The sequence below is a fragment of the Klebsiella sp. P1954 genome (assembly GCF_018199955.1).
GTDB classification, from domain to species: Bacteria; Pseudomonadota; Gammaproteobacteria; order Enterobacterales; family Enterobacteriaceae; genus Klebsiella; species Klebsiella pneumoniae.
On the sequence record NZ_CP073373.1, the window covers coordinates 2,283,749 to 2,399,091 of the forward strand.

The 115,343-nt window shown below is 55.8% G+C and carries 81 protein-coding genes, 2 tRNA genes, 3 rRNA genes and 6 pseudogenes (1 of these 92 cut by a window edge); 54 read left to right on the forward strand and 38 right to left on the reverse strand.

All coding sequences use genetic code 11. The features are described from left to right. Positions 1–4,912, reverse strand: partial view of a two-partner secretion domain-containing protein gene (locus KB890_RS11060; RefSeq protein WP_038434411.1) — the 5' portion only. Its footprint begins 2,951 nt before the window's first position; the window shows 4,912 of its 7,863 coding nt (coding positions 1–4,912); the start codon lies at positions 4,910–4,912; its stop codon lies off the left edge, out of view. 133 nt (positions 4,913–5,045) lie between these two features. Beyond that, on the reverse strand, positions 5,046–6,728 hold the full coding sequence (locus tag KB890_RS11065; RefSeq protein ID WP_020806109.1) for a ShlB/FhaC/HecB family hemolysin secretion/activation protein: 1,683 nt from the start codon (positions 6,726–6,728) through the stop codon (positions 5,046–5,048). 539 nt (positions 6,729–7,267) lie between these two features. Here KB890_RS11065 and KB890_RS11070 point away from each other — a divergent pair. The 4 genes from KB890_RS11070 (at position 7,268) to KB890_RS11085 (ending at position 11,636) form a co-directional block, all read left to right on the forward strand. Then, positions 7,268–9,418, forward strand: coding sequence for a carbon starvation protein (locus tag KB890_RS11070; RefSeq protein WP_002887454.1), 2,151 nt, complete (start codon positions 7,268–7,270; stop codon positions 9,416–9,418). A 109-nt stretch (positions 9,419–9,527) separates the two neighbouring features. Continuing rightward, positions 9,528–9,731 carry a YbdD/YjiX family protein gene (locus tag KB890_RS11075; protein WP_002887451.1) on the forward strand — a complete coding sequence of 68 codons (204 nt, stop codon included), beginning with the start codon at positions 9,528–9,530 and terminating at the stop codon, positions 9,729–9,731. Between the two features lie 11 nt (positions 9,732–9,742). Then, the gene (gene yjiA / locus KB890_RS11080) at positions 9,743–10,699 is read left to right on the forward strand and encodes a GTPase (RefSeq protein WP_002887442.1); all 957 of its coding nucleotides are present in this window, start codon (positions 9,743–9,745) and stop codon (positions 10,697–10,699) included. Between the two features lie 391 nt (positions 10,700–11,090). Further along, a complete protein-coding gene (locus KB890_RS11085) occupies positions 11,091–11,636 on the forward strand; it encodes a YfaZ family outer membrane protein (RefSeq protein ID WP_004177540.1) in 546 nt (181 codons plus the stop codon). 97 nt (positions 11,637–11,733) lie between these two features. On the opposite strand, the gene KB890_RS11090 is transcribed toward KB890_RS11085, so the two are convergent. Continuing rightward, positions 11,734–13,104, reverse strand: a complete 1,371-nt coding sequence (locus KB890_RS11090) for an NAD-dependent succinate-semialdehyde dehydrogenase (protein WP_004146105.1) — start codon at positions 13,102–13,104, stop codon at positions 11,734–11,736. Between the two features lie 158 nt (positions 13,105–13,262). Beyond that, positions 13,263–14,189, reverse strand: a complete 927-nt coding sequence (locus KB890_RS11095) for an Rpn family recombination-promoting nuclease/putative transposase (RefSeq protein WP_002887421.1) — start codon at positions 14,187–14,189, stop codon at positions 13,263–13,265. A gap of 215 nt (positions 14,190–14,404) precedes the next feature. Between KB890_RS11095 and KB890_RS11100 the strand changes: the two genes are divergently transcribed. The 8 genes from KB890_RS11100 (at position 14,405) to KB890_RS11135 (ending at position 21,052) form a co-directional block, all read left to right on the forward strand. Then, a complete protein-coding gene (locus KB890_RS11100) occupies positions 14,405–15,220 on the forward strand; it encodes a helix-turn-helix domain-containing protein (RefSeq protein WP_020325222.1) in 816 nt (271 codons plus the stop codon). Positions 15,221–15,267: 47 nt separating this feature from the next. Further along, complete coding sequence (locus KB890_RS11105; protein ID WP_020325212.1) at positions 15,268–15,930, forward strand: LysE family translocator; 663 nt, start codon at positions 15,268–15,270, stop codon at positions 15,928–15,930. Further along, entirely contained in the window at positions 15,923–17,215 is a 1,293-nt protein-coding gene (locus KB890_RS11110; RefSeq protein WP_020325223.1) for a DUF445 domain-containing protein, read from the forward strand. The genes KB890_RS11105 and KB890_RS11110 overlap by 8 nt, the downstream gene beginning before the upstream one ends. Positions 17,216–17,268: 53 nt before the next feature. Beyond that, a complete protein-coding gene (mdtM, locus tag KB890_RS11115; protein ID WP_020325219.1) occupies positions 17,269–18,510 on the forward strand; it encodes a multidrug efflux MFS transporter MdtM in 1,242 nt (413 codons plus the stop codon). A gap of 25 nt (positions 18,511–18,535) precedes the next feature. Continuing rightward, positions 18,536–18,775, forward strand: coding sequence for a DUF2164 domain-containing protein (locus tag KB890_RS11120; protein ID WP_002887416.1), 240 nt, complete (start codon positions 18,536–18,538; stop codon positions 18,773–18,775). A 97-nt stretch (positions 18,776–18,872) separates the two neighbouring features. Beyond that, positions 18,873–20,024, forward strand: coding sequence for a double-cubane-cluster-containing anaerobic reductase (locus KB890_RS11125; protein WP_002887414.1), 1,152 nt, complete (start codon positions 18,873–18,875; stop codon positions 20,022–20,024). A 9-nt stretch (positions 20,025–20,033) separates the two neighbouring features. Beyond that, positions 20,034–20,801: a putative 2-hydroxyacyl-CoA dehydratase activator YjiL gene (gene yjiL / locus KB890_RS11130; RefSeq protein WP_020325218.1), complete on the forward strand. Its 768-nt coding sequence runs from the start codon at positions 20,034–20,036 to the stop codon at positions 20,799–20,801. After that, complete coding sequence (locus KB890_RS11135; protein ID WP_004214168.1) at positions 20,798–21,052, forward strand: putative Se/S carrier protein; 255 nt, start codon at positions 20,798–20,800, stop codon at positions 21,050–21,052. The genes yjiL and KB890_RS11135 overlap by 4 nt, the downstream gene beginning before the upstream one ends. Here the strand turns inward: KB890_RS11135 and KB890_RS11140 are convergent. The 4 genes from KB890_RS11140 to KB890_RS11155 all read right to left on the reverse strand — a co-directional run bounded on the left by KB890_RS11140 (position 21,049) and on the right by KB890_RS11155 (position 23,970). After that, positions 21,049–22,113, reverse strand: coding sequence for a DUF2955 domain-containing protein (locus KB890_RS11140; protein ID WP_002887411.1), 1,065 nt, complete (start codon positions 22,111–22,113; stop codon positions 21,049–21,051). The two genes, KB890_RS11135 and KB890_RS11140, sit on opposite strands and share 4 nt — an antisense overlap. After that, positions 22,103–23,170 carry an HlyD family secretion protein gene (locus KB890_RS11145; RefSeq protein ID WP_020325213.1) on the reverse strand — a complete coding sequence of 356 codons (1,068 nt, stop codon included), beginning with the start codon at positions 23,168–23,170 and terminating at the stop codon, positions 22,103–22,105. The genes KB890_RS11140 and KB890_RS11145 overlap by 11 nt, the downstream gene beginning before the upstream one ends. A 6-nt stretch (positions 23,171–23,176) precedes the next feature. Continuing rightward, positions 23,177–23,641 (reverse strand): MarR family winged helix-turn-helix transcriptional regulator, encoded by a 465-nt coding sequence (locus KB890_RS11150; protein ID WP_004177547.1) that lies wholly within the window; start codon positions 23,639–23,641, stop codon positions 23,177–23,179. Between the two features lie 164 nt (positions 23,642–23,805). Next, entirely contained in the window at positions 23,806–23,970 is a 165-nt protein-coding gene (locus tag KB890_RS11155; protein ID WP_020325220.1) for a DUF1127 domain-containing protein, read from the reverse strand. Between the two features lie 177 nt (positions 23,971–24,147). On the opposite strand from KB890_RS11155, the gene KB890_RS11160 reads away from it, so the two are divergent. Further along, entirely contained in the window at positions 24,148–25,560 is a 1,413-nt protein-coding gene (locus KB890_RS11160) for an aminotransferase-like domain-containing protein (RefSeq protein ID WP_002887384.1), read from the forward strand. 71 nt (positions 25,561–25,631) lie between these two features. Here KB890_RS11160 and fosA read toward each other — a convergent pair whose 3' ends face one another. Both fosA and KB890_RS11170 read right to left on the reverse strand, forming a co-directional pair. After that, positions 25,632–26,051, reverse strand: coding sequence for a FosA5 family fosfomycin resistance glutathione transferase (gene fosA, locus KB890_RS11165; RefSeq protein ID WP_004146118.1), 420 nt, complete (start codon positions 26,049–26,051; stop codon positions 25,632–25,634). Further along, positions 26,045–26,953, reverse strand: coding sequence for a LysR family transcriptional regulator (locus tag KB890_RS11170; protein ID WP_020325211.1), 909 nt, complete (start codon positions 26,951–26,953; stop codon positions 26,045–26,047). The genes fosA and KB890_RS11170 overlap by 7 nt, the downstream gene beginning before the upstream one ends. A gap of 86 nt (positions 26,954–27,039) precedes the next feature. Here KB890_RS11170 and KB890_RS11175 point away from each other — a divergent pair, with 86 nt between their 5' ends. Continuing rightward, positions 27,040–27,822, forward strand: coding sequence for an NAD(P)H-dependent oxidoreductase (locus KB890_RS11175; RefSeq protein WP_020325221.1), 783 nt, complete (start codon positions 27,040–27,042; stop codon positions 27,820–27,822). 36 nt (positions 27,823–27,858) lie between these two features. On the opposite strand, the gene KB890_RS11180 is transcribed toward KB890_RS11175, so the two are convergent. The 4 genes from KB890_RS11180 to KB890_RS11195 are packed head-to-tail and all read right to left on the reverse strand — an operon-like array spanning position 27,859 to position 32,294. Beyond that, positions 27,859–28,815, reverse strand: coding sequence for an ABC transporter permease (locus KB890_RS11180; RefSeq protein WP_004178479.1), 957 nt, complete (start codon positions 28,813–28,815; stop codon positions 27,859–27,861). Beyond that, positions 28,812–29,783: an ABC transporter permease gene (locus KB890_RS11185; RefSeq protein WP_004178477.1), complete on the reverse strand. Its 972-nt coding sequence runs from the start codon at positions 29,781–29,783 to the stop codon at positions 28,812–28,814. Before KB890_RS11185 ends, KB890_RS11180 begins: the two co-directional genes overlap by 4 nt. Further along, entirely contained in the window at positions 29,776–31,260 is a 1,485-nt protein-coding gene (locus KB890_RS11190; RefSeq protein ID WP_004178475.1) for a sugar ABC transporter ATP-binding protein, read from the reverse strand. Before KB890_RS11190 ends, KB890_RS11185 begins: the two co-directional genes overlap by 8 nt. A 50-nt stretch (positions 31,261–31,310) precedes the next feature. Next, on the reverse strand, positions 31,311–32,294 hold the full coding sequence (locus KB890_RS11195) for an autoinducer 2 ABC transporter substrate-binding protein (protein ID WP_002887349.1): 984 nt from the start codon (positions 32,292–32,294) through the stop codon (positions 31,311–31,313). Positions 32,295–32,798: 504 nt separating this feature from the next. Between KB890_RS11195 and trpS the strand changes: the two genes are divergently transcribed. Continuing rightward, positions 32,799–33,806 carry a tryptophan--tRNA ligase gene (gene trpS / locus KB890_RS11200; RefSeq protein ID WP_004178473.1) on the forward strand — a complete coding sequence of 336 codons (1,008 nt, stop codon included), beginning with the start codon at positions 32,799–32,801 and terminating at the stop codon, positions 33,804–33,806. 48 nt (positions 33,807–33,854) lie between these two features. On the opposite strand, the gene KB890_RS11205 is transcribed toward trpS, so the two are convergent. Next, positions 33,855–35,249 carry a diguanylate cyclase gene (locus tag KB890_RS11205; protein ID WP_004178471.1) on the reverse strand — a complete coding sequence of 465 codons (1,395 nt, stop codon included), beginning with the start codon at positions 35,247–35,249 and terminating at the stop codon, positions 33,855–33,857. A 402-nt stretch (positions 35,250–35,651) separates the two neighbouring features. Between KB890_RS11205 and KB890_RS11210 the strand changes: the two genes are divergently transcribed. Genes KB890_RS11210 through KB890_RS11220 form a run of 3 tightly spaced genes read left to right on the forward strand, consistent with a single transcriptional unit; the run spans position 35,652 to position 40,584 of the window. After that, a complete protein-coding gene (locus KB890_RS11210; RefSeq protein WP_004178470.1) occupies positions 35,652–36,719 on the forward strand; it encodes an HlyD family secretion protein in 1,068 nt (355 codons plus the stop codon). Further along, positions 36,716–39,460 (forward strand): ribosome-associated ATPase/putative transporter RbbA, encoded by a 2,745-nt coding sequence (rbbA, locus tag KB890_RS11215; protein ID WP_004178468.1) that lies wholly within the window; start codon positions 36,716–36,718, stop codon positions 39,458–39,460. Before KB890_RS11210 ends, rbbA begins: the two co-directional genes overlap by 4 nt. Continuing rightward, positions 39,460–40,584: an ABC transporter permease gene (locus KB890_RS11220; RefSeq protein ID WP_022631192.1), complete on the forward strand. Its 1,125-nt coding sequence runs from the start codon at positions 39,460–39,462 to the stop codon at positions 40,582–40,584. The genes rbbA and KB890_RS11220 overlap by 1 nt, the downstream gene beginning before the upstream one ends. Before the next feature lie 40 nt (positions 40,585–40,624). Here the strand turns inward: KB890_RS11220 and KB890_RS11225 are convergent, their stop codons facing one another. From KB890_RS11225 to KB890_RS11245, 5 genes are all read right to left on the reverse strand, one after another. Beyond that, positions 40,625–40,942, reverse strand: coding sequence for a hypothetical protein (locus KB890_RS11225; RefSeq protein WP_004178464.1), 318 nt, complete (start codon positions 40,940–40,942; stop codon positions 40,625–40,627). A gap of 572 nt (positions 40,943–41,514) precedes the next feature. Beyond that, positions 41,515–41,630: ribosomal RNA gene (rrf, locus tag KB890_RS11230) — 5S ribosomal RNA — on the reverse strand. 97 nt (positions 41,631–41,727) lie between these two features. Continuing rightward, positions 41,728–44,629: ribosomal RNA gene (locus tag KB890_RS11235) — 23S ribosomal RNA — on the reverse strand. A 182-nt stretch (positions 44,630–44,811) separates the two neighbouring features. Further along, positions 44,812–44,887, reverse strand: a tRNA-Glu gene (locus KB890_RS11240). Between the two features lie 85 nt (positions 44,888–44,972). Next, a 16S ribosomal RNA gene (locus tag KB890_RS11245) occupies positions 44,973–46,512 on the reverse strand. The 16S, 23S and 5S rRNA genes sit together here with 1 tRNA gene alongside, the layout of an rRNA operon. A 591-nt stretch (positions 46,513–47,103) precedes the next feature. Here KB890_RS11245 and KB890_RS11250 point away from each other — a divergent pair. Further along, the gene (locus KB890_RS11250) at positions 47,104–48,225 is read left to right on the forward strand and encodes a ribosomal protein uL16 3-hydroxylase (protein ID WP_002887282.1); all 1,122 of its coding nucleotides are present in this window, start codon (positions 47,104–47,106) and stop codon (positions 48,223–48,225) included. Positions 48,226–48,272: 47 nt separating this feature from the next. Here KB890_RS11250 and kacT read toward each other — a convergent pair whose 3' ends face one another. The 4 genes from kacT to cusR form a co-directional block, all read right to left on the reverse strand. After that, positions 48,273–48,806, reverse strand: a complete 534-nt coding sequence (gene kacT / locus KB890_RS11255; RefSeq protein WP_004178461.1) for a type II toxin-antitoxin system toxin KacT — start codon at positions 48,804–48,806, stop codon at positions 48,273–48,275. Between the two features lie 10 nt (positions 48,807–48,816). Next, positions 48,817–49,083 (reverse strand): type II toxin-antitoxin system antitoxin KacA, encoded by a 267-nt coding sequence (gene kacA, locus KB890_RS11260; RefSeq protein ID WP_002887278.1) that lies wholly within the window; start codon positions 49,081–49,083, stop codon positions 48,817–48,819. A gap of 102 nt (positions 49,084–49,185) precedes the next feature. Continuing rightward, the gene (locus tag KB890_RS11265; RefSeq protein ID WP_004178459.1) at positions 49,186–50,619 is read right to left on the reverse strand and encodes a Cu(+)/Ag(+) sensor histidine kinase; all 1,434 of its coding nucleotides are present in this window, start codon (positions 50,617–50,619) and stop codon (positions 49,186–49,188) included. Further along, a complete protein-coding gene (cusR, locus tag KB890_RS11270; protein WP_002887273.1) occupies positions 50,609–51,292 on the reverse strand; it encodes a copper response regulator transcription factor CusR in 684 nt (227 codons plus the stop codon). Before cusR ends, KB890_RS11265 begins: the two co-directional genes overlap by 11 nt. A gap of 171 nt (positions 51,293–51,463) precedes the next feature. On the opposite strand from cusR, the gene KB890_RS11275 reads away from it, so the two are divergent. The 5 genes from KB890_RS11275 (at position 51,464) to KB890_RS11295 (ending at position 58,100) form a co-directional block, all read left to right on the forward strand. Then, positions 51,464–52,849 (forward strand): efflux transporter outer membrane subunit, encoded by a 1,386-nt coding sequence (locus KB890_RS11275; RefSeq protein ID WP_004178457.1) that lies wholly within the window; start codon positions 51,464–51,466, stop codon positions 52,847–52,849. Between the two features lie 17 nt (positions 52,850–52,866). Continuing rightward, positions 52,867–53,211 carry a cation efflux system protein CusF gene (gene cusF / locus KB890_RS11280; RefSeq protein WP_004197273.1) on the forward strand — a complete coding sequence of 115 codons (345 nt, stop codon included), beginning with the start codon at positions 52,867–52,869 and terminating at the stop codon, positions 53,209–53,211. A gap of 45 nt (positions 53,212–53,256) precedes the next feature. Beyond that, complete coding sequence (locus tag KB890_RS11285; protein WP_004178453.1) at positions 53,257–54,519, forward strand: efflux RND transporter periplasmic adaptor subunit; 1,263 nt, start codon at positions 53,257–53,259, stop codon at positions 54,517–54,519. 11 nt (positions 54,520–54,530) lie between these two features. Continuing rightward, a complete protein-coding gene (locus tag KB890_RS11290) occupies positions 54,531–57,680 on the forward strand; it encodes a CusA/CzcA family heavy metal efflux RND transporter (RefSeq protein ID WP_004178451.1) in 3,150 nt (1,049 codons plus the stop codon). A gap of 72 nt (positions 57,681–57,752) precedes the next feature. After that, a complete protein-coding gene (locus KB890_RS11295; RefSeq protein ID WP_004177568.1) occupies positions 57,753–58,100 on the forward strand; it encodes a DUF1294 domain-containing protein in 348 nt (115 codons plus the stop codon). A 9-nt stretch (positions 58,101–58,109) separates the two neighbouring features. On the opposite strand, the gene KB890_RS11300 is transcribed toward KB890_RS11295, so the two are convergent. After that, entirely contained in the window at positions 58,110–58,643 is a 534-nt protein-coding gene (locus tag KB890_RS11300; protein ID WP_002887259.1) for a lipocalin family protein, read from the reverse strand. 116 nt (positions 58,644–58,759) lie between these two features. On the opposite strand from KB890_RS11300, the gene KB890_RS11305 reads away from it, so the two are divergent. The 10 genes from KB890_RS11305 to KB890_RS11350 all read left to right on the forward strand — a co-directional run bounded on the left by KB890_RS11305 (position 58,760) and on the right by KB890_RS11350 (position 66,580). Next, positions 58,760–59,488, forward strand: coding sequence for a MerR family transcriptional regulator (locus KB890_RS11305; protein WP_002887258.1), 729 nt, complete (start codon positions 58,760–58,762; stop codon positions 59,486–59,488). Between the two features lie 231 nt (positions 59,489–59,719). Next, the gene (locus KB890_RS11310; protein ID WP_004178448.1) at positions 59,720–60,154 is read left to right on the forward strand and encodes a nuclear transport factor 2 family protein; all 435 of its coding nucleotides are present in this window, start codon (positions 59,720–59,722) and stop codon (positions 60,152–60,154) included. Further along, positions 60,151–60,870: an SDR family NAD(P)-dependent oxidoreductase gene (locus tag KB890_RS11315; protein ID WP_004152218.1), complete on the forward strand. Its 720-nt coding sequence runs from the start codon at positions 60,151–60,153 to the stop codon at positions 60,868–60,870. The genes KB890_RS11310 and KB890_RS11315 overlap by 4 nt, the downstream gene beginning before the upstream one ends. Then, positions 60,867–62,126 carry an NAD(P)/FAD-dependent oxidoreductase gene (locus tag KB890_RS11320; RefSeq protein ID WP_004178446.1) on the forward strand — a complete coding sequence of 420 codons (1,260 nt, stop codon included), beginning with the start codon at positions 60,867–60,869 and terminating at the stop codon, positions 62,124–62,126. The genes KB890_RS11315 and KB890_RS11320 overlap by 4 nt, the downstream gene beginning before the upstream one ends. A 1-nt stretch (position 62,127) precedes the next feature. Further along, the gene (locus tag KB890_RS11325) at positions 62,128–62,850 is read left to right on the forward strand and encodes a DUF1365 domain-containing protein (RefSeq protein WP_004178444.1); all 723 of its coding nucleotides are present in this window, start codon (positions 62,128–62,130) and stop codon (positions 62,848–62,850) included. Then, positions 62,847–64,067, forward strand: coding sequence for an SAM-dependent methyltransferase (locus KB890_RS11330; protein WP_004178443.1), 1,221 nt, complete (start codon positions 62,847–62,849; stop codon positions 64,065–64,067). Before KB890_RS11325 ends, KB890_RS11330 begins: the two co-directional genes overlap by 4 nt. Continuing rightward, positions 64,064–64,549 (forward strand): DUF2878 domain-containing protein, encoded by a 486-nt coding sequence (locus tag KB890_RS11335; protein WP_004178441.1) that lies wholly within the window; start codon positions 64,064–64,066, stop codon positions 64,547–64,549. Before KB890_RS11330 ends, KB890_RS11335 begins: the two co-directional genes overlap by 4 nt. Beyond that, positions 64,546–65,070 (forward strand): hypothetical protein, encoded by a 525-nt coding sequence (locus KB890_RS11340; protein ID WP_004178438.1) that lies wholly within the window; start codon positions 64,546–64,548, stop codon positions 65,068–65,070. Before KB890_RS11335 ends, KB890_RS11340 begins: the two co-directional genes overlap by 4 nt. Next, positions 65,067–65,624, forward strand: a complete 558-nt coding sequence (locus tag KB890_RS11345; protein WP_004178437.1) for a DUF3833 domain-containing protein — start codon at positions 65,067–65,069, stop codon at positions 65,622–65,624. The genes KB890_RS11340 and KB890_RS11345 overlap by 4 nt, the downstream gene beginning before the upstream one ends. Beyond that, positions 65,621–66,580 (forward strand): YbgA family protein, encoded by a 960-nt coding sequence (locus KB890_RS11350; RefSeq protein ID WP_004178436.1) that lies wholly within the window; start codon positions 65,621–65,623, stop codon positions 66,578–66,580. The genes KB890_RS11345 and KB890_RS11350 overlap by 4 nt, the downstream gene beginning before the upstream one ends. Positions 66,581–66,765: 185 nt before the next feature. Here KB890_RS11350 and KB890_RS11355 read toward each other — a convergent pair whose 3' ends face one another. Beyond that, a complete protein-coding gene (locus tag KB890_RS11355; RefSeq protein ID WP_004178435.1) occupies positions 66,766–68,148 on the reverse strand; it encodes a carbohydrate porin in 1,383 nt (460 codons plus the stop codon). A 272-nt stretch (positions 68,149–68,420) separates the two neighbouring features. After that, positions 68,421–69,740 carry a xylose isomerase gene (xylA, locus tag KB890_RS11360; protein ID WP_004178432.1) on the reverse strand — a complete coding sequence of 440 codons (1,320 nt, stop codon included), beginning with the start codon at positions 69,738–69,740 and terminating at the stop codon, positions 68,421–68,423. 426 nt (positions 69,741–70,166) lie between these two features. On the opposite strand from xylA, the gene KB890_RS11365 reads away from it, so the two are divergent. Then, entirely contained in the window at positions 70,167–71,606 is a 1,440-nt protein-coding gene (locus KB890_RS11365) for an MFS transporter (protein ID WP_004153321.1), read from the forward strand. Positions 71,607–71,664: 58 nt separating this feature from the next. Continuing rightward, positions 71,665–73,344 (forward strand): glycoside hydrolase family 43 protein, encoded by a 1,680-nt coding sequence (locus KB890_RS11370; protein ID WP_020324265.1) that lies wholly within the window; start codon positions 71,665–71,667, stop codon positions 73,342–73,344. Between the two features lie 82 nt (positions 73,345–73,426). Here the strand turns inward: KB890_RS11370 and KB890_RS11375 are convergent, their stop codons facing one another. Then, complete coding sequence (locus tag KB890_RS11375) at positions 73,427–74,065, reverse strand: HNH endonuclease (protein ID WP_004178426.1); 639 nt, start codon at positions 74,063–74,065, stop codon at positions 73,427–73,429. Between the two features lie 160 nt (positions 74,066–74,225). Between KB890_RS11375 and KB890_RS11380 the strand changes: the two are divergent. Beyond that, positions 74,226–74,941, forward strand: a pseudogene (locus KB890_RS11380) (IS256 family transposase); the annotation flags it as partial. 175 nt (positions 74,942–75,116) lie between these two features. Here KB890_RS11380 and KB890_RS11385 read toward each other — a convergent pair. Further along, positions 75,117–75,926, reverse strand: a complete 810-nt coding sequence (locus tag KB890_RS11385) for a polysaccharide pyruvyl transferase family protein (protein WP_004178424.1) — start codon at positions 75,924–75,926, stop codon at positions 75,117–75,119. Positions 75,927–76,023: 97 nt separating this feature from the next. On the opposite strand from KB890_RS11385, the gene KB890_RS11390 reads away from it, so the two are divergent. Continuing rightward, entirely contained in the window at positions 76,024–78,246 is a 2,223-nt protein-coding gene (locus KB890_RS11390; protein ID WP_004178423.1) for a glycosyltransferase, read from the forward strand. Positions 78,247–78,397: 151 nt separating this feature from the next. Here KB890_RS11390 and KB890_RS11395 read toward each other — a convergent pair. Continuing rightward, positions 78,398–79,497: pseudogene (locus tag KB890_RS11395) on the reverse strand (IS3 family transposase). 653 nt (positions 79,498–80,150) lie between these two features. Here KB890_RS11395 and KB890_RS11400 point away from each other — a divergent pair. The 6 genes and pseudogenes from KB890_RS11400 (at position 80,151) to KB890_RS11425 (ending at position 84,577) form a co-directional block, all read left to right on the forward strand. Beyond that, a complete protein-coding gene (locus KB890_RS11400) occupies positions 80,151–81,278 on the forward strand; it encodes a PAAR domain-containing protein (RefSeq protein ID WP_004177604.1) in 1,128 nt (375 codons plus the stop codon). Beyond that, a complete protein-coding gene (locus tag KB890_RS11405; protein ID WP_004178418.1) occupies positions 81,268–81,531 on the forward strand; it encodes a hypothetical protein in 264 nt (87 codons plus the stop codon). Before KB890_RS11400 ends, KB890_RS11405 begins: the two co-directional genes overlap by 11 nt. Positions 81,532–81,662: 131 nt before the next feature. Further along, a pseudogene (gene traD / locus KB890_RS11410) lies at positions 81,663–82,949 on the forward strand (conjugative transfer system coupling protein TraD); the annotation flags it as partial. Then, positions 82,912–83,178: a hypothetical protein gene (locus KB890_RS11415; RefSeq protein WP_004178415.1), complete on the forward strand. Its 267-nt coding sequence runs from the start codon at positions 82,912–82,914 to the stop codon at positions 83,176–83,178. The pseudogene traD and the gene KB890_RS11415, both read left to right, overlap by 38 nt. Further along, positions 83,178–83,850 (forward strand): annotated as a pseudogene (locus tag KB890_RS11420) (DUF4400 domain-containing protein). Before KB890_RS11415 ends, KB890_RS11420 begins: the two are co-directional and overlap by 1 nt. 10 nt (positions 83,851–83,860) lie before the next feature. Further along, positions 83,861–84,577, forward strand: a complete 717-nt coding sequence (locus KB890_RS11425) for an RES domain-containing protein (RefSeq protein WP_223203127.1) — start codon at positions 83,861–83,863, stop codon at positions 84,575–84,577. 367 nt (positions 84,578–84,944) lie between these two features. Here KB890_RS11425 and KB890_RS11430 read toward each other — a convergent pair. The 3 genes and pseudogenes from KB890_RS11430 to KB890_RS11440 form a co-directional block, all read right to left on the reverse strand. Further along, positions 84,945–85,133: pseudogene (locus KB890_RS11430) on the reverse strand (integrase core domain-containing protein); the annotation flags it as partial. A gap of 16 nt (positions 85,134–85,149) precedes the next feature. Beyond that, a pseudogene (locus tag KB890_RS11435) lies at positions 85,150–86,261 on the reverse strand (IS3 family transposase). Between the two features lie 365 nt (positions 86,262–86,626). Beyond that, positions 86,627–87,634, reverse strand: coding sequence for a restriction endonuclease (locus tag KB890_RS11440; protein ID WP_019705538.1), 1,008 nt, complete (start codon positions 87,632–87,634; stop codon positions 86,627–86,629). A 655-nt stretch (positions 87,635–88,289) separates the two neighbouring features. On the opposite strand from KB890_RS11440, the gene KB890_RS11445 reads away from it, so the two are divergent. Next, positions 88,290–91,577, forward strand: coding sequence for an STY4851/ECs_5259 family protein (locus tag KB890_RS11445; protein ID WP_004178409.1), 3,288 nt, complete (start codon positions 88,290–88,292; stop codon positions 91,575–91,577). Between the two features lie 12 nt (positions 91,578–91,589). Next, positions 91,590–97,910 carry a DEAD/DEAH box helicase gene (locus KB890_RS11450; RefSeq protein WP_004178408.1) on the forward strand — a complete coding sequence of 2,107 codons (6,321 nt, stop codon included), beginning with the start codon at positions 91,590–91,592 and terminating at the stop codon, positions 97,908–97,910. Between the two features lie 71 nt (positions 97,911–97,981). On the opposite strand, the gene KB890_RS11455 is transcribed toward KB890_RS11450, so the two are convergent. From KB890_RS11455 to KB890_RS11475, 5 genes are all read right to left on the reverse strand, one after another. Then, positions 97,982–99,313: a restriction endonuclease subunit S gene (locus KB890_RS11455; protein WP_004196471.1), complete on the reverse strand. Its 1,332-nt coding sequence runs from the start codon at positions 99,311–99,313 to the stop codon at positions 97,982–97,984. Further along, positions 99,310–100,899, reverse strand: coding sequence for a type I restriction-modification system methyltransferase (hsdM, locus tag KB890_RS11460; protein WP_004178405.1), 1,590 nt, complete (start codon positions 100,897–100,899; stop codon positions 99,310–99,312). Before hsdM ends, KB890_RS11455 begins: the two co-directional genes overlap by 4 nt. 71 nt (positions 100,900–100,970) lie before the next feature. Further along, positions 100,971–104,483 (reverse strand): type I restriction-modification system endonuclease, encoded by a 3,513-nt coding sequence (gene hsdR, locus KB890_RS11465; protein WP_004178404.1) that lies wholly within the window; start codon positions 104,481–104,483, stop codon positions 100,971–100,973. A gap of 234 nt (positions 104,484–104,717) precedes the next feature. Next, complete coding sequence (locus KB890_RS11470; protein WP_004178403.1) at positions 104,718–105,983, reverse strand: tyrosine-type recombinase/integrase; 1,266 nt, start codon at positions 105,981–105,983, stop codon at positions 104,718–104,720. Positions 105,984–106,181: 198 nt separating this feature from the next. Further along, positions 106,182–106,266: transfer RNA gene (locus tag KB890_RS11475), tRNA-Leu, on the reverse strand. A 593-nt stretch (positions 106,267–106,859) separates the two neighbouring features. Here KB890_RS11475 and KB890_RS11480 point away from each other — a divergent pair. The 8 genes from KB890_RS11480 (at position 106,860) to KB890_RS11515 (ending at position 115,234) form a co-directional block, all read left to right on the forward strand. Beyond that, positions 106,860–107,528 (forward strand): carbonic anhydrase, encoded by a 669-nt coding sequence (locus KB890_RS11480; RefSeq protein WP_004178402.1) that lies wholly within the window; start codon positions 106,860–106,862, stop codon positions 107,526–107,528. Beyond that, positions 107,525–108,994, forward strand: coding sequence for a SulP family inorganic anion transporter (locus KB890_RS11485; RefSeq protein WP_004178401.1), 1,470 nt, complete (start codon positions 107,525–107,527; stop codon positions 108,992–108,994). The genes KB890_RS11480 and KB890_RS11485 overlap by 4 nt, the downstream gene beginning before the upstream one ends. Positions 108,995–109,105: 111 nt before the next feature. Beyond that, on the forward strand, positions 109,106–110,125 hold the full coding sequence (ahr, locus tag KB890_RS11490; protein WP_004178400.1) for an NADPH-dependent aldehyde reductase Ahr: 1,020 nt from the start codon (positions 109,106–109,108) through the stop codon (positions 110,123–110,125). 130 nt (positions 110,126–110,255) lie between these two features. After that, complete coding sequence (locus tag KB890_RS11495; RefSeq protein ID WP_020323738.1) at positions 110,256–111,140, forward strand: carbohydrate ABC transporter permease; 885 nt, start codon at positions 110,256–110,258, stop codon at positions 111,138–111,140. Continuing rightward, positions 111,130–112,017: a carbohydrate ABC transporter permease gene (locus KB890_RS11500; RefSeq protein WP_002886980.1), complete on the forward strand. Its 888-nt coding sequence runs from the start codon at positions 111,130–111,132 to the stop codon at positions 112,015–112,017. Before KB890_RS11495 ends, KB890_RS11500 begins: the two co-directional genes overlap by 11 nt. A gap of 10 nt (positions 112,018–112,027) precedes the next feature. Then, positions 112,028–112,852, forward strand: coding sequence for a phosphodiesterase (locus tag KB890_RS11505; protein ID WP_004178398.1), 825 nt, complete (start codon positions 112,028–112,030; stop codon positions 112,850–112,852). A gap of 5 nt (positions 112,853–112,857) precedes the next feature. After that, complete coding sequence (locus KB890_RS11510; RefSeq protein WP_004178396.1) at positions 112,858–113,931, forward strand: ABC transporter ATP-binding protein; 1,074 nt, start codon at positions 112,858–112,860, stop codon at positions 113,929–113,931. Then, on the forward strand, positions 113,924–115,234 hold the full coding sequence (locus KB890_RS11515; RefSeq protein ID WP_004178395.1) for an ABC transporter substrate-binding protein: 1,311 nt from the start codon (positions 113,924–113,926) through the stop codon (positions 115,232–115,234). The genes KB890_RS11510 and KB890_RS11515 overlap by 8 nt, the downstream gene beginning before the upstream one ends. Positions 115,235–115,343: the final 109 nt, after the last annotated feature.

The following is a 115,343-nucleotide window of genomic DNA, read 5'->3' on the forward strand; positions in this document are numbered from 1 at the left end:
CGGCCTGCATCACAATACTGTCACCGCTAAAATTGCTGCCGATGGCGTTCTGCGCCCACACTTCATCGTGAGTGGTGAGCGAGCGGCGAGCCAGCAGGCCGCTGCTGCTTTGATGGCTATTTTCCGTCAGGTGCCATGAGGACTCGCCGCTGCTGAGGTTAATATCATTGCCGGCGGCAACCGTCAGGCTGCTGGTCGCCGTCACGCTGGCGGCGCGGGCAATCATATCGTGGCCGGCGGACAGCGCCACCGCGCCGCCGTTAATTTGCGTGCCGATATCGCTACGCTGGGTCAAGGAACGATCGTTGCCTTTCCCCCAGCTTCCGCTTTCGCTATGGGTGGTGGCGAGCGTCTGCAGGTTGAGATCGTTGCCGGCGATAATCTGCGTCTGGCTGCCCGCCGCGCTGTTACTCACCATGCTTGCCGTCAGATTAATGTTATGTAACGCCTGCAGCCCCAGCTGGCCGTTTTCATTCTGGACATAAATCCCCGCAGGCCGATCGAGGCTGATGTTACCTGGGCCGCCGCCGAGGGTGCTGGCGCTGTTGATATCACGCCCGGCTTGCGCGATCAGGCTATCGCCGCCCTGCAGCGTTCCGCCAATATTGTTGATATCAGTACGCGCGTTTAGCGTAAGCTGGTTGCCGCCGATATAGCCGCTGTTATGAATGTTTTCCGCGGTTAGCTGCGTCACGCCGCGGCTTTGGATGTGCCCGCTGTTGGTCACATCACGGCTCACGCTGAACGCCACGTTTTCACCGCCGAGCAACGCGCCGCTGCCATCGAGATCGCCCGCTTTAACCCGCGCGTAAACCTGCGGCACCAGCACCTGCTGCACGGAGCCATCCGTTAGCGTGACCTCTCTGGCGACCAGCCAGACCATATCGCTGGTCAGCAGCGCCATCTGCGCTGGCGTCAGCGCCACCCCGACCGTCAGGTTGTACTGTTTGGCGAAGGCGACGCCCGCGTCCATCAGCGCCCGATACTGCTCTTCATCGTTACTGTAGCCCTGCAGGTAGCGCCCGCCGCTCAGCTTAACGATCTGCTCACGCACCAGCCGCTGCTCGTAATAGCCGTCGCCAAGCCGCTTCATCGCCTGATCAACGCCCAGCTGATTTTGCATGTAGTCGCTGGCGAGCCACGCTTTACCGTTGGTGAAACGCGGATCGGTTTCCACCAGATAACCTGCTTTAGCCTGCGGATCGATCTGATACAGGCTGCTGACAGGAAGCCGGGTATCCGGCGTGACGACGCGAATAACCGTTCCGTCAGCGTTAACCGGCGTCACTTCCACCAGCCGTCCGGCGGGTAGTTCGCCTGTTTCATCGGCGCGATCGCGCGGATTAATCACGCCGCTATGGCCATCAATTTGGGTATTGCCCTGCCACTTCATGGTTTGCAAATCGATGGTCTGAACCATCGGCGTCGGTTCATATTCGCTGCTTTTTTTCCCCTGGCTGGTTTTGGTGCCGCCAAACGGGCGGCTGGTCTTTTTCTCATACCAACGGGTCTGGGTGCCGACGTCGGTGGTCACCCGTTTGCCGGTCGTGGCGACGTTGTTTAGTTCGCCAATCACGCCACCGAGCGCTCCTCCGGCGATAATCTGGCTATCGTAGTTATTCAGCTTATCGCTGTTGATGATGAGCCGGGCGCCGGAGAGGATTTTGCCAGGATCGCTTTCCACCACCTGCGTTTCCACAACGGTACGCTGGTACTGGTATTCATAGAACTCATCGCCGCGGCTTCCGTCCGGCATGATGGCGTCGTGAACGCCGTATTTGTTTTTATAACTGGTATCGACCAGCGACCAGTCGAAGCGCTGTACCGATCCTTTCAGCGCCGCTTCATGGCGCCATGACTGCTCGACCATCACATCTTTCGTCACCAGATGGTCGTTGTAGTTATTGATTTGTTGGATATCGAGCACCATATCGCCGGCGGACTCAAGCGTTGCGCTGTGGTTATTAAACACTCCCGCCCGGCCGCTGAGCGAACCGTCTTCGGCAAGCTGGCCGCCAATGGCGAGCGTACCGTCGCTGTAGATCAGCGCGTGATCCTGGTTATTGAGCGTGCCGACGCCCATTGCCAGCGATGCCCGTGCGGCAATCGTCGCCGCCACGCCGTTCTCCGCGGCGTTAGTCAGCGTTGCCGCCTGCAGCGCGACGGCGTCGCCGTACAGGCGCCCGCTGCCGATATTGGTTAACGTCGTGGCGACAATATGGGTTAAGCCACCGTCAATCAGCCCCCGATTGACCAACTCGCCGTTGACCGTCAAATGGTTCTCGCCAGCGCTGATTTCACCTTCCTGACGGTTATCCAGCTTTGCCGCATAGAGATTGAGCGCCCGGCCGGCGCTGATAACCCCCTGGTTAATCAGCCCCAGTCCGGAGAGATTCCACTGCAGGTTGCCGTTGGCGATGACCCTCCCGGCGTTATGAAACGCCTGACGCAACGTGAGCGACATATCGCCCTGAGAGAGCACCTCGCCATCGCCGCTGAGGGAATCGGCATCGAGGCTAAGTTTGCTCGCGGCAAGTAACGTTCCGCCCGTATTAGCCAGCGCCAGGTTGACGCCTGCTATTTCCAGAGCGGCGGCGGAGACGATCTGCCCCTGTCGGTTATCCAGCCCCCGGTTGTGGATGGTGATATTGAGATTACCGCCGGACTGCAGTTCTCCCTGCCGGTTATCAACGGTGGCGCTCTGAATACCCAAGGCATCAAAGGCGGTAATTGTGCCCTGCTGATTATCCAGCAAACCGCTCGTCGTCAGGTTGACGCTGCCCCGCTGCGCCGTGCCTATCTGCCCGTGACGATTATTAAGATTTTCAGCCTGTAGCCGGATGTCGCCGCTGGCGATGATATTCCCCTGCGAGTTATTCACCCCATGGCGCGCAGTGAGCTGAACGTCGCCCTGCGCCGCGCTGATTTTTCCGCCATGGTTGGTCAGATTGTCGGCGTCAAGCTTGATATTGCCATTTGCGGTAAGCACGCCTTCGCGGTTATCCAGCCCTTCTTCAGCGCTCATGGCCAGGTCGCCCTGCGCCGCAATCAATTGCCCCTGCTGGTTCCGAAGGCTGGCCACTTGTAGAGAAAGGCTGCCGCCAGCAACGATATTCCCTTGCGAATTTTCCAGCTCGTGACGCGTAGTGAGCTGAGCATTGCCCTGCGTCGTGCTGATTTTACCGCTGCGATTATTAATGTTATCGGAGTGCAAAACGATATTGCCGTTAGCGGCAATAGTGCCTTCGCCGTTGTCCAGCGCGCCTTCGCTGGTAATAGACATGCCGCCGCTGCCGGTATGCAGCAGCGTTCCGTTTTGATTGAGCAACTGGCTGGTGCTGAGCGTCAAAGCATGGCTGTTGCTGGCAATCTCACCGCCGCGGTTATCCAATCCCGCGCGAAAATCAAGGCGTAGATCGTCCTCGCCCGTCTGCTGGATTACGCCCTGTTGGTTATCCAGCGCCACAGCTTTCAGCTCAAGCTTGCTGGCCGTCAACAGGCCACTGTGGTTGTTGAGTTTGCCGCTGGCGGCCAACTGGAGTTTTTCGCTGGCCGCCACCACCGCATCTCGGGTGGTGATATTGCCGGACGCGGCGCTGACCACGATCCGCGCCCCCGAGGTTCGACTGTTATCAAGATCCACCGTCCTGCCCTGCGCCGTCAGCGTCCCTGCCGCCATATTGCGGCCATTCAGCGCCAGCGAGCTCTGGCTATTCAGCGTCAGCGCGCCGCTGCTGGCGGTAGAACCATCGCTATTTAATCCGGCGGCGAGCGTACTGTTTTGCGCGCTACGCAAAGCGTTGGCGGCAATCCGCGTATCGCCTTGCGCGGCAATCATGCCGTCATTGGTTAGCGTCGCGCTGGCCGTCACCACGCTATCTTTTCCGGCGTACAGCTGGCCCTGGTTGTGAAGATCGCCCTTAACGGACAGTTGCAGATTCTGCGCGGACTGAATCACGCCGCGGTTGCTGAGCGCGCCATCAGCGCTGATTGCTACGTCCCCCGCCGCCGCGCCGATATTGCCGGCATTGTGAACGCCTACGCCGCGCTCGGTACCGACAAGACGAATTTTATGGGCGTACATCCCGCCCAGCGCGCTGACGTCGATCGCCACCGCAGGCAGCGCACTGCCGTCGGCTGATTTTGCCGTCGTCCGGCTGTGCGCCGCATCGATCTGATTACGCCCTGCGGTGACCTTTAGCTCCTGCGCCCAAACCCCGGCGTTGATTTTCACCGCGCGGGCGAGCAGGTCGGTACTGTCTACCGAGCTCGCATCAAGGCCGCCGCCCTGTATGATAATTTCGCCGCGATTGACATCATAACCACTAATCTGCCCGTTACCGTACTGCACCTGGCCTGTCGTCAGCGTCGCGCGGTTGGCATTGATGAACCCGCAGCCGTCGCAGCTAATTCCGGCAGGGTTAGCGATAACCACCTGCGCTTTTTGTCCGGCAACCTCGATATAGCCATTCAGCCGGCTCGGATCGCGGGTATTCACCTCGTTGAGGATCACTCTGGCTTCCCCTTTCGCCAGATTCGGGTTCCCGGCGACCATCCCGGCCAGTTGGGTTGAAGTGTTAGCGTGGCTGTTATTCAGCACCACGCCGCGCCCATCGACGTCAAACTGGCTGTAAACGTTGCGTGAAACGCCTGCGCCGCTCGGTGTCTGAATATTGACCTGCGGCGTGCCATTAGCGCTATTGGCGATCTGCGGTTGCTGGCCGCCTGGCGCATGGTTATCGGCGACAATCGCCGCCTGAGCCGGAGTGAGACAGGAAAAAGCGAGCAGAAAGCTAAAGGCCAGCGGCGCCAGGGAGGAGATTAACGTCGACCCGGTTCGCGCGTCGGCGCCGGATTGCGGCGATACGCCAGCCCGATGAGAGCGGGTCGTTTCCGCCACCACCATCAGCATCCCGCGAGCCTTATTAAATACGATTCGATAAAAGCGTTTATTCATTGCCGTTACTCGTCATCCGTTGTCCACCGCGGCGCGGAAGATCGTCCATGTGCGCAGCACGCGCCGCCAAACGGCGCGTGAGTGAAAGTCAGTAGCTCCAGCTGACGCTGAAACCAAAAGTTGCCGGATCGGTTTTAAAGCCATCGGGTTTGGCTAAAGGGATACCGGCGAACAGGTCGTAGCTGGCGCGGTGGTACTGGCCGCGCAGCCCTGCCACGCCCCCGGCGAGGTGTTTGCCCACCAGCGTTTCACTGCCTGCGCCGCCGACTTCGCCGTAATCCGCCCCCAGATAAAACTCCTGCCCCGGCAACGGAGTCGACCAGGCGATATCGTTACGTACGTACCAGCCGTGACTGGCGGTCAGGGTGCGCTCGCCGTCGAAGCCGCGTACCGTCCAGCGGTTGCCGATGGAAAACATATCCGGCGAAGTCAGCGGCGTGCTGCTCATCTGCCGCTGATAGCGGCTGGTAAAGCGAAAATTTTGCCCGCCCAGGGCAAAAGGCAAATTGAGCTGAGCATTGAATTGCAGGATTTTGCTGAGGGCGGTTGCTTCCCCCCATTGCTCTTCCGGCGCGGGCTGAGCGCCAAACCAGCGGGTACCGCGCTGATAGCTCACTCCGGCATCGAGAGTGGCGTTGCCCAGGTAATGGCGATGCTGCAGACCAAGCTTCCAGGCCGCCGTTTGCCGCCGCTGAACGGCAATCTCGGTGTCGTTAATGAAGTTGCGCTGCTCGCGGGCTAACACATCGGCGCTAAGCGTGGTCTTCTGACTACCGCTACGGTGCAGTACGCGGCTCATCTGGAAATCAACGTTCTTGCTTTTACCGCTGTACTGGTAATCGCCGTTGGCCCCCGCCACGGTTTGCACGTAATCGTACTGGCTGGCGGTTAATCCGAACTGCCAGTAACCCAGCGGGACCGAATAGTGACCGGTCAGGTTCTTTGAGGATTTACCGCCGTTGCCATCGAGGTTATGTGAGCCGGAAAGGTAAAAAAGATCGCTTAAGGCTAACGGGTTATCCAGGGACAACGTCAGGTTACCCTGATAGCGGCCGGTGGCATTAGAGCCGGAATCATCGAGCGAGGCGTCAACGCGCCAGAAGCGTTCCTGTTGGCGGTTAATGACAATATCGCTTTGCCCAGGCGTTTCGCCAGGAACAATTTCCATGCTGGCCTGTACCGTCGGCAGACTCTGCAAGTTTTCCAGCCCCTGCTCAATATCGCGCAGGTCCAGTAGTTTCCCGTCGGTCGCCGGAAACGCGCTCGCCAGCCACAGATAATCATCGCTGTCCTGCGTAAGCCTGGCTTCACGGATATAACCCGGCATCACCACCAGGCGCAAAACACCGCTTTTTAAATCCTGCTGCGGGGCAAGGATCCGGCTGGTGATATAACCACGATCGATTAATATATTCTGCAACTGGGCCATCAGTAGATTAATGCCCTTCCCTCCCAGACAACGCCCAATCGCTTTATTTTCCTGACGCTGGAGCGGAAGCCAATGCGGTAAGGCATCGGCGCCCTGTAAAATAATCTGTGAAATAGCAAAGCAAGGTTGTTCCACGGGAAATAAACCATCATCGGTATTTATTTCTTCCGCTGATAAATGAATATCCGGTGACGGCGGCGCGAGCTGGTTTTCCAGCGCCTGCTGGCGCTGCTGCTGGTTGATGAACTGCTGCTCACGTACGGTATCCACAGGCGCAGCCCATGCCCAGGCAGGCAATATACAGATAATTAAAACTTTATGAATGAAATTCCATTTATTCATTATAGTTAAGTCACAACGTTCCATGTCGAGTAATAAAAAGCAAAGCGTGGCATTTAATACAACCAAACCCATGTTAATATCAACATATATTATTCAAGCCGCTTCAAAAACATTACTTAAAATTATAAACGCGTTCATTACCCCAGTTTCATGATATGGATGAATCACCGTTAAGTTCTGCCGAAGACAATATGAAATCATCATGAAATAAGAATATGAGATTATGAATTAATCTCGATTCACACTGAGAGCATTAGCGCGACCTCTTTTTACGTTCTGCCGCTCCCCCATCGCACTGGGCTGAAATATGCCGTGATCTCAATCACATAATTATCTCTTGTTCACTTGATGGCCAACCGCTTATTTCAGCTAGCGACCGCTTAACCTTCCATACAACCACTCACCGATTTACCCAACTTTACGCGCGCGCTGTTCTGGCAAGATCGGAGGCAGCCTAGCTAATCAATACCTCCATCAACCCTTACTTAAAACCAGACGGCTTCGGCCAATTATTCATCTAATTAACGCCAGGTTTTACTATGGATACCAAAAAACTATTCAAGCACATACCCTGGGTGATTCTCGGAATCATCGGGGCATTTTGCCTCTCAGTCGTCGCCCTGCGCCGCGGTGAGCACGTCAGTGCCCTGTGGATCGTCGTCGCATCGGTTTCTGTGTACCTCGTCGCCTACCGTTATTACAGCCTGTACATCGCGCAGAAGGTGATGAAGCTTGACCCGACGCGCTCCACGCCGGCGGTCATTAATAACGATGGCCTGAACTATGTGCCAACCAACCGCTACGTGCTGTTTGGCCACCACTTTGCCGCGATCGCCGGCGCCGGCCCGCTGGTCGGCCCGGTACTGGCCGCGCAAATGGGTTATCTGCCGGGTACCCTGTGGCTGCTGGCCGGCGTGGTGCTGGCGGGCGCGGTACAGGACTTCATGGTGCTGTTTATCTCCTCGCGGCGTAACGGCGCCTCGCTGGGTGAGATGATTAAACAGGAGATGGGGCCGGTTCCGGGCTCTATCGCCCTGTTCGGCTGCTTCCTGATTATGATCATCATCCTCGCGGTTCTGGCGCTCATCGTGGTGAAAGCGCTGGCGGAAAGCCCGTGGGGCGTGTTTACCGTCTGCTCGACGGTGCCTATCGCCCTGTTTATGGGGATCTACATGCGCTTCCTGCGCCCAGGCCGCGTCGGTGAAGTGTCGGTTATCGGTATCGTGCTGCTGGTGGCCTCTATCTGGTTCGGCGGCGTGATTGCCCACGACCCGTACTGGGGCCCGGCGCTGACCTTTAAAGACACCACCATCACCTTTACCCTGATTGGCTACGCGTTTATTTCCGCCCTGCTGCCGGTATGGCTGATTCTGGCGCCGCGCGATTATCTGGCCACCTTCCTGAAAATCGGCGTGATCGTCGGCCTGGCGCTGGGGATCGTTATCCTTAACCCGGACCTGAAAATGCCGGCAGTAACCCAGTACATTGATGGTACCGGCCCGCTGTGGAAAGGCGCGCTGTTCCCGTTCCTGTTTATCACCATCGCCTGCGGCGCGGTCTCCGGCTTCCACGCGCTGATCGCCTCCGGCACCACGCCGAAGCTGCTGGCCAACGAAACCGATGCCCGCTTTATTGGCTACGGCGCGATGCTGATGGAATCCTTTGTTGCAGTCATGGCGCTGGTTGCGGCCTCGATTATCGAACCGGGTCTCTACTTCGCGATGAACACCCCGCCGGCGGGCCTTGGCATCGTCATGCCGAACCTGCATGAAATGGGCGGTGAAAACGCGGCGATGATCGCAGCGCAGTTGAAAGAAGTCACCGTCCACGCGGCGGCGACCGTCAGCTCCTGGGGCTTTGTGATTTCACCTGAGCAGATCCTGCAGACGGCGAAAGATATCGGCGAACCTTCGGTACTGAACCGCGCTGGCGGCGCGCCGACGCTGGCCGTCGGTATCGCCCACGTATTCCATAAAATCATCCCGATGGCGGATATGGGCTTCTGGTACCACTTCGGTATCCTGTTTGAAGCGCTGTTTATCCTCACCGCGCTGGATGCGGGTACCCGCGCAGGCCGCTTTATGCTGCAGGATCTGTTGGGTAACTTCGTGCCGTTCCTGAAAAAAACCGACTCGCTGGTCGCCGGGATTATCGGTACCGCCGGCTGCGTCGGGCTGTGGGGCTACCTGCTGTATCAGGGCGTGGTCGACCCGCTGGGCGGCGTGAAGAGCCTGTGGCCGCTGTTCGGGATCTCTAACCAGATGCTGGCCGCCGTGGCGCTGGTGCTTGGCACCGTGGTGCTGGTCAAGATGCAGCGCACCAAATATATCTGGGTCACCGTTATCCCGGCGGCATGGCTGCTGCTGTGCACCACCTGGGCGCTGGGCCTGAAGCTGTTCAGCAGCAACCCGCAGATGGAAGGCTTCTTCTTTATGGCTCAGCAGTATAAAGAGAAGATTGCCGCCGGCGGCGAGCTGACCGCGCAGCAGATCGCCAACATGAACCATATCGTGGTCAACAACTACACCAACGCCGGCCTGAGTATTCTGTTCCTGGTGGTGGTGTACAGCATCATCTTCTACGGCATCAAAACCTGGCTCAACGTGCGCAACAATAAGGTGCGTACCGACAAAGAGACCCCGTACGTGCCGGTACCGGAAGGCGGCGTGAAGACCTCGTCACATCATTAACCCTGATGCCGGATAGCGCTACGCGTATCCGGCCTACCAAAAGCGCATTAACGTAGGCCGGATATGGCGCTAGCCGCCATCCGGCTTTATTCGTTATCTGGAACTTATAATGTTTGGTAACTTAGGTCAGGCAAAAAAATATCTCGGTCAGGCGGCAAAAATGCTGATTGGCATTCCGGATTACGACAACTACGTCACGCATATGCAAACCAACCATCCGGATCAGCCGTACATGACTTATGAAGAATTCTTCCGCGAACGCCAGCAGGCCCGCTACGGCGGCGACGGCAAAGGCGGCGTACGCTGCTGTTAATGGAGGCAATAATGGCACCGATTGCAGTCACCCTACTCACCGGTTTTCTCGGCGCAGGAAAAACCACCCTCCTGCGCCATATCCTCAATGAGCAGCACGGTTTCAAAATCGCCGTGATTGAAAACGAATTCGGCGAAGTCTCCGTCGACGATCAGCTCATCGGCGACCGCGCCACGCAGATTAAAACCCTGACCAACGGCTGTATCTGCTGTACACGCTCCAACGAACTGGAAGACGCCCTGCTCGATCTCCTCGACAGTCGCGATCGCGGCGAAATCGAGTTTGACCGGCTGGTGATTGAATGCACCGGCATGGCCGACCCGGGGCCGATTATCCAGACCTTTTTCTCCCATCAGGTGCTCTGCGAGCGCTATCTGCTGGACGGCGTGATCGCCCTGGTGGACGCCGTCCATGCCGACCAGCAGATGGATCAGTTCACCATCGCCCAGTCGCAGGTCGGCTACGCGGACCGGATCCTGTTAACCAAAACCGACGTCGCCGGCGACACCGAAAAGCTGCGTGAACGGCTGGCGCGCATTAACGCGCGGGCGCCGATTTATACCGTCATTCACGGCGATATCGATTTAAGCCAGCTGTTTAACACCAGCGGTTTTATGCTGGAAGAGAAGGTTGTCAGCGCCACACCGCGCTTTCATTTTGTGGCAGAAAAACAGAATGACGTCTCGTCGATTGTGGTCGAGCTCGACTATCCGGTGGATATCAGTGAAGTTTCACGGGTAATGGAAAATCTGCTGCTCTCCTTCGCCGAGCAATTGATGCGTTATAAAGGCATGCTGTGGATCGACGGCGAGCCAAATCGCCTGCTGTTCCAGGGCGTGCAGCGCCTCTACAGCGCCGACTGGGATCGCCCGTGGGGCGATGAAACGCCGCACAGCACGCTGGTGTTTATCGGCATTCAGTTGCCGGAAGAGGAAATTCGCGCGGCGTTTGCCGGGTTACGACGCTAACCTGCCCGCCTGCGCCCTAAGGCGCAGGCCCCCTTCTCTCTGAGACCTCGTCAAAAACAGGGACCAAACGTCGGCAGCGCGTCGAAAAATGTAAAGCAACGTTTTAATAAGTAACAGTAGAAACATTTTTGGAAATTATAAGAAACTGAATGAATAGGCCCCTTAATAATTAATGACTGCTCTGTTCAGTTTCTGTTTAGCCCACCAATTAAACCACGGCTAAACAGGCTAAATTTGATGATTGACCTCGCCGTAACCCAACGTCATTACAACATTTTCAAAACACCTTCCTGACAAAACCAGCATAAAAAATCGACGCAAGTCACATTTGCAGAGGTAAACATCGCTTGTTAAGGTGCCCTCAGACAACTTTATTGACGAGGAGTAAACCATGAGAAAGCTTAACATCCTTATTCTTGCAGCCCTGACCGCGGTCTCTGGTTCCGCCATGGCGGTGGGGTTTACCGTTGAACAGGGTAAAAACTTCACTAATCTGAATATGGAAATGGGTAAATCCTCTTCTGGCCTGTACGCCGAAAGCCACTGGCTGAAGAATACCGATGATGGTAGCCAGACCGGCGGCGTGGGCGCGGGTTACAACCTGGAAGTGGGCCCGGTGATGCTCAACGCCGGCGCGAAAGCCATCTACCTCGGGCCGAAAAAAGGCGATAACGGCGTCGCGTTTCCGGTCGGCGGCGGAGTGAACGTGGCCCTGACCGACAGCATCCACGTGTTTGGCGAAGGGTATGTCGCGCCGGATGGTCTGAACAACAGCGTGAAAAACTATGTTGAAGCGAACGGCGGCGTGAGCTGGTCTCCGATTGGTCCAGTGACGTTGAAAGTGGGTTACCGCCATGTGAGCGTTGACGGTAAAGAGGGTCGCCCGAACCACACCCTGATTGATGGCGCCTATGTGGGCGGCGGGGTCACCTTCTGATTATGGTCAACGCCCCGCGATAAAGTTAAGGTGCGCTGAGCATTAGCCATAAAAAAACCTGCCGAATGGCAGGTTTTTTTATGGCCGGGTCATAGGCTTAGCGGCGCACCACCACCAGCTTCTGGTTCACAAACTCTTTGATGCCGAGATCGGAGAGCTCCCGTCCGTAACCGGAACGCTTCACGCCGCCAAACGGCAGCTCCGGCGCGGTATCGGTGAGCCAGTTGATATAAACCATTCCGGTTTCAATGGCGGAGGCCATCCGTTTGGCGCGTTCGATATCCTGACTGAACACCGCGCCGCCCAGACCATAGTGGGAATCATTGGCCAGCTGGATTGCCTCCTCATCGTTTTTCACCACGTAGATCTGCGCCACCGGGCCAAAGAACTCTTCGAAGTACGCCGGATTATCACGGGTGATACCGGTCAAAATGGTGGGTTCAAAGAAATTGCCTTCTCGAGCCACCGCTTTGCCGCCCAGATGCAGCTTAGCGCCATTTTTCACCGCCTCGTCCACCTGTTTGCTTAGGGTATCCAGCGCATCTTTGGAAGAGAGCGGCCCCAGCGTGGTGCTTTCATCCAGCGGATCGCCGATTTTCACCTGGCGAAACGCCTCGCTAAATTTTGTCAGGAACGCATCCGCGATATTTTCGTGCAGGATAAAGCGCTTGGCAGCGGTACACACCTGGCCGGCGTTGTTCAGCCGCGCCTGGACGCCGATTTTCACCGCGCGCTCCAGGTCGGCATCGTCCAGCACGACAAACACATCATTGCCGCCCAGTTCCAGCGTTGATTTCTTAATATGCTTCGCCGCCTGCGCCGCCACCACGCTGCCGGCTTTCTCCGACCCCGTTAGCGCCGCGCCCTGCACGCGATCGTCGGCGATAATCTTCGCCACCTGATCCTGGGAGATAAACAGGTTGGTCCACGCCCCCTCCGGAGCGCCGGCCTCACGCACCAGATGGGCAAAGGTCTCCGCGCAGTGCGGCACAATGCTGGCGTGTTTGGCGATAACCGGGTTACCGGCTGCCAGGTTTGGCGCCAGGACGCGCATCAGCTGGTAATAGGGAAAGTTCCACGGCTCCACCGCCAGTAAGACGCCAATGGGATGGTGCTCAACCCAGGCTTCACCCAGTTCGGAGGGATACTTCACCGGCGCCAGGAACGATTTGGCGTTATCGGCGTAATAGCGGGCGATCTGCGCGCAAAGTTTCACTTCGCCGCGGCTCTGCTTAATGAGTTTCCCCATCTCCTGGCTAGCGATTTTTGCCAGCTCCTCCGCCCGGCTATCAATCAGATCAGCCAGCTTATGCAGTACCGCCAGGCGCGGTTCAATATCGCCTTTTGCCCAGGCAGAATGGTAGAGCGCATCCGCCTGCTGCAGCGCCGCCTCCACGTCCGCATCGCTGTGCGCCGGGTACGTTTTAATAAGCTGATTGTTCGCAGGATTCACCGTCTGATAGGCCATATCGCATGTCTCCTTGTTATCGCTACTAAGGCAGTCAAAAATGCCGTTAAGGATATTAAGGGTAGTCGAGATGGCTGGCGATGCGGGTAAAGTTAGGTATATCCGGAATATTCCATAACGAGGCTAACCGGGGCGACCGTCAGGCCGCCCCGGCGTTATCAATGCGCCAGCGCGGCGATCTCGTCGGCGGTCAGGCCGGTGATTTTCACCACCGTCTCGCGGGCAATGCCGTCGGCCAGCATCCTCTGGGCAATGCGCAGCGCCTCGGCATGCTGTCCTTCTTGTCTGCCTTCAAGCCGGCCTTCCCGTTTGCCTTTTCTGCGGCCCACTTCCTGTAATCTTTCAGCAATAGTCATCAATCTCTCCCTGTGCTGAGGAACCCGTTGCGCCACTTCGTGGATAAACCGGCCAAAGCGGCGCGCGTTGCCAGTCTGCAGCAGATAATTAAACAGCGTTTTTAGCTGTCTGTCATTAGCGTCCCCGCTAAGTAAAATCGTCGTCAGTTGCTCAACAATGCCCATTAAATCGCGCTGGCGAATATGCTTCTGTATCAGCTCGAGTAATGCCACGCGCCGGTGGCGAACGATCTCATCGTCGGGGATCACCGTGACATCCACCAGCGGAAAGGGCGAGATATAAAGCTCACTCGCCAGCTGTGGATCGGCAAAACAGTCCAGCCAGTTGAGTGACCACGGGTATGGCGTGGTCGCTCCGTGATAGAAGAGCATCGGCACCACCAGCGGCAGTTTTGTATGACCGCCATCAAGATGGCGCTGCATCGCGGCGATGGCGTAGCGCATCAGGCGGAAGGCCATCTGCGCATCCGGCGAGCTCTGATGTTCGATAACCACATAAATGTAGCCCTCGCCAGACGCGGTTTTGAGTGACCACAGCACATCGGAGTACCAGGCCCGCAGGCTCTCCTCGATAAAGCTTGCCGATTCCAGCTGTAAGGTATCGAGGTCGCAGCGCTGACGCAGCGCAGGCGGTAGATGGATCGCCAGAAAATCGCGCGCGGTGTCGGCCTGAGTGAGGAACTGTTTAAACACCGCATCATGCGGCGTCGAGGTGGTGCCCTTTGCCATCGGCTCATCCCTGCCTGCTTATCCTGCAGGGACTCTACATCCCATGAATGTCTCTGGCACCCCGGAAACCGGGATTTTACATTCCGCTACGAAAACATATTTCCCCGGACTGCAAGCGTGACATCCTTTTTCGACGCGGTACGCAAATCCAGGCGGGCGACAGCCTCGGCGCAGCATGCTATAAACGGCTTATCCCCGCAGCAAAGGCCAAAGCAGTGAACCATACCCGAGATATCCCCCAAACCTTCTGGCGAGACGATCGTCTGCCGTGGCTGGAGCTGCGCAGCACCCGGCGCAGCCGCCGGGCCTATAAGCGCCACAGCCACCCCCAGCTCTCGGTGGGGGCGATTATCGAGGGGGAAACGCGCTGCCTGTGCGCTGGCCAGGAGTACCTGCTACAGCCCGGGGATCTGATCGTGATCCCGCCGCACGCGCCGCATAGCTGTAATCCGCTGCATGGCAGGCCGCGCAGCTATCACATGCTTTACCTGGACGTGACATGGTGCCGCGCGCAGCGCCCGGATATTCCCCCTGGCGCCAGTATCGCCTCGCCGCAGCCGCTGCTGCGCGACAGCCCTCTCTTTGCCAGTTTCCAGCAGGTTGTCGCCCTGATGAGCCGCGGGAGCCTTGAACAACTGCCCGCCCGGCTTGCGCAACTCCTGCACGCGCTGCCGCTGTGCGCCGCCGCGCCGCAGGCGCCACATCACGCCAGCGCCCTGCTGTTTCAGCGCCTGGCGATGGATCTGCCGGCGTCGCCGTCGCTGGATAAGCTGGCCCACGAGAGCGCGCTTCGTAAAGAGACCGTTATCCGCGCCGTGAAACAAGATACCGGCCTGACGCCTGCCAGTTTGATCAACATGGCGCGCATCGAATATGCGAAAACGCGCTTACGCGCCGGGGATCCTATCGCCGACGTCGGCTATCAGGCTGGCTTTGCCGATCAGAGCCATTTCCATAAAACCTTTGTCAGCTATACCGCCGCCACGCCGCGGCAGTATGCGCAAAGCAGATCAATATCTGACAATAAGTAATACGCCACCTGGCGTAGGGTGGCCTCTGCACCATTATCGAGGCCACTATGCATACCTTATCGACGCTCTTTCCCGCCGCCTTCCCGGCGTTAGCCCTGTCCCACTTTGTCGCTCTGCTCAGTCCGGGCCCTGATTTTTTTCTGCTGGTCGGCTACGCCGTGCGCTACCGGATCCGCGTCAGCATCGGATTGTGTCTCGGCATCGCCGCAGGCAATGCGCTGTATATTGTGCTCGCCATCGTCGGCTGGGGGCTTCTGCGCCAGGCGCCGCTGCTTTTTTTGCTCATCGAGCTGCTGGGGGCGGGCTATTTATTGTGGATTGGCAGCCTGCTGATACGCAGCCGTCCCGCGACGCTGGCGATGGAGAGCGTTCGCGCAGCGCGTCCGGGGTTCGGCAGGCAGCTGCTGCTGGGGCTGGGGTCATCGCTGCTCAACCCCAAAAACGCCCTGTTTTATCTGGCGCTGATGACTTCCCTGCTCGGGCCGGCTGTGACCCTGCTTCAGCAAACGGTGAGCGGGCTGTGGATGGTCAGCGTGGTGTTCTTCTGGGATTTACTGCTGGTGAGCGCGATTGCGCTGCCGCAGATACAGCGCCGCCTGGGCGCCATCGTCTGGCGAGTCGAGCGGGCGGCGGGGGCGATCCTGATGCTCTTCGGCCTGGGGATTATCTGGCGATTTTTGCACGACCTCGCCGTCAGGCTATATGCTTAAGCATATGGAAAAACTCGCTGAACTGAAACGCGCCAAACTGCTGGCGCTGTCGCTGCTGCTGATTGCAGCCGCCATTTTTATCACTACCCTCGCGCTACCACCATCGCCCTGGGTCGGTGCGCTAAAAGCTATTTCCGAAGCGGCGATGGTCGGGGCGCTGGCCGACTGGTTTGCGGTCGTGGCTCTGTTTCGCCGTATTCCGCTGCCCTTTGTCGCCCGCCATACGGCGATTATTCCGCGCAATAAAGACCGCATCGCCGACAACCTCGGCCGCTTTGTCGAGGAAAAGTTCCTTGATACCCCGTCGCTGGTCGCGCTGATCCGCCGCTATCAGCCAGCCCTGATGCTCGGCAACTGGTTCAGCCAGCCGGAGAACGCCCGACGGGTCGGCCAGCACCTGCTGCAGGTGATGAGCGGTTTTCTCGAACTGACCGATGACGCGCGCATTCAACGTCTGCTGCGACGCGCGGTGCATAAGGCTATCGATAAGGTCGACCTGACGCAGACCAGCGCCATGATGCTGGAGGGACTGACCCGCGACAATCGCCATCAAAAGCTGCTCGATTCGCTGATAAACCAACTGATCGCCCTGCTGCAGCGCGACAGCTCCCGCGCCTTTATCGCCCGCGGCATCGTACACTGGCTGGAGACCGAACACCCGCTGAAGGCCAAACTCCTACCCACCGAGTGGCTCGGCGAGCACAGCGCTGAGATGGTCACCGACGCGGTGAATACCCTGCTGGACGAGGTGACTCACGACCGTACGCATCAGATCCGTCAGACTTTTGACCGCGCCGTGCAAAAGCTTATCGATAACCTGAAATCCGACCCGGATATGGCGCAGAAGGCCGATAACATCAAAGCCTGGCTAAAAAATAATGAGACCTTTAACCACTATCTTGGCGAAGTATGGGGCGACCTGCGCGGCTGGGTAAAAAACGATATCAGCAGCGACGACTCACGTATTAAGCAGCGCATCGCCGAGGCGGGGCAGTGGTTCGGTGAAACCTTACTCCGCGACGACGCGCTGCGCGAATCGCTTAACGAACACCTGGAGCAGGCGGCGCACCGGGTGGCGCCGGAGTTCGCCGCCTTCCTCACCCGCCATATCAGCGACACAGTGAAGAGCTGGGACGCCCGCGATATGTCGCGGCAGATCGAGCTCAATATCGGTAAAGATCTGCAGTTCATCCGCATCAACGGTACCCTGGTGGGGGGAACCATCGGCCTGTTGTTGTGGCTGCTCTCGCAGATCCCCTCGCTGCTGCATCTGCATATTGGTTAGCAATGATACTATCCGAACAATAGCGCTGATAAATATTCCACAGGGAGGGCGAGATGATGCACAGGATTTCCCACTGGCTGAGCCGACACGCCGCCGCGCTGTTCTTCCCCGCGGCGTTAATTCTGTATGATTTTTCCGCTTATCTCACTACCGATCTGATCCAGCCGGGGATCCTGCACGTGGTGCGGGATTTCAATGCTGATGTGGCGCTGGCTCCGGCCTCGGTGAGCCTGTATATGGCCGGCGGCATGGCGCTACAGTGGCTGCTGGGGCCGCTCTCTGACCGGATAGGACGGCGTCCGGTGCTGCTCACCGGCGCGCTGATTTTCACCCTCGCATGCCTGGCGACCCTGTTCACCACCTCCATGACGCAGTTCCTGATTGCTCGCTTCGTGCAGGGCACCAGCATCTGCTTTATCGCCACCGTCGGCTACGTCACCGTACAGGAGGCCTTTGAGGAAAAAAGGTCGATCAGGCTGATGGCAGTGATCACCTCCGTCGTGCTGGTGGCGCCGATCGTCGGCCCGCTCTCCGGCGCGGCGCTGATGCATTTCATCCACTGGAAAGCCCTGTTCGGCATTATCGCCGCCATGGGGCTGGTAGCCTGGCTCGGCCTACTGTTGACCATGCCGGAGACGGTGCGCCGCGGCGATGTGCCGTTCAGCCCCCTGGGCGTGCTGCGCGATTTTCGCAACGTCTTTCGCAACCGCATCTTTTTACTCGGCGCCGCCACGCTGTCGCTGAGCTATATTCCGCTGATGAGCTGGGTGGCGGTATCGCCGGTAATTTTAATGGACGCCGGCGGACTGACCACCAGCGAGTTCGCCTGGAGCCAGGTGCCGGTCTTCAGCGCCGTTATCATCGCCAACCTGTCGGTGGCGCGCTGGGTAAAAGACCCTACCCGCCCGCGCTTTGTCCTCAGCGCGGTGCCGGTACAGATGCTCGGCCTGGCCATCCTGATCGTTGGCAATCTGGTATGGCACCACGTTTGGCTGTGGTCGGTGCTCGGCACCTGCTTCTACGCCTTCAGCATCGGGCTGATTTTCCCGACGCTGTTTCGCTTTACCCTCTTTTCCAACGACCTGCCGAAAGGCACGGTCTCCGCCTCGCTGAATATCGTGATCCTCAGCGTCAGCGCGTTATCAATTGAAGGCGCGCGCTGGCTGTGGTTCCATGGCGGCAGACTCCCCTTCCACCTGTTGGCGGTGGCCGCCGGGATTGTCGCCGCCTGCTGCCTGGCCGGACTGTTACGCCACCAGCGCGGACAAGCGGTGATCGAAGCCCGGCAGTCGTGAGCCCTTTTACGGAGAAAGCCCCATCATGAATGACATTGAACTCAGCCAGGCGCAGCGCGACCTGCTGCGCGACAGGCTCAGCAAGTACTGCGCAGAGACCTTCGACCTCGAACTGGAGCAGTTTGACGCCGAATTTTTCGTCGACTTTATCGCCAAAGAGCTGGGGCCGCTGTTTTACAACGCCGGTATCGAAGAGGCCATCCGCACCCATCAGGCATGGAGCGAGCGTATCCAGGAAGAGATGGATTTGAAAAAGGTCTATTAACACCGCGTACAGACGCAGGAGATCAATAAAACCCTGCATACACCATGGCTATAATGGCGACTCTTTCAGCATCTCCCGTGTACGGGGAAGGAAAACCATGTCGCTTATCACCGATCTACCCGCCATTTTTGACCAGTTCTCAGAAGCTCGCCAGAAGGGCTTTCTCACCGTCATGGATCTTAAAGAGCAGAACGTACCGCTGGTGGGCACTTACTGCACCTTTATGCCCCAGGAGATCGCCATGGCGGCGGGCGCCGTTGTCGTCTCGCTGTGCTCAACCTCCGATGAAACCATCGAGGAAGCGGAAAAAGATCTCCCGCGCAACCTCTGCCCGCTTATCAAAAGCAGCTACGGCTTCGGCAAAACCGATAAATGTCCCTACTTCTATTTCTCTGACCTGGTGGTTGGGGAAACCACCTGCGACGGCAAAAAGAAAATGTATGAGTACATGGCCGAGTTCAAGGCGGTCCACGTCATGCAGTTGCCGAACAGCGCCAGCGATGCCGCCTCGCGCGCACTGTGGAAAACGGAGATCCTGCGCCTGCAGCAGGTGATTGAGGCCCGGTTTGGCACGCCGATTAGCGAGGCGGCGCTGCGCGAAGCCATCGTGTTGAAAAATCGCGAGCGCCGGGCGCTGGCCCACTTTTATCGTCTCGGGCAGCTCAATCCGCCGGCGCTCAGCGGCGGCGACATCCTGAAAGTGGTGTACGGCGCCACTTTTCGTTTCGACAAAACCGCCCTGATTGATGAACTGCATGCCATGGCGGAGCGCATCCATCAGGAGTGGCAGCAGGGTAAACGGCTGGAACCTCGTCCGCGGATCCTGATCACCGGCTGCCCGATCGGCGGCGCGGCGGAAAAAGTGGTCCGCGCCATCGAGGAAAACGGCGGCTGGGTGGTCGGCTATGAGAACTGCACCGGCGCGAAAGCGACCGAGCGCTGCGTGGCGGAAGAGGGTGACGTCTACGACGCCTTAACCGATAAATATCTCGCCATCGGCTGCTCCTGTATCTCCCCCAACGACCAGCGTCTGCAGCTGCTGAGCCAGATGGTGGAGGAGTATCAGGCCGACGGGGTGATCGACGTCATTTTGCAGGCCTGCCATACCTATGCCGTGGAATCGCTGGCGATTAAACGCCATCTGCGCCAACAGCACGATCTTCCTTACATGGCGATTGAAACCGACTATTCGACAGCGGACCTCGGCCAGCTCAGCACCCGCGTCGCCGCCTTTATCGAAATGCTTTAAGGAGCTGGCGTGAACTATACGGTTGGCATTGATTCCGGCTCCACCGCCACAAAAGGCATCCTGCTGGCGGACGGCGTCATCGTGCGCCGCTTCCTCTGCCCCACCCCCTTTCGCCCCGCCGACGCCATCCACGAGGCCTGGGAGACACTGCGCGCTGGCCTCACGGAGACGCCTTTTTTAACCCTCACCGGCTATGGCCGCCAGCTGGTGGATTTTGCCGATAAGCAGGTGACGGAGATCTCTTGTCACGGCCTCGGCGCCCGCCTGCTGGCGCCGGACACCCGCACGGTGATTGATATCGGCGGCCAGGACAGCAAAGTTATCCAGCTGGACGCCGGGGGCAACCTCAGCGACTTCCTGATGAATGACAAATGCGCCGCCGGCACCGGCCGTTTTCTGGAAGTCATTTCACGCACCCTCGGCGCCAGCGTCGAACAACTGGACGCCATTACCGACGGCGTGGAACCGCACGCCATTACCAGTATGTGCACGGTGTTTGCCGAATCGGAGGTCATCAGCCTGCGGTCGGCCGGCGTCGCGCCGGAGGCGATTCTGGCGGGGGTGATTAACGCCATGGCCCGGCGCAGCGCGAACTTTATCGGCCGCTTATCGGCGCAGGGGCCGCTGCTGTTTACCGGCGGCGTCAGCCACTGCGCCGCCTTTGCCCGGATGCTGGAAAGCCATGTCGGCATGGCGGTGACAACCCATTCCGACGCCCAGTTTGCCGGGGCGATCGGCGCGGCGCTGATCGGCCAGCGCCAGCGGAGGCGCGGATGACAACGTTTCTGTTTTTATTTCACTCCACGGTGGGGGTGGTGCGGATGCGCAAAGCCCTGCAGGCGGCGGGAGTGGCCTTCGAGGTCAAAGATATACCCCGCCAGCTGCGCAGCGGCTGCGGGCTGTGCATCCTGCTGGAGGGGACGGAAGCCGATGCGCGAGGCTGGATCGTCCCGGAACAGACGGCGGCGCTGTATCAGCAGAACGGGGAAGCATGGCGCTGTCTCGCCACCTTCCCACCTGCAGATTAATCGCTCACCACAAAGCGCGTCGCCGCGAAGCAGTTCAGCAGGCGGTGCATGAGAAAAACCAGGGTCAGCGTCACCACCAGCGAGACCGTCACCGAGGTGATGCGGTACAGATCGCTGAACACCAGATCCTGATACGGATGCAAATTCTGGCCGAACATAATGCCGATGGTAGTGATGCTGGCGAAGCCCACCCCGGCGCCCACTTTCTCCATCACGTGTAGGCGGGCGCTGAAGGCCAGCCCGAGACCAATCAGCGGCATCATCAGGATCATGTGGTTGCTGAAATCATAGATAATCAGCTGCACCACCAGTATATAGAGACAGGCCAGCACCACCCCGACGACGCGCCAGATCGAGCTGATCACCGCCCCGCGATAGTGCATCGGGAACAGGATCAGGATCCCGGCCATCAGCGCCGACAGCGAGTCGCTGAGATCGCAGATCTGAAACACCACAAAGATGATCGTCGCTACCGTACCGGAGAGCAGCGACTCATGACGGATGCGGGCGGCGTCTTTCTCAATCCGCGGCGGCGGCTTGCGCGGTTCGACGTCCGGGATCAGGTAATGCAGCAGCGCGCTCAGCGCCACGGCCATCACGCAGGCTTCCATATTGGAGAACATCAGGGTGTGCCAGTTGCTGGTGGGATAGCTCATAAAGTTGAGCATCGTGCTCTGGCACACCACCCCCATTGATCCCAACAGGAACAGCGGTCCCTGGCTCATAAAGCGGAAACGCATCACGTACAGGGCAAACACCACCAGGGTCATGATCACCGGCCACTGCGACAAATAGCCGACAATTAGCACCATTTCGACACAGTTTACCGCCGCGCTAAATATAAACTGGCGGGCGACGTGCAGGTTGAACATCGGTACCAGCGACATCAGCATCAGCGGATAAACGACGAAAAATACGCCGTACTGTACGTCGTAGAAGGTGGAGATGCTGAGCGCAATGGTCCCGGCCACGGCGATACGCACCGTCTGGCGAAAATCATTCGCCGTGTAGACGATATTGCCGTGCGGGGTAAAGACATGCGCCAGGGTATTAATAGACATAGTGCAACCAGCTCACCAGGTGGATCTGCAGGCCGGCGAAGGTGCGGGCGAAAGGTCCCTCGCTATTGTACAGCTGCACCGTAGCGCGGGCGCCGGTCGGCAGCGGTTTGTCCAGCGGCTGATCCAGCGCGACGTGAATGCGCATCCGCTGGGCGTCGCGCACCCAGCGGGTGGACTGCTCGGGCTGCGACAGCTGGCCGTTCACCGCCTCCTGTCCCGCCAGAATCCCGGCGTCGCTGCTGGTCACGTGCGCCGGGAAGACTTGACCCGGCAGGGCGTCAAAGACCACCGCCGCATCGGTATTCACCGCGGTGTGGCGCAGGCTTTTTTCGCGGAAGTCGGCGACGATGTCAGTGTTGTTGTTAACCAATGCCAGCACAGCCGTCGCCGCGGTGGCGTAGATCCCCGGGTTCAGCTGCAGGTTGCTGACCATGCCGTCAGTTTCCGCACGCACTTTGGTCCAGGCCAGGTTCAGCTGCGCCTCCTCCAGCGCATTACGGTATTTCTGCAGGGTGACGTTGCGCTTATCGTCGCGCTCGCCGCGCTGGATCAGCAGGTTCTGGATCTGCGCGTTCAGCGCCGAGACCGACTGCTCGCTGATCTGCCAGGTGGTTCGCACCTTATCGAGGTCGGACTGCGAGACGTTCTGCATCGTACTCAAGCGCTGGTAGCGATCGAGCGTGACCTTATCGTTACGCGCGGTGTACTGCGCAGTGCGCAGGTTGGCGCGGGCGGCGGCGATTTGCGCGTCCAGCTGCTGGTTGCTCAGTTTCGCCTGCTCGAGGGCGATCTGCGCCGCTTCAACTTTATTAATGAATGGCGTTGGGTCGAGCTCATACAGCAGGTCGCCCTTTTTCACCTGGCTGTTGTTGTGCACGTAGACGTGCGAGACATAGCCGGAGACCCGCGACGAAACCGGGGTCACCACGCGCATGACGGTGGAGTCCGGCGTCAGCGGGATCCAGATATCGGCAACGATAAACCAGGCGAATATTCCCAGAAAAGCGGCAATACTCACCCGTACCCAGCGGGCAAATTTTTGTTCAGGCGTCATCATAGTGTGTTAGATCTTGTTATCTTCTTCGCGGATATTCCGCAAACGGCAGGCGATTTGATTTAACGTGGCGCTGAAGGTGGCGAGATCGGCCTCCGGGATGGTCTGGGTTACGCGCTCCTGATAGGTCTCGATCACGCAGCTCAGTTTTTCCAGAATAGCCCGCCCCTCAGCGGTCAGCGTCAGCAGGCGAATGCGTTTGTCATATGGCGATGTGGAACGCACCAGATAGCCCTGCTTTTCCAGTAATGAGAGGGTGCGCATTAGCGGCGGCAGTTCAATGCCCTGCACCTCCGCCAGTTCGCTGACCGAGACGTTGTCTCCCAGCTGATGCAGTTGCATCAGCACCGTCCAGCTGGACTGGGTGAGTCCGGTATCGGTGATAGCGGAGTCAATAATGGCGCGCCACTGGCGCACCACCATAGCCATCCGCATCCCCAGCGGGCGGCGGGCAAACAGTTCGTCTTCAGTCACGGGTCTTCCTCTCATTATTGAGAAGAAAATAATACTTATCAGGGTAAGCATCAAGAAACGGAAGCTCGTGCCGCATCAATTGATAAATTTCGTGAATGTATCCCGGCGGCACTTTGCGCTCACCGGGATAATGAAGAAGGTTTGCCTGTAAAAAACCGCACGTTTTAATTGATCTGGTCCCGACGCAGGCCGATATCTTTCAGCTGTTCGTCGCTCATTTGCTGCAAAACTCTGCGCGTTTGCCCCTGAAGCCACCATTTTTTGATAAACCGCACCAGCAGTACGAAACCGATAAATGGCTGTCTTGCCCTGTTCTCGTGAAATTCCATCCTCTACCTCCTCACCTTGCCAGAGGCTTTATCTTCACGGATTTGGGGGTAAGGAATACAGATTCACAAAACGCTTTTCTTTAACATACAGATTAGCTAAAACGTACACCAGAGCCCAATTTTTACGCCAATCTGTACTGGTTATTCCATCTGTATGGCGGCAATTAAGGATACAGTATGACCCGCTACCAACATCTCGCTACGCTGCTGGCCGAACGCATCGAACAGGGCCTGTATCGCCATGGCGAAAAGCTGCCGTCGGTGCGCAGCCTGAGCCAGGAGCACGGCGTCAGCATCAGCACCGTCCAGCAGGCCTATCAGCTGCTTGAGCAGCAGCAGATGATTGTGCCGCAGCCGCGATCGGGCTATTTCGTCGCCCCGCGCAAAGCCCAGCCGCCGGTGCCGCCGATGTCGCGTCCGGTCCAGCGCCCGGTGGAGATAACCCAGTGGGATCAGGTGCTGACCATGCTTGACGCCCGCTACGATAAATCGATCATCCCCTTCGGCGGCGGCTCGCCGGACGTGACGCAGCCAAGCCTGAAGCCCATCTGGCGTGAACTGAGCCGGGCTATCCAGCACAACCTCACTGAGGTGTTGAACTATGACGAACTGGCCGGGCGTCGCGAGCTACGGGAGCAGATCGCCCGCCTGATGCTCGACGGCGGATCGGTGGTAACTGCCGACGATCTGGTGCTCACCAGCGGCTGCCACAGCGCGCTGTCGCTGGCCCTGCTGTCGGTGTGCCAGCCAGGGGACATCATCGCCGTGGAATCCCCCTGCTACTACGGCACCATGCAGATGCTGCGCGGGCTGGGATTAAAGACCATTGAGATCCCCACCGATCCGGAAACCGGGATCAGCATCGAGGCCCTGGAGCTGGCGCTGGATCAGTGGCCGATCAAAGGGGTGATCCTCGTGCCAAACTGCAATAACCCTCTGGGCTTTATCATGCCGGACGCCCGCAAGCGCGCGGTGCTGAACCTTGCCCAACGCTACGATATCGTTATTTTCGAAGATGATATTTACGGCGAGCTGGCCACCGAATACCCGCGCCCGCGCACGATCCACTCCTGGGATATCGACGGCCGGGTGATGCTCTGCAGCTCCTTTACCAAAACCATCGCCCCCGGGCTGCGTATCGGCTGGATCGCCCCCGGGCGCTACTACGACAAGCTGCTACAGATGAAGTACGCCGCCAGCGGGACCAACGTCCCCTCCACTCAGCTGGCGGCCTGCAATTTTATTCGCGAAGGCCACTACCACCGCCACGTGCGGCGGATGCGGCAGATCTATCAGCGCAATATCGAGATCTACACCTGCTGGCTGCGGGAATTTTTCCCCTGCGGGATCTGCGTCACCCGGCCGAAGGGCGGTTTTATGCTGTGGGTTGAGCTCCCGGAGCAGGTAGATATGGTCTGCGTCGCCAAGCAGCTGTGCCGGCTGAAGATCCAGGTAGCGCCGGGCTCGCTGTTTTCGGCAGCGGGCAAGTATCGCAACTGCGTCAGGATCAACTGCGCCCTGCCGCCGACCGAGAAACATAAAGCGGTGATGGTGAAGCTGGGAGAAGCGGTGAAGGTGGCGATGGAGTGAATTTAACCTGTTCTCCCCGGTGGCGCTGCGCTTACCGGGGCTACGGGTGATCTAGCGTCTGCGAAGCAGCTTCACTGATCAAAAAACACCATCCCCTTATACGGCTGTTCGCGGCAGGCGGCCAGACGCTGGGCGAGACTGCCGACGTGCAGCTCCAGCTTATGGCCATCGGGATCGAGGAAATAGTGCGAGGCACCTTCGCTACGGTTCAGCTTCCAGATCGCCACGCCGGCAGCCTCAAGGCGGGCGGCGAAGCTAGCAAAATCGGCTTCGCTAATACTAAACGCATAATGGGTGTAGTCGCTCTCTTCCGGCGGAGTAACGCGCCGCTGCGGATCCAGCGACAGGCACAGCCACAAATCGCCGCAGGAGAGATAAGCCCCGCTGTCCCAGCGGGCATGCAGCGTCATGCCCAGCAGCTGCTGATAAAACGCCACGCTCGGCGCCAGCTGGCTGACTGCCAGGGTCAGGTGATTCAGTCCACTCAGCATGTCTGTTCCTCCAGTGAATTCACAATGAACTGACGCAGCCATTGATGCGCCGGGTCGCGGTGCCAGCGCTCGTGCCACAGCATCAGCATCTCAAAGCCGGCGACCGCCAGCGGCGGCTCGACGACCACCAGCCCGCTCTGCCCGCGCACCAGCCGCTCCGGCAGGACCGCCACCAGATCGCTATTGCGCAGGGTCTCCAGCATAAACAGGAAATGTGGCACGGAAAGGACAACCCGCCGCGTCAGTCCGAGGTTCGCCAGCGCGATATCGGTCGCCGCGCTGAAGCCGCCCCCGTCCGGGGAGACGATCACGTGCTCCAGCTGACAGAACGTTTCCAGGCTAAGCCCAGGCCGCAGCGCCGAATGTTCCGCCCGGCCAGCCAGCACGTAGCGTTCGCGAAACAGCAGGCGCTGATGCAGCCCCGGCGGCGCGCCCTCGCGGGTATGAAAGAAAAGATCTACTGTATCGTTGGCCGCCTGCTGCTCCAGCCGCGCAGGCTGCAGCTCGAATACCGCCAGCCGACTGCCGGGAGAGGCCTGGCGTAACCCAGCCAGCATCGGCAGGAGGATCGCCGAGGCCATATAGTCCGTCGCCGCCACCCGCCAGGTCTCCGCCGCCGTGGCCGGATCAAAAGGGCTGACCGGCGCCACCGCCTGCTCCAGCGCGGCTAACGCAGCGCGCAGCGGCTGGCGAAGCTCATCGGCGCGGGCGGTGGGCTGCATGCCGCGCGGGCCCGGCATCAGCAGCGGATCGGCGAAAATCTCCCGCAGCCTGGCGAGCTGAATACTTACCGAGGGCTGCGACAGATTCAGCCGCTGCGCCGCCCGGGTAACGTTGTTTTCGTTAAGCAGCACATCCAGGGTGCGCAACAGATTGAGATCCAGACGCTGTAAATTAATCACGACTATACCGGGAATTTAAGTAATTAATTTCTACTATAGCGTCAGCTTTCCTACTCTGCAGCTCTCCATACGCCAGAGGTGATATTATGAAAGTACTGCTGATTTACGCCCATCCGGAACCGCGCTCGCTCAATGGCGCGCTGAAAAATTTCGCCATCCGCCATCTGCAGCAGGCCGGGCATGAAGTGCAGGTTTCCGATCTCTACGCTATGCGCTGGAAGGCCGGGTATGACGCCGACGATAGCGGCGCCCCGCCGGTCGGCGAGTTCTGGCGGCCGACCCTCGATTCCAAACAGACCTTTGCCCAGGGCACCCAAAGTGCGGATATCGCAGCCGAGCAGGAAAAGCTGCTGTGGGCCGATACGGTGATTTTCCAGTTCCCGCTATGGTGGTTCTCGATGCCCGCCATCATGAAGGGCTGGATCGACAGGGTGTACGCCTGGGGCTTTGCCTATGGCGTCGGCGAGCACAGCGACCGCCACTGGGGGGATCGCTACGGGGAAGGCACTTTCGTCGGCAAGCGGGCGATGCTGATCGTCACCGCCGGCGGCTGGGCGGAACACTATTCACCGCGCGGGATCAATGGCCCCATCGACGACATCCTGTTCCCCATTCAGCACGGTATGCTGTTCTACCCCGGCTTTGAGGTGCTTCCGCCGCTGGTGTTCTACCGCACGGATAAAACCGATGCCGGGCAGTTCGCCGATCAGTGCGCCGCCCTGGCCGAGCGGCTGGACACGCTGTGGCAAACCGAGCCCATTCCATTCCGCCGCCAGAATCATGGCGATTATCTGATCCCGTCGCTGACGCTGCGCCCGGAGCTGGCGCCAGGGCAAAGCGGCCTGGCGGTGCATTTGCGTAGCGAATAACTGGCTATCCCGTCTTCGCCCCCGAGGACGGGTCATTTACCCGACTCTCTCCAGTCCCAGCATGCCTCGCGCCTGGATAAAGCACAGCAGCAATACGCCCCACAGCGCCATCGTCAGATAGGGGCTGATACCGAGGATATTGAACCCACTCTCAATAATCTGCAGCAGGAACAGCGCGAGCACCATCCCAACGATGCGCCCGCTACCGCCATCCGGATTCACGCCGCCAAGCACCGCCGCGAGGATCGACACCAGCAAATACGATTCCCCATAAGATGCTTTGGCTGAGTTCAGCTTCGACATCATCAGAAACGCAGCCACCGCGCAGAGCAGGGCCGAGATGACATATACCCACATCAACACCCGCCGGGTATTGATCCCGGAATAATGGGTCGCCCGTTCGTTGGATCCGATCAACATGATCGCCCGACCCAGCGGGCTTTTCTCCAGCAGCACCCACAGCCCGGCCGCCACCACCGCAAAAAGCCACATTGGCAGCGGAATACCGAACCACTGGGCGTGATTCAGCCACAGCACCCACTGCGGATAGTTAGCGATGGCGCTGCCGCCGGTGATCAGAATATTTATCCCTTTGAGCAGGGTCATCATGCCAAGGGTAGCCAGGATCGGCGAAACGCGGATCCCGGCGATCAATATCCCGTTGCACAGGCCAATGATCATCGCCGCCCCTCCGCCGGCCAGCAGCGTCGCCAGCGCGGTAGCGCCCCCAGGCGGATAGCTCGTCGCCACCCAGGCCATCACCAGCGAGCAGGCGTTAGCCGTCGCGATAATTGACAAATTAATGCCGCCGCAAAGCATAGTCATGGCCATCGCCAGCGCCAGGATCCCCAGCACCGGCATTTGCGAGGCAATCGACTGGAAATTGCTTACAGACCAGAAGATGTTTGGCATGGCGATGCTAAAGGCGATAACCATCAGCAGCAGCAGGCCGATCAGGTAAAACTCAACGTTGTTGCGCCACGATTTTTTCATAACAAGCTCCGGTTCTGATGCTGGCTCCATGCCGTTACGCTGATGCTGACGACGATGATCGCCCCAGTGATCAGGGTCTGCCAGTAGGAGGAGACCCCTAGCAGGTTCAGGCCGTTCTGCATCACCGCCAGTAAAATCACCCCCAGCAGCGTACCGGTGAGAGTTCCGCGCCCGCCAATCAGGCTGGTGCCGCCCAGCACCACCGCCGCCAGCACCGTCAGCTCATAGCCCAGCAGTGAATCCGGCGCAACGGTCATCACTGTCCACGCCTGCACGACACCTGCGGCCCCCGACATTAGTCCCATATAGCCATAAACGAACAGCTGCAGGCGGAGCACGCTGAAGCCGACGCGGCTGGCGGATTCCCGGTTGCCCCCCATGGCATAGATCTTGCGGCCAACGGTGGTGAAATTCATGATAAACGCGGTCAACAGCACCACGACGATCATCGTCAGCAGCGGCAGCCCCAGGCCATAATCGTAACCTTCGGCATCGGTATATTTGAACAGCATAACCCCCTTTTCAAACCATGGAGGGAAGTCGTAGAGCCAGACACCTTTGCTTAACCACAGCAGCAAACCGTAGAAAATGTTGAGCGTAGAAATGGTGATAATGATCGAGGGCACCCGCAGACGATTAACCAACAGCGCGTTCACCAGCCCCAGCAGCACGCCGATGCCGCCGGCAAGCACAAAAGCCACCGCGAAGTTGCCGCCTACTTTTTGCAGCATCACCACCATGCCGTACTGGGCGATAATGGTCATAGCCGGGAAGGAGATATCAATCCCGCCGGCGATCAGCACCACGAACAGACCACAGGCGAGAATGGTCAGCATCGCATAGTTATTAGCGAGGTCGTAAAGATTGCCGAAAGTGAAAAATTCCTCACTGCGCCAGCCCAGCAGCAGGCACAGCGCAATAATGAACATGCCTAACCAGAATTCATGTCGTTTCAACAGATTAGCCATTGACCACCTCCGCTATCTGCTGCTGGGTACTGCTGTCCGGCAGGAAGCTATGGGTCAACTCGCCCTGCTTCATCACCAGGATGCGATGACTCTGGTACCACGCCTCTTCAATCTCGTCGCAAATCATCAGCACGGCGATACCATGGGCAGCCAAATCGCTGATGATATGATAGATCCCGGCTTTGTTTGCGATATCCACCCCCACGGTTGGGCTATCGAGGATCAGCAGCTTAGGAGAGATCGCCAGCCATTTGGCGATAGAAACGCGCTGGGCATTACCACCGGAGAGGGTATTCACCGGCAGATGCGTATCCGGCGCCTTAATGGTCAACGCGTTGACCATTCTTGCGACCAGCTGCTGAGCTTTACTATCACTCAATAGTCCGCAAGCGCCTTTCACTTTATGAAACACGGTGCTGATAATGTTGTTTTCAATCGACTGACTCATCACCAGGCCGCGCGACATACGGTCCTCGGAGACATAGCCGATACCGTGGCGGATAGCGTCCTGATTGCTACGCAACCGCACCGGCTGGCCATTTATCAGGATCTCGCCGCTGTCAGGGCGGGTCATGCCGAAAAGGCTCAGGCACAGCTCTGTTCGCCCGGCGCCCAACAGGCCGACTATCGACACCACTTCTCCGGCTTCGACCTTCAGGGAGACGTTATGATATTCCCCCTTGCGGCTGAGATTGCGCACCTCCAGCACCGGCGTACTGCCCTGCCCCTGCCACAGATCGCGCACCTGAAAGTCAAACTCCTGGCCCGTCATCAGAAAACCGAGCCGGCGGGTGGTTACCTCTGCCGCCGGCAAGGTGCCGACCAGATTGCCATCCTTCAGCACGCTGATGCGGTCCGATACGGCCATGACCTCTTCCAGACGGTGGCTTACGAAGACGATGCAGATCCCCCTCTCACGCAGCTGGCGCACCACATGCAATAGTCCCTCCACTTCCTGATGGGTCAATGAGGCCGTGGGTTCATCCATAATGATAAGCCGGGCATCCTGCGCCAGCGCGCGGCAGATAGCCACCAGCTGACAGCGAGCGATGGAGAGCGATTCCACGGCGGCATCCAGCGGCAGCGAGACGTTAATACTGCGCATCGCCTGCTCCGCACTGCGTCGCAGTTCGCTGCGCCTCACCAGCACGCCGCGATGATAGTGGTTTATAGCAATGTTCTCCCACACGCTGAGATTGGGAAACAGCGACAGATCCTGATAAATCACCTGGATCCCATGGGCGACAGAGGCCGCTGGCGTCAGTTTGGGCCACGTCTTGCCGCCCAGCATCATCGCTGCGCCTTCATCCGGGCGATAGACGCCAGAGATAATTTTGATCAACGTCGACTTCCCGCAACCGTTCTGCCCGGCCAGGCAGTGCACTTCTCCGGGCATAAAGTCGATGCTGATATCATTGAGCGCGCGGTTGGCGTGGAAGGTTTTGCTGACGTGTCGAAGGGAAAGGAAAGGTTCCATAGCATCCCCTGGCTGGTTAAGCCGGGGCGGCTGGCGCCCCGGAAGGTGGATTAGTAGAGCGAATCAATATTGTCTTTATTTACCAGCAGCACTTTATGGAAGCGGATAATATGCTTGTCGCTATCGACCTCCGCTTTACCGAGCTCTTTCAGTTCAAATCCCGGCTCAATGGTTTTGCCGTTCAGCAGGGTGCTGGCGACGGCCGCGAGGGCATAGCCGGCTGTCGCCGGATCGTAGGTGATCCCTTCGGTAATATCGCCGCTCTTAATAAGAGAGGCCGCCTGCGAGGGGATCATCATCCCGTAGACCGCGACTTTATTTTTCGCACGCTTCTCTTTCACCGCGCGCCCCGCGCCAATCGGGCCATTCGAACCAAAAGAGACCACCGCTTTCAGATCCGGGTAAGTTTTCATCAGATCGAGCGTGGTACGGCGGGAATCATCAACACTTTCCGCCACCGGCATTCGGCGGGTGACTTCATGCATGTCCGGGTAATGTTCTTTTTGGTATTTCACCAGCAGATCGGCCCACAGGTTGTGCTGCGGTACCGTAAGGCTACCGACATAGATAACGTAGCCGCCTTTGCCACCCATCCGCTTGGCCATATGCTCCACGTATTCAGCAGCGAACTTCTCGTTATCGATTATCTCCACATCCCAGTTGGCGCTCGGCTGCCCGGGCGATTCGTTGGTCAGTACCACGATGCCGGCGTCACGGGCTTTTTTGAATACCGGCTCCAGCACGTTGGCATCGTTAGGCACGATAGTGATGGCATCCACTTTACGTGCAATCAGGTCCTCAATAATTTTCACCTGCTGCGGCGCATCGGTGCTGGACGGCCCTACCTGGGAGGCGTTGAGGTTAAACTCTTTCCCGGCCTGGACTACCCCTTCACCCATCCGGTTAAACCATGGCATGCCGTCCACTTTTGAAATATTGACTACGGTTTTTTCCGCCGCATATACCGGCGCGGAAATAAGCGCAGCCCCCAACAGCAAGGATGAAAAAATATTAACGACCAGACGTTTATGCATAATAATTAGCCTCAATACGTTGTAGTCAGACAGGGGTATGACGCAAAGCGGAAAAATAGATAGAAATTGTAATAATGTTAATAATTTAGAAGAGAATAAACACAAGCTGTAACAGCAGACAGGTAATATTCAGCTATAAATATGGATAATAATACTATAATCCTGTGGCGTGAGCTTTTTCACAAAAAAAATGCAACATAGTTTGTTGTTCCAGAATAATGATCGGGTCGCAGAGAAAATATATTTTTCCCGCTTCGTTATTTACCGAAAAACAATCACATAAATAACATCAGGAAAAGTATGCGATTTTTGATTGCGCCTCCAGCCCCTTCCGTGGCAGGATACTCCCTATGAACAGAAACGTTATCGTTACCTATCCCCGCCGTTGGTGGCTGCCTGCATAACAGGCGGCACGATACACGTTTCCATTTTCAAAGCCGCCGGAAGGCGGCTTTGGTGTTTTCAGGACGTCTTTCGGCTGAACAGTCTGATAAGGAGTCCCTGATGAACCATCCACAAACCATCCTCACCGGCGACCGCCCGACCGGCCAACTTCATCTTGGCCACTACGTCGGGTCGCTGCGCCAGCGCGTCGCGCTGCAGCATAACCACCAGCAATTTATCCTGATCGCCGACCTGCAAGGGCTCACGGACAACGGCAGCAATCCGCAAAAAATCAGCCACCATATCCTCGAAGTCATGGCCGATTATCTGGCCGTCGGCATCGACCCCAGGCTCACCACTATTTGCCTGCAGTCCGCCCTGCCGGCGCTGGCGGAGCTCAGCGCGCTGTATATGAATATCGTCACCGTCGCCCGCGTAGAACGTAATCCGACGGTCAAAAATGAGATTGCCCAGAAGGGATTCGCCCGCTCTCTGCCGGTGGGTTTTCTCGCCTATCCGATTAGCCAGGCGGCCGATATCACCGCGTTCAAGGCCGAACTGGTGCCGGTGGGCGACGATCAGCTACCGATGATTGAGCAGACCAACGAGATCGTCCACAAGATGAATAGCCTCACCGGCGAGCCGGTGCTGCGCCACTGCAAGGCGCTACTCAGCGAAGTGAGTCGCCTGCCGGGCGTCGATGGCAACGCCAAAATGTCGAAATCGCTGGGCAATACGCTGACGTTATCGGCCACAGAGGAGGAGATCCACCACGCGGTCAGCGCGATGTATACCGACCCGACGCACCTGAGAGTCAGCGATCCGGGGCATGTCGAGGGCAACGTGGTGTTTACCTATCTCGATGCATTCCACAGCGATAAGGCGCGGGTGGCAGAGATGAAAGCCCACTATCAGCGCGGCGGGCTGGGCGATCGCCAGTGTAAGAATGAGCTGGAGACCTGCTTGCAGACGCTACTGGCGCCGATCCGCGAACGCAGGGCCACTTTTATTCAGGATAAAGGGATGCTGCTGGAGCTGCTGCGCCAGGGCAGCGAACGCGCCCACCACCTCACACAGCAGACGCTGCATGAGGTGAAGCGCGGGCTGGGGCTGCCGGTGCTGTTCTGAGTTTCAGAGCCCTTCCCCGGTCGCGCTACGCTTACCGGGGCTACGGTTTTATCCCCCGCCTTTGTGCATCTTCACGCAGTTGCGCCCCTCGCGCTTAGCGGCATACAGCGCGTTATCGGCGTCGCGCAGCAGCAGGTTGTAATCGGGGTGACCGGTGTGGGCGGCAAAGCCAATGCTGGCGGTGATCGGGATCTGCGTGTCGCCGCCAACGTTAAACGCCAGCTGGCCAATCTTTTTGCGCAGACGTTCAAGGAGAGGGAAAGCCTCTGCCGCGCGGGTCTCCACCAGCACCAGCAGAAACTCCTCGCCGCCGTAGCGGAAGAGATAGTCGCTGGAGCGAATATTATCGCTGAGCAGATCGGCTACGTGCTTAATGGCGCGGTCGCCGACCATATGGCCCCATTTGTCATTGATCTCTTTAAAGAAATCAATATCGATAATCGCTACCGTCAGCGGCAGGTCATACTCAATCGCCAGGGTGACTTCATGCTTGAGCACCACAGGCAGATAGCGACGGTTAAGCAGGCTGGTCAGTGCGTCTTTGCCGTTTTGCATCTGCGACAGACTACTGAATAACACTCCCAGCTGGCTGCTGATGTGCTGGCAATGGATATGGATCTTTTGCAGCAGGCTCTGAGTATTTTTATAACCAGCATCCTGTTCCGCGGTACGCCATTCGGTAATCAGCGCATCCACCTGACCGATCAACTCAGTAATCTCCGCCATCTGCGGATTGTGGTTAAAATAGCGAACGCATTTATGGCGAAACCACAAACCAAATTCGGATTCAGATAATAACGTTGCGTTAAGGTCCGTCCTGTTCTCGCTGACGATATTAAAAATCGCACTATTTTCCCAACCCGAAAGCGATGCCTGCTGCTTGCCATACTCCATCGGGACGTTATCCATCAGGCTGTACAGACGAAAAGCTTCTTCATTTTTGGTAGCCCGATAATGCGACAGCGTATAGGCGTGACACATCATCTCCACCGCCATATTCATCGCCATCATCGCGTAATGGATAGCCGCTATCCCGGTGTCCCGCGCGACCTGGCTGTCACGAATCGCCTCCACCAGCCCGGATTTTATCTGCCGCGCGCCGCGCAGCACCGCCTCTGCCGGGATGCCAATCCGCGAATGAATGCTGCCGATCTGATACTGGCGCTCCGCAAGAGCCTGAAGATCCTCTTTTTCACAGGTCAGGATCTGCTGTACCCATCCCGCCAGAGAGCGGCTCAGACGTTCCTCAACCAGCTCATAAGAGAGGTGTCTGGCGATATCCGGATCCTGAAAAATAAAATCGTAAAAGCGGGTCGCTAACATCGACGATCGCTCATCGGCCATTTTTTTAAGTAATGCACGGACGTCCGGCGTCAGGCTGTCATACAGCGGTAACCATTCCTTAAAAATCACGGCGATATATTTTTGGCTTTCTTCATTCATGAAATTAAAGCACTCGTCGGATGTTTCTCAATGCCAGGAGCGGAATCATATCGTAGTTACCGGGGGGCAACCAGATAACAAAACAGGCGCCCTGTTTTCGCGGTTTTATCCTGACGGTGGGTATTTCTGTTAACGCACCGACAAGACCATGCACTTCGTATGGACAATATCGCCCCGGCTGTTACTATCGCGTTAACGGTAGCTCTCACTATGCGTGTTTCATTAAGGCCAGGATCGCTGATGATGACCACATAAGTAGCCCAGCGAGCGGCTGCGCATCGGCGCGGCAGAGCGCGGCGTCAGCGGCCCTCCCTCCACTTTTTCGTCCTTCGCAAGAAGGACGCTCCGCCCGCCGGAGGAAACACGCGCACCACTCAGCACAGGGAATCAAGCGAGTCGCGTATGGACAAAATAAAGAAACGTTGGGCAGGGTATTTTGTCGGCTTACTGGTGGTGCTCGCCGCCGCCGCATGGTGGCTGCTGCGCCCGCCGGGACTCCCGGCGGGGTTTGCCAGCAGCAACGGCCGAATCGAAGCCACCGAAGTCGATATTGCCAGTAAAATCGCCGGGCGTATCGACACCATTCTGGTCAAAGAGGGTCAGTTCGTGCACCAGGGAGAGGTGCTGGCGAGAATGGATACCCGGGTACTGAACGAGCAGCGTCTTGAAGCCGCCGCGCAAATCAAGGAAGCGGAAAGCGCGGTCCTGGCCGCCAGAGCCTTGCTCGATCAGCGACAAAGTGAAATGCGCGCCAGCGAAGCGGTAGTGAAGCAGCGCCAGGCGGAGCTGGATTCCACGGCGAAACGCCATGTTCGCTCCAACACCCTCTCCCAGCGTGGCGCCGTCTCTGCCCAGCAGCTGGATGACGATCGCGCGGCCGCAGAGAGCGCCCGCGCGGCGCTGGAATCGGCGAAAGCCCAGGTCTCCGCCGCCCGCGCCGCCATCGAAGCTGCCCGCACAAGCATTATTCAGGCGCAAACCCGCGTCGAAGCCTCCCAGGCGACCGAGCGGCGGATCCTCGCCGATATTGACGATAGCGAGCTGAAAGCCCCCCGCGATGGCCGCATTCAGTATCGCGTCGCTGAGCCAGGAGAAGTCCTGGCCGCCGGTGGCCGGGTACTGAACATGGTCGATCTCGCCGATGTCTATATGACCTTTTTTCTGCCCACCGAACAGGCAGGTCTGCTGGCGCTCGGCAGCGAAGCGCGCTTGGTCCTTGATGCCGCGCCGGATCTGGTGATCCCGGCCAATATCAGCTTTGTCGCCAGCGTCGCCCAGTTCACGCCGAAAACGGTCGAGACCAGCGACGAGCGCCTGAAGCTAATGTTCCGCGTCAAAGCGCGTATCCCGCCGGAGCTGCTGGCGCAGCACCTGGAGTATGTCAAAACCGGCCTGCCCGGTATGGCTTACGTACGGCTGGATAAACAACAACCCTGGCCTGAAGCCCTGGCGGTGAGGTTACCGCAATGAAACTAACGCCGCAGGATACCTCGCCCCCCGTCGCCCTGCTGGAACACGTTGGTCAGCAGTTTGGCGCCACCATCGCGCTGCGCGATATCAGTCTGGCGATCCCGGCACGGCGTATGGTTGGCCTGATTGGCCCGGACGGCGTCGGCAAATCGAGCCTGCTTTCGCTGATCGCCGGGGCGCGGACCATCGAGCAGGGGAACGTGATGGTGCTTGGCGGCGATATGCGCGATGTGCATCACCGCCGCGAGGTGTGCCCGAAAATCGCGTGGATGCCGCAGGGGCTGGGGAAAAACCTCTATCACACTCTCTCGGTGTATGAAAACGTCGACTTCTTCGCCCGCCTGTTCGGCCACGATAAAGCCGAGCGCGAACTGCGCATCAACGAGCTGCTGCAGAGTACCGGGCTGGCGCCGTTTCGCGATCGCCCCGCCGGAAAACTCTCCGGTGGGATGAAGCAAAAGCTCGGCCTGTGCTGCGCGCTGATCCACGATCCGCAGCTGCTGATCCTTGATGAACCGACCACCGGCGTCGATCCCCTCTCCCGGGCGCAGTTCTGGGAGCTTATCGACAGTATTCGCCAGCGCCAGCCGGAGATGAGCGTGCTGGTGGCCACCGCCTACATGGAAGAGGCCGAGCGCTTTGACTGGCTGGTGGCGATGAACGCCGGCGAGGTGCTGGCGACCGGCTGCGCCGCAGAGCTCAAAGCCCAGACCGGCAGCCAGACCCTGGAGCAGGCGTTTATCGCCCTGCTGCCAGAAGCACAGCGTCGGGCGCATAGGGCGGTAGTTATCCCACCGCGCGACAGCCGTGAGGAAGAGATCGCCATCGAAGCGCGCGGCCTGACCATGCGCTTTGGCAACTTTGTTGCCGTCGACCACGTTAATTTCCGCATCGCCCGCGGTGAAATCTTCGGCTTCCTCGGCTCCAACGGCTGCGGCAAATCCACCACCATGAAGATGCTCACCGGCCTGCTGCCCGCCAGCGAAGGTGAAGCCTGGCTGTTCGGCCAGCCGGTCGACCCGAAGGATATCGCCACCCGCCAGCGGGTGGGCTATATGTCGCAGGCCTTCTCGCTCTATAGCGAGCTGACCGTCCGGCAAAACCTCGAGCTGCACGCCCGCCTGTTCCATATTCCGGACGGCGAAATCCCCGGCCGGGTGGCGGAAATGTGCGAGCGCTTTATGCTGACCGAGGTTGAAGACGCGCTTCCCGTCGATCTGCCGCTGGGGATCCGTCAGCGCCTGTCGTTAGCGGTGGCGGTCATCCATCGCCCGGAGATGCTGATCCTCGACGAGCCGACCTCCGGCGTCGACCCGGTAGCGCGGGATATGTTCTGGCAGCTGATGGTAGACCTCGCGCGGCAGGATCAGGTGACCATTTTTATCTCCACCCACTTTATGAATGAGGCGGAACGCTGCGATCGTATCTCCCTGATGCACGCCGGCAAAGTGCTGGCCAGCGATACGCCGCAGGCGCTGGTCGAGCAGCGCGGTTCAAACAGCCTGGAAGAGGCGTTTATCGCCTGGCTTAAAGAGGCCCAGCCGTCCTCTCCAGTACCAGAAGAATCCACGTCTGCTGTGGCATCGCATTCCGGACATACGGCTCCACGGCAGGCCTTCAGTCTTCGCCGGCTGTTTAGCTATAGCCGCCGCGAGGCGCTGGAGCTGCGCCGCGATCCGGTACGATCGACGCTGGCGCTGCTGGGGACGGTGATCCTGATGTTTATCATGGGGTATGGGATCAGCATGGACGTTGAGGATCTGCGCTTTGCCGTCCTCGACCGCGATCAAACCCTCAGCAGCCAGGGCTGGTCGCAGAATCTCGCTGGCTCACGCTACTTTATCGAACAGGCGCCGCTGCGCAGCTATGACGAACTGGACCGCCGGATGCGCGACGGCGAGCTGGCGGTGGCAATAGAGATCCCGCCGAACTTTGGCCGCGATATCGCCCGCGGCACGCCGGTGCAAATCGGCGTGTGGGTGGACGGCGCGATGCCCAACCGCGCGGAAACCGTGCGCGGCTACGTACAGGCGATGCATCTGGCCTGGCTGCAGGAGATGGCCGGCCGGCAGAGCAGCCCGCAGCGCGATACCTCGCTCATCTCCATCGAGACCCGCTATCGCTACAATCCAGACGTGAAGAGCCTGCCGGCCATCGTCCCAGCGGTGATCCCGCTGCTGCTGATGATGATCCCGGCGATGCTCAGCGCCCTGAGCGTAGTCCGTGAGAAAGAGCTCGGGTCGATTATCAACTTGTACGTGACGCCAACCACCCGCAGCGAATTCCTGCTCGGCAAGCAGCTGCCTTACATCGTACTGGGGATGTTTAACTTCTTCCTGCTGTGCGCGCTGTCGGTCTTTGTCTTTGGCGTCGCGCATAAGGGGAGTTTCCTGACGCTGACCCTGGCGGCGCTGCTGTATGTCACCATCGCCACTGGTCTGGGGCTGCTGATCTCAACCTTTATGAAGAGCCAAATCGCCGCTATTTTCGGTACCGCGATTATTACGCTGATCCCGGCAACCCAGTTTTCCGGAATGATCGATCCGGTGGCCTCGCTGGAAGGTCCCGGGCGCTGGATTGGGCAAATCTACCCGACCAGCCACTTCCTGACTATCGCCCGCGGGACCTTTTCCAAAGCGCTGAATATTAGCGATTTGTGGGGCTCATTCATTCCGCTACTGATTGCGGTGCCGCTGGTGCTCGGGTTGAGCGTGCTGCTGCTGAAGAAACAGGAGGGATGATGCGCGGATTACGCAATATTTATAATCTTGGCGTCAAAGAACTGCGCAGCCTGCTCGGTGATAAAGCGATGCTGGCGCTGATCGTGTTTGCGTTTACCGTGTCGGTGTACTCCTCGGCCACGGTGATGCCCGGTTCGCTGCACCTGGCGCCGATCGCGGTTGCTGATATGGATAAATCACAGCTCTCCTCACGCATTATTAACGCTTTTTACCGTCCCTGGTTTCTTGAGCCGGAGCTGATCACCGCTGATGAGATGGACGCCGGGCTGGATGCCGGGCGCTACACGTTCGCCATCAACATCCCGCCTAACTTCCAGCGCGATGTACTGGCCGGTCGGCAGCCGGAAATCCAGGTCAACGTCGACGCCACGCGCATGAGTCAGGCCTTTACCGGCAACGGTTACATCCAGAATATTATCACCGGCGAAGTAAACAGTTTTATCGCCCGCTATCGGGATAACAGCGTGCTGCCGGTAGAGCTGGCGGTCAGGATGCGTTTTAATCCTAACCTTGAGCAGGAGCGCTTTGGCGCGGTGATGGCGATCATCAACAATATCACCATGCTGGCCATTGTCCTCACCGGTTCGGCGCTGATCCGCGAGCGGGAACATGGCACCATTGAGCATCTGCTGGTGATGCCGGTCACGCCGTTTGAAATTATGCTGGCCAAGATCTGGTCGATGGGTCTGGTGGTGCTGGTGGTGTCCGGGCTGTCGCTGGTGCTGATGGTGCAGGGGATTTTGCAGGTACCCATTGAGGGATCGGTTCCACTGTTTATGCTGGGGGTGGCGCTCAGCCTGTTCGCCACTACCTCGATCGGCATTTTTATGGGCACCCTCGCCCGCTCGATGCCGCAGCTGGGGCTGCTGATGATCCTGGTCTTACTGCCGCTGCAGATGCTCTCCGGCGGATCCACGCCGCGAGAAAGTATGCCGCAGCTGGTACAGGATATTATGTTGACCATGCCGACCACCCACTTCGTCAGCCTGGCGCAGGCGATATTGTATCGAGGCGCCAGCTTCGCCATCGTCTGGCCGCAGTTCTTAACCTTGCTGGCTATCGGCGGAGTGTTCTTTACTATCGCGTTGCTGCGTTTTCGTAAGACTATTGGTGAGATGGTATAAAGGCTTAAGAAGGGCCGTCGACTTACGGCGGCCGAATGGTTTATTTATGGCGATTCATAAAGCGACGTAAACCCCAGGTGAAGGCCATCGCCATACTGAAGAGAATGAACAGCAACACCACCCAGCTGATGGAGATGCGCAGCAGCGTGCCGGGGGTCATAAACGGCTGCAGATACACGGTGAAGGACTGGGCGGGTGATTTTCCCAGCAGTTCATAAACGTTATCGGTGAGCCACACGCCGACCCGACAGAACAACCAGATAATCGCTGGCCAGCAGAGCAGCACCAGAAAGGTAAAGCGCTCCTGAATGTAAGTGAAGAGCTGGCGCAATGGCAACCAGTTAAGCAGGATTTTCATTTCTATTCTCATTTGCCAGCCGAGAACCTGCATATGTCTCGCAAGGTATTTCGGGCAGCATCCATACAGGCAATCATCCCCCTTTGTATATCAAATTTGCTGCCATATAAACCAGATCAAGTTAACAAAGTGTTAATGATAAAGCTCATTTAGACAAAAGCAGGGAGGAAGCATACCGTTCGCTACAATACATCCAGAAGCGAAGTATCCAGTCACGGAAATATTTTTTCTGAAGCGTAAACGCGTTATTTTGTGGGAGGAAGAGGCCGTATCATTATTTTACCGGGACACAATATAATGGCGCTGAAATAAAGAGATAATATTAATCGTAGCTGCTGATAATTATTTTCCGACTTGTATCATCCGGTAAATTCACTATCCGGTTGACCCTGCCACAAGCATTCGTCACGCTATTTTGCGAAGCAATAAAGGCGGTGCTGCGCACTTTGTCCGGGGTACGGTTTTGTAGCCCCGATTAGCGCAGCGCCACCGGGGAGACATACCAGCACGCTGGCCGGACGACAGAAACGCAAAAAGCCCATCCGGCAGGATGGGCTCTTCACTTGTTTGATGCCTGGCAGTTCCCTACTCTCACATGGGGAGACCCCACACTACCATCGGCGCTACGGCGTTTCACTTCTGAGTTCGGCATGGGGTCAGGTGGGACCACCGCGCTAGTGCCGCCAGGCAAATTCTGTTTTATCAACACGTCTCACCAACGTATCGATTAATCTGTATCAGAGCTGAAAATTCTCTCAAACCCGCCAAAACATCTTCGGCGTTGTAAGGTTAAGCCTCACGGTTCATTAGTACCGGTTAGCTCAACGCATCGCTGCGCTTACACACCCGGCCTATCAACGTCGTCGTCTTCAACGTTCCTTCAGGAGACTTAAAGTCTCAGGGAGAACTCATCTCGGGGCAAGTTTCGTGCTTAGATGCTTTCAGCACTTATCTCTTCCGCATTTAGCTACCGGGCAGTGCCATTGGCATGACAACCCGAACACCAGTGATGCGTCCACTCCGGTCCTCTCGTACTAGGAGCAGCCCCCCTCAATTCTCCAGCGCCCACGGCAGATAGGGACCGAACTGTCTCACGACGTTCTAAACCCAGCTCGCGTACCACTTTAAATGGCGAACAGCCATACCCTTGGGACCTACTTCAGCCCCAGGATGTGATGAGCCGACATCGAGGTGCCAAACACCGCCGTCGATATGAACTCTTGGGCGGTATCAGCCTGTTATCCCCGGAGTACCTTTTATCCGTTGAGCGATGGCCCTTCCATTCAGAACCACCGGATCACTATGACCTGCTTTCGCACCTGCTCGCGCCGTCACGCTCGCAGTCAAGCTAGCTTATGCCATTGCACTAACCTCCTGATGTCCGACCAGGATTAGCTAACCTTCGTGCTCCTCCGTTACGCTTTGGGAGGAGACCGCCCCAGTCAAACTACCCACCAGACACTGTCCGCAACCCCGGTCAGGGGCCAACGTTAGAACATCAAACATTAAAGGGTGGTATTTCAAGGTTGGCTCCACGCAGACTGGCGTCCACGCTTCAAAGCCTCCCACCTATCCTACACATCAAGGCTCAATGTTCAGTGTCAAGCTATAGTAAAGGTTCACGGGGTCTTTCCGTCTTGCCGCGGGTACACTGCATCTTCACAGCGAGTTCAATTTCACTGAGTCTCGGGTGGAGACAGCCTGGCCATCATTACGCCATTCGTGCAGGTCGGAACTTACCCGACAAGGAATTTCGCTACCTTAGGACCGTTATAGTTACGGCCGCCGTTTACCGGGGCTTCGATCAAGAGCTTCTCCTTACGGATAACCCCATCAATTAACCTTCCGGCACCGGGCAGGCGTCACACCGTATACGTCCACTTTCGTGTTTGCACAGTGCTGTGTTTTTAATAAACAGTTGCAGCCAGCTGGTATCTTCGACTGGTCTCAGCTCCATCCGCAGGGACTTCACCTACACACCAGCGTGCCTTCTCCCGAAGTTACGGCACCATTTTGCCTAGTTCCTTCACCCGAGTTCTCTCAAGCGCCTTGGTATTCTCTACCTGACCACCTGTGTCGGTTTGGGGTACGATTTGATGTTACCTGATGCTTAGAGGCTTTTCCTGGAAGCAGGGCATTTGTTACTTCAGCACCGTAGTGCCTCGTCATCACACCTCAGCCTTGATTATCCGGATTTGCCTGGATAACCAGCCTACATGCTTAAACCGGGACAACCGTCGCCCGGCTAACATAGCCTTCTCCGTCCCCCCTTCGCAGTAACACCAAGTACAGGAATATTAACCTGTTTCCCATCGACTACGCCTTTCGGCCTCGCCTTAGGGGTCGACTCACCCTGCCCCGATTAACGTTGGACAGGAACCCTTGGTCTTCCGGCGAGCGGGCTTTTCACCCGCTTTATCGTTACTTATGTCAGCATTCGCACTTCTGATACCTCCAGCAACCCTCACAGGTCACCTTCGCAGGCTTACAGAACGCTCCCCTACCCAACAACACATAGTGTCGCTGCCGCAGCTTCGGTGCATGGTTTAGCCCCGTTACATCTTCCGCGCAGGCCGACTCGACCAGTGAGCTATTACGCTTTCTTTAAATGATGGCTGCTTCTAAGCCAACATCCTGGCTGTCTGTGCCTTCCCACATCGTTTCCCACTTAACCATGACTTTGGGACCTTAGCTGGCGGTCTGGGTTGTTTCCCTCTTCACGACGGACGTTAGCACCCGCCGTGTGTCTCCCGTGATAACATTCTTCGGTATTCGTAGTTTGCATCGGGTTGGTAAGTCGGGATGACCCCCTAGCCGAAACAGTGCTCTACCCCCGAAGATGAATTCACGAGGCGCTACCTAAATAGCTTTCGGGGAGAACCAGCTATCTCCCGGTTTGATTGGCCTTTCACCCCCAGCCACAAGTCATCCGCTAATTTTTCAACATTAGTCGGTTCGGTCCTCCAGTTAGTGTTACCCAACCTTCAACCTGCCCATGGCTAGATCACCGGGTTTCGGGTCTATACCCTGCAACTTAACGCCCAGTTAAGACTCGGTTTCCCTGCGGCTCCCCTATACGGTTAACCTTGCTACAGAATATAAGTCGCTGACCCATTATACAAAAGGTACGCAGTCACACCCGAAGGTGCTCCCACTGCTTGTACGTACACGGTTTCAGGTTCTTTTTCACTCCCCTCGCCGGGGTTCTTTTCGCCTTTCCCTCACGGTACTGGTTCACTATCGGTCAGTCAGGAGTATTTAGCCTTGGAGGATGGTCCCCCCATATTCAGACAGGATACCACGTGTCCCGCCCTACTCTTCGAGTTCACAACCTGTGCATTTTGGTGTACGGGACTATCACCCTGTACCGTCGGACTTTCCAGACCGTTCCACTAACACACAAGCTGATTCAGACTCTGGGCTGCTCCCCGTTCGCTCGCCGCTACTGGGGGAATCTCGGTTGATTTCTTTTCCTCGGGGTACTTAGATGTTTCAGTTCCCCCGGTTCGCCTCGTTAACCTATGTATTCAGTTAACGATAGTGTGACGAATCACACTGGGTTTCCCCATTCGGACATCGCCGGTTATAACGGTTCATATCACCTTACCGACGCTTTTCGCAGATTAGCACGTCCTTCATCGCCTCTGACTGCCAGGGCATCCACCGTGTACGCTTAGTCGCTTAACCTCACAACCCGAAGATGTTTCACTTCTGATTGCGAAAATTTGAGAGACTCGAACACACATTGACTGTGTGTCGTTTCAATTTTCAGCTTGATCCAGATTTTTAAAGAGCAAATATCTCAAACGTCACCCGAAGATGAGTTTTGAGATACATCGGCACGCGTCTTTCACTCACGAACCAGCAAGTGGCGTCCCCTAGGGGATTCGAACCCCTGTTACCGCCGTGAAAGGGCGGTGTCCTGGGCCTCTAGACGAAGGGGACACTGAAGTCTCAATCGCAAGACGCCTTGCTTCTTTACGTTCATCAGACAATCTGTGTGAGCACTACAAAGGCAGGTTCTTTAAGGTAAGGAGGTGATCCAACCGCAGGTTCCCCTACGGTTACCTTGTTACGACTTCACCCCAGTCATGAATCACAAAGTGGTAAGCGCCCTCCCGAAGGTTAAGCTACCTACTTCTTTTGCAACCCACTCCCATGGTGTGACGGGCGGTGTGTACAAGGCCCGGGAACGTATTCACCGTAGCATTCTGATCTACGATTACTAGCGATTCCGACTTCATGGAGTCGAGTTGCAGACTCCAATCCGGACTACGACATACTTTATGAGGTCCGCTTGCTCTCGCGAGGTCGCTTCTCTTTGTATATGCCATTGTAGCACGTGTGTAGCCCTGGTCGTAAGGGCCATGATGACTTGACGTCATCCCCACCTTCCTCCAGTTTATCACTGGCAGTCTCCTTTGAGTTCCCGGCCTAACCGCTGGCAACAAAGGATAAGGGTTGCGCTCGTTGCGGGACTTAACCCAACATTTCACAACACGAGCTGACGACAGCCATGCAGCACCTGTCTCACAGTTCCCGAAGGCACCAATCCATCTCTGGAAAGTTCTGTGGATGTCAAGACCAGGTAAGGTTCTTCGCGTTGCATCGAATTAAACCACATGCTCCACCGCTTGTGCGGGCCCCCGTCAATTCATTTGAGTTTTAACCTTGCGGCCGTACTCCCCAGGCGGTCGATTTAACGCGTTAGCTCCGGAAGCCACGCCTCAAGGGCACAACCTCCAAATCGACATCGTTTACGGCGTGGACTACCAGGGTATCTAATCCTGTTTGCTCCCCACGCTTTCGCACCTGAGCGTCAGTCTTTGTCCAGGGGGCCGCCTTCGCCACCGGTATTCCTCCAGATCTCTACGCATTTCACCGCTACACCTGGAATTCTACCCCCCTCTACAAGACTCTAGCCTGCCAGTTTCGAATGCAGTTCCCAGGTTGAGCCCGGGGATTTCACATCCGACTTGACAGACCGCCTGCGTGCGCTTTACGCCCAGTAATTCCGATTAACGCTTGCACCCTCCGTATTACCGCGGCTGCTGGCACGGAGTTAGCCGGTGCTTCTTCTGCGGGTAACGTCAATCGCCAAGGTTATTAACCTTAACGCCTTCCTCCCCGCTGAAAGTGCTTTACAACCCGAAGGCCTTCTTCACACACGCGGCATGGCTGCATCAGGCTTGCGCCCATTGTGCAATATTCCCCACTGCTGCCTCCCGTAGGAGTCTGGACCGTGTCTCAGTTCCAGTGTGGCTGGTCATCCTCTCAGACCAGCTAGGGATCGTCGCCTAGGTGAGCCGTTACCCCACCTACTAGCTAATCCCATCTGGGCACATCTGATGGCATGAGGCCCGAAGGTCCCCCACTTTGGTCTTGCGACGTTATGCGGTATTAGCTACCGTTTCCAGTAGTTATCCCCCTCCATCAGGCAGTTTCCCAGACATTACTCACCCGTCCGCCGCTCGTCACCCGAGAGCAAGCTCTCTGTGCTACCGCTCGACTTGCATGTGTTAGGCCTGCCGCCAGCGTTCAATCTGAGCCATGATCAAACTCTTCAATTTAAGTTTGATGCTCAAAGAATTAAACTTCGTAATGAATTACGTGTTCACTCTTGAGACTTGGTATTCATTTTTCGTCCGAGGACGTTAAGAATCCATGTCACTTTGAGTGCCCACACAGATTGTCTGATAAATTGTTAAAGAGCAGTTGCGACGCGCTTTAGCGCTCTGTCGCGAGGTGGCGTATATTACGCTTTCCTCTTTCAGAGTCAACCCGTTTTTCAGGATTTTTCTCTGCAACCGAACCGGCTGTTTGTGTGAAGTGATTCACATCTGCCGTGTCAGTGGGAGCGCATTATAGGGAGTTCGCCGGAAGTAGCAAGCGTTAAAATAGAAAAATCTTATCGACCGCTCATTATTTGAACTTTTCGCTAATTCATCTTCTTACCATTAAAGGCGCAATCCCAGTGTTCATGCGGCCTGCAGCGCAATTTACGCTAAGATCGGTTTTTGGCAAAAATGTGATTTTTCTCTCTTACCCAACGCCATTATCGCGCCGATGGTGAATTAAGCACCACTCTTGACCCACGACAATGCGCCCGCCCGGCCCTCATTTCTATAATCAGGCCCGTTTCTTCTTACTGGTAATAATCGATGGCTTATCAACTCAACATTAACTGGCCCGAGTTTTTAGAAAAATACTGGCAGAAACAGCCGGTGGTATTAAAAAACGCGTTTCCGGACTTCGTCGACCCGATTACTCCGGACGAGCTGGCCGGATTAGCCATGGAGCCGGAAGTCGACAGCCGGCTGGTCAGCCTGAAAAACGGCAAATGGCAGGCCAGCAATGGTCCTTTTGAACATTTCGACGGGCTGGGCGAAACCGGTTGGTCCCTGCTGGCCCAGGCGGTAAACCACTGGCATATGCCGGCCGCCGAGCTGGTGCGCCCGTTCCGCGTACTGCCGGACTGGCGCCTGGACGACCTGATGATCTCCTTCTCCGTCCCCGGCGGCGGTGTCGGCCCGCATATCGATCAGTATGACGTCTTTATTATTCAGGGCATGGGCAGCCGCCGGTGGCGCGTGGGTGACAAGCTGCCGATGCGTCAGTTCTGTCCGCATCCGGCACTGCTGCACGTCGATCCGTTCCCACCGATCATTGATGAAGATCTGCAGCCGGGCGACATCCTCTATATTCCACCGGGATTCCCGCACGACGGCATAACCCACGAAACCGCCCTGAACTACTCCGTCGGCTTCCGCGGGCCAAACGGCCGCGACCTGATCAGCAGCTTCGCCGACTATGTGCTGGAGAACGATCTCGGCGGCGAGCACTACAGCGATCCGGACCTCACCTGCCGCGAGCATCCGGGCCGGGTTGAAGAGTATGAACTCGAACGTCTGCGCACCATGATGATCGATATGATTCGCCAGCCGGAAGACTTCAAGCAGTGGTTCGGCAGTTTCGTCACCACCCCGCGTCACGAGCTGGATATTGCGCCGGCGGAACCACCGTATGAAGAAGAGGAAGTGGTCGATGCGCTGCTGGGTGGTGAAAAGCTTTCCCGCCTGAGCGGCCTGCGCGTTCTGCATATCGGCGACAGCTTCTTCGTGCATAGCGAACAACTCGACACCACCGATGCCGAAGCGCTGGATGCGCTGTGTCGCTATACCTCATTAGGCCAGGAAGAGCTCGGCAGCGGCCTGCAGAATCCGGCGTTCGTGAGCGAACTGACGCGGCTGATTAATCAGGGCTACTGGTACTTCGAAGAGTAAGAGAGTCGCGATACTGCGGGCAGCCGCCTGGCGCTGCCCGGTTTCTTTTATGACTCATCGTCAGTAAAGAGCTGTTCAATCGATTTGGTCGGATAAAACAGTAAGTTACTATTTTCATCCACGAGCTGTATAAACCCCAGACGAAGATAGAATGCTTTAGCCTTCTCATTAAGGGCTTCAACAAACAATCCGTAGATGCCAACGGCTTTAGACGCTCCCCACACCACTCGCATCGCATGGGCAACCAACATCTCTCCCCAGCCCTGCCCCTGAACAGATTTATCAATGGCCAGCCGCCCGAGGGTTACGCTTGGCGCATTTTGATACGGGATTTTCTTTTGCTGAGTTTTAGACGGCAACATGCCTCGCTCGAAACAACTCCCCGATAAGGTGTAATAACCCAGCAACCTGGGAACGGTATCCCCGGAGACCAGCGCATAACCCCTTAAGATTTGTCCATCGTGCTGCCGCTTGAGGTGCTCTTTTAAAAACGTATTCAGCGCTTCCTCGCCGCAATCAAATCCAGTGATATCGTAGCTGAACGCATCGGCAATCATCTCAATCGTCAGTTGCTGCTCCATTAGCTCTACCTTACCTGGTTTGTAGACGCTTCGCTGCACGTTTCAGTCGATCATTCGGGGCTGGCGGTTGGGTAATCGCCTCCATCACCAGGCTCCATGATTGCTCATTGAGGACCATTCTGCGGTGCTGCTCAATCACTTCCGCAGCACGTTCTGAGGCACTGGCAACCACAAACTGGGTAATCGTCTGATTCGAAATTGCCGCAGCTTCCTCGATGATGCTCTTATCATCATCGGTTAATCTCAAATCTATACGCTGCTTTTTAAGTGCGGGCATACGTTATCTCCGGCCTGTTGCAAACTTCATGTACGGTTATTTTCCGTACATTTAATATAGCGACAGAAAGCCACATACTCAACTATCACTCGCGGATTGCGCCTATTTCGGCAACACTACAATAAACCGCGTCGAGCGCAGATCGGACTGCGCCGCCACGCTGCCGTGGTGGGCTCCGACAATCGATTTCACAATCGCCAGGCCGATGCCGCTGCCCTCCCCTTTGCGCTGGCGCGAGGGGTCGACGCGATAGAAACGGTCAAACAGGCGCGGCAGATGTTCAGCGGCAATCGGCGTACCGGGGTTCTCCACCACCAGGCGTACCGTCTCCGCGCTTTCGCTCAACTGGATGGTCACCGCCTGCCCGGCCGGCGTATAGCGGATCGCGTTCGACAGCAGGTTGCTGATTGCCCGCCGCAGCATCAGCGGATCGCCCGTCACCCGGCAGGGGCTACCGACAAAGCGCAGCGCCACCGCTTTCTCTTCCGCCCACGCCTCGAAAAACTCAAACACCTTATGCACTTCCTCGGCCAGATCCAGCGCCTGTTGCTCAGGGATCAGCTGGTTATTATCCGCCTGAGCGAGGAACAGCATATCACTGACCATCCGCGACATCCGCGAGAACTCTTCGAGATTGGAATACAACACCTCTTCCAGCTCCTGCTGGCTGCGGCTCTGGCTTAAGGCGATTTCAGTTTGCGTCACCAGGTTAGTGATCGGCGTGCGGATTTCATGGGCGATATCGGCGGAGAAGTTGGACTGGCGGGTAAAGACATCCTCTATGCGCTCCAGCATATGGTTAAACGACAGCGCCAGCCGCTCCAGCTCGACAGGCACCGCCTGCGGGTCAAGGCGCACATCGAGATCCCGCGAGGTAATATTCTGGATCTGGCGACTGATCTGGCGGATCGGCTTATGCCCCTGGTAGACCACAAACAGCACGATGGCGATGATCAGCAAACTGATTATCGACGCCGCGGAGATCAGCTTCGCTTTCAGCTCATTAATATAGTGCAGGTGAAAATCGATGGATAAGGCCATCAGCAGGTGGTACGCCGGTTTGCCGTCCGCCTGCTTGCCCAGCGGCAGCATGATCAACCGCCAGGCGCGGGTCTCCAGTGGATGATTATCGTGCGCCATTGCCCGCGGCTGCGGGTCGGTCCATGAAATCACATTCCCGTCGCGGAGCTGCATCGCCAGCCCCGGCGTACTCAGTATATGGCTGAGATCCGGCCCGTTGGGCGACTGGAAGAGAATATTGCCCTGGTCATCGTCCAGGCAGATGAAGACGTTGGCGTAGCCCGCAATGATATTCCTCACGATCTCCAGCCGTCGCGCCGGCGGGTAGTCAGCGTGGTCGAGGACCGTCTCCAGGGTGGTGCTGAGCTGCCTGAGATCGTGAACGTCGCGCTCTTCAAAGTGGGCCTTCACCGAATGGATCATGATCCAGGTGAAGGCGAAGAAGGCAATGACGGTGGCGAGGCTAATAAAGAAGGTCAGCCGGGTGGCCAGGGAAAAGGGGCGCTTAGCGGCCATCCGGCACCTCAAGCATATAGCCGACGCCGCGCACGGTCTGGATCAGCTTCGGCTCGAAGTCGTTATCAATTTTGGCGCGCAGCCGCTTCACCGCCACGTCAATGGCGTTAGTGTCGCTGTCGAAGTTCATATCCCACACCTGCGAGGCAATTAACGACCGCGGCAGCACCTCGCCCTGATGACGCAGGAAGAACTCCAGCAGCGTGAATTCCTTACTGGTCAGGGTGATGCGGGTGGCGCCGCGCGTCACCTTGCGGCTGACCAAATCGACGCTGAGATCGGCCGCCTGAAACTGGCTTTCGACGATGACCGCCGCCCCGCGGCGCAGCAGAGTACGCACCCGCGCCAGCAGCTCCGCAAAGGCGAACGGTTTTACCAGATAGTCGTCAGCGCCCAGCTCCAGCCCCTTCACCCGATGCTCAATGGTGCCCAACGCGGTAAGCAGCAGGATCGGCATGCCTTTCCCGGCGGCGCGCAGCATGCGCACGATATCCCAACCGTTCACATCCGGCAGCATGATGTCGAGGATCAGCAGATCGTAATCGCTGGTCATCGCCAGGTGATAGCCGTTGAGGCCGTTATCGGCCAGGTCGACGACGAAGCCGGCCTCGGTGAGCCCTTTGGTCAGGTACTCTCCGGTTTTCTTCTCATCTTCGACAATCAAAATCTTCACGGCAGGCTCCTTCACGCGCGCTTTGTGCGGGTATCCAATTTTAGAGGAGCGCCTCCGGATAGCAATGAAATATCAGGAAAATGACAGCTTTGTCATTTTCCCGTCACGCCCTGAACAGAGCCCGCTACGTAAAGTAGCCGCCATGGATAAATCGTCGAAACTTATGCCGCCATGCGCTCAATACAGCTACTTACCCTCAGCGTGATATTTGCCTTAACCGGCTGTCTCTCGCTCGCTCCGGACTACCAGCGCCCTGTCGCGCCGGTGCCGCAGCAGTTCTCACTCAGCCAGAACAGACTGGTTGCCGCAACGGCGGGTTACCAGGAGACCGGCTGGCGCACCTTTTTCGTCGACCCGCAGGTGAAAAGCCTGATTAGCACCGCGCTGACCAACAACCGCGATCTACGGATGGCGACGCTGAAAGTGCAGGAAGCCCGCGCCCAGTACCGGGTGACCGACGCCGACCGCTACCCACAGCTTAACGGTGACGGCAGCACCACCTATGGCGGCAAGCTCAAAGGCGACACCACCACCAGCAGCGATTATGCCGCCGGCTTAAACCTCAGCTACGACCTCGATTTCTTTGGCCGGCTGAAAAACCTTAGCGAGGCCGACCGACAGAACTTCTTCGCCAGCGAAGAGGCACGGCGCGCAGTGCATATCCTGTTGATTGCTAACGTTTCACAAAGCTACTTCAACCAGCGGCTGGCGGCAGCGCAGCTGCAGGTGGCCAACGATACCTTACAGAACTATCAGCAGTCTTACGCCTTCGTTGAAAAACAGCTGCTGACCGGGAGCACCACCGTGCTGGCGCTGGAGCAGGCGCGCGGCATGATCGAAAGCACCCGCGCCGATATCGCCAAACGTCAGGGCCAGCTGGCGCAGGCCAATAACGCCCTGCAACTGCTGCTCGGCAGCTATCAACATCTGCCGGACGATAGCGCCAGCAGCGCCGTGGACCTGCAAGGCGTAACCCTGCCGCCATCGCTCTCCTCAACGATCCTGCTGCAGCGGCCAGATATTCTGGAAGCCGAACACAGCCTGCAAGCGGCCAACGCCAACATCGGCGCCGCGCGGGCGGCCTTCTTCCCGTCGATCACCCTGACCAGCTCGCTCTCCGGCAGCAGCAGCGAACTCTCCAGCCTGTTTAACGCCGGCGGCGCGATGTGGAACTTCATCCCCAAAATCGAACTGCCGATTTTCAACGCCGGGCGTAATCAGGCCAGCCTCGATCTGGCGGAGATCCGCCAGCAGCAGCAGGTGGTCAACTATGAACAAAAAATCCAGTCCGCCTTTAAAGAGGTGGCCGACGCGCTGGCCCTGCGCCAGAGCCTGGCCGATCAAATTGCCGCGCAGGAGCGCTATCTCGCCTCGCTGAATATCACCCTGCAGCGCGCCACTGCGCTCTATCGCCACGGCGCGGTCAGCTATATCGAAGTCCTGAGCGCCCAGCGCGATATTTTCACCACCCGACAAACCCTGCTGGAACTCAACTATTCCCGTCAGGCTAATGAAATCACCCTGTTCACCGCCCTCGGCGGCGGCTGGATGGAATAACCCAAGGAGTCTTGATGATGAATTCACTATCTAAAATAACCCTGTTCACCCTGCTCTCTGGCGCGGTGTTCGCCACCCAGGCCGCCGACCCGCACGCCGGCATGGCGATGCACGAGGAGCCCGCCGCCGCGCAGGCGCAAAGCATCCGCGGTAAAGGCGTCATTAAAGCTATTGATATGGATAGCAAAAAAATCACCATCGCCCACGAGGCCATCCCGGCGGTGAACTGGCCGCCGATGACCATGCGCTTCACCATCACCCCGCAGACGCAGCTCAACAATGTGAAGGATGGCGACAGCGTGGACTTCACCTTCGTTCAGCAGGGCAATCTGTCGCTGTTACAGGATATCCGCGCCCAATAACAGCCCGGCGACGGTAGGCCCCCTCAACAACTGAATGGACGACACATGGCATCCCTGACACTGAAAAATACGGCGCTGATCCTCGGCAGCATGCTGATTGGCGGCGCGCTTACCGCGGCGCTGTACGCCCGATGGGCACCGACCCACTCTGCCGCTCCGGCGGCCGAGCAGCAGCGTAAAGTGCTGTTCTGGTACGACCCGATGTACCCGAACACCCGCTTCGATAAACCGGGTAAATCGCCGTTTATGGATATGGATCTGGTGCCGAAATACGCCGATGAGGAGCATGCCGCCGCCGGTGCGCCGGGGGTGCGTATCGACCCGACGCAGACCCAGAATCTTGGGGTGAAAACCGTCGCCGTCACCCGCGGGCCGCTGCGCTACGCTCAGACCTTCCCGGCCAATATCAGCTATAACGAGTACCAGTATGTGATTATGCAGGCGCGGGCGGCGGGCTTTATCAATAAAGTCTATCCGCTGACCGTCGGCGACAAAGTGAAACAAGGCACGCCGCTGCTCGAGCTGACCATCCCCGACTGGGTGGAAGCGCAGAGCGAATATCTGCTATTGCAGGAGACCGGGGGCACCGCTACGCAGGTCGAGGGGATCCTCGAGCGTCTACGTCTCGCCGGAATGCCGGACGACGATATCCGCCGCCTGAAAGCCATGCGCAAGATCCAGACCCGCTTTACCCTCACAGCCCCCATCGACGGGGTGATCACCGCCTTCGATCTGCGCGCCGGAATGAACATCGCCAAAGATAACGTGGTGGCGAAAATTCAGGGCATGGACCCGGTGTGGGTCAGCGTGGCGGTCCCGGAATCCATCGCCTGGCTGATTAAAGACGCCTCGCAGTTCAGCATTCAGGTTCCCGCCTGGCCGGGCAAAACCTTCCGCATCAGCAAATGGACCCTTCTCCCCAGCGTCGATAGCGCCACCCGCACCCTGCAGCTGCGCCTGCAGGTCAACAACCCGGATGAAGCGCTGAAGCCGGGGATGAACGCCTATCTGCAGCTGACCAGCGAAAGCGCCCCGATGCTGCTGATCCCCTCCAAAGCGCTGATCGACAGCGGCAGCGAGCAGCGAGTGATCACCGTCGATAACGAGGGCCGCTTCGTGCCGAAAATCGTGCAGGTATTCCATGAATCCGCCGGCGTCACGGCCATTCGCAGCGGGCTGCAGGAGGGTGAGAAAGTCGTCGCCAGCGGCCTGTTCCTGATCGACTCGGAGGCCAATATCGCCGGCGCGCTGGAGCGCATGCGCGCGCAGGCCCCTGATGCCGCGGCCTCTGCCGCCCACGCGCACTAAGGAACGGAACCATGATTGAATGGATTATCCGCCGCTCGGTGGCCAACCGCTTCCTGGTGATGATGGCGGCGCTGTTTCTCAGCATCTGCGGAACCTGGACTATCGTCCACACCCCGGTGGATGCCCTGCCGGATCTCTCTGATGTACAGGTGATCGTCAAAACCCGCTATCCGGGACAGGCGCCGCAGATCGTCGAAAACCAGGTCACCTGGCCGCTGACCACCACCATGCTGTCAGTCCCCGGCGCCAAAACGGTTCGCGGCTTCTCGCAATTCGGCGACTCCTACGTATACGTGATTTTTGAAGACGGCACCGATCCTTACTGGGCGCGCTCGCGGGTGCTGGAGTATCTCAACCAGGTGCAGGGCAAACTTCCCGCCGGGGTCAGCGCCGAAATGGGCCCGGACGCCACCGGCGTCGGCTGGGTCTTCGAATACGCGCTGGTCGACCGCAGCGGCAAACACGACCTTGCCGAACTGCGCTCGTTGCAGGACTGGTTCTTAAAATATGAGCTGAAAACCATTCCTAACGTCTCGGAAGTGGCGTCGGTGGGCGGTGTGGTCAAGGAGTACCAGATTGTCGTCGACCCGATGAAGCTGACCCAGTACGGCATCAGCCTCGGCGAGGTGAAATCGGCGCTGGACGCCTCTAACCAGGAGGCGGGCGGCTCTTCCGTCGAACTGGCGGAAGCCGAATATATGGTGCGCGCCAGCGGCTACCTGCAGACGCTCGACGACTTCAAAAATATCGTGCTGAAAACCGGGGATAACGGCGTGCCGGTCTATCTTGGCGACGTCGCGCGGGTGCAGATCGGCCCGGAGATGCGCCGCGGAATCGCCGAGCTTAACGGCGAAGGCGAAGTGGCCGGCGGCGTGGTGATCCTGCGCTCCGGCAAGAACGCCCGCGAAGTGATCTCCGCGGTCAAAGCGAAGCTGGCGTCGCTGCAAAGCAGCCTGCCGGAAGGGGTTGAAGTGGTCACCACCTACGACCGCAGCCAGCTTATCGACCGCGCCATCGACAACCTCAGCTACAAGCTGCTGGAAGAGTTTATCGTCGTCGCCCTGGTCTGCGCCCTGTTCCTGTGGCACGTGCGCTCGGCGCTGGTGGCAATTATCTCGCTGCCGCTCGGCCTGTGCTTCGCCTTTATCATGATGCATTTCCAGGGGCTCAACGCCAACATCATGTCGCTGGGCGGGATCGCCATTGCGGTGGGAGCGATGGTCGATGCCGCCATCGTGATGATTGAGAACGCCCATAAGCGGCTGGAGGAGTGGGAACATCAGCACCCGGGAGAGAAGCTCAGCAACGACACACGCTGGAAAATAATTACCGAGGCCTCGGTGGAGGTCGGCCCGGCGCTGTTTATCAGCCTGCTGATCATTACCCTGTCGTTTATCCCGATTTTCACCCTCGAAGGCCAGGAGGGCAAACTGTTCGGCCCGCTGGCCTTCACCAAAACCTGGTCGATGGCCGGGGCGGCGCTGCTGGCGATCGTGGCGATCCCGATCCTGATGGGCTTCTGGATCCGCGGCAGGATCCCGGCGGAGAGCAGCAATCCGCTGAATCGCTTTTTGATCCGCATTTATCACCCGCTGCTGCTGAAGGTCCTGCACTGGCCGAAGACTACCCTGCTGATTGCGCTCCTGTCGATCCTGACGGTTGTCTGGCCGCTTAACCGGGTCGGCGGCGAGTTTCTGCCGCAGATCAACGAGGGCGATCTGCTGTATATGCCGTCCACGCTGCCGGGGATCTCCGCTGCGCAGGCGGCGGATATGCTGCAGAAAACCGATAAGCTGATCATGGCGGTGCCGGAGGTGGCCCGGGTGTTCGGCAAAACCGGCAAGGCCGAGACCGCCACCGACTCGGCGCCGCTGGAGATGGTGGAGACCACCATTCAGCTTAAGCCGCAGGATCAATGGCGGCCGGGGATGACCATGGAGAAGATCGTCGACGAGCTGGATAAAACCGTGCGTCTGCCAGGGCTGGCGAACCTGTGGGTGCCGCCGATCCGCAACCGCATCGACATGCTCTCCACCGGCATCAAGAGCCCGATCGGCATTAAGGTTTCCGGCACTAACCTGGCCGATATCGACGCCATCGCCGGGCAAATTGAAGGGGTGGCGCGCAGCGTGCCGGGAGTCACTTCGGCATTAGCCGAGCGGCTGGTCGGCGGGCGCTACCTCGACATTGATATTAAGCGCGAGAAGGCGGCCCGCTACGGGATGACCGTCGGCGATGTGCAGCTGTTTGTATCGTCCGCCATCGGCGGGGCGATGGTTGGCGAAACAGTGGAGGGCGTCGAGCGCTATCCGATCAACATCCGCTACCCGCAGAGCTATCGCGACAGCCCGGAGACCCTGCGCCAGCTGCCGATCCTCACGCCGCTGAAGCAACAGATTGTCCTCGGCGACGTGGCTGAGGTGAAAGTGGTCACCGGACCATCCATGCTGAAGACCGAGAACGCCCGCCCGACCAGTTGGATCTACATCGACGCCCGCGACCGCGACATGGTGTCGGTAGTGCACGATCTGCAGCAGGCCATCGGCAAGGAGGTGAAGCTGAAGCCGGGCATCAGTGTGTCCTACTCCGGGCAGTTTGAGCTGCTGGAGCGCGCCAATCAGAAGCTGAAGCTGATGGTGCCGATGACGCTAATGATTATCTTCGTGCTGCTGTATCTGGCGTTCCGCCGCGTCGGCGAAGCGCTGCTGATTATCACCAGCGTGCCGTTCGCCCTTGTGGGCGGGATCTGGTTCCTCTACTGGATGGGGTTCCATCTGTCGGTGGCCACCGGGACCGGCTTTATCGCCCTGGCCGGGGTGGCGGCAGAATTTGGCGTGGTGATGCTGATGTACCTGCGCCATGCCATCGAGGCGGAGCCATCGCTGGAGAATCCGCAGACTTTCAGCGTCGATAAGCTCGACGAGGCCCTGTACCAGGGGGCGGTGCTGCGCGTGCGGCCGAAGGCGATGACCGTGGCGGTGATTATCGCCGGCCTGCTTCCGATTTTATGGGGCACCGGCGCCGGTTCGGAAGTCATGAGCCGTATCGCCGCGCCGATGATTGGCGGGATGATCACCGCCCCGCTGCTGTCGCTGTTTATCATTCCGGCGGCGTATAAGCTGATGTGGCTGTCCCGGCATCGGGGCAAGCGTAGCCAATAGCCCGCCGCGTTTACGCCGGTCCGGGAAATTGGCTATAGTGGCGCCATTCTTCTGGCCGGCGTGAACGTCCCTATGAATCTGAACCTGGTATGTTATTCCCTGCTGCTGCTCACCGCCGTGGGCAGCGCCCTGCTGCCCTACCCGCTGGCGATGTGGTTTTTACTGAGCAGCCTTCTGACATGGCTTATCTATGGCGCCGACAAGCTGGCGGCGCGCAAAGCCTGGCGCCGGGTGCCGGAAACCACGCTGCTGGTGCTGGGCCTGGCGGGAGGCTGGCCGGGGGCCATCCTCGGCCAGCAGTGCTTTCGCCATAAAACGCAAAAGCAGCCCTTCCGGACGCGGTTTTTCATCAGCGTAGCGCTCAACGTGGCGGCGCTGGCCGGGCTGTACGTGGTTTATACCCATCTGCTCAGCCGCTAAGCGGCGAGGCTAGCGCGGCGTCTGGCGGATCCACACCAGGCGATCGACGTCAAAGCCCAGCTCGCGCGCGGTATTCAGGTAATCCTGCTTCACCGCCGCCGGAATGGTGGGGGTGCGCGACAGGATCCACAGATAGTCACGGTTGGGGCCGCTGACCAGCGCGTACTGGTAGTCGTCGTCCAGGCGGATCACGTTATAGCCGCCGTAGAATGGCCCGAAGAACGACACCTTCAGCGCCGCGGTGGTGGGGGCGCCGGTGAAATAGGCTTTCCCGTCGCTCTCATTCCAGCGTTTTTTGACCGGGTCATAACCGCGGTTGACGACGCTGATCCCCCCATCGCTGCGGGCGCCGTAGGTGGCGGTCACCTGCTCCAGGCCTCGCTCGAAGCGATTCTCCAGGCGAGCGACCTCATACCATTTTCCGAGGTAACGGCTGGCGTCAAACCCGCTAATCGGCTGAACGCCTTTCGGCGGCGTGGGCGATTTACAGGCCACCAGGGTTAACGCGATAGCGACGCCAGTGACAACAGGCCATAGCTTCATGAGAACTCCTTTCATTTACGCGGTTGGGGAAAGTGTAGTGCAAAGCCACTACACTTCACGCCAGCCGTCGTGATTCGTAGTATATTGAGAATATTCTTTGTTAACAGGTGGCCTCCATGCCTTACTCCATCGGCGAATTTGCCCGACTATGCGGGATAAATGCGACCACGCTTCGCGCCTGGCAGCGCCGCTACGGCCTGCTTAAGCCGCTGCGCACCGATGGTGGACACCGTCTGTACAGCGATGACGACGTCCAGCAGGCGCTGAAGATCCTCGACTGGGTGAAAAAAGGGGTGCCGGTCAGCCAGGTGAAACCCCTGCTGTCGCGCCCCGGCGCGCGGCGCACCAATAACTGGCTGACGCTGCAGGAGACCATGCTGCAGCGACTGAAAGAGGGAAAAATCGAGTCTCTGCGCCAGCTGATCTACGACGCCGGGCGCGAATATCCGCGCCAGGAGCTGGTAACCGAGGTGCTGCGTCCGCTGCGCAGCCAGGTCTCCGCCAACGTGCCGGCCATCATGACGCTGCGCGAAATTCTCGACGGCATCATCATCGCCTATACCTCGTTTTGCCTCGAAGGCGACAAGAAGGCGCCCGGGGACAACTTTCTGATCACCGGCTGGCACCTGACCGACGCCTGCGAAATCTGGCTTGAGGCGCTCAAACGTACCGGCCAGGGCCATCGCATCGACGTCCTGCCGGTGCCTCCCGCCGCCCTGGCGCCGGAGATTTTCCCCCAGCGCAACTGGCTGCTGGTTACCAGCGGCAAACTTTCCGCCGCCCGCCAGAGGCAGGTCGAACTCTGGCAGCAGCAGGTCGTCTCCCTCGAGGTGATCCCGCTCTAACCCCCTGTTTTAAACTACATCCCCTCTCTGAGACGCCAGCGCCCGGTGGCGCGGCGGGCTCACGCTTGCCCTTTGCGCCACCCGCGATTTTCACTCCTTTAAACACCAATCATAACAACATGATTTTTAACATAAATAAAATATATTTTTCTACAAACTTGGACAAATAATTTTATTTGTGTAAGTTTTAAGTATGCCATTACGCTACCGTATCTAGCCAGGATGTGATCCATGAGCACCTCGCCGTCCGTGATTCGTCGTTTCGTTGAGTACTACGCCGGGCTGGACGCGCAGCCGCCCGCGGCGCTGGCCGCGCTGTACCATCCGGACGCCACGCTGAGCGATCCTTTTGGTCAGCATCAGGGGCTGTTCGCCATTCAGCGCTACTTTACCCATCTGCTGGCCAACGTGGAGCAGTGCCGGTTCACCATCGACACGCCGCTTTGCGACGGCCAGCGGTTCGCCGTGACCTGGACCATGCACTGGTCGCATCCGCGCATTGCCGGTGGAGAAACCCTGGCCCTGCCGGGCTGCTCGGTGGTGGACATCGCCGGGGAGCAGGTTCTCCATCAGCGCGACTACTACGACGCCGGGGAGATGATCTACGAGCATCTTCCCCTGCTGGGCTGGGCGGTACGCGGCGTGAAGCGGAGGGTGCGCTCATGATGACGGTGCTCATCACCGGCGCCAGCTCCGGGATCGGCGCCGGCCTGGCGAAATCCTTCGCGGCGGATGGCCATCTGGTCATCGCCTGCGGGCGCGATGCGTCGCGCCTGGCAGCGCTCCAGCAGCTCAGCCCCAACATCAGCGTACGCCTGTTCGATATGACAGACAGGGACGCCTGTCGCCAGGCGCTGACAGGCTGTTTTGCCGACCTGATCATTCTCTGCGCCGGGACCTGCGAATACCTCGACCACGGACAGGTGGATGCCGCCCTCGTGGAGCGGGTGATGGCCACCAACTTCCTCGGGCCGGTGAACTGCCTGGCGGCGCTGCAGACGCAGCTGGAGGCTGGCGATCGGGTGGTGCTGGTCAGCTCCATGGCGCACTGGCTGCCCTTCCCGCGCGCGGAAGCCTATGGCGCCTCCAAGGCGGCGCTGACCTGGTTTGCCAATAGCCTGCGTCTGGACTGGGAGCCGAAAGGGGTCGCCGTCACGGTGGTCTCTCCGGGCTTCGTCGACACCCCGCTGACGCGCAAAAACGACTTCGCCATGCCCGGCCGGGTGAGCGTGGATCGGGCGGTGGCGGCGATCCGCCACGGTCTGGCGAAGGGCAAAAACCACATCGCCTTCCCCACCGGTTTCAGCCTGGCCCTGCGTCTGCTGGCCAGTCTGCCATCGGGTATCCAGCGCCTGCTGTTGCGCAGGATGGTGCGCTCATGAATATCGCCATCATCGGCAGCGGCATCGCCGGGCTGACCTGCGCCTGGCGACTGGCCGGACACCATCAGGTAACGCTGTTCGAAGCGGGCGCCACGCCGGGCGGCCACACCGCCACCGTGGATGTCGCCACGCCGCAGGGCACCTGGGCCATCGATACCGGATTTATCGTCTACAACGATCGCACCTATCCGCGCTTTATGGGCCTGCTCAGCGAGCTGGGGATCGGCGGGCAAAAAACGCAGATGAGCTTCTCGGTCCACAACCCGGCCAGCGGCCTGGAGTACAACGGCCACAGCCTGACCTCGCTCTTCGCCCAGCGGCGCAATCTGCTGAAGCCGGCCTTCTGGGGACTGCTGAGCGAGATCGTCCGCTTCAACCGCCTGGCGAAACTGGCGCTGACCGAGGCGCTGGATCCAGGCGCGACGCTGGAGAGCTTCCTCACCCGCCACCGCTTCAGCCCCTTCTTCGCCCGCCACTATATTCTGCCGATGGGGGCGGCCATCTGGTCGTCGTCGCTGCAGGAGATGCGCCGCTTCCCGCTGCCGCTGTTTTTGCGCTTCTTTGAAAACCACGGTCTGCTGGATATTCGCGATCGTCCGCAATGGTACGTGGTGCCCGGCGGTTCCCGGGAATACGTCCGCGCCCTGCTCGCCAGGCTCGGCGATCGCCTGGACCTGCGGCTCAACGCGCCGGTGCAGCAGGTGGAGCGCCACCCGGCGGGAGTTATCCTGCGGCTGGCGTCCGGGGAGGCGCATTTTGACCAGGTGATCTTCGCCTGCCACTCCGCGCAGGCGCTGGCGATGCTGGCGGCGCCCACCGACGCCGAGCGTGAGGTGCTGGGGGATATCGGCTGGCAGCGCAACGAGGTGGTGCTGCACAGCGATCCGCGCTGGCTGCCGGAGCGCCAGCGCGCCTGGGCCAGCTGGAACTATCGCCTGAGCGACGGGGATTTGGCCCGGGCCTGCGTCACCTACAACATGAATATTCTCCAGGGGCTGCCTGCGGGCGCCCCCCTGTTCTGCGTCACTCTGAACCCGGACGCGCCAGTGGACGATCGCTATGTCTGGCAGCGCTTCGTCTATGAGCATCCGCTGTTTAACCCGCAAAGCTGGTCGGCCCAGCTGCGGCGCGAAGAGATTAACGGCCAGCAGCGGAGCTGGTACTGCGGGGCCTACTGGTACAACGGCTTTCATGAGGACGGGGTGCGCAGTGCGCTCGACGTGGTGCAGGGCATCGCCGCGGCGGAGGACAACTGAAATGAACAGCTGCCTCTATCAGGGCGTCCTGCGCCACCGTCGCCTGCAGCCGAAGGCGCACCACTTCGTCTACCGCCTGTTTATGGCCTGGCTTGACCTCGACGAACTGGACAGGCTGCCTGAGGCGGGCATCCGCCGCAACCGCCTGGCCGCCGCCGCCTGGTACGACGCCGATTATCCGCTGGGCGCGCCGCTGAAGGCTCAGGTGCTGAACCGGCTGGAGAGCCTGACCGGCTGCCGCCCGGCGGGCCGCGTGATGCTCCTGACCCAGCTGCGCTACTTCGGCTTCCATTTTAATCCGGTCAACTTTTACTACTGCTATGACGAGGCCGACACCCTGCGCTGGGTGCTGGCCGAAGTGCGCAACACGCCGTGGAATGAGCGTCATTACTACGCGGTGGACGGCCAGCAGGCGCGCCCGCTGGAGAAAGCCTTTCACGTTTCGCCGTTTAACCCGATGGACATGGTCTATCACTGGCGCTTCAACGCGCCGGGCAAAACGCTGCACATGCACATTGAAAACCATCAGGCCAGCAAGGTGTTCGACGCCACGCTGGCCCTGAGCCGCGTGCCGTTAACCCGCGCCAACCTGCGCGGGCTGCTGCTGCGTCTGCCGATGATGACCCTGAAAACCGTCCTCGCCATCTACTGGCAGGCGCTGCGGCTGTGGCTGAAGCGCGTGCCGCTGTACAACCATCCTGTTAGCAGGAGTGAACGCTCATGACCGATCCCGTCTTTGCGCTTGAACCCGATGTGCCGCGCAACGTGCGGCTCGCGCGCTGGCTGCTCTTTCGTCTGTTGAGCGGCCTCCGCGAAGGCTCGCTCACCGTGCGCGAAGGGGCGCAGACTTTTCATTTTGGCGACCCCGCCGCCGCGCTGCGCGCTGAGGCGCGGGTCTGCACGCCGGAGGTGTACTGGCGTCTGCTGACCGGCGGCAGCCTGGCGGCGGCCGAGGCCTGGATGGACGGCGACTGGGAGAGCCACCAGCTGACGGCGCTGTTGCAGATCCTCGCGCGCAACGGCGAGGTGCTGGGGCGTCTGGAGCGCGGCTTTCGTCTGCTGGGTAAGCCCGTCGCCCGCCTGCGCCACTGGACTCGACGCAACACCCGCGCCCAGGCGCGGGAGAACATTGCCGCCCATTACGACCTCGGCAACGAATTTTATGCCCACTTTCTGGATGACGACCTGCTCTACTCCAGCGCGCTGTTTACCGACGACCAGCAGGATCTGACCCAGGCCCAGCGGGCCAAGATGGCGCGTCTGTGCGACCAGCTGGCGCTCAACCCCGGCGATCATCTGCTGGAGATTGGCACCGGCTGGGGGGCGCTGGCCGAATACGCCGCCCGCCATTACGGTTGCCGGGTCACCACCACCACCCTTTCCCGGGAGCAGCACCGCTGGGCTACCGAGCGCATGGCCCGCGCCGGGCTGCAGGATCGCGTCGAGGTGCTGCTCTGCGACTACCGCGATCTGCGCGGCGATTACGACAAACTGGTGTCGGTGGAGATGATTGAGGCGGTGGGCCAGCGCTACCTCCCGGCCTTCTTCCGCACCTGTCAGGCGCGCCTGCGCCCGGGCGGTAAAATGGCCCTGCAGGCGATCACCATTCAGGATCAGCGCTATCGCGACTACAGCAAAAGCGTCGATTTTATCCAGCGCTACATCTTCCCGGGCGGCTTTTTGCCCAGCATCACGGCAATGAGCGAGCTGATGACCCGCCATACCGATTTTGTGGTGCGCAACCTGTTCGACATGGGCCCGGACTATGCCCGCACGCTGGCGCACTGGCGGCAGCGTTTTACCCACGCCTGGCAGGATATTGAAAAGCTCGGCTTCGATGAGCGCTTCCGCCGGATGTGGCTCTACTACTTCGGCTATTGCGAAGCCGGATTTAACGCCCGCACCATCAGCGTGGTGCAGCTCACCGCGGAGCGGGTATGACACGCCCGGCGCAGCACTTGCTGATGGCCCTCGCGTTCGATGTTTACTGGACGCTGGTGGTGATGTTGCGCGAGCGCGGCCTGCTGATCTGGCTGACGCTGGCCATCTTCGCCTGGCTGCGGTTGCCGGCGACCAGTCGTCCGCCCGCCCTGCTGCTGGCCGCGGCGGGCTGCGGGCTGGACGCCTGCTGGGCGCTGGCGGGGCTGATTGATTTTCGCGGCGACAGCCTGCTGCCCCTGTGGATGGTGGCCCTGTGGCTGATGTTCGCCGTCGTCTGGACCCGACTGACCCGCACCGCGACGCTTCCCGGCTGGGTGCTGGCCACGGCGGCGACCCTCGGCGGCCCGGTGGCCTACCTGATCGGCGCTCGCCTCGGAGCCATGACCCTGCTGGTGCCGACGGCGCTTGCTGTGGCCGCCATGGCCTGCGGCTGGCTGGTGATCATGCTGCTGTTCCATCTGGGGATGGGGAGGCAAAAATGAGATTCGCCCTGTTACTGCTATGGCTGACCGTCCTCGCCCCGGCGGCCCACGCCGCCGACTGGCTGGCGTGGCGCCGCGTCGGCGAGGCGACCCTCACCTGGGGGCCGTTCACCGTCTATCACTCACAGCTGCGCACGCCCAATGGTCGGTATGACGGCCCGCAGCAGGATCGGGCGCTGATCATCACCTACCAGCGCGACATCGATCGCGAGGCGCTGGTGGACGCCACCCGCGACCAGTGGCAGGCACAGGGCATTCTGCAACAGGAACCGCGTAGCGAAGCCTGGCTGCGCATGCTGCAGGGGATCTGGCCGGACGTCGCGCCGGGCAGCCAGCTGGCGTTCGTGGTCCGCGGCGGCGAGGGGCAGTTCTGGTACCGCGCCAGCGCCGCACAGACCGCCTTTACCCCGCTCGGCCCGCGCCAGTCGGCGGCGTTCAGCACCCGCTTTCTCGCCATCTGGCTCGATCCACGCACCACTTATCCCGAACTGCGTCAGCAGTTGATCGGAGGTACACCATGAAACGCATTCTGACCCTTGGCCTGGCGCTGCTGATGCTGATGCTGATGCTCGCCGGCTGCAGTACCGAGGTCACGGAGTACCGGCAGCAGCAGCCCGCCCTCGACATCTTTCACTATTTTCAGGGCCGAACCGAGGCGTGGGGGATGGTGCAGGATCGCAACGGCAAGCAGCTGCGCCGCTTCCATGTTGAGATCGATGGCGACGTCGTCGGCGACACCCTGACCCTCCATGAGCGCTTTGTCTATGACGACGGCGAGAAGCAGCAGCGGGTATGGCGCATTCGCCGCACCGGCGATAACCGTTATCAGGGCACCGCCGGGGATATCGAAGGGGTGGCCAGCGGCCAGGCGGCAGGCAATGCCTTTCACTGGCGCTACAGCATGAACGTCGAGGCCAGCGGCAGCCGGTGGCTGCTGCACTTTGACGACTGGATGTTCCTGCAGGATGGCAGCCATTTATTTAACAAAACCGAGATGAAGAAATTCGGCATTACGGTCGCCACCGTGACCCTTTTCTTTACCCGAACCACAGCAGAAGAGAGGACAGCGCCATGAACACGCAACCTGTCATTGGGATCAGCGGATGTTTAACCGGCTCAGCCGTGCGATTCGACGGCGGGCATAAGCGTATGGGCTTTGTGATGGATGAGCTCGCGCAGTGGGTGGCGTTTAAACCCGTCTGCCCGGAGATGGCGATCGGCCTGCCCGTTCCCCGCCCGGCGCTCCGCCTGGTGCAGACCCCGGTCGGGGAGATCCGCATGCGCTTCAGCCACGCCCCGCATGAGGATGTGACGGAGAAGATGGCTGATTTCGCCAGCGCCCACCTGGCAACCCTGGGTGAGCTGTCGGGCTTTATCGTCTGCGCCAAATCGCCGAGCTGCGGGATGGAGCGCGTGCGGCTGTATGATGAAAAAGGCAATCGCGGGCGTAAGGAAGGCGTGGGGCTGTTTACCGGCGCCCTGATGGCGCGCTACCCGTGGCTGCCGGTGGAAGAGGATGGCCGGCTGCACGATCCGCTGCTGCGGGAGAATTTTGTCGAGCGCGTTTTCGCCCTGCATGAACTCAACGCCCTGCGCGCCCGCGGCCTGACCCGTCACGGTCTGCTGGCCTTTCACAGCCGCTACAAGCTGCAACTGCTGGCTCATCACCAGGCGGGCTACCGGGAGATCGGCCCGTTCGTCGCCTCGCTGCATGAATGGGAGGATCTGGAGGCGTTCTTCGAGGTTTACCGCGAGAAGCTGATGGCGATCCTCAAGCAGCCCGCCTCGCGGAAAAACCACACCAACGTGCTGATGCATATTCAGGGTTATTTCCGCGACCAGCTGAACAGCCGCCAGCGCGGCGAGCTGCGGGAGGTGATCCTCAACTATCGCGCCGGGCTGCTGCCGATCCTCGCCCCGCTGACGCTGCTTAAGCACTATCTGGCCGAGTATCCGGATCGCTACCTGCAGGCGCAGAACTATTTTGACCCCTACCCGCAGGATCTGGCCCTGCGCCTGACGGTGAACTGAGGGAGTTGGCCTGAACCAGCTGCCCGGCGGCGCTGCGCTTGCCGGGCCTGGGGTGGGAGCCCGCAGGAAGGAACGTAGGCCGGATAAGGCATTTATGCCGCCATCCGGCATAAATGGAGCGCACCAGTCGTAGCCCGGCTAAGCGTAGCGCCAGCCGGGAACGCTCCTTCGACAACGCTATCGCATCAGAACCACGCCTCAAACATCCCGCCGACGTTCAGCGAATCCAGCTGCTGGTCCTGGGTGCCGTTAACCTTCGCGGTGTGCTCGTTGTCCACCTGGCCGCCGGTCACGTAGAAGCGCAGCATCGGACGGAACTCCGGCCCCATGCCGATGGCGATGTTCTGCGACAGCGTCAGCTTCCAGCCGTGGTTATCCCCGCCCTGGTCGTAATCCACGCGCTGGTAGCCCGCTTCCAGCCAGGTGGAGTGCACGTCGTTCCAGAAGTACATCGGCCGGACGATGGCGCCGTAGTTTTTGCGGTTGTCGGTGTTGTCCTTGCCGTTGTCGTAGTCGTGGAAGGCCAGCAGATATTCCACCTGCGCCTGCTGGGTGAACTTATGGCTGCCCTCGAAGCTGGCGTAGACCGTGGTCAGGGCGTCGGTTTTGTTGTAGACGCTGTTATCCGAGTTGTCGGAGTAGCGCAGGATCACCTTGTTTACCCCGCTGTCGTTGGTGTGGCTCAGCACCAGCCCGCCCTGCCAGGCTTCGAGACGCGCGTCGCTGTCCACCGCCTTTGAGTCAAAGCCGTAGTTGGCGTACACCTCGACGTCGATCGGCCCGGCCTTGATGTTGTGGGTTTTGGTGGTCAGCGCGTAGTGGCCGTTGTCGCCGGTGTCGGAGCTGCCGGTACAGGTGATACGCGACGGGTTGGTCTCGTCGGCCATCACTTCCGGGCTGCAGGATTTCACCTGCGAGACCGCCGCCACGTCGAACTGCACGCCGCCGATATCAAAGTTCTTTACCCCGGCGCCCTGGCCGTCGTGGTTCATCCAGAAGTAGTCGTTGATCCCCTGTTGCGGACGCTGGTGGAAGTCGCGGCCGGCCCACAGATAGGCGTTGGGGTTGGATTCCAGCACGTTGGTGACCCCGACGTAGGCCTTCTTCAGGTTAACTTCGTCGCTCCAGTGGTCGAACATCACGTTAAGATCCCAGATAGCCCCCTGCGCGCTTTTGAAGGCCTTGCTGATCTGGAATTCGCCGCCGTTGCTTTCGTTGCCCAGACGGCCGATCGCCGAGGCGCCGTTATAGGAGCCGTCGACGCCGACATATTTCTGGTCGCCGGTCTGGAAGTGGGCGCCATAGCGGGCGTAGCCGCTGAACTTGAGGCCGAACGGAATGGCCATATCCGGCGAGGCGGCGGTGGTTTCCGGGTTAGTAATCACGTCGACCTTTTTGTTGGCCGCGGCGTCGATTTTTGCCTGGCGGTCGGCCAGCGCTTTATCAACGGCTTTGGCGACGATGGCGTCGATCTGTTCCTGAGTAAATTCTTGGGCCATTACAGAGGTAAGCGGAAAAAACGCGGCGATAACCGCCATGGTTAATGGAAGCTTTTTTATCATTGTCATGAGTTTCTCAATATAGGTTAATTTTATTCAGACAATAACCAGCCTATTCTGAGCTGACAGAATATGTCGCTATCATCAGAACAAGTTATTTTTTATTTTGTACGATCACAGAGGCATTACACAATTATCGTCACCCTTCCTCCTTCGCTGATATTAAACAGGTGGGCTTTCGCCACTGACAAAAAAAAACACAGCACGAACCAATAAACGCTATTTCCCGGCAGCGGATAGACGGCGGAATACATGCCCCCGCGGGGGCATGTCAGCAAAAATTAACCAAAGATATAGGTATTGACGAGATTTTCGAGTAATTCCTGACGCCCGCTCTGAGGCTGCGGATTCAGATTATGCTGCTCAGCGTATCGGGCAATATTATCCAGCGACATCTGCCCGCTCATAATTTTCTGCCCCAGCTCGCCCTGCCAGCCGGCATAGCGTTTTGCCAGACCCTGATCGAGCTTGCCATCTTCAATCATGCGCGCGGCCAGCTTGAGGGACAGCGCCATCACGTCCATGGCGCCAATATGGCCATAGAACATGTCGTATTTGTCGGTGCTCTGCCGACGAACTTTGGCGTCAAAGTTCAGGCCGCCGGTGGTGAATCCCCCGGCTTTAAGGATCTCGTACATCACCAGGGTATTTTCTTCCACGCTGTTCGGGAACTGATCGGTATCCCAGCCGAGCTGCGCATCGCCGCGGTTGGCATCAACGGAGCCGAAAATGCCCAGCGCGATGGCGCTGGCGATTTCATGGTGGAAAGAGTGCCCCGCCAGAGTGGCGTGGTTGGCTTCAATGTTCACCTTGATCTCATTTTCCAGACCAAACTGCTTCAGGAAACCATACACCGTCGCGACATCGTAATCGTACTGATGCTTGGTGGGCTCCTGCGGTTTCGGCTCGATAAGCAGCGTGCCGCCAAAGCCAATCTTATGCTTGTGCTCCACCACCATCTGCAGGAAGCGGCCAATCTGCTCACGCTCCTGACGCAGGTCGGTATTCAGCAGGGACTCGTAACCTTCGCGGCCGCCCCACAGCACATAGTTTTCGCCGCCGAGCTGGTGGGTGGCATTCATGGCGGTCACTACCTGCGTGGCCGCCCAGGCAAATACCTCCGGATCGGGGTTGGTCGCCGCCCCGGCGCCGTAGCGCGGGTGGGTAAAGCAGTTGGCGGTGCCCCACAGCAGTTTCACGCCGGTTTGCTGCTGTTTCTCCGCCAGTACCTCGGTCATCACGGCGAAATTATGCAAATACTCTTTCAGCGACGCGCCTTCTGGCGAGACGTCGACATCGTGGAAGCAGTAATACGGCACGTTGAGCTTGTAGAAAAATTCAAACGCCACGTCCGCTTTGCGTTTGGCCATTTCCAGCGCATCGCCCGCGGCCTGCCAGGGACGCTCAAACGAGCCGGCGCCAAACATATCCGCGCCATTCCAGCAGAAATTATGCCAATAACAGGCGGCAAAACGCAGATGATCTGCCATGCGTTTTCCCAGCACGATTTCATCCGGATTATAGTGGCGAAACGCCAGCGGATTATCGGTTTTGGGTCCGGCAAAGCGAACGCGATCTACCTGGTCAAAATAGGTTTGCATGATGAACTCCGAAATTGAGAAACAGGAAAATTAACAACTGTGACACATCGTGTATTCTCATCGTCGGTTGCTCAATTACGTTATTTCACTCGGCGATTGAGAAAATGCTCAAATGTGAGCCATCTCGCAAATAAAACTATTTTAAATATCTCGCTTCGCGCGCGTATAGAGTACACTTCCTGGGGAATTCAGGTATCCATACCAAATTAAAATGCCGGTTTTGTCGCAATGCCTGCCTGCCCAAAAATTAGCGGCGGATAACGGTTCAACGCAGGCGATACAGGCCTTTGCTTCGAGGATCACAGAAGTAAAAAAACATAATTACGTAATTTAAAAACGTAATAGATTCTTCCAGGTCAACTGTGTCAGAAAGTGTTTCACCTACACAAAACAAACCGGAGTCTGCTTAGAATGAGTAAAAACATAATGCACAGTCGGCATGATGAATATCATAAATTAACCCGCGGAGAACGAATTGGTTATGGCATGGGCGACTTTGCGCAAAACCTGGTTTTCGGCACAATTGGGGGTTTTCTGGCTTTGCATATGCTGACGGTAAATACCATCAGCACGGCAACGGCAGGCTTTATTTTTCTTTTTGTCCGCATCATTAATGTGTTTTGGGATCCGATGGTCGGAACCTATGTGGATAAACGAACCTCGAAAGCAGGAAAATATCGCCCCTGGCTGTTACGAGCCGGCGTGCCGCTGGTGATCCTGTCGGCATTACTGTTCGCGCCAATTCCTGGGGTGAAAGGTTCGGTGGCTTTCGCCTTTATTATTTATCTGGCGCTGGACCTGGTTTATTCCTTAGTCAATATTCCCTATGGCTCGCTGAATGCCTCGCTGACCCGCGACCCGGAATCGATCGATAAGCTGACCAGTACCCGCATGATGCTGGCCAACAGCGCCAACCTGCTGGTCTATACCCTGTTCCCGATGTTTGTGCAGATGGCGGCGCCGAAAGATCGCAGCCTGAAAGACACCGGCTTTTTTGGCCTTGAGCTGAATCTCGGCAACTATACCGATCCGTCAGCGAACTACGCCTGGTTCGGCGTGTACGCCATCTATATGATCATCGGCGCGGTGGCCCTGTTTATCTGCTACAAATGCACCAAAGAACGCGTTGTCGCGACCGCCGAGCAGACCGCCAACGTCAAAACTACCGACCTTTTCCACGAGCTCAGACATAACCGTCCGCTGGTTATTCTCGGCATGTTCTTTATGCTGGCCTTTACCTTCATGTTCTTCATGAACACCGTTAACGGCTTCTTCAACCAGTTCGTCGTCGGCCACTCCGAATGGATGGGCGCCGTGGGTCTCGTCGCGTCTATTCCCGGCATCGCCTTCCCGGTGTTCTGGCCGAAACTGAAAAAAATCTTTGGTAAAAAAGGCTTCTTCCATCTGTTCCTCGCCATGTTCATCGTCGGCGAACTGCTGACCTACGTCTGGTCCCGCGAAGGGATGCACGACGCCCTGTGGCTGGCCTACATCGCCACCTTTATTAAACAGTGGGGCTTAACCTCCGCCACCGGCTTTATGTGGGCGCTGGTACCGGAAGTTATCGCGTACGGCGAATTAAAATCGGGCAAACGCAATGCCGCCATTATCAATGCCATTATGGGACTCTTCTTCAAGATCGGCTTCACCATCGGCGGCGCTATCCCGCTGTGGCTGCTGGCGGTGTATGGATTTAATGAAAGCGGCGCCGTGCAGAGCGCCAGCGCCATCGACGGGATCATTATGACCGCGGTGTGGATCCCAATTGCGCTGGCCGCTATTTCGATGGTGATCATGCAGGTTTATCCGATCTCCGATAAACATGTTACCGACATCAACCGTCAGCTGGATGAGATCCGCGTGTAGTTAAAAAAATTATAAATCAGACCGATCCTTAACTTTCCATTTTAAAAGGTGTAATGAAATGTCACTTATTCAAAACCCGATATTACGCGGCTTTAATGCCGACCCCAGTATTATTCGCGTCGAGGATACGTACTATATTGCCAACTCGACGTTTGAGTGGTTCCCGGGCGTGCGTTTACATGAGTCGAAAGACCTGAAAAACTGGAACCTGCTGCCTTCGCCGCTCTCCACCACCACCCTGCTGGATATGAAGGGCAACCCCTCCTCCGGCGGCATTTGGGCGCCGGCGCTCTCCTGGGCCGACGGGCAATTCTGGTTGGTGTATACCGATGTGAAGGTCACCGAAGGCGCCTTTAAAGACATGACCAACTACCTGACCACGGCGAAGGATATTCGGGGCCCGTGGAGCGACCCGATCAAGCTGAACGGCGTCGGGTTTGACGCCTCGCTGTTCCATGATGACGATGGCCGGAAATATATCGTCCAGCAAACCTGGGATCACCGGGAGTACCATCACCCCTTCGATGGCATTACCTTAACGGAGCTGGATACCAACACGCTGAAGTTAATGCCGGAAACCGCGCGCACCATTTACCGCGGTACCGCCGTGGCGCTGGTCGAGGGGCCGCACCTCTATAAACTGAACGGTTATTACTATCTGTTTGCCGCCCAGGGCGGCACCGTGTTTACCCACCAGGAGGTGGTGGCGCGGTCGAAAACCCTCGAGGCCGACAGCTTCGAAACCGAGCCGGGCGACGTGTTCTTAACCAACGTCGATACCCCGGACAGCTACATCCAGAAACAGGGACATGGCGCGCTGGTCTCCACCCCGGGAGGCGAATGGTATTACGCTTCGCTCTGCGCCCGGCCGTGGAATCGCCCGGGGGAATCCATCTACGACCCGCGCGGCTGGTCAACCCTCGGCCGGGAAACCGCGATCCAGAAAGTATACTGGGACGACGAGGGCTGGCCGCGTATTGAAGGCGGTCACGGCGGGAAAACCTTCGTCGAAGGGCCGAAAGACGCCATCTTCACCGAAAGCGCCAGCGATAATAGCCAGCAGGATGACTTTACGTCGCCAGCGCTCGATCCGAACTGGAATACCCTGCGGGTGCCGTTTACGGCCAAAATGGGCACCACCGGCAACGGCAAATTAACCTTAATCGGCCAGGGTTCGTTAGCCAATACGCATGACCTGTCGCTGATTGCCCGCCGCTGGCAGGCCTTCTATTTTGACGCCGCGGTGAAGGTGAAATTCGAGCCCTTCAGCTACCAGCAGATGGCCGGGTTAACGAATTACTATAACGACCGCCACTGGAGCTTTGTCTTCCTGACCTGGAATGAAATTAACGGCAAGGTCATCGAAGTCGGCGAAAATAACCGCGGGAAATACACGTCGTACCTGAAAGATAACGCCATCAAGGTGCCGGACGGCGTCGAATACGTCTGGTTCCGGACCAAGGTCCGCAAGCAGACCTACAGCTATGAATACAGCTTCGATGGCGTGTCGTTCACCGAGATCCCGGTCCAGCTGGATGCCGCGGTACTGTCCGATGACTATGTGTTGCAGAGCTACGGCGGGTTCTTTACCGGGGCGTTCGTCGGCCTGGCGGCGGTAGACTACGCCGGGTACGGCACCCAGGCTGAGTTTTATCAGTTCGAGTATCAGGAGCTGGGCGATAGGTTAGCGGCCGATGGGAGCTATAGCTGGGAGGCTGGCGAGACGCGGGATAAGTAAGAGAAAGCTGGCCCACGCTACCGGTGAGGTAGCGTGGGGTTTGTGGTGTGTGTGATGTAATTAAAGCGAGCGCTGTAGGATGTCAGTCTGTGGGGCGCAGCCGGGCCTTCAGCTCTTCTGGGGTAAACGGCGGATCTCGCCGGTGCAGCATTGCATGGCAATTGGGACAAACCGGGATCAGATCGGTTTCAGGGTTCAGACGGTAGTCCTGCTTTATTCCGGACAGCGGAATGAGATGGTGGATATGGATAAAACCCTGGCCGATTTCGCCATAGCGGCTGGCCATATCCAGACCGCATACCTGACACCGGCAGCCGTGCAGGCGAAGCGCCGCCTGACGAGCCTGGCGGTCGCGCTCATAGCGATTGACCACCACCTGCATCGCCGCCCCTTCCACGAACTCCATAGTCGTCTGTCCCTCATCGGGGAAAAGCGCAGCCTCGTCATCGCCAGCGCCCTGCGACGCGATCGTAAATCCTTGCTCCAGTAACAGGCGCACGCATTTGGATTTAATCCCCCCGCTGAAATCCGCCGGGGTAAATTCCGTTCCCGTGGCAAGCGTGGCCGCTAACCCGACGATGGCTTTTGAAGGATACCGACGCCCCTCAAACTCGATCTCGTACAGACGCGCGCTTTTAAACTGATGCGCAACGCCTGCGTCGTAAGCGCGAATGGCGGCGATGATGCATTCCCTGGATAAATGGTCCGGTAGTTTTTTCATAAGACATAGCTATCTGATGGCGCGAAGCTTGAGTATAAATAGAAAGCTATGGGATTTTCGAACAAATAACTAGCAGTGATAGTTAAATCGCGATCCACGTAGAATCGCCGCATCTGGTGGGTTGATCGGCAAGGATTTTGCGAGCATTATCGCATTTATTATTGAACGCAAGATCATTCGGCTGTTTTGCGCAGGGGATTAGTTACCAGGACATTAGCCGAGAGTTCGAAGATTTATATGCATTCAGCATGTCAACCGCCACCATCAGTGTAGTACGATAAAGTTATCCCTGAACTAAAACAGTGGCAACAGCACCCGCTGGAAAAGGTTTACCCCTTCGTCTGGCTGAACGTATTCACTATAAAGTCCGTGAGAATGGCCGTTATCAGAGCAAAACGGTTTATACCGTTATGGCGCTGAATCTGGCAGGCAAGAAAGAAACTCTGGGCCGGTATCTATCAGAAAGTAAAGGCGCTAACTTCTGGCTGTCTATATTAAGCGACCTGCAAAACTGGGGCATTGAAGACATCCTGATCGCCTGCGTGGGCGGGCTGACCGGCTTCCCGGAGGCGATAAACAACATTTATCCGCAGACAGAGGTTCAGTTGTGCGTCATTCACCAAATCAGTAACTCGATTAAATACGTGGCCTCAAATGACCATAAAGCTTTTATGGCTGATCTGAAACCGGTATATCGCGCGGGGTCGAAAGAAGCCGCAGAAACGGTGCTGGATGAGCTGGAAGCGAAATGGGATCAGCAGTATCCAGTGTTGCTCAAGTCGTGACGACGCAAGTGGGAAAATCTGTCAGCATACAATAGAATTTAAGAAACACGGAGTCAGTAAAATACTGTACGTGAAAAGTGATGCGGAAAGTTAAAACCTCGGTGCAACGACTAAACTCATTGATAAGTTTTTTACTGCGATAATCGATAGTTTTGCAGACTATAGGCGTGCGAATGAATAGTCACCTAAAGGCTGGCAGGCAATAATTAACAATGCTGTAACAGTTATATGGCTTTCAGGCAGCGTATTATTATACGCTGCCTTTTTCAACTTGCCGTAATAAAGCATGTTTTTGGATAACGATTAAAAAGTGAATAATTGTAAACAGCTTCATTTTTGTAATATGAGTTAGGATAGAAGTTGACTTCTTTGCCAAGCAGAGATGCTAAAATTGCCACATGCAGCCTGTCGGTATTGACAACTTTATACTCTTCAAGAAAGTTTATCATGCAACGGGTAGAATTACGCGCCAGAAATTCATTATCCCAATAATCGCCATTCCAGGTGAGCGAAATATCATGATTGTTTTCTTTATAGTCTCCAGTTAGAGATTCGGAGTCCGTTCTGAAGCAGTTGGCCTGTTTTTTATAGATGGGTTTAAGTGACAGGTATTTATTAAGATCGAGATAAAATGCCATATCATCAGTAATGAATACGTTCTTGTTTGGTTCGTAGTTGAGAGATTTAATATAATCGAAGGTGATATTTTCGCGACAAAAAACAACAAACTTATCAATATTGTTGATGAATAAATCGCTATACCCTCTGATTGTCGACGGCATTATTATTACTTTATGAAACTTCCCAATATTATTCTGGATAAAGTCATGACCTTCAGAATACAATCCTTCTATCAGGTTTCCTCCGCCTCCAAAAATTAAAATATCAGTTTCAGAACTGTAGCGCTCGCCATCTCTGTAAGGGATATAGGTAAGAGCATTTCGTTCAAAAAAGTCATATGTCGCAGATGCAATTACACCATCACCAGCATTACCAGGGTTTGCCTTATAGACAAATCGATGAGATAGATGATAAGATTTTAGAAGCAAATCAAATTTTAACTTCATATTGGTCATTTTTTATCCTGTTTAACAGAAGCTACCGACTGCTATCTTACACTACTTCAATTCACTAATATCATAGAAAAGTCTAGGTTACAAAGGAAGGGTTACAATGAAGAAAATTCTTATAATGACGCCGGACATTGAGGGGCCTGTCCGTAACGGCGGTATTGGTACTGCTTTCACTGCCCTTGCCACTACTTTGGCAAAAAAGGGGTATGATGTTGATGTATTGTATACATGTGGCGACTATTCTGAATCATCTGTATCGAAATTTAGCGACTGGTCACGTATTTATAGTACCTTTGGTATCAATCTGCTAAGAACCGGACTGATAAAAGAGATTAATATTGATGCACCGTATTTTAGAAGGAAAAGTTATTCAATTTATCTCTGGTTGAAAGAAAATAACATCTATGACACTGTTATTTCTTGTGAGTGGCAGGCAGATCTTTATTACACTTTATTAAGCAAAAAGAATGGAACGGATTTTGAAAATACAAAGTTCATTGTAAATACTCACAGTTCAACGTTATGGGCTGATGAAGGTAATTACCAGCTTCCATATGATCAGAACCATCTTGAACTCTATTATATGGAGAAAATGGTGGTTGAAATGGCGGATGAAGTTGTTAGTCCGTCTCAGTATTTAATTGATTGGATGTTGAGTAAGCACTGGAATGTTCCTGAAGAACGTCATGTAATTTTAAATTGCGAGCCATTTCAAGGGTTTGTGACGAGAGATGATGTTACAGTTAAAATAAATGAAAAGCCAGCTTCTGGCGTTGAGCTTGTATTTTTCGGCCGCCTTGAAACCCGTAAAGGACTTGACATATTCCTGCGTGCATTAAGAAAACTATCTGATGAAGATAAAGAGAGCATTTCTGGAGTAACCTTCCTCGGAAAAAATGTCACTATGGGGAAAACTGATTCATTTACTTATATTATGAATCAGACTAAAAATTTGGGACTCGCAGTTAATGTCATCAGCGACTATGATCGTACCAACGCTAATGAATATATAAAAAGAAAAAATGTATTAGTCATCATTCCATCACTTGTAGAAAACTCACCCTATACTGTTTATGAATGCTTGATTAATAACGTTAATTTCCTCGCTTCAAACGTTGGTGGAATTCCAGAGCTTATTCCGCAGGAGCATCATGCGGAAGTTCTATTTATTCCTACACCTGTCGATTTATACGGGAAAATCCACTATCGCTTAAAAAATATAAATATAAAACCAGGGCTTGCTGAATCACAAGACAATATTAAAGAAGCTTGGTTTGTCGCAGTTGAACGAAAAAACAACCGCGCATTCAAGAAAATCGATGAAGCTAACAGCCCGTTAGTTAGCGTGTGTATAACTCACTTCGAACGTCACCATTTGCTTCAGCAAGCACTCGCATCAATAAAATCTCAGACGTACCAAAATATTGAGGTCATCTTGGTTGATGATGGAAGTACGACAGAAGATTCTCATCGTTATTTGAATCTCATCGAGAATGATTTTAACTCTCGAGGCTGGAAAATTGTCCGTAGTTCTAATAACTATCTGGGTGCTGCAAGGAATTTGGCTGCGCGACACGCCTCTGGCGAATATCTGATGTTTATGGACGATGATAATGTTGCTAAGCCTTTTGAGGTAGAAACGTTTGTTACTGCAGCATTAAACTCTGGGGCCGATGTGTTAACCACACCAAGCGATCTTATTTTTGGTGAGGAGTTCCCTTCTCCGTTCCGTAAAATGACGCACTGCTGGCTTCCGTTAGGGCCTGATTTAAATATCGCCAGCTTTAGTAACTGCTTTGGCGATGCTAATGCGCTGATCAGAAAAGAGGTTTTCGAAAAAGTAGGCGGATTTACTGAAGATTACGGTTTAGGTCATGAAGACTGGGAGTTTTTTGCCAAAATATCATTACAGGGATATAAATTGCAAATCGTCCCGGAACCTCTATTTTGGTATAGAGTTGCAAACTCCGGCATGTTGTTAAGTGGAAATAAGAGTAAAAATAACTACCGCAGTTTCCGTCCTTTTATGGATGAGAATGTTAAATATAACTATGCAATGGGGTTGATACCTTCCTACCTCGAGAAGATTCAAGAACTTGAGAGTGAAGTGAATCGCTTGCGGAGCATCAATGGTGGTCATTCTGTCAGTAACGAGTTACAACTTTTGAATAATAAGGTTGATGGTCTTATTTCTCAGCAAAGAGATGGCTGGGCCCATGACCGTTTTAATGCTCTGTATGAAGCAATTCATGTCCAAGGCGCAAAACGAGGCACCAGCCTGGTTCGCCGGGTTGCCCGGAAAGTGAAATCAATGTTAAAATAAAGTAATATTCGGGGCCCGAAAGGGCTCCGCAAAAATAATATTAACTTTCAGCTAATTTTAAATTTGTCTGTAAATAACCCTGTTTTAGTTGCATGCATTTTTGAGTTCCCGGCCAGATTTGCCCCTGGCCCAAATTCAGTGCAGTGCTAAATCAGAGATCTTCGTCTTTCCGGAGACTTCGGATGAATTCAGCCGGAGTCATGTCATTTAATGATGAATGCGTTCTCTCATGATTATATTCCCTGCGCCAGTTGTCGAGTTTGTCCTGCGCATCTTCCAGCGAGAGAAACCAGTGAATGTTCAGGCATTCATCCCGCAGACTGCCGTTAAATGATTCAATAAACGGATTATCCGTTGGTTTTCCGGGGCGGGATAAGTCCATTGTGACACCGTGTTCATACGCCCATTTATCCAGACTTTTCAAAATAAACTCGCTGCCGTTATCTGTCTGAATACGTACCGGCAGACGCTTGCCCAGCACCCGCAACCTTTCCATCACACCGACCACATCCTCACCTTACAGTGACTTTCCGGCATGGATCGCCACACACTCCCGACTAAAATTATCCACTACAGTCAGCGCCCGGAAACGTGTTCCGTTAAACAGATTATCCGACACGAAATCCATACTCCAGCACTGATCGATACCGGTCAGGACCGGACGTTGCTGACGATGTGCTGCACTGACATGCCTGCGGGGGCACTTTTTGCGCAGGTTGAGGCCTTCCAGACAGTAAATCCGGTGTGTTTTCTTGTGGTTAACAGGCCAGCCTTCCCGCCACAGCTGAATATGAATACGCGGGCAACCGTAGCGGATCCGGGTTTCCGCTATTTCCCGGATACGCAGGGTTATCGCCCGATCATCCCGCCGGCTCTGCCAGTGGTAAACGGTTCTGCTCTGCATCAGCAGTCCGCATCCCCGTCGGACACTGATACGGTAAGCCCCCCGCAGAAAATGCACCGCCTGACGTTTCTGAGCCGGCCTCAGAACTTTTGTTTCAGTACCTCCTGCAGCATCTCCTTGTCCAGACTCAGGTCAGCCACCAGTTTCTTCAGCCGCAGATTTTCATCCTCCAGTTGCCGCAGACGCCGCAGTTCGGTCACGCCCAGACCGGCGAATTTCTTCTTCCCGTTATAAAAAGTGGCTTCAGAAATGCCCATCTTTCGGCAGACTTCCCCGTCGCGGGTGCCGGTTTCGGCCTGTTTCAGAGCAAACGCAATCTGTTCTTCGGTATAGCGGGTCTTTTTCATGGCGATGTGCCTCTCTGTGAGATGGAAGAAAGACCGGAGACTTCAGTTTAGCCCGGCACTGTTTTCAGGGAGGAGATCAACACCCCCACCGTAGTACGCGGAAGTATGTAATGAAACGATTGGCGTTAGCCCTGCTTTTATTTATTTTCAAAGAATTGGTTGTAGCTTCCGTTCTCACGCCGGAAGCCGACCATTATGACAGCTATCTGTTAGTCGACACTTAACCCGCAACAGCCGTTTCTGGAACAACTTACGACCTCCTGTTCCGTCCAGTGTTCTCCAGACTGTAGGCCAAGCGGTGCCATATTCTAAGCAACCACCAAAGGTGAAAGAACATACTCGCTAGATAAGTTCCAGCGTCACCAGCTTTACCAGCAACACCGGCTAACAGGTAACCACAAGTAATTTACCGGTCCGCGATACCGCCGCCCTGATCCAGCTTCACAAGAGACAGGCTCTTGCTCTGTTGGAATGCGGGCAATTGTGGAAATCTCGTCTGCAACTGACCGTGCGGATAAACACTATCCATAGCTGACGACATGATCCCATTGATTAACACACTTTGATTTTATTACATTTGCTCATTTACTCGCCAACACCAAAAACTTACACTTCCCACATGGACTTAAAAGCAAAAATAAGGATAAGGACGAATGGCTATTGGTCATTTTTTATTTAGGGGTGATAAGACCGCTTGCGGTGGCAGGATTCTTGAAGGATGCCCCAACCATCAATTTTTCGATAAAGATATGGCATGTGAAGGCCATAAAGTAACCTGCGGCAAACATCCAGGGCATTATCGTATCTGCGGTGGCCTTGATAGTGACGAAATACATGGTAAAAGAGTAGCCGGAACACTGCACAGCCGTAGTTCCTGTCCCTGCAAATCACGTTTTATTCCTTCCATCGATGACACTTATGAATTTTCTACAGGGGCAGCGAAAGCCGACACAGCCCAATCTCAAGTCGTCGAATTTCCCGTTCTCCCCCGCCCGATTTATGATCCCCAAGCTGATAATGTGACTGACACCTGCAAGTCAGAAGATAACCCGCTGCTGAACGGCGTTTATATATGGACTGAAACGACAAGTGCAGGTCATGTTTTCGTTTCAGTGCATGAGAATAACAATATCTTCCTCTACACCTATGGACGCTATGGACGCACTGATAAAAGTACCTTCACTGGGGATGGGATTTTAGACTTTTTCCAGGATGAAGATGCGCGTAAGTATTACCGATACGAACTTTATGAAATGGGGGCTCGCGCTTTCCGCATTGATGATGCAGATCCTAAAATAATCCGTAAATTCTTCGAAAATCTTTGGAATGGCGGTGTAACACCAATTCAAACGCCAAACATGCAAGATGGTACAAAGCGAAGAGGCCGAACCATTGATAAGTATGATGTCACTGGTAGCAACTGTACCACTCACTCAGTCGAGGGGCTCAAGTTTGCTGGCTCAAAGGTATTCGAACACGGTTACACATCCACGACAACACAGCTACCAATCGACATAGAAGAAGATTTTACTATTCCGGTTTCACTGCAAAGATATCTTGAATCAAAGAGTGCGGATTTCTCATCAATCCTCGTTGTCGAAATGACTAATACATTCAAACAGCAGTACCCTAACACCGAGAACAAAAGCCCTCAATCAATAGGAGGGAGTGCAAAAATTCAACAATCTGCTGCCGATTCCGCTGCTGTTGCTGGCTCAACATCCCCCTACTCAGGCGGTACAGTAGGCGGTTCATTGGGAAGCACTTACGATGATGAATAAGAAGTTCTGGATCAGATGGGTGAGTATTGCGCTGATCTGTGCAGCGTATTACGCTACCGTGCTTTATTTCGATCTGGTCTTCGCTCTTAACTTTACAGAGACAATCAGTCAAGGCGGAGAATTTACCCCTTCTCAATGTACCCGGTTTGTTAAGGAGCTAGCGCAAAATCACTCTGATTCGGCTTTAGCCTCCATCATTGGTTTCGCTGTCTGCGTCCCTTTGATCCTGCTCATCTTCAAGAAAGTGAAATGACCGTCAAAGGCTGGCGAGATCCAGCCTTTTCCTTCCTCCCTCATTTTAGACAATATGTAGTGGCACACTGAATTTGGCCACCCTGGACTGCCCCCACCACTCCGGTAGACGATTCTGCCCTAAAGTTTGAGTATAGGAGGTTCGACTGGCGCTTCGTCAACATCATCACCCGCGCCCTGGGGGCACTGGGCCAGCGCTCGGACTACGCCCGTATCGCCCGCCACGTTATCAACATCGACGAACTATTTATCGACTACGCCCGCGTCTTTTTGCCCAGCCACGACCGCCAGGCATGGGACAACGTGGTACGGATTGCCGGTGGCATCACTGAGAAAAACACGCCACGTAATCTTCAGGGAAGGGACAGCTACGTCGTCGCGCTGGAGCAGTACCTTTCAACCACCCGATTACACGACACGATCCTCGACGGTCTACGTACTGCCGTGCGCTATGACAAAACCTATTTCGATAAGATCGTCGCCTCGCTGCTGCCACTGCTGGAAAAACTGACCACCAGAAAAATCTCCCAACTGCTGGCCCCGGACTACGGCGACCTTAACGACCCGCGCCCGGTATTCAACTGGCAGCAGGCCATTCGCCAGCGGGCGATTATTTATGTCGGGCTGGATGCATTGTCTGACGCAGAAATTGCCGCCGCTGTCGGCAACTCAATGTTCGCCGATCTGGTCAGCGTCGCCGGACATATCTACAAGCACGGCGTGATGGATGGCCTGCCGCAGACGGAAGAGAACCCGGCCATCAGCCTGCACTGCGATGAGTTCAGTGAACTGATGGGCGATGAATTTATTCCGCTAATAAATAAAGGCGGCGGCGCAGGTGTAGAGGTTACGGCCTACACCCAGACGCTCTCCGATATCGAAGCCCGCATCGGCGACCGCGCCAAAGCGGACCAGGTCGTCGGCAACTTCAACAGTCGGATCATGATGCGGGTGCGGGAATCTGCCACCGCCGAATTGTTGACGAAGCAACTGCCGCAGGTGGATGTGCTCAGCAACAGCATCAGTTCCGGCGTTGCCGACAGCGCCGACGCACAGGGCAACATCGGTTTTTCCAGCAACACCCAGGATCGGATGAGCAGCATACAGGTGCCGTTACTGGAACCCGCCTCACTGGTACAGCTTCCCAAAGGGCAGGCGTTCGCTCTGCTGGAAGGTGGTCAGCTCTGGAAGCTACGCATCCCATTACCGGACGCAGCACACGATCCGCTGATGCCGGAAAGCATCACACACATAGCCCGCTATATGGAAAAACAGTACGACAGCACGCCTATATGGTGGGACCGCCCGGAGACAGTTGTAACGGCGAAAAATGACCCTATTTTATGGCTGAACGACAGCGAAACCACGGAGAAACAGACCGATGATACCCCGGACACACCGCCAGCTCGTGAGCGTTGAAGTGATGTGGCCTGCACAAACACTGCCTCTTCCCCTGCAACAGGCGGTGGAAGCGCTGACGCAGGGAGAAACGCCCGACCAGATTATCGCCCGGATGAATTTGCAGGGCTTTCAGGCATGGCGCGAAGCTACATCGCCGCAAGGCGAACACGACATTTTTCAGATACGACTGGATGAGGCACACGAGGCACGGTTCCTCTGCCGCTACATTACTCTGCCGCTGCACTAATGCCCGAACATGCGTCACCAGGCCCCGTGCGTCGCCCCGGACGGCTCGGCTGGATAGCATTACTTCCCGGCGTGCTGATCGGTTTTTGCCTCGGCGCGTGGATGCTGGCGATAACGCTGGAGTGGCTGGGCGAGGCGTTTTTCTGGCGGAACACCTGCGCCAGTCACAGTGAGCAGGTATTGCTGGCGACATGGCAGTGGTGGAAAAGCTCTGCTGGCGCACCGATGTGGTTAGTAGAAGACCTCGCGATTGTCAGCGATACGTTGCAGAAAGGGAGCGCGGCGCTGATTGCTTCTCTCAGTGGTCAAAGCGGGTTGTTCTGGACGGAGGCTGTCACGACGGTAATCCGCTGCGCGTTACAGTCTGCGATTAAGTTACCCTTACCTTTCTGCTGCGCTGGCTATTTTATTGCAGGCGCTACCACAGTTTGTGCTGACCATTGTTATAGGGCTGATTGACGGGCTGGTACGCCGCGACTTACGGCGATTCGGCGCAGGCCATGAGTCCGGGTTTGTTTATCATCATGCAAGGCGTATGATTTCATCCAGCTAGACAGCGACGGGGCTGGTGTTGCCGCAATTTCTTACCCCTGAATATTTTGTGGTACTAAGTTCAGTAATAGTTGGATTAGCGGTATCCTTTGTAATTAGGACATTTAAAAAATATTTTTGAGTATATTAAAATGACATTAAAGACTATCATCGAACAATTTCCACCGTTATCAGTTGATGAGCTAGTCACTGGGATCAATAATTTCCCTCAATACAACATAGCTATGAAAAAAGAATTCTTAGCTAAATTGATCAAACACCACCCTTTGCTCTATGTTGATTGGGGAGAAGGCTCTTCATATTATAGAGCAAGGTATATGGGAAATGATGCGTCCCCTATTGACCACGTCAGTAAAATTCTTTGCCCCCCAAAAGAAATAAGATCCTACGGTAGAATTGATTCAGATGAAAATGAGATTCTCTACGCAGCCAGCAGTAAAAACACTGCACTTAACGAGTTAAAAAATTATAATAATAGCTTTAATTATTATACTATAGCTACTTTTCGTATCTATAATAGCATAAAAGTTCTTCCGATCGGGGAACTTTCACATACTCAAGTTACAGGAAGAGGAATGCTTCTGGGTAATCAATCACAATCAATTAACAAATTGATCAATGCCTGCAATCCTGATGAAGTAACCCGATTACTTATAACTGACAAATTCCTTTCTGACTCTCTAATGAGCGATAACTACAACATAACTTCATATGTTGCCAATTGTATCTTTGAAAAAAATTCTGACATTTATGTTATAGCATACCCCAGCAAACAATATCCCGGAGGAATAAATTTCGCCATAAAAAAACAAAGTGATATGGGATCACTTCGGCATAAATGCAGTTAGATATGCGCAGATTCGACATTTAGCATGTGGCTACTTTGAAGAAAGAAATACACGTCATGTGAAAGGGATTACACAAAGAGGGAAACTTATCTGGGATGAAAATCATGCTGATGATGAATATTATACCTATCCTTTGGAACCGCTCTGGACCCCGGGACAGAGCATTTAAATTATAAAAAACTCTGTTTGATTCATCGGCTGACAATAACAGTTTATAGGGTCATCTAGCAAACGAATGCCAGCGGGATGACTCATATGACTACAAATAAGCTGACATTCACGATTTTCACCATAATTGACCAGCCCCCAGGATTCGATATAACCGTAAGTTAGTAATATCTGTTTTCTAACTGTTTAATTCCCCATTTCACCATCGTGCTGCAAATTCTGATGGCGTCTGATAATTTAGTGCTGAATGTGGACGACACTCGTTATAATCCTGCCGCCAGACATTAATGGTTTTCCTGGCGTGACCGATATCTCTGAACTAGTGCTCATTCAGACATTCATCGCGAAAGCGTCCGTTAAAACTCTCAAAAAATCCGTTCTGCGTTGGTGTAAGCGCACCCGTTTTAGTTCCACGCACTTTTTGAGATTTCCGGGGTTTCAGCCATCAGCCGGTATTCTTCCGGCGTCAGGCTTTTCAGGGATTCATGGGGGCGCTCGCTGTTATATTCAGCCAGCCAGCGCTCTGTAATTTCACGTGCTTCGTTCAGGGTTCTGAACAGATAAAAATCCAGTATTTCTGTCCGGTACGTCCGGTTGAATCATTCGATAAAGGCATTCTGTGTTGGCTTGCCGGGCCTGAGAAATTCCAGCATCACACCATGCTCTTCTGCCCATTGTGCCAGCGTCAGCAAGACCAGCTCCGGACCGTTATCCATCCGCATCTTCAGCGGATATCCGCGGTTTGCCACGATCCTGTCCAGCACTCTCACGACCCGCTGCGCCGGGATATTCAGATCAATTTCGATCGCCAGTGCTTCGCGGTTAAAATCATCCACCACGTTGAAGGTCCGGAAGCGTCTGCCGCATACCAGCGCATCGTGCATAAAATCGATGGACCAGCTCTGGTTCATCGCCTCTGGCGTCACCAGCGGAACCGGATTGCGCACTGGCAGGTGCTGTTTTCCCTTACGGCGAAAATTCAGTTTCAGCAGGAAGTAAATCCGGTGAACGCGCTTATGGTTCCAGGCGTTGCCCTGCCTGCGAAGGACCTGAAAAAACCTTTTATATCCGTATCGCGGATAGCGTTCAGCCGCCACGGTCAGCGCCATAATTACCGGCTCATCCCGTCGCGTATCCGGCTGATAACGAAATACCGTCCTGCTCAGCGACAATATCCTGCATGCCTGACGTAAGCTCATGGCAAACTGCGCGGTCAGATAGCTGACCAGCTCACGCTTTATCGCTGGTTTTAAAGCTTTTTTTCAATAACGTCTTTCAATGCGCGGCACTCGAGGCTCAGGTCCGCAAACATCTGTTTCAACCGGCGGTTTTCATCTTCGAGGTCCTTCATCTTTTTGATATCAGAGGCTTCCATACCGCCGAACTTCGCTTTCCAGTTGTAGTACGAGGCCTCAGAAATCCCGGCTTCGCGGCACACATCTTTGACGGTGCGTCCGGCTTCGACGGACTTCAGAGCGGCGATGATCTGGTGTTCGGTGAATCGGGCTTTGCGTATGGCGATCTCCTCCAAGGATATATTCAGTATGCCGGAAGATCTCTAAATGTGAATGGTCCGGTTTACCGGGATGCTTACAGGTTGACTCAGATTGACTTCTGTTGAAAGGAGAATCGCGAAAAGCCTTGCGTAGCGCGGATTTCAGGCACAAAAAAGACGTCCGTCGACGTCTATTGATGTTCCGATGGCGAAGGCCGGACTCGAATTTCACACCCAATAGACTGATATCAATGTAGTATATAAGCAGGAATAATTATTTATACCCACACTTGTACCCACAAGTTAAAATCAGTACAAAAAATAGACACTACGAGTGGGTATAAAGCCATACCAGTAGAACACCGATATGGCTATCAAAGCAAGATTCAGGCAGGTAGGAAAGTTTTCTTCAGAGGCACCAAGAGTTTGGTCTCGATATCGACTTGCTCGTAGTTCTCAATAAGCGCTCGGACAAGATCATCAAGTGTCCAGAGCGTCAGAGGTATCGTCGAACGATCAGCCTCATAGCGAGCATCTTTTGTAAAACCACCGGTACTGACATAAAGCCCGCGATCGTCTTTATGGCGACCGCCAATAAAGCTACGGATCTGTTGGCTTCCCATCTGTTCCCTGCGGTGCTTTACTTCAACGATGATACGCGGATTTTCAAAACCGAACCCATCAGGTGAAGCAATAATGTCTTTACCCCGATCGGCTCCCGCAGGTGAGACCTGCGTTTTATAGCCCATACTGCGTAAAACTCCGGCAACCAGATTTTGCATCTCGTCCCAGTCAAGAGAGTTGATACGATCTTTGATACCCTCAAACGCCAGCATTTCCATATCGCGGAGCGGATCAGAAACGACTTCATCTTCATCCATAGCAATTGGATTCTGAGTAATTACATCTGCAGTGGGTTTCTTATCCTGCAAAAGCTCTTCTAGAGCATATTCTGGAAGCTGGAAAACCGTTAGCGTGGAGCCCAATGTGTTTTTGGTAGCAACAGACAATCGATCGCGATCGATTTCTTCAGTATTCCATTTAACCTGTCGAGCGATTCCCATCCCCTCTTCTACCCATTCAGGGTGGTACTGGAAATCAGATGTAACCTTACCTAGCAGATAAGTACGATTGGCTGGCGAATAGGTAATAACCCAATCACCCTTTTGGATCTCATTCACAAAACGCCAGACCTGCGATGCACCAGAACGGGCTGTTCCCAGCTTTGTTAAGGGATCTGCCTCCTGGTATAAGGCCAGTAACTGGGCTCGGGACAGGCCGGGTTTGACTAATGGAGCCAGCTGAGACCAACCGATGCCTACAATTTGCTTATCGCGAAAATCGTCATAGAGCTTGCCGCCATCGCCACGAATCATCCACATTCTGTTGCCCATACCAGTCCCTTCATGAGGAAAAGAAATTAAGCTGGATCATAAGCTTGTTCGCCGTAGGCGTCAAAATCCTCTACAACGACGTCACTGCATCCCCGGATTGTGTTTTGCGATGATATAGTCAGTTAAAATTACAGCTTCAATTATAGGGCAGGATCGGCTACAGGGGTGGTTCAATTCAAGTAGAATATAGATATATTCTATACGATAGCCTCGGGCGATTAGTTCAGTAACTCCTTCCGCTGCGCGCTTACGAACAAAATATCCATTTAACTCATTGATAATAATATGGAAAAACCACTAAAGCACATATACACACGATGCATAAACAGCAAACTCACCCCATGTATTTTTGACTGATTATACAATTTTTATTACTCTTGGTAGTATAGTTCTCCTGATTGCTCTATATCATAAAAGATAAATTATTAGTCCTTGTGCATAGCGACACTAATGTATAACTTGCTTTTATTTTAAATTATAAAAAGCTCAGTAAATAGGACGAAATCAATCAATTTTTCTTATCATTTAATTTAAAAAAACTTGTAAAACTCACCCACAAAAAATAGTAGTTGAAGTTGCACAAACGAAGGCGTAAGCTGATCTGTTTATTTAATTAAAATCACGATGTTTTTCGCTTGTCTGTAAGGAGTTTGCCTTGAGTCAATCAGAATGCATTTCTTGGGTAAAATGTACTTCCTGGCTAAGTAACTTTCTTAATCGTAGAGGATTGAGACAACCTGATAGCCGTCCCCTATATGAATATCATGCGACCAATGATGAATACAATAATCTAACACAACTACTTCGTGCAGTTGGTCAAGTACAGAGTTATATCGATGATAAAGGTTACGCTGCCTGTTTTGTCCTTTTTTGCTCTGAATGGTATCGCAGAGATTATGAGCGCCATTGTGGTTGGATGTGGGACCCTATATATAGAGCATTGGGAGTATCATTAACGTCGACTGAATTAAGGATTATTATCCCTAAAGGGATGGAAGGTTACTGGAACCGCCCAATCCGATTTTACGAATCGGAACGACGTAATTTTCTCGGAACATTGTTCAGTGAGGGGGGATTACCATTCCGCTTACTGAAAGAATCGGATAGCCATTTTCAGAATGTATTCTCCCGGATTCTCAATCAATATGGGCAGGCACAACTGGCAGGATTTTCCATACTTTCTCTAGTAAGAACTGTCATAGAAAAATCAGCCCTGCCAACTGTTTTTAGCGAAGACACTTCTGTAGAACTCATCAGCCATATAGCGGAAAAACTCAGCTCGCTGGTTCTAATGTACAACCTGAGCAATCATACCGAACCCGTGAAGCAGCTTGATAAAGTGCATCCAAAATGGCGTGATGAGTTCCCTATGCCTTTGGATGATGAAACAGGTACTCGCTTTCTTAATGGGTTGCTATGTACTGCCTCCGTAGAGGCTAAATCCCACTTACAAAAAAATAAGGGTTCCGGTTGTCAATTCTATTGGTCGGAAAACCATCCCAATCAAATCCAGGCGATAATTTCGCTGCCTGATGAACTCACCTTCCCAATCATCAGCACTCCCTCAACGACGCGATTTGAACTTGCCATTTATGAAGATGGTGAAGAAGTCACCTGTCTCGGCCCCGCCTATGCATCCCTGGAGAACGCCCATGCCAAAGTTCGCCTGCGTAAAAGTGAGTCGAGATTTGTCAGACGCCAGCCAGCTGCGAGCTTAACGATTGTTGCACGAACTGGAGGAATGATTGTTGGCACCATAAAACTTGAAGATAGTGAAATCGCCGTTGGCGAGGTACCACTTACTTTTGTTGATGATGAGGAACGCTGGTTATTGCAAGGGCAAGCTTCTTGTACTGTACGTAATAGCAATGTTCTTATTGCCTTACCTCAAGAAAAAACCACTATTTCAGGGTGTGAAGGCTCTCCAGGTACAGCGTCGTTATTAGGACTCAGAACACTGTCCGTAAAAGGACGCCAAGATATAACCATTTCCGGAGATGAAACATACAGGATCCGCACCGGGAGGGAACAATCTAATCAGAGCGGATTTGATTTTGATGGAAAACATGTTACCTGGAATTGCCATCCTGATGAAACATTCCTTGGTGTACCTAAAGTTACGGCGAAAAACCTGAATGCTGAAGATATACAATTCAAACGTTACCTGAGTGGCATATCGTTAGATGAATGTCAGGTACAAGAGATGATGGGTACGCAATATGTTTCTGTCAGAAATACTCACAATGAAACTCTACTGCGTCGAAAAATTGGGATCTTGCCGGCAGATTTTAACATTGAAATAAAGGGTGGTGAGCTAGCCAATGAAGGTTCCATTGTTATCTCAACGCAACATCCCTGCATGTCTGTCTTAAAAGATAAAACATTAGAGGTTGCTCGCAAACGCTCAGCAGGACAAACAGAAATATTACTTAAAGCAGAAGGAATACCTCCTGCGTTTGTCTCTTTGCAGATTTACCCAAATTTGGGTGCAGCCCCAGTAGAGATGACTCTACCTTTCCCTGCAAAAGGTTGCCTGGCCCTTGATGCAAATGGATGCACTCTGGATAAAAATATTACTCTGCATGATTTGCTGGGTTCGAGAGCCTTTTTATTTGGTAAAAATGGCGATCCGACACGTTTTTCACTGGAATTACATTTACGTTCCAAAAGTGGGTTACAGGCATGGCATGAATGGTGTTATACCGCGGGGGAACACCCCGTCGAACTCAATTTATACAGCCTGAGAGAGCATATTGAAAACTTACTGTCTCTTGAGACAGGAATTGACCAGGTTGTTGAGATGCAAATCAAAGGCGCAGGTGCTGTAATGAGCTGGCAGATTCGCCGCTATAAATACAGTTTACGCTATGATTATGAAAGAGAACTTCTCGTCAGCCAGTCAACCCATTATCGTACCGAGCAAATGTCTTCACCTGTCATCATGTTATTGAGTGAGCCGGAGAGAAAAATCACCCCATTATCATCAAGAATGAGCGAAGGTGTACCGACAGGTGAATATGAACTGAGTTCGGTTATTAACAAAAATGGGCCGTGGTTAGTCGTCCCCAAACAGGGTGAGGAAATGGCGTTTCGCCCCTGCTTCATTCGTGGGGAACCGTCGTTACCTGTGGATGAAAGTAGTATTCGTTCATTGCAGAAAGCGACCCAGCTTTTTAATCCCCAGTCTGAAGTTAATACCATTACACTGGTACTTGAACAGATGGCTAACGATCCCGCTCATTCCGGCTGGCAATTTATGCGTTGCCTGTACGACCAATTTGGTTATCTGCCGCTGGCAACCTTTGAAGTTTGGCGTGCGCTAGTACAGCATCCACGAGCACTGGCGATGTCGCTATTTAAATTTGAGATGTCAGCTGAGTATCTGAGCCGCATTGAAAATGAGTTCCCTATTTTATGGGAGTTCTTCCCCATCTTCGAAATCAAAACTGCAGCCGATCGATTTAAATTGTTCCTGAGCCAAAAGGGTGCACCGGAAGAAACCCAGAATTTACTGGTGAAGAGCTTGTATCAGCGATTGGGGCTCGTTTTTCCGACATATGCCGACGAAATTGAGAAATGGTTAAGTTATGGACAATTCCCTCCGCCCATTCCAGAGTTCTTCATTCGCGAGTGGTATCAGGAGCTTTTACGTGAGCATAGTGAAGCTCGCTGGCCAGAGTACGGCAGCAAGCGGCTGCATAGCTGGATGACATCACAAAAAAATCCAGTGATCAGCATTAATCCTGACGCAGAATACCGCTATTCCGTTGCCTGGTTACCCGTCTTCGCCGCAGCTGTAGCAAGCGGCAATACCTCTTTTGAAGCCGTATTTGACCGTAAACCGGGTGCCGTATTTTTCCTGAGACAGGTCAGGGACTTCGATTCCCGCTGGTTTAAGGCCATCTTCCAGTGCAGCCTGTTGCGTTATTTTGCTCAAAAATAAAAAGGGATAAGAATGACTACACGCTATTTTTCGTCACTTATTGAACAATCGTTGTCTCGTTCAACTGAAGCAACACTGAGTATCATGGGGGTCACAAACCCGCAGTTGCGTGAGCACCTCGCGCAACAAATGGGCGCCGATTGTGGGAAATCAGGCTCATTCCTTGCTTCTCCCGTTTTCCAACAAATGTTTGGCTGGAAAGCGTCAAACAAAACGATGCGTAGCCTGACGGAAGGCAAGGCATTGCTCAGTAAAGCTGTGGTTGATTCGCTGGATGATCAGAACAATGGACGCTATCGTTTTGGTGCTGACTGGAAACCCTTTACTCACCAGCTAGCCAGTTGGAAGGCTCTGCTGGAAAAAAAACATTCTGTGGTAGTGACCAGCGGTACGGGTTCAGGCAAAACCGAATGTTTTATGGTGCCGGTGCTGGAAGACCTCTACCGGGAATTACATGAAAATGGCAACAACCCACTTATCGGCGTCAGGGCCCTTTTCCTCTATCCACTTAACGCCTTAATTAATTCGCAACGTGAGCGCCTGGACGCCTGGACACGTGGTTTTGGTTCCGGAATCCGATACTGCCTCTACAACGGAAATACCGAAAATCTACACGCCGCAGTGAAAAGCGAACAGGTAAAAAGACCGAATGAAGTACTCTCGCGCGAAAAAATGCGTGAAGAACCCGCTCCAATTCTGGTGACCAACGGCACAATGCTGGAATATATGATGGTCCGCCAGATCGACGCTCCAATTATCCAGCAATCTAAATCACAAAAATCATTACGCTGGATCGTATTGGATGAAGCGCATACCTATGTCGGCTCGCAGGCCGCTGAACTGGCGCTGCAGTTACGCCGCGTGATGACGGCCTTTGGTGTGACTCCAGATGATGTTCGCTTTGTAGCAACCTCTGCAACCATTGCCGGAAGCGATGCCGAAAAGCAATTAAAAAAATTCCTCTCTGAATTATCCGGTATACCGCAAGAGCGCATTGACGTACTGGACGGAAGCCGGGTTATTCCGGAACTGGAACCATGCAAACACGTTTTTATTCCGTTAGAAGAAATTGAGCAAATCCCTGATACAGACATGAAAGGCGTAAGCCCAGAGCGCTTTGATGCACTTACGCATTCACCTGAAGCGTATTACTTGCGCGACATGCTAGTTACTCAACCGAATCCAATGAAGTTGGATGATATGACGCAGCGGTTGAACTCGCTAACAAAACAGCATTATAGCCAGCAGGATGTGTTGCGCTGGATTGACGTCTGCTCTGGCACACAACCCAATACTAAGGATCCCGCATTTCTTAAGGTCAGGGCGCACATATTCCAACGCAATACCCAGGGGGTGTGGGCCTGTGTTGATAAAGAATGCAGATTAAAGCACGGTACCCCGCTGGAAAAGGGTTGGCCTTTTGGCTATGTGTATGTGAACAAACGCCAAAATTGCGATTGTGGAAGCCCGGTTTACGAGCTGGCATTCTGTAATGAATGTAATGAGCCACATCTTCTGGCGCGGGACAAAAAGGGAAAACTTGTCCAATGGGAAAATAAAGGCGGTGATGAGTTCTCTTTGCAAGATGATGTGCATATTGAACATGATGCCGCAGAAGAAAAAGTTGATAAAGAGAGTCGTTTTCAGCCCCCACTCATTATCGCCGCAGAGAAGACCAGCGCGGCGGGTTATACCCAACAGCGTCTGGACCGTCAGACGCGTCGTATTGGTGTTATTAACAATGACAGCATCCCGCTAATTATTAACGACATTGAACAAGTATGTAGTGCCAGTAGCTGTGGCTACAGAGGCACGAGCGGAAAACAACCGTTCCGCCGTGCCTTATTAGGTGGGCCATTTTACGTCACCAATATTGTGCCAACCGTTCTGGAATATTGTCAGGATTTTATTAGTGAAGAAGGAAAAGAGGGCGTCGGACCTGATTCGTTACCAGGTCGAGGCCGTCGACTTATTACCTTTACCGACAGCCGGCAAGGAACGGCCCGAATGGCGGTGCGCATGCAGCAAGAAGCTGAGCGCAGCCGCTTACGCGGTAGTGTGGTCGAAATCCTGAGCTGGCATCAACGAACACAGACTTCTGCAACACCGAATGCCAATGCCGATCTGGAAAAGTTAGCGACGAGGGCAAAACAGGCCCGCCATGAGGCGAAAGAATATAGAAGCTGGGGAATGCCGGAACAAGCAAAACTGGCTGAAGCGCAAGCCGAACAGCTTGAACAGGCTATTCAGGCCGCGACCGGTGGCAAAGCTGCGACTATTCTGGTTTCGCGGACCTGGATTGAAATGGTTAATGAACTTAAAGAAAAAGCCGATATTCGCGGCCCTATTCTGCAATATAACCACTATCTGAAGCCTGAAATTTTCAATGAGAATGGCGGGCCGCTAAAGCTTTCTGAAATGTTGTTATTCCGGGAGTTTATGCGCCGGCCCAAACGAACTAACAGCCTGGAAACGCAGGGATTAGTTCAGGTTGGTTATCAGGGGCTGGAGAAGAGCCATAAGATGCCGGTGCATTGGCAAGAGAAAGGGCTGACGCTGGATGACTGGAAGGATTTTCTTAAGGTTACGCTGGATCTGTACGTACGTGAAAGCAACTTCACACAACTGGACGATGAGTTGAAAAACTGGATTGGTAGCCGTTTTTCATCGAAATTCGTCCGTAACCCGGACACAAAAGATCCCGAAGATAATCAGAACAGACGCTGGCCACAAATTCGTAATGGCAATATATCCCATCGTTTAGTGAAGATATTAATGCTTGGCGCAGGATTCAAAACCGTAAATACGGCGACGATGGATATTATCAATACGTGGCTGAAAGAAGCGTGGACCCAACTTACCGGCCCACTTGCAGTGCTGAAACCTGATGGTAACCGTTTCTATCTACCAAAAGAGCACATGACTTTTTCTTTAATCACAGATGCCTGGATTTGTCCGGTAACCAATAAGATTCTGGATACGGCCTTTAAAGGCTTAACCCCTTATCTGCCCACCCACATTTCGTTTGAACACCTTACCAAGACACAATATGACGCTTTTGTCGCGCAAAAGGTCACCATGCCGGAAATCTGGAAGCTGGATCGTTCGCAAGAAGACTACGCTCCGGGTCTGGCGAAGGTACGTGACTGGGTTAGTAAAGAGCCACTAATCGCACAATTACGTTCGGAAAACGTCTGGACGGATATTAACGATCGTGTCGTGGAAGGCGGATTTTACTACCGCACAGCCGAGCACTCTGCTCAGCAATCGTCAGAACGTTTGCAAAGCTACGAAAAGATGTTCAAAAACGGACAGCTTAATGTTCTCAACTGTTCCACCACCATGGAAATGGGGGTTGATATCGGTGGCATTACCGCCGTGGTGATGAACAACGTACCGCCACATCCGGCAAACTATTTACAGCGTGCCGGGCGAGCCGGGCGTAGTCAGGAATCACGTGCGATTTCTTATACTCTGTGCAAAGGAAACCCGCACGACCAGCAGGTTTTTTCCAACCCACTCTGGCCGTTTGAGACCATGATCCCCGCGCCGATGGTGGCAATGAATTCCGCCCGGTTGGTGCAACGCCACGTCAATGCGTTATTACTGTCCGACTTTTTATGTCACGTCATTGGCGAAACAGATAAAGAAAAAACCAGTCTTGATAGCCTCTGGTTTTTCGGTGAAGACGACGGGCAATCAAAATGTGAACACTTTAAAGTCTGGCTCGAGCGTCCGGTTCTTGATATCGACGCGGCGCTGGAACGGCTGGTGAAAGGTACAGCATTACATGGCGCCAGACCCGACCTGTTGCGGGATAAAACAATCCATGCGATTACGTTCCTGCAACAGCGATGGCTTTCCGTCTACCGCGATCTTGTAGCCCAGGAACGAGAATCGCAGCCGCAAACGCCTTATCGCAAGCGCATAGAACTGGAGAAAAAACGACACTGTGGCGAGTATTTGCTGCGTGACCTGGCGGCCAGGACTTTCCTGCCGGGATACGGCTTCCCGACAGATGTGGTGACGTTTGATAACTTCACTATGGAAGACTATATCCGTGAAAAATCACAGAAAAGCCGGGATAAAAAAGATCGCGAAGATAATGTGTCACGTTATAAGGGACTTCCCTCGCGTAACCTGGGGGTTGCCATCCGTGAATATGCACCAGGTGCAGAGATCATACTGGATGGCCGGGTCTTCCGCTCTGCTGGCGTCTCACTGCACTGGCACAATATTAATGCCGATACCAATGAAGCCCAGCGTCTGGATTGCGCCTGGCGCTGTCACAAATGCGGGACCATAGGCTATGAAGAGGGGTTGAGCAGTTCCGGGACGCTATTTTGCACCAACAGCGCCTGTGGTGAAAAAATCATCATGGATAATCGTCGCCAGGTGCTGCAGCCAGCCGGGTTTGTAACTGATGCACACGCGCCGGTGACGAACAATATTGAAACCATGAAATTTATCCCGGTTGTCCCTGCCTGGGTATTTGTTAAAGCAGAACCCGTATCGCTACCTAACCCGATAATGGGGTATATGGCATCTGGCGCTGATGGGCATGTTTTCCAGCAAAGCCTTGGAGAAGGTGGGCATGGTTACGCACTTTGTCTGAGCTGCGGTCGCGCAGAGTCGATGTTGAACGCAAACGATGCGCCGAAAAGTATGGAAGCCCACTACCCGCCGCGTCCGGGAAAAGCAGATCGCGACAGCCAGAATCAACGTCTAATTTGCCCCGGCTCGACGGCGCTCATGAAGAACGTCACGCTGGGGGCATTGGCACGAACGGATGTCTTTGAAATGGTTCTACGCAAGCCGCAAAACGGTGAATATCTCCCGGATAGCACGGAAGAAGGGCGGATTGTTGCCATGACTCTGGCGGTAGCACTACGTCAGGCGCTGGCCGGGGTTTTGGGTATCTCCGCGGCAGAACTGGGCTACGCCGTGCGTCCGGTCAGACTGGAAGATGGACAATCAGTATTAGCCGTTCAACTCTACGATGTGATTAGCGGTGGTGCAGGTTTTGCATCCAGTGCGCCAATGCACATTGAGGCCATTCTGTTGGGAATGGTGAAGCAGTTGGGTTGCCACCACTGCGATACGGCATGCAGTGAATGCCTCCTCGACTCCCAGACTCGCCACGATCACGATTTGCTGGATCGTAAAGCAGCACAGGCATGGCTTGGTGATGACTTCTCGTACTACATCGGTTTGCCGGATGATGAAACATTCTCGCTACCGGATGCCCGATATTGCCCGGGAGCCATTGGCGATACCCTTCGTCGGGCGATTAACGAGGGTGCTGAAAAACTCACACTGTGGATGAATGGGCCACTCAATGAGTGGGATCTTTATGCCCGTCAATTCCGGGCGGCTATTCAGAACTACCGGATTAAAGACAATGTTGCGGTCGACCTTGTCATTCCTGCTGGCGTCGATGATCCGGAGCTGTTGCATGAGCTTTCGCAGTTTACTGCTTTGGGCGTGCGTTTGTGTCATAGCGAACAGGCTCTGGAATTGCCGATTGTTGCGCAAGTCGCCTTTGCCGATCGCGTAATGACGCTGGCTTCACGCAGCCAGCAGGCAACTATCCCAGGGCCAGGCTGGCACCTGAATGACGAACTGGTCGTTCGCAGCCTCGGCTATAACACGGTAAAACTGAACGAGTTTGTTTTGCCGGGGAAAGCAGCGAACGCGGTTGAGCGTGTCAAAGACATAGAGATTCATAAACAGTTAAATGGTCCACTTTCGCAGTTCGGACAACGCTTCTGGGATTTGCTGTGTAACAACCATGAAGAAGCACAGTCACTGATGAAAAACCAGCGAATCACAAGCGTTCACTATACCGATCGCTATCTGCAAAACCCGGTTGCGCTGGCACTGCTGGGGGCGATACTGAAACCGCTAAAAACAAAGCTGACCGATGACGCGGAGCTTGAGCTTGATACTCTGTTTAAGCCCAAAGATCGTTCAGGAAATCGCCCCTCTCATGACTGGATGAGCGAAGCGGATTTTCAGGATTTCGCCGACCAGTGGTTTACTGCGGCAATGGGCAGAGCGGTAGAACTGACGGTGTTCGATTCGCCACGTGATATTCCACATCATCGTAAGCTGACGGTGACCTTTGAAGATAGTCAGATGTTGAAGATTCGCTTCGACCAGGGAATGGGATACTGGCGTATCGACTTCCCGTATGCATGGCGTAACTTTGACTTTACTGATGATGTGACTTATCAGCTAGTAAAACTGGCGCAAGCCTGCCAGGAGGGCAAAGTCCTTAATAGCGAGGAAAGCTGGGCAACGGATGTGCTGGTAGAGGTGATGCCGTCTTAATGCATTAGCGCTCCCAATAAAGAGTTGGGAGCGCTAAAACGACTCGAGTCAGCGATGGCCGATGACCACCATTACGCTTTTTTACGCGAGGTTTTTTTACCGCCGCTGGCGGCGCGTTCGGCCTTAATTTTTTCCAGCAGGGCGGCGGCGCTGTTTTCACCGCTGATCAGATCCGGGTTTTCAGCCCGCCACTGAGCGGTAAGCTCGCCGCGGAAGGCTTTTGCCAGGATTGACTGGGTGAGGCTGTTGACGCGGGTCAGGGCGCTGTTGACCTGCTTTTCAATGGTGTCGGCGTAGGCGAAGAGTAGTTCGACACGGCGGACGATTTCGTGTTGTTCTTGGAGAGGTGGTAAGGGAATTGGATAAGATTTTATATCTGACATATTTATCCTTGGCGCGGTACTTCCCATTGTTTTAGATCTGACAATTTTAAGTATGTTATTAGAATTAAGGACAATAGTTAAATATTTGCTAGATATTTTATCACTAGCTCTTATTAATACCATTCGTTGCCCAAGACACAGCTCTACTCCTTTAGGTATTTGACAGGCAATACCTATAGTACCTTCACGACTGTATAAAATATCATCAGGTTCAGGTTTGAGCCTTTGTATTCTATTTTGGTATGTTTCTTCATCAACATACCCTTGATAAGATAAATCTAAATAAAATGGGCTAAATGCTGTTGTTCGGACACAATATTTCCCTTCTGAACTCCACTTGGGAGTAGAATGTGGGCAGTCTACAATATGAGATGCAACATGACTCAATTGTTGTTCTTGCCAATGGCGATTTCCATCCAGCCTATCTGCAAGTTTTCCATTCACTGCCGCAGCCAGCACCGCCTGACGAAAACGTTTCAGGATTTGTGGGATTTGCTCAAGACGTGCTTTGGTGCTGTCTACCTGCGCCAGCAGTATATCGAGTTTTTCGGCGATGATTTTTTGTTCGGAAAAAGGAGCAAAACGAACCGGGATCTTCCGCATATTTGCTTGCGTAAGTTTTAAACGAGTTCCTCCGTTGACGTAATCGTGATAGTCAAATTGATTGAGAAAATAACATAGAAATTTGTTATGACTTAATCCTTGAATAGCTTTCAAAACATGAGCATGGTTATTTACCCATGTTTTTCCATAAAGCATGTACGCTTTATTTTTTTGTCCATCAAAAAATGGAACACCATCCTCACCTAGTGCAATGAGCTCTTCATCAAAAATAAAATCATCAATTTTACCGACTTCACCTGTAGCGCCATAATAAGGGTATAGTTTATTAAAATCTTTCCCCTCAATACGTTTTTGTCTTTCTTTGTTGTTAACCGGAATACGCATCGAATCCAGTATTTCAACAATATTTTCTAGCGGGGTTTCTACCCACCCCTCCGGCAATTTCCCCCCATTCATGCCTTCACCTCACCAAACGCTTCTTCCAGCAACTGACGCTGCGCATCCGCCTCATCGCTCGCCCCCAGCTCGCGCATCAGCGCATCCAGCTCGCCCAGCGCCTGCACCAGCTCACCCATCGCTTCTGCGGCCAGCACATCCGGCTCCGGCAGGCTGTCGGCGTCAATGCTGTCTTTATCCTTCAGCCAGGAGATATCCAGCGAATCGGATTTTGCCGTGCGGATCCACTCACGGCTGAACTTGCGCCAGCGGCTGGTGGCAAGGTGCTGGTCGGTGTTCTTGTTCTCTTCGCTGTCGGCAAGTTCCGTCTCTTCGGCGTTAAAGCTCCACTCGCCTTCGGTACGCGGGCTTAAGCCGTGCGGATCATCACCGTAGACATTTTCAAACGGCAGCAGATGCTGTTCGGTAAACGGCGTGCGCTTGCCGAAGCTCGGCATATTGGTACGCAGGTCGTACACCCACACGTCGTCGGTGCAGTGTTTATCCTGATTCGGATTGGCTACCGTGCCTTTGGTAAAGAACAGCACGTTGGTTTTTACGCCCTGGGCGTAAAAGATGCCGGTCGGCAGACGCAGGATGGTGTGCAGATGGCATTTGTCCATCAGGTCGCGACGAATATCGGTGCCCTTACCGCCTTCAAACAGCACGTTATCCGGCACCACCACCGCCGCGCGCCCCCCGGGGTGCAGGGTTTCAATGATATGCTGCATAAAGCACAGCTGTTTGTTGCTGGTCGGGTGCACGAAGGTGCGGGTAATGTTGGTGCCCGCGGCGCTGCCAAACGGTGGGTTGGTGGCAACAATATGCGCCTTCGGCAGGTTTTCACCGTCGCTGCCCAGCGTGTTGCCCAGACGGATAGCGCCGCCGTGGTCGAGGTTGCCTTCAATATCGTGCAGCAGGCAGTTCATCAGCGCCAGACGGCGGGTGCCGGGCACCAGTTCGAGGCCGATAAACGCGCGGTGGATCTGGAAATCCTGGGTGTCGCCATCAAGATCATCCAGATCGTTGGTTTGTGACTTCACGTAGCGGTCGGCTTCAATCAAAAAACCCGCCGTACCCGCAGCCGGGTCTTGCACCACTTCGCGCGGCTGCGGCTTCAGCAGATGGATAATGGTTTTGATCAGCGGACGCGGGGTAAAGTACTGGCCTGCCCCAGATTTGGTTTCATTAGCGTTCTTTTGCAGCAGCCCTTCATACATATCACCGAAGTCATCGCGAGACTTACCATGACTACCGTTATACCAGTCCAGCGAATCCATATAGCTAACCAGTTCAGTTAACTGTTTGGGGTGCTCAATGGTGGTGCTGACATTATGGAAGACCGCCTGCACCAGCTTTTTCTCATCAGAGCCTAACTGAACCAGCAGGTTACGGTAGAACTGCATCTGATCCTGGCCAATGCGGGATTTCAGGTCATCCCAGCGGTAGCCTTCCGGCAGGTAATCCGCTTCCTGGCCGGTCTCTTTGCACATTTTCAAAAACAGCAGCGAGGCAAGTTCGTTAACGTAGTTTTGATAGGAGACGCCGCCGTCGCGCAGGTTGTCGCACAGTTTCCACAGTTTGGCGACCAGATCGTTATTGTTCATTGAAGATCCCATGTAAAACAGCGGCCCTTATCGGGGCCGCAGAAGAAGAAATTGCCGGGGATGATAACGCGTCAGGCGAGCTCATCCCAGATGTAATCGCTGAACTTATCCAGCACGCTGTCGAGGTCGTCGTCAAAGGCACGCTGTAACATTGGCTTACCGCCGCGGCGGTGGAAATTGCCGGTTTTGAAAACATCGTCGTCGAGCACCACCTTCTCTTTTAGCGCCTGCGCTAAACGGTCGAGCCAGCTTAGCTGTTCATCGCTCCAGTCGTTCTCGGCCTTGATACGCGTCAGCGCGTGATCGACACGCTCGTCGAACGGTTTGAGCGCATCCCCCACCGCCGCACGGCGGATGTGGCCGATCAGCCGGGCGGCGATATCCTGATTGCGCGTCGCTTTCCACGCGCTGCGCAGGGATGACTCTTCAAAATGCTGGCGGTCAAACCACTCCTGCAATTCCACCAGCCCTTTACGGGTGAGGTCGCGCGGGCGATTAATCACCGCCTGCAGCGCGGGCTGGGTGTTCGGGGAGCGTTGCACCAGCTCATCAAACGCTTCGAGGAAATCCTGCGGCGTGTCGTAATCGCCGTACAGCGATTTGACGCTCACCACCTCATCGTCAATATCGAGGAAAATAGGGGCATCGCGCAGAGTGTTGATATCGGTTTTCAGCCTTTCCAGGCGGGCGATAAAGCCGGGAAGCTTATTAAAAATCTCGGCGCTCCAGTGCGGTCCTTTTTCCCGCAGGCGTGAGGCCAGACCGCCAAAGTTGACGCCCGCGGCATCCAGGCACAGCTCGTCCAGACGGCGAACCTGCTTATCCACCGCTTCGCTGCGATCGCGGTTATAAATGGCGAGGCCGATGATTCTCTGCAGCTTAGCGACCAACTGTTCATGGCTGTGCTCGGCAAAACTGCGGCCATCCGCTTCAATGGTTTTGTAGGTTTCTGAGTCGGTAATTTCATTGACCAGCGTTTGCAGTTCCACCTGTGGACGCACAACCACCGGGCGCATGGTATCGACGCTTTCCAGCGAGCTGTAGATATCAACACAGTCGAAAATCTTAAAGCTGGTTTTCCCCACCGACGGGCACAGACGCGTGGCACGGCCCTTCATCTGCTCGTAGAGAATGCGGCTTTTGACTTTGCGCAGGAACACAATATTACAGATTGACGGGATATCCACGCCGGTGGTCAACAGATCGACGGTAACCACAATATTGGGTAGCCGCTCTTTGTTGAAGCGGACGATCATGCTTTGCACTTTCTTCGCGTCTTTATCGGCATCACCGGTGATCTTGATAATCGCGTCGTGCTCCAGCTGCGGATACTTTTTCTTAAACGCGGTGCGCAGCTCGTCAACCACCATGTCGGCATGGGCGTTGGTGACGCAGAACACCAGCGTTTTTTGTTGCCCGGTGGGATCCAGGTATTTGGTGAGCTCACCGCATACCGCACGGTTAAACGCCGGGATCACCAGGCCGCGGTTAAAATCGGCAACCTCAAAATCCTGATCGTCAGCCAGCGTGTCGTTGATCAGCTCGCCCTGTGGGTTCAGGCGTTCCACCTGTTCACCCTCGGAAAGATAGACCCCATCCTGCGCATTGCGGGTAACGATCTGAATAGGCGGATCCTGATCGATCAGGTAGCCGTCGATCACCGCCGTACGGTAGGTGTAGCGGTAAACCGGCTCGCCGAAAATATCGACCGTGTGCAGCGCTGGCGTGGCGGTCAGGGCAATTTTTACCGCATCGAAGTGATCGAGAATGCGACGGTAGGCGGAAACGTAATCCAGCTGGCTGCGAAACTGCAGCTCGCCTTCGGTCTGCTCTTTATCGAGAATGTAACCGCGGTGTGCTTCATCGACGACAATACAGTCGTAACGGCCGACCGGCATCGGTTCATCTGATTGCAACGTGCGTTTAACCAGCGACTGAACCGTGGCGACGTGAATTTTGGTGCTATCTTCCGGGAATTTATCAGTCAATCCTTTGATATCGAAAATGCTGTTAAAAGTGTCGCCGTTAATCCGTGTATCTTCAAACGATCCCAGCGCCTGCTCGCCGAGCGAGCGACGATCAACCAGGAACAAGACGCGTTTGAAACGCTGCGACTGGATCAGGCGGAACATCAGGGCAATGGCGGTACGGGTTTTACCGGTACCGGTCGCCATTGCCAGCAGGATCTCTTGTTGGCCGTTAACAATGGCCTTCTCTACCGCGCGAACGGCATCCTCCTGGTAATAACGCAGACCCAGTTCGCTCATTCCGGGGTTATCGGCAAACCACTGATTCTGTTTTTGCGGGTCGCTGCCCAGCATATCCAGCAGCTCTTCCGGGCGATGCCATTCCGGCAGCGCTTTCGACATATTGGTGGTATGGCGGACGTCGCGATACCAGATACCGCTTTTGGTCTTCATTGCCGCGCGATATTCACGACCGTTGGTGGAGTAGCAAAAGGGGATTTTAAAACGCTGTGTGCCGCTGGTGTCCTGCCAGCTAATTTCGTAAGCAGGTACCGCTTCATGTACTTCATCAGGAGAGTAGTGTTCTAACAACGTGTCGCGTAAGAACGCGTTATCGAAGTATTTACTGTAGCGATACGATTCGTTGAGTTTGCCGGGAACATCGATATTTTTACGTTTTGCTTCGACCACTGCGATAGGCTTAAGGCCCACGAACAGAACATAATCCGCAAAACCTTGCTTCCCGGTTTCATCTTTGCCAGTTGGCCATTCGGCAATGGCTTTATTTACACCCGGTTCTGGACGCTCACCTTTGGAGAAACGTAACGTTTTACTATCGGCCTGCCAGCCCGCTTTACGCAGTTGGGCATCAATCAGGAAGCGGCTTTCTTCCTCGCTGAGATTCAGTGTGCGCTTGATAGCCTGGTCGGTAATCTCTTTATGATATGCCTTGCGTTCCTGTTCGGTTTGTTTTGCTAACTCGGCGTTTTTGGCGGCGAGTTGCGCTTCCAGTGCGGCCACGCGTGCTTTGGTTTGTGCTTCGGTTTCCTGCTGTTTGCCTTCGAGAACGGCAATGTAGCCGTTGAGTGCAATTAATCGTTGCTGCTGAGCTTCCAGTTCTGCCTGGCTTTGTACTTTTTCCTGTGTCTGCTGTTCCAGTTGCTGTTTGAGGGTGAGAACTTCGGCGTGGTAGCGATCCTCACCGTGCTCAGGCAGCACAAAAACCGGCACAGGAAAGTCGTAATCTTTGGTTACCAACCGGTAATACCAGACGGCAAGACGGAAACCCAGGCGCAGGCACATCTGAGCATCATCCAAATCATTATGGTATTCGTGGACGGCCTGGTTACCAATTCGGCGCAATTTATGGAATACAGAAAGGATGTTGTCATCAACAAAGGAAATTTTGCCCAGTTCACGCAGAAGATCGTGTTGATTCTCACAGAGGGGGATATCCAGCAGCAGGCCAAGGTGTTTAGCCGTCGCTTCGCCAAACATACGCATTTTCACCAGCGTGGTGTTGGGATCATCCGGGTAATTATTTTCCGCCGCACAGGCGATGGCATAGGTGAAATCGTTGACGCCCTTCAGGAACTCAAAATTGGATTTAGTCATCATTAAGTTTTAATCCATCGCTGTGCAAGCCTATCCGTATATTTAAGGCTCATAACTCTTTATCTTAGCTTTCCACATATTCCCGGGCAATGACCAACGTCACAGCAACTGACCAATTCTTAAGGGTTCGTCTATTTTGTAGTGCTGTACTAAACACAAAAAACCCCAAACTCTTCAAGCAAGTCAGTTGACCATATCGAGCGCACTTTTAAATTATAAAATCGATAAATAATTAAATCATTTCAACATATTACCATTATTCCCAAAATCAAACGGACTCACCCCCTTCTCACGATTTACATCCAGATAATCCGCCCACCACTGCAGCATCAACCTGCGCTCCCCCAGATGTTCCGCTTTATGGATGTAGGCAGCCCTAACAGAGCTACGCTCCTGATGGCTCATCTGCCGCTCTACGGCATCCCTCGACCATAGACCCGATTCAATCAATGAGCTACAGGCCATTGTCCTGAAACCATGCCCACAGACTTCCGTTTTGGTGTCATAGCCCATAACTCGCAGAGCCTTGTTCACCGTGTTCTCACTCATCGGCTTACGGGGATCGTGATCGCCTACGAAAATCAGCTCTCGATTCCCATTCATGCTTTTGATCTTTTCCAGAATGGCTAAGGCTTGCCGTGACAAAGGAACAAGGTGAGGAGTCTTCATCTTCGAACCACGCTGAGAATGCTTTACACCTTCCAACGGTTCACGCTCACCAGGGATCGTCCACATGGCCGTTTCAAAATCCACTTCTGACCAGCGGGAAAAACGCAGTTCACTTGAACGAATGAAGACCAACAAAGTGAGTTCAACAGCCAATCGAGTTAAGGGTCTGCCAGAATAGTGATCAATGCGATGAAGTAACTCAGGAATTCGGTTAAGTTCCAGAGCCGCACGATGCTGTCTTTTCGCTGTAGCAACCGCACCGGCAATCTCTTGCGCGGGGTTGTAGTCGATTAACCCACTCTGCACAGCAAAGCGCATAATCGCGGTAGTACGCTGCTGCAAACGAGCAGCGACTTCGAGACGCCCGGATGATTCCACCGCTTTGATGGGTACAAGAAGATCCCGAGTCTTAAGCTCCGTAATGTTCCGCTTACCAATGGCAGCAAAGAGATTATCTTCGAGGCTTTTCAATACACGAGCGCTATGCGATGCCGACCATTTTTTATTACTAGCGTGCCATTCTCTGGCAACCACTTCAAACGTTATAGCCTCTTGCTCCTGTTCTACCTTAACGGCTTTCTTGTTTTCACTGGGATCAACGCCATTAGCTAACAGCTTACGGGCCTCATCCCTGCGTGCCCTGGCATCCGCCAGCGAAACCTCAGGGTATTTCCCAAGCGCCAGCATCTTCTCTTTACCACCGAAGCGATAACGAAGCCGCCAGTATTTGGAGCCGTTAGGGTGAACCAGCAAAACCATGCCATCACCGTCAGTCAGTTTGTAGGCTTTTGCTTCAGGCTTTGCCGAACGAACCTTCACATCACTCAGAGCCATGATGAGTATCCTTTCAAGGGTTCTGTGTGGGTACAAACATTATCGAACCGGGAAATACCCGCAGTTGTACCCGCATCAGTAAGTTGATGTAGATTGAATCAGGTTGACTTAGGTTGAGTGAAAAAGCGAGGAAAGCCTTGCGGATACTGGATTTCAGGCACAAAAAAAGACGTCCGTTGACGTCTATTGATGTTCCGATGGTGCCGAAGGCCGGACTCGAACCGGCACGTATTTCTACGGTTGATTTTGAATCAACTGCGTCTACCGATTTCGCCACTTCGGCACTGAAGGGGATGCGGAAACGTTCTGGATTATACCTGTCGGCGGCGGTCATGCAAGCGACAGCGTGTCGTCATTACGCTAAGTGTTGAAAAAAACAGCGCTATCCTGCGCGGCGTCACCTTTTACCGCCGTTCCATAGCGCGACGGCCACCAGCGCCCCCTCCTCTCACCCTCCCGCAAACCCAGCTCCACCTGCCAGCCATCCCCCTTCTCCCCCAGTACTCCCAAACCCCACTCAAAATTATCTCAAATTGTTCTCACCTCACTCTCACCTGCATCCCCATCACAATCCATCTCTCCTCAAACAAATGCCCAATATTCACTCCCCAACTATTCCACCAACCCCACCCACCACCATTCCCATATATTCCAGAAAGTTTTAGCCAATGCCTTTTTGTTATTCATCCGTTCCGCAGCAATATATTAATTTCATCAATATTTTTATAACTTTACATTAATGAAAAGTTTTCTTTTTGCCGTTTATTCCAGGATTTTCCTCAGGCGTGAAGGATTCCGGTAAACACTATTTTTACTAGTCGCTGTACGAGTCTTGATGGACATATTCACTCGATGAATTAACTCAGGAGAATACTTGTGACGACGTTAAAACCTTTGCTGGCCCGCAACCGCAGCTGGGCGCTGCAGAAGTGTCAGCATGACCCGGACTATTTCGAAAAATGGGTCGACGGGCAGCGGCCCCACTCGCTGTGGATCGGCTGCTCCGACAGCCGCGTGCCCGCCGAGGTGCTCACCGGCAGTCAGCCCGGCGAGCTCTTTGTCCACCGCAATATCGCCAACATGCTCGACCCCGCCGACGACAACGTCATGAGCGTCCTGCAATATGCCCTCCACTACCTTGAGGTGGAGCGGGTGGTGCTCTGCGGCCACTACGGCTGCGGCGGCGTGCAGGCGGCGCTCTCCCTGCCCACCCTGCCGCTGGCGCAGGAATCCTCGGCGCTGGCTCGCCGCATCGGCCAGCTGCGCAACACCCTGCATCACGAAATTGTGCAAATTGCCGATGGGTGTGGTGTTGCGGCCTCCCCCGGCGCCAGCACCGACGCGGAGCCCTCTCGCCATGCGCTGGACGCCCTGGTGGAAGCCAACGTTCGCGCCCAGTTCGCCCGTCTGCTGGAGAGTGAACCGGTGCAGACGGTGCTCGCCAGCGGGCGACCGCTCAGCCTGCACGGCTGCGTCTACGATCTGGCTTCCGGCCATTTAACCACCCTCGTCGAACACCTCTCACCGCAGGAGCACGCCCCATGAACACGCTTCGTCAGGACTCTCTCGCCGGCATCGTCGTCTTCCTTGTCGCCCTGCCGCTGTGCCTCGGCATCGCCCAGGCCAGCGGCTTACCGCCCTTCGTCGGCCTGCTGACCGGCATCATTGGCGGCCTGGTCGTCACCGCCCTCAGTCCCTCCCGCTTCGCCGTCAGCGGTCCCGCCGCCGGACTGGTCACCATCGTCGTCGCCGCCATTGAATCCCTGGGTTCCTTCTCCCTCTTCCTGATGGCGCTGGTGCTGGCCGGCGCGCTGCAGCTGCTGTTCGGCATCCTGCGGGCCGGGCGCTTTATCTCGCTGGTTCCCGCCAGCGTCATCAAAGGCATGCTGGCGGCGATCGGCATCCTGCTGATTATGCAGCAGATCCCCGTCGCGCTCGGCAGCGCAGAAGAGACCGGGCTCGTTGATATCGTGAAGGGTAACGCCACCTTCTCCCTCAGTGCTATCGCCGTCGCCGCGGGCGGCCTGCTGGTGCTCTGGCTGTGGGGTTCGCCGCTTATCCGCCGGGTGAAGAGCCTACGCTGGATCCCCGGCCCGCTGATCGCTGTCCTGCTCGGTTGTGTCACCACCGTATTAATGACCCAGGCCGCGCCGCAGCAGCTTGCCACTCTGCCACGCATCACCCTGCCGGCGTTCGGCAGCCTCGGCGATCTGCTGGGCGAGCTGGAATCTCCGGCGTGGAGCGCGTGGCGCAATCCGTCGGTGTGGGTGGTGGCGGTAACCCTGGCGCTGGTCGCCAGCCTCGAAACCTTGCTGAGCCAGGAGGCGCTGAAAAAGCTGCGCCCGCAAAATCCGCCGCCTTCGCCGAACCGCGAAATGGTCGCCCAGGGCGTCGGCAACCTGCTCTCCGGCGTGCTAGGGGCGATGCCGATCACCGCGGTGATCGTCCGCAGCTCGGTGAACGTCAGCAACGGCGCGCAAAGCAAACTGTCGATCTTTATCCACGGCGTACTGCTGCTGATCTGCGGCCTGTGGTTCAGCGGCCTGCTGACCTTAATCCCGCTCGCCAGCCTCGCCGCCGTGCTGCTGTATACCGGCTATAAGCTGGCGACCCCGCGGCTGTTCATCGAGCAGTTCCGCCAGGGGGCGGCGCAGTACGTCCCGTTCCTCGCCACCATCGGCGGGATTATCGCCTTCGGCATGCTGGCGGGGATCGGGATTGGTCTTGCCACCCAGATGGCGTTCAGCCTCTGGCGTAGCCATCGCCACTCGCTGCAGCTGGCGCGCTACGATGACCACTACGTGCTGCGCATCCAGCAGAATCTGACCTTTATGCACAATCCGCATCTGCTGGCCCTGCTGGCGAAGATTCCGGAAAAAAGCGTGGTGATCGTCGAGCACGACAGCGTCGGCTACCTCGACCCGGACGTGCGGGCGGTGCTGGATGATTTTGCCGAGAACGCCCCGCAGCGCGGCATCCGCCTTAATCATTGGCCGCTGGCCAGCCGCTGACCTTAACGGGCGGCTGGTCCGCCCGCTTCGCTACCCCTCCGATTGCCAAGCGCCGGGGAATACCATGCTCTACACTTTCTGGGTTATCACGCCAACCCCAAGGAAATGAACATGAGCATCATTAAAAGCTACGCCGCCAAAGAAGCGGGCGCCGATCTGTCGCTGTGGGAATACGATGCCGGTGAGCTGCAGCCGGAAGATGTCGAAGTTGAAGTGGAATACTGCGGGATCTGCCATTCGGACCTGTCGATGATCGACAACGAATGGGGGATGTCGAGCTACCCGCTGGTGGCCGGTCACGAGGTGATTGGCCGGGTGGCGGCGCTGGGCAGCGCGGCGCAGGATAAAGGGCTGAAGATTGGCCAGAAGGTCGGCATCGGCTGGACGGCGCGCAGCTGCGGCCATTGCGACGCCTGCATCAGCGGCAACCAGATCAACTGTCTGGAAGGCTCGGTGCCGACCATTCTCAACCGCGGCGGCTTCGCCAATAAGCTGCGCGCCGACTGGCAGTGGGTGATCCCCCTGCCGGAGAGCATCGATCTGGCGTCCGCCGGCCCGATGCTGTGCGGCGGCATCACCGTCTTTAAACCGCTGCTGACCCACCACGTCACCGCCACCAGCCGCGTCGGGGTGATCGGCATCGGCGGCCTCGGCCATATCGCCATTAAGCTGCTGCGGGCGATGGGCGCGGAAGTGACCGCCTTCAGTTCCAACCCGGCGAAAGAGCAGGAAGTGCTGGCGATGGGCGCCGATCGCGTGGTCAACAGCCGCGATCCTGAAGCCTTAAAAGCGCTGGCCGGTCAGTTCGACCTGATCATCAACACCGTGGCGGTGGACCTCGACTGGCAGCCGTACTTCGAAGCCCTGGCTTACGGCGGCAACTTCCATACCGTCGGCGCGGTGATGAAGCCGTTCCCGGTGCCGGCCTTTACCCTGATCGGCGGCGACCGCAGCATCTCCGGCTCGGCGACCGGTAACCCGTCCGAACTGCGCACGCTGATGAAGTTTGCCGGGCGCAGCAAAGTGGCTCCGACCACCGAGCTGTTCCCGATGTCGCAGATTAACGAAGCGCTGAAGCACGTTCGTGAAGGCAAAGCCCGCTACCGCGCGGTGCTGAAAGCCGACTTCTGATCCTTCTCTCCCGCCGGGCGGCCCGCTCGCCCGGCGTTTTCCCCGTCGCTTCATCAAACCGTCATCTCCCCGCCATGCCTCTGTAGTCATTGCTTCCCACAATCCGGGCTTCGATAAATGGCTGAACGAGATGCGCGTCACCATGAGAAAGACCTGGCTTCCCTGGCTGATCCTGTCGCCTTCCCTGCTGTTTTTACTGCTGTTTACCTGGTTCCCGCTGGGGCGTTCGGTGTATGACAGCCTGTTTGATACCCGCATGGCCAGCGACGGCGCGCAGTACGTCGGGCTGGATAACTTCACCCGCCTGTTTGCCGATAACGTCTTCTGGCAGTCGCTGGGCAATAACCTGCTCTATATCCTGCTGACGGTGGTGCCCGGGGTGACCCTCGCCCTGCTGCTGGCGGTCGCCCTGAGCGAGAACCATCGCGTCAACCGCTGGCTGCGCACCGCCTTTTTCTTCCCGATGATTATCCCGATGGTCAGCGCCGCCGCGCTGTGGCTGTTTATCTTTATGCCCGGCCTCGGCCTGCTCGACCACTATCTGGCAAAGCTGTTCGGGCCGATGAACAACAACTGGCTGGGGCGCAGCAACAGCGCGCTGCTGGCCCTGGCGCTGATCGGCGTGTGGAAGTTCGCCGGCTACTACATGCTGTTTTTCCTCGCCGGGCTGCAGAGCATTCCGGCCTCGACGCGGGAAGCGGCGCTGATGGAGGGGGCTACCCGCACGCAGGTCTTTTTTAAGGTCACGCTACCGCTGCTGCGCCCGACCCTGAGCTTTGTGATCACCACCGCGCTGATCTACTCCATCACCCAGATCGACCACGTGGCGGTGATGACCCGCGGCGGGCCGGACAACGCCACCACCGTGCTGCTCTATTACATCCAGAATCTCGCCTGGGATACCCACGACCTCGGCAAAGCCTCCGCCGCCACCTTCCTGACCCTGGCCGGGCTGTTCGCCTTCTCGCTGATTAACCTGAAACTGCTGGAGAAAGGAGTCCACTATGAGCGCTGAAATCTCGCCGCTGCTGGTCCGCACGCCCGCCGCCGCCCGTCCGCTGTGGCTACGCCTGCGCCGCTCGTCGCCCTTTACGCTCACAGTATTAATGTGCTGCCTGGCGCTGCTGTGGGTCAGCCCGTTTATCTGGATGCTGGCCACCTCGTTCAGCGCCACCACCTTCGGCGACGATATGGCGTCGCTGCTGCCCCGCCTGCCGCTGACCCTCGATAACTTCCGCGACGCCTGGAACAGCGCCGACTGGCTGAGCCTGTACGCCAACACCCTTATCTTCACCTTCGGCACCTTCTTCGTGCAGCTGTTGACCATCACCACCGCCGGCTACGTCTTCGCCTGCCACGAATTTCGCGGCAAGCAGACGCTGTTTCTCCTGTTCCTGGTGCAGCTGATGATCATGCCGGTGGTGATGATGGTGCCGAACATGCTGACCCTGAAAACCTTCGGCCTGCTCAACACCCTCACCGGGGTGATGATGCCCTACTTCACCTCGGCGTTCGGCGTGTTCCTGATGCGTCAGGCGTTCCTCGCCATCCCGAAAGAGCTGGAGGAGGCGGCGCTGATGGAGGGCTGCCGCTGGTGGCAGGTGCTGTTCCGCGTACTGCTGCCGATGTCCTGGCCGTCGGTGCTGGCCTTCGCCACCGTCAGCATTACCTACCACTGGAACGAGTACCTGTGGCCGCTGATGATGCTCAACGATCCCGATAAGCAGGTGCTGACCGTCGGGCTGGTCTCCTTCGCCATGGGCGCCGAATCCGGCGGCCAGTGGGGCACCATCGGCGCCGGGACGCTGATGGTCTGCCTGCCGCTGATGCTGGCGTTCATCCTTTTTCAGAAACAGTTCCTGCGGAGCTTCGGCTTCTCCGGGATCAAATAAGGAGTGATTCATGCTGTTAGCGCACATTTCCGATACCCATTTCCGCAGCCGCGGCGAGAAGCTGTACGGCTTTATCGACGTCAATGCCGCCAACGCCGACGTGGTCTCCCAGCTTAACGCGCTGCGCGAGCGCCCGGATGCGGTGGTGGTGAGCGGGGATATCGTCAACTGCGGCCGCCCGGAGGAGTATCAGGTGGCCCGCCAGATCCTCGGCAGCCTGAACTATCCGCTGTATCTGATCCCCGGCAACCACGACGACAAAGCCCATTTTCTCGAGCATCTTCACCCGCTGTGCCCGCAGCTGGGCAACGATCCGCAAAATATGCGCTATGCGGTGGATGACTTCGCCACCCGCCTGCTGTTTATCGACTCCAGTCATGCCGGCACGTCAAAAGGCTGGCTGACCGACGAGACCATCGGCTGGCTGGAAGCCCAGCTGTTTGAGGGCGGCGACAAACCGGCAACGATCTTTATGCACCACCCGCCGCTGCCGCTGGGCAATGCGCAGATGGACCCGATCGCCTGCGAAAACGGCCACCGTCTGCTGGCGCTGGTGGAGCGTTTCCCGTCGCTGACGCGCATCTTCTGCGGCCATAACCACAGCCTGACCATGACCCAGTATCGCCAGGCGCTGATCTCCACTATCCCCGGTACCGTCCATCAGGTGCCGTACTGCCACGAAGATACCCGGCCCTATTACGACCTTTCTCCTGCCTCGTGTCTGATGCACCGCCAGGTCGGCGAGCAGTGGGTGAGCTACCAGCACTCGCTGGCCCACTACGCCGGGCCGTGGCTGTACGACGAAAACATCAGTTGCCCAACGGAAGAGCGCTAACCGCTATGCTCAGTCTGCAAAACATCAGTAAACGTTTCGACGGCAAACCGGCGCTCAGCGCCCTGTCGCTGGATATTCACGAAGGCGAATTCGTGGTGCTGGTCGGCCCGTCGGGCTGCGGGAAAAGCACCCTGCTGCGCCTGCTCGCCGGCCTGGAGCCGGTCAGCGAAGGCCAAATCTGGCTGCATGATGAGAACATCACCGCCACCACGCCGCGCGAGCGCAACTTCGCGATGATCTTCCAGAACTATGCCCTGTTTCCGCATCTGTCGGTGCGCGACAACATCACCTTCGGCATGAAGGTGCGCAAGGAAGAGAAAAGCAGCTGGCAGCCGCGGGTGGATAAAGTGGCGCAGATGCTGCAGCTGGAGGCGCTGCTCGACCGCAAACCGGCGAAGCTCTCCGGCGGCCAGCGCCAGCGGGTGGCGATGGCCCGGGCGATCGTGCGCAATCCGCGGCTGTTCCTGATGGACGAGCCGCTCTCCAACCTCGACGCCCGCCTGCGCAGCGAAGTGCGCGACAGCATTATGGCCCTCCACCAGCAGCTGAAAACCAGCACCATCTATGTGACCCACGATCAGACCGAGGCGATGTCGATGGCCGACCGCATCGTGGTGATGAACGGCGGCCACGTGCAGCAGGTCGGGCGCCCGGAGTATCTGTACGCCAACCCGGCCAATCTGTTCGTCGCCGGATTTATCGGTTCACCGGCAATGAATCTGCTATCGCTCCCCTGCGTTGACGGCAACGTTCAGCTTGGCGAACAACGCCATCCGCTACCGCCGCGCCACCGCAGCCAGACCCGCGTCTGGCTGGGCATTCGCCCGGAACATATTACCGACCGCCTGGAGCACGGCCATCTGCGCCTGCCGGGCACCGTCCTGCAACGAGAACTGATGGGGGCCGATTATCTGCTCCACGTCAGCACCCCGATCGGCACCCTGCGCTTTAGCCGCCGCCACCGCGGCACGGTGCCGGAAAAAGGCGAATCGCTGATCCTCGGCTTCTCGCCTGCCGATGTGCATCTTTTTCATGCTGAGACCCAGCATAATTTACTGATGGAGTGTAATCATGTTTAACCCCCTCACCGCCCTGACGGTTGGGCTCAGCCTCGCTCTGAGCGGCGCGGCGCTGGCGAAAGAGAAAATAGACTTCATGTTCCCGGCCCCGGTCGACGGCAAGCTGACGATGGAGATGACACGCGTTATTAAAACGTTCAACGACTCACAGCAGGATGTCGAAGTTCGCGGCATCTTCACCGGCAACTATGACACCACCAAGATCAAAGCCGAATCCGCACAGAAGGCCGGACAACCGCCGGCGCTGGTGATCATGTCCGCCAACTTCACCACCGATCTGGCGCTGAAGGATGAGATCCTGCCGATGGATGAGCTGTTTAAATATGGCGATCAAAAGGCTGGCGATTTTCTGCAAAAGGAATTCTGGCCCGCGATGCATAAGAACGCCCAGGTGATGGGCACCACCTATGCGATCCCGTTCCATAACTCGACACCGATCCTCTACTACAACAAGACGCTGTTCGATCGGGCCGGGATCGCGCAACCACCGCAGACCTGGGCCGAGCTGCTGTCTGATGCCAAAAAGCTGACCGATGAGAGCAAAGGCCAGTGGGGGATCATGCTGCCGTCGACCAACGATGACTACGGCGGTTGGATCTTCTCGGCGCTGGTGCGGGCCAACGGCGGTAAATATTTCAATGAAGACTATCCGGGTGAGGTTTATTACAACTCGCCGACCGCTATCGGCGCTCTGCGCTTCTGGCAGGATCTGATCTACAAAGACAAAGTGATGCCTTCCGGGGTACTGAATTCGAAGCAGATCAGCGCTTCATTCTTCTCCGGCAAACTTGGCATGGCGATGCTCAGCACCGGCGCGCTGGGCTTTATGCGCGAGAACAGTAAAGATTTTGAACTCGGTGTTGCCATGCTACCGGCCAAAGAGCAGCGCGCGGTGCCGATTGGCGGCGCCAGCCTTGTGAGCTTTAAAGGCATCAACGACGCGCAGAAGAAAGCGGCCTACCAGTTCCTGACTTATCTGGTGAGCCCGCAGGTGAACGGCGCGTGGAGCCGCTTTACCGGCTACTTCTCGCCGCGTAAGGCTTCTTACGATACGCCGGAGATGAAAGCTTATCTGCAGCAGGATCCACGAGCAGCGATCGCCCTTGAACAGTTGAAGTACGCGCATCCGTGGTATTCCACCTGGGAGACCGTCGCCGTGCGTAAGGCGATGGAGAACCAGCTGGCGGCGGTGGTCAATGATGCCAAAGTGACGCCGGAAGCGGCGGTGCAGGCGGCGCAGAAGGAAGCCGACGCGCTGATGAAACCGTATGTGGATAAGACCGCGCTGGCGGAAGTGAAGTGACGCATTACCCGTCATCGTCATCCTCACCCTGGCCCTCTCCCTGAGGGAGAGGGAACTGTCCGGCGCTGTGGTTAAGCCCTGAGTCCGGTTGTGAAAGGAAAAAAGCAGG

What these genes read in the sequence shown, in the direction of transcription:
- KB890_RS11415 (WP_004178415.1), top strand. Translation starts at nt 82,912, where the DNA reads ATGATACCCCGGACACACCGCCAGCTCGTGAGCGTTGAAGTGATGTGG.
- KB890_RS11290 (WP_004178451.1), top strand. Translation starts at nt 54,531, where the DNA reads ATGATTGAATGGATTATCCGCCGCTCGGTGGCCAACCGCTTCCTGGTG.
- KB890_RS11400 (WP_004177604.1), top strand. Translation starts at nt 80,151, where the DNA reads ATGGCTATTGGTCATTTTTTATTTAGGGGTGATAAGACCGCTTGCGGT.
- KB890_RS11495 (WP_020323738.1), top strand. Translation starts at nt 110,256, where the DNA reads ATGCGCGTCACCATGAGAAAGACCTGGCTTCCCTGGCTGATCCTGTCG.
- KB890_RS11175 (WP_020325221.1), top strand. Translation starts at nt 27,040, where the DNA reads ATGAAAGTACTGCTGATTTACGCCCATCCGGAACCGCGCTCGCTCAAT.
- KB890_RS11425 (WP_223203127.1), top strand. Translation starts at nt 83,861, where the DNA reads ATGACATTAAAGACTATCATCGAACAATTTCCACCGTTATCAGTTGAT.
- KB890_RS11155 (WP_020325220.1), bottom strand. Translation starts at nt 23,970, where the DNA reads ATGGAATTTCACGAGAACAGGGCAAGACAGCCATTTATCGGTTTCGTA.
- yjiA (WP_002887442.1), top strand. Translation starts at nt 9,743, where the DNA reads ATGGCACCGATTGCAGTCACCCTACTCACCGGTTTTCTCGGCGCAGGA.
- KB890_RS11250 (WP_002887282.1), top strand. Translation starts at nt 47,104, where the DNA reads ATGGCTTATCAACTCAACATTAACTGGCCCGAGTTTTTAGAAAAATAC.
- KB890_RS11185 (WP_004178477.1), bottom strand. Translation starts at nt 29,783, where the DNA reads ATGGCTAATCTGTTGAAACGACATGAATTCTGGTTAGGCATGTTCATT.
- KB890_RS11345 (WP_004178437.1), top strand. Translation starts at nt 65,067, where the DNA reads ATGAAACGCATTCTGACCCTTGGCCTGGCGCTGCTGATGCTGATGCTG.
- KB890_RS11340 (WP_004178438.1), top strand. Translation starts at nt 64,546, where the DNA reads ATGAGATTCGCCCTGTTACTGCTATGGCTGACCGTCCTCGCCCCGGCG.
- kacA (WP_002887278.1), bottom strand. Translation starts at nt 49,083, where the DNA reads ATGCCCGCACTTAAAAAGCAGCGTATAGATTTGAGATTAACCGATGAT.
- KB890_RS11310 (WP_004178448.1), top strand. Translation starts at nt 59,720, where the DNA reads ATGAGCACCTCGCCGTCCGTGATTCGTCGTTTCGTTGAGTACTACGCC.
- KB890_RS11225 (WP_004178464.1), bottom strand. Translation starts at nt 40,942, where the DNA reads ATGAAAATCCTGCTTAACTGGTTGCCATTGCGCCAGCTCTTCACTTAC.
- KB890_RS11315 (WP_004152218.1), top strand. Translation starts at nt 60,151, where the DNA reads ATGATGACGGTGCTCATCACCGGCGCCAGCTCCGGGATCGGCGCCGGC.
- KB890_RS11335 (WP_004178441.1), top strand. Translation starts at nt 64,064, where the DNA reads ATGACACGCCCGGCGCAGCACTTGCTGATGGCCCTCGCGTTCGATGTT.
- KB890_RS11295 (WP_004177568.1), top strand. Translation starts at nt 57,753, where the DNA reads ATGAATCTGAACCTGGTATGTTATTCCCTGCTGCTGCTCACCGCCGTG.
- KB890_RS11500 (WP_002886980.1), top strand. Translation starts at nt 111,130, where the DNA reads ATGAGCGCTGAAATCTCGCCGCTGCTGGTCCGCACGCCCGCCGCCGCC.
- KB890_RS11180 (WP_004178479.1), bottom strand. Translation starts at nt 28,815, where the DNA reads ATGAAAAAATCGTGGCGCAACAACGTTGAGTTTTACCTGATCGGCCTG.
- KB890_RS11110 (WP_020325223.1), top strand. Translation starts at nt 15,923, where the DNA reads ATGCTTAAGCATATGGAAAAACTCGCTGAACTGAAACGCGCCAAACTG.
- ahr (WP_004178400.1), top strand. Translation starts at nt 109,106, where the DNA reads ATGAGCATCATTAAAAGCTACGCCGCCAAAGAAGCGGGCGCCGATCTG.
- KB890_RS11375 (WP_004178426.1), bottom strand. Translation starts at nt 74,065, where the DNA reads ATGAAAAAACTACCGGACCATTTATCCAGGGAATGCATCATCGCCGCC.
- KB890_RS11450 (WP_004178408.1), top strand. Translation starts at nt 91,590, where the DNA reads ATGACTACACGCTATTTTTCGTCACTTATTGAACAATCGTTGTCTCGT.
- KB890_RS11470 (WP_004178403.1), bottom strand. Translation starts at nt 105,983, where the DNA reads ATGGCTCTGAGTGATGTGAAGGTTCGTTCGGCAAAGCCTGAAGCAAAA.
- KB890_RS11070 (WP_002887454.1), top strand. Translation starts at nt 7,268, where the DNA reads ATGGATACCAAAAAACTATTCAAGCACATACCCTGGGTGATTCTCGGA.
- KB890_RS11385 (WP_004178424.1), bottom strand. Translation starts at nt 75,926, where the DNA reads ATGACCAATATGAAGTTAAAATTTGATTTGCTTCTAAAATCTTATCAT.
- KB890_RS11365 (WP_004153321.1), top strand. Translation starts at nt 70,167, where the DNA reads ATGCACAGTCGGCATGATGAATATCATAAATTAACCCGCGGAGAACGA.
- KB890_RS11145 (WP_020325213.1), bottom strand. Translation starts at nt 23,170, where the DNA reads ATGATGACGCCTGAACAAAAATTTGCCCGCTGGGTACGGGTGAGTATT.
- KB890_RS11405 (WP_004178418.1), top strand. Translation starts at nt 81,268, where the DNA reads ATGATGAATAAGAAGTTCTGGATCAGATGGGTGAGTATTGCGCTGATC.
- hsdM (WP_004178405.1), bottom strand. Translation starts at nt 100,899, where the DNA reads ATGAACAATAACGATCTGGTCGCCAAACTGTGGAAACTGTGCGACAAC.
- KB890_RS11220 (WP_022631192.1), top strand. Translation starts at nt 39,460, where the DNA reads ATGCGCGGATTACGCAATATTTATAATCTTGGCGTCAAAGAACTGCGC.
- KB890_RS11325 (WP_004178444.1), top strand. Translation starts at nt 62,128, where the DNA reads ATGAACAGCTGCCTCTATCAGGGCGTCCTGCGCCACCGTCGCCTGCAG.
- KB890_RS11160 (WP_002887384.1), top strand. Translation starts at nt 24,148, where the DNA reads ATGACCCGCTACCAACATCTCGCTACGCTGCTGGCCGAACGCATCGAA.
- KB890_RS11370 (WP_020324265.1), top strand. Translation starts at nt 71,665, where the DNA reads ATGTCACTTATTCAAAACCCGATATTACGCGGCTTTAATGCCGACCCC.
- KB890_RS11195 (WP_002887349.1), bottom strand. Translation starts at nt 32,294, where the DNA reads ATGCATAAACGTCTGGTCGTTAATATTTTTTCATCCTTGCTGTTGGGG.
- KB890_RS11265 (WP_004178459.1), bottom strand. Translation starts at nt 50,619, where the DNA reads ATGGCCGCTAAGCGCCCCTTTTCCCTGGCCACCCGGCTGACCTTCTTT.
- KB890_RS11515 (WP_004178395.1), top strand. Translation starts at nt 113,924, where the DNA reads ATGTTTAACCCCCTCACCGCCCTGACGGTTGGGCTCAGCCTCGCTCTG.
- trpS (WP_004178473.1), top strand. Translation starts at nt 32,799, where the DNA reads ATGAACCATCCACAAACCATCCTCACCGGCGACCGCCCGACCGGCCAA.
- KB890_RS11330 (WP_004178443.1), top strand. Translation starts at nt 62,847, where the DNA reads ATGACCGATCCCGTCTTTGCGCTTGAACCCGATGTGCCGCGCAACGTG.
- KB890_RS11390 (WP_004178423.1), top strand. Translation starts at nt 76,024, where the DNA reads ATGAAGAAAATTCTTATAATGACGCCGGACATTGAGGGGCCTGTCCGT.
- xylA (WP_004178432.1), bottom strand. Translation starts at nt 69,740, where the DNA reads ATGCAAACCTATTTTGACCAGGTAGATCGCGTTCGCTTTGCCGGACCC.
- KB890_RS11105 (WP_020325212.1), top strand. Translation starts at nt 15,268, where the DNA reads ATGCATACCTTATCGACGCTCTTTCCCGCCGCCTTCCCGGCGTTAGCC.
- KB890_RS11190 (WP_004178475.1), bottom strand. Translation starts at nt 31,260, where the DNA reads ATGGAACCTTTCCTTTCCCTTCGACACGTCAGCAAAACCTTCCACGCC.
- KB890_RS11285 (WP_004178453.1), top strand. Translation starts at nt 53,257, where the DNA reads ATGGCATCCCTGACACTGAAAAATACGGCGCTGATCCTCGGCAGCATG.
- KB890_RS11075 (WP_002887451.1), top strand. Translation starts at nt 9,528, where the DNA reads ATGTTTGGTAACTTAGGTCAGGCAAAAAAATATCTCGGTCAGGCGGCA.
- KB890_RS11440 (WP_019705538.1), bottom strand. Translation starts at nt 87,634, where the DNA reads ATGGGCAACAGAATGTGGATGATTCGTGGCGATGGCGGCAAGCTCTAT.
- KB890_RS11210 (WP_004178470.1), top strand. Translation starts at nt 35,652, where the DNA reads ATGGACAAAATAAAGAAACGTTGGGCAGGGTATTTTGTCGGCTTACTG.
- cusF (WP_004197273.1), top strand. Translation starts at nt 52,867, where the DNA reads ATGAATTCACTATCTAAAATAACCCTGTTCACCCTGCTCTCTGGCGCG.
- KB890_RS11300 (WP_002887259.1), bottom strand. Translation starts at nt 58,643, where the DNA reads ATGAAGCTATGGCCTGTTGTCACTGGCGTCGCTATCGCGTTAACCCTG.
- KB890_RS11090 (WP_004146105.1), bottom strand. Translation starts at nt 13,104, where the DNA reads ATGGCCTATCAGACGGTGAATCCTGCGAACAATCAGCTTATTAAAACG.
- mdtM (WP_020325219.1), top strand. Translation starts at nt 17,269, where the DNA reads ATGATGCACAGGATTTCCCACTGGCTGAGCCGACACGCCGCCGCGCTG.
- KB890_RS11205 (WP_004178471.1), bottom strand. Translation starts at nt 35,249, where the DNA reads ATGAATGAAGAAAGCCAAAAATATATCGCCGTGATTTTTAAGGAATGG.
- KB890_RS11350 (WP_004178436.1), top strand. Translation starts at nt 65,621, where the DNA reads ATGAACACGCAACCTGTCATTGGGATCAGCGGATGTTTAACCGGCTCA.
- KB890_RS11085 (WP_004177540.1), top strand. Translation starts at nt 11,091, where the DNA reads ATGAGAAAGCTTAACATCCTTATTCTTGCAGCCCTGACCGCGGTCTCT.
- KB890_RS11135 (WP_004214168.1), top strand. Translation starts at nt 20,798, where the DNA reads ATGACAACGTTTCTGTTTTTATTTCACTCCACGGTGGGGGTGGTGCGG.
- rbbA (WP_004178468.1), top strand. Translation starts at nt 36,716, where the DNA reads ATGAAACTAACGCCGCAGGATACCTCGCCCCCCGTCGCCCTGCTGGAA.
- KB890_RS11125 (WP_002887414.1), top strand. Translation starts at nt 18,873, where the DNA reads ATGTCGCTTATCACCGATCTACCCGCCATTTTTGACCAGTTCTCAGAA.
- KB890_RS11320 (WP_004178446.1), top strand. Translation starts at nt 60,867, where the DNA reads ATGAATATCGCCATCATCGGCAGCGGCATCGCCGGGCTGACCTGCGCC.
- hsdR (WP_004178404.1), bottom strand. Translation starts at nt 104,483, where the DNA reads ATGATGACTAAATCCAATTTTGAGTTCCTGAAGGGCGTCAACGATTTC.
- KB890_RS11455 (WP_004196471.1), bottom strand. Translation starts at nt 99,313, where the DNA reads ATGAATGGGGGGAAATTGCCGGAGGGGTGGGTAGAAACCCCGCTAGAA.
- fosA (WP_004146118.1), bottom strand. Translation starts at nt 26,051, where the DNA reads ATGCTGAGTGGACTGAATCACCTGACCCTGGCAGTCAGCCAGCTGGCG.
- KB890_RS11065 (WP_020806109.1), bottom strand. Translation starts at nt 6,728, where the DNA reads ATGAATAAATGGAATTTCATTCATAAAGTTTTAATTATCTGTATATTG.
- KB890_RS11510 (WP_004178396.1), top strand. Translation starts at nt 112,858, where the DNA reads ATGCTCAGTCTGCAAAACATCAGTAAACGTTTCGACGGCAAACCGGCG.
- KB890_RS11095 (WP_002887421.1), bottom strand. Translation starts at nt 14,189, where the DNA reads ATGGCAAAGGGCACCACCTCGACGCCGCATGATGCGGTGTTTAAACAG.
- KB890_RS11355 (WP_004178435.1), bottom strand. Translation starts at nt 68,148, where the DNA reads ATGACAATGATAAAAAAGCTTCCATTAACCATGGCGGTTATCGCCGCG.
- kacT (WP_004178461.1), bottom strand. Translation starts at nt 48,806, where the DNA reads ATGGAGCAGCAACTGACGATTGAGATGATTGCCGATGCGTTCAGCTAC.
- KB890_RS11305 (WP_002887258.1), top strand. Translation starts at nt 58,760, where the DNA reads ATGCCTTACTCCATCGGCGAATTTGCCCGACTATGCGGGATAAATGCG.
- KB890_RS11485 (WP_004178401.1), top strand. Translation starts at nt 107,525, where the DNA reads ATGAACACGCTTCGTCAGGACTCTCTCGCCGGCATCGTCGTCTTCCTT.
- KB890_RS11275 (WP_004178457.1), top strand. Translation starts at nt 51,464, where the DNA reads ATGCGCTCAATACAGCTACTTACCCTCAGCGTGATATTTGCCTTAACC.
- KB890_RS11120 (WP_002887416.1), top strand. Translation starts at nt 18,536, where the DNA reads ATGAATGACATTGAACTCAGCCAGGCGCAGCGCGACCTGCTGCGCGAC.
- KB890_RS11140 (WP_002887411.1), bottom strand. Translation starts at nt 22,113, where the DNA reads ATGTCTATTAATACCCTGGCGCATGTCTTTACCCCGCACGGCAATATC.
- KB890_RS11505 (WP_004178398.1), top strand. Translation starts at nt 112,028, where the DNA reads ATGCTGTTAGCGCACATTTCCGATACCCATTTCCGCAGCCGCGGCGAG.